Origin of the sequence: Cobetia sp. LC6 (genome assembly GCF_030264805.1) — a bacterium.
Lineage (GTDB): Bacteria > Pseudomonadota > Gammaproteobacteria > Pseudomonadales > Halomonadaceae > Cobetia.
On the sequence record NZ_JASSPL010000013.1, the window covers coordinates 1 to 110,839 of the forward strand.

Annotated in this window: 106 protein-coding genes and 5 tRNA genes; 89 read left to right on the top strand and 22 right to left on the bottom strand. The window is 61.6% G+C overall.

The window, feature by feature from the left end:
* Window positions 1–311 precede the first annotated feature (311 nt).
* From QQF40_RS13925 to rplQ, 47 genes are all read left to right on the top strand, one after another.
* Complete coding sequence (locus tag QQF40_RS13925; protein ID WP_285461691.1) at window positions 312–3,206, top strand: DUF2339 domain-containing protein; 2,895 nt, start codon at window positions 312–314, stop codon at window positions 3,204–3,206.
* A 91-nt stretch (window positions 3,207–3,297) separates the two neighbouring features.
* A complete protein-coding gene (locus tag QQF40_RS13930; protein WP_043334904.1) occupies window positions 3,298–4,278 on the top strand; it encodes a biotin--[acetyl-CoA-carboxylase] ligase in 981 nt (326 codons plus the stop codon).
* Window positions 4,275–5,114, top strand: coding sequence for a type III pantothenate kinase (locus QQF40_RS13935; protein ID WP_175090305.1), 840 nt, complete (start codon window positions 4,275–4,277; stop codon window positions 5,112–5,114). Before QQF40_RS13930 ends, QQF40_RS13935 begins: the two co-directional genes overlap by 4 nt.
* Before the next feature lie 109 nt (window positions 5,115–5,223).
* A tRNA-Tyr gene (locus QQF40_RS13940) sits at window positions 5,224–5,307 on the top strand.
* Between the two features lie 46 nt (window positions 5,308–5,353).
* Window positions 5,354–5,427, top strand: a tRNA-Gly gene (locus QQF40_RS13945).
* Between the two features lie 35 nt (window positions 5,428–5,462).
* Window positions 5,463–5,537: transfer RNA gene (locus tag QQF40_RS13950), tRNA-Thr, on the top strand.
* 163 nt (window positions 5,538–5,700) lie between these two features.
* Window positions 5,701–5,776: transfer RNA gene (locus QQF40_RS13955), tRNA-Trp, on the top strand.
* Between the two features lie 77 nt (window positions 5,777–5,853).
* Window positions 5,854–6,222: a preprotein translocase subunit SecE gene (secE, locus tag QQF40_RS13960; RefSeq protein WP_285461692.1), complete on the top strand. Its 369-nt coding sequence runs from the start codon at window positions 5,854–5,856 to the stop codon at window positions 6,220–6,222.
* 10 nt (window positions 6,223–6,232) lie between these two features.
* Window positions 6,233–6,766, top strand: a complete 534-nt coding sequence (nusG, locus tag QQF40_RS13965) for a transcription termination/antitermination protein NusG (RefSeq protein WP_175090306.1) — start codon at window positions 6,233–6,235, stop codon at window positions 6,764–6,766.
* A 120-nt stretch (window positions 6,767–6,886) separates the two neighbouring features.
* On the top strand, window positions 6,887–7,318 hold the full coding sequence (gene rplK / locus QQF40_RS13970) for a 50S ribosomal protein L11 (RefSeq protein WP_043334893.1): 432 nt from the start codon (window positions 6,887–6,889) through the stop codon (window positions 7,316–7,318).
* A 2-nt stretch (window positions 7,319–7,320) separates the two neighbouring features.
* The gene (gene rplA / locus QQF40_RS13975; RefSeq protein ID WP_175090307.1) at window positions 7,321–8,013 is read left to right on the top strand and encodes a 50S ribosomal protein L1; all 693 of its coding nucleotides are present in this window, start codon (window positions 7,321–7,323) and stop codon (window positions 8,011–8,013) included.
* 261 nt (window positions 8,014–8,274) lie between these two features.
* On the top strand, window positions 8,275–8,781 hold the full coding sequence (rplJ, locus tag QQF40_RS13980) for a 50S ribosomal protein L10 (protein ID WP_043334888.1): 507 nt from the start codon (window positions 8,275–8,277) through the stop codon (window positions 8,779–8,781).
* A 92-nt stretch (window positions 8,782–8,873) separates the two neighbouring features.
* Entirely contained in the window at window positions 8,874–9,242 is a 369-nt protein-coding gene (rplL, locus tag QQF40_RS13985; protein ID WP_043334886.1) for a 50S ribosomal protein L7/L12, read from the top strand.
* Window positions 9,243–9,448: 206 nt separating this feature from the next.
* The gene (gene rpoB / locus QQF40_RS13990; RefSeq protein WP_285461693.1) at window positions 9,449–13,525 is read left to right on the top strand and encodes a DNA-directed RNA polymerase subunit beta; all 4,077 of its coding nucleotides are present in this window, start codon (window positions 9,449–9,451) and stop codon (window positions 13,523–13,525) included.
* 88 nt (window positions 13,526–13,613) lie between these two features.
* Entirely contained in the window at window positions 13,614–17,855 is a 4,242-nt protein-coding gene (gene rpoC / locus QQF40_RS13995; protein WP_285461694.1) for a DNA-directed RNA polymerase subunit beta', read from the top strand.
* 137 nt (window positions 17,856–17,992) lie between these two features.
* Window positions 17,993–18,367, top strand: a complete 375-nt coding sequence (gene rpsL / locus QQF40_RS14000) for a 30S ribosomal protein S12 (RefSeq protein WP_043334880.1) — start codon at window positions 17,993–17,995, stop codon at window positions 18,365–18,367.
* A gap of 101 nt (window positions 18,368–18,468) precedes the next feature.
* Complete coding sequence (gene rpsG, locus QQF40_RS14005; RefSeq protein ID WP_043334878.1) at window positions 18,469–18,939, top strand: 30S ribosomal protein S7; 471 nt, start codon at window positions 18,469–18,471, stop codon at window positions 18,937–18,939.
* Between the two features lie 18 nt (window positions 18,940–18,957).
* Complete coding sequence (gene fusA, locus QQF40_RS14010) at window positions 18,958–21,075, top strand: elongation factor G (protein WP_175090309.1); 2,118 nt, start codon at window positions 18,958–18,960, stop codon at window positions 21,073–21,075.
* A gap of 29 nt (window positions 21,076–21,104) precedes the next feature.
* On the top strand, window positions 21,105–22,298 hold the full coding sequence (gene tuf / locus QQF40_RS14015) for an elongation factor Tu (RefSeq protein WP_065392570.1): 1,194 nt from the start codon (window positions 21,105–21,107) through the stop codon (window positions 22,296–22,298).
* A 147-nt stretch (window positions 22,299–22,445) separates the two neighbouring features.
* Window positions 22,446–22,757: a 30S ribosomal protein S10 gene (rpsJ, locus tag QQF40_RS14020; RefSeq protein ID WP_024950650.1), complete on the top strand. Its 312-nt coding sequence runs from the start codon at window positions 22,446–22,448 to the stop codon at window positions 22,755–22,757.
* Between the two features lie 146 nt (window positions 22,758–22,903).
* Window positions 22,904–23,542, top strand: a complete 639-nt coding sequence (rplC, locus tag QQF40_RS14025) for a 50S ribosomal protein L3 (RefSeq protein ID WP_024950651.1) — start codon at window positions 22,904–22,906, stop codon at window positions 23,540–23,542.
* A gap of 13 nt (window positions 23,543–23,555) precedes the next feature.
* Window positions 23,556–24,161 (top strand): 50S ribosomal protein L4, encoded by a 606-nt coding sequence (gene rplD, locus QQF40_RS14030; RefSeq protein ID WP_054556901.1) that lies wholly within the window; start codon window positions 23,556–23,558, stop codon window positions 24,159–24,161.
* On the top strand, window positions 24,158–24,454 hold the full coding sequence (rplW, locus tag QQF40_RS14035; protein ID WP_043334865.1) for a 50S ribosomal protein L23: 297 nt from the start codon (window positions 24,158–24,160) through the stop codon (window positions 24,452–24,454). The genes rplD and rplW overlap by 4 nt, the downstream gene beginning before the upstream one ends.
* A 16-nt stretch (window positions 24,455–24,470) precedes the next feature.
* Complete coding sequence (rplB, locus tag QQF40_RS14040) at window positions 24,471–25,298, top strand: 50S ribosomal protein L2 (protein WP_043334862.1); 828 nt, start codon at window positions 24,471–24,473, stop codon at window positions 25,296–25,298.
* 22 nt (window positions 25,299–25,320) lie between these two features.
* Window positions 25,321–25,596 (top strand): 30S ribosomal protein S19, encoded by a 276-nt coding sequence (gene rpsS / locus QQF40_RS14045; protein ID WP_024950655.1) that lies wholly within the window; start codon window positions 25,321–25,323, stop codon window positions 25,594–25,596.
* A gap of 19 nt (window positions 25,597–25,615) precedes the next feature.
* Window positions 25,616–25,948: a 50S ribosomal protein L22 gene (rplV, locus tag QQF40_RS14050; protein ID WP_043334859.1), complete on the top strand. Its 333-nt coding sequence runs from the start codon at window positions 25,616–25,618 to the stop codon at window positions 25,946–25,948.
* Window positions 25,949–25,958: 10 nt separating this feature from the next.
* Window positions 25,959–26,651 carry a 30S ribosomal protein S3 gene (gene rpsC, locus QQF40_RS14055; RefSeq protein ID WP_043334856.1) on the top strand — a complete coding sequence of 231 codons (693 nt, stop codon included), beginning with the start codon at window positions 25,959–25,961 and terminating at the stop codon, window positions 26,649–26,651.
* 11 nt (window positions 26,652–26,662) lie between these two features.
* Window positions 26,663–27,076 carry a 50S ribosomal protein L16 gene (rplP, locus tag QQF40_RS14060; RefSeq protein WP_043334854.1) on the top strand — a complete coding sequence of 138 codons (414 nt, stop codon included), beginning with the start codon at window positions 26,663–26,665 and terminating at the stop codon, window positions 27,074–27,076.
* Entirely contained in the window at window positions 27,076–27,267 is a 192-nt protein-coding gene (gene rpmC / locus QQF40_RS14065; RefSeq protein ID WP_024950659.1) for a 50S ribosomal protein L29, read from the top strand. The genes rplP and rpmC overlap by 1 nt, the downstream gene beginning before the upstream one ends.
* Before the next feature lies 1 nt (window position 27,268).
* The gene (gene rpsQ, locus QQF40_RS14070) at window positions 27,269–27,529 is read left to right on the top strand and encodes a 30S ribosomal protein S17 (RefSeq protein ID WP_043334852.1); all 261 of its coding nucleotides are present in this window, start codon (window positions 27,269–27,271) and stop codon (window positions 27,527–27,529) included.
* A gap of 50 nt (window positions 27,530–27,579) precedes the next feature.
* Window positions 27,580–27,951 carry a 50S ribosomal protein L14 gene (gene rplN / locus QQF40_RS14075; protein WP_043334850.1) on the top strand — a complete coding sequence of 124 codons (372 nt, stop codon included), beginning with the start codon at window positions 27,580–27,582 and terminating at the stop codon, window positions 27,949–27,951.
* A 15-nt stretch (window positions 27,952–27,966) separates the two neighbouring features.
* The gene (gene rplX / locus QQF40_RS14080; protein ID WP_043334846.1) at window positions 27,967–28,284 is read left to right on the top strand and encodes a 50S ribosomal protein L24; all 318 of its coding nucleotides are present in this window, start codon (window positions 27,967–27,969) and stop codon (window positions 28,282–28,284) included.
* Window positions 28,285–28,301: 17 nt separating this feature from the next.
* Entirely contained in the window at window positions 28,302–28,841 is a 540-nt protein-coding gene (rplE, locus tag QQF40_RS14085) for a 50S ribosomal protein L5 (protein ID WP_043334844.1), read from the top strand.
* Between the two features lie 9 nt (window positions 28,842–28,850).
* Entirely contained in the window at window positions 28,851–29,156 is a 306-nt protein-coding gene (rpsN, locus tag QQF40_RS14090; protein ID WP_043334842.1) for a 30S ribosomal protein S14, read from the top strand.
* A 32-nt stretch (window positions 29,157–29,188) separates the two neighbouring features.
* Window positions 29,189–29,581: a 30S ribosomal protein S8 gene (gene rpsH, locus QQF40_RS14095; protein ID WP_043334840.1), complete on the top strand. Its 393-nt coding sequence runs from the start codon at window positions 29,189–29,191 to the stop codon at window positions 29,579–29,581.
* A 9-nt stretch (window positions 29,582–29,590) separates the two neighbouring features.
* Window positions 29,591–30,121 (top strand): 50S ribosomal protein L6, encoded by a 531-nt coding sequence (gene rplF, locus QQF40_RS14100; RefSeq protein WP_166020051.1) that lies wholly within the window; start codon window positions 29,591–29,593, stop codon window positions 30,119–30,121.
* A 9-nt stretch (window positions 30,122–30,130) separates the two neighbouring features.
* Window positions 30,131–30,481: a 50S ribosomal protein L18 gene (gene rplR, locus QQF40_RS14105; RefSeq protein ID WP_024950667.1), complete on the top strand. Its 351-nt coding sequence runs from the start codon at window positions 30,131–30,133 to the stop codon at window positions 30,479–30,481.
* A gap of 11 nt (window positions 30,482–30,492) precedes the next feature.
* Window positions 30,493–30,993: a 30S ribosomal protein S5 gene (gene rpsE / locus QQF40_RS14110; RefSeq protein WP_054556902.1), complete on the top strand. Its 501-nt coding sequence runs from the start codon at window positions 30,493–30,495 to the stop codon at window positions 30,991–30,993.
* Window positions 30,994–30,999: 6 nt separating this feature from the next.
* A complete protein-coding gene (gene rpmD / locus QQF40_RS14115; protein ID WP_024950669.1) occupies window positions 31,000–31,182 on the top strand; it encodes a 50S ribosomal protein L30 in 183 nt (60 codons plus the stop codon).
* A 3-nt stretch (window positions 31,183–31,185) separates the two neighbouring features.
* On the top strand, window positions 31,186–31,620 hold the full coding sequence (rplO, locus tag QQF40_RS14120) for a 50S ribosomal protein L15 (RefSeq protein ID WP_043334834.1): 435 nt from the start codon (window positions 31,186–31,188) through the stop codon (window positions 31,618–31,620).
* On the top strand, window positions 31,621–32,955 hold the full coding sequence (gene secY, locus QQF40_RS14125) for a preprotein translocase subunit SecY (protein WP_043334831.1): 1,335 nt from the start codon (window positions 31,621–31,623) through the stop codon (window positions 32,953–32,955). It begins immediately after the preceding gene.
* Window positions 32,956–32,989: 34 nt separating this feature from the next.
* A complete protein-coding gene (gene rpmJ / locus QQF40_RS14130; protein WP_077373351.1) occupies window positions 32,990–33,103 on the top strand; it encodes a 50S ribosomal protein L36 in 114 nt (37 codons plus the stop codon).
* A gap of 131 nt (window positions 33,104–33,234) precedes the next feature.
* The gene (rpsM, locus tag QQF40_RS14135) at window positions 33,235–33,591 is read left to right on the top strand and encodes a 30S ribosomal protein S13 (protein ID WP_024950672.1); all 357 of its coding nucleotides are present in this window, start codon (window positions 33,235–33,237) and stop codon (window positions 33,589–33,591) included.
* Window positions 33,592–33,621: 30 nt separating this feature from the next.
* Window positions 33,622–34,005 (top strand): 30S ribosomal protein S11, encoded by a 384-nt coding sequence (rpsK, locus tag QQF40_RS14140; RefSeq protein WP_043334827.1) that lies wholly within the window; start codon window positions 33,622–33,624, stop codon window positions 34,003–34,005.
* A 12-nt stretch (window positions 34,006–34,017) separates the two neighbouring features.
* Window positions 34,018–34,638, top strand: a complete 621-nt coding sequence (gene rpsD, locus QQF40_RS14145) for a 30S ribosomal protein S4 (RefSeq protein ID WP_043334824.1) — start codon at window positions 34,018–34,020, stop codon at window positions 34,636–34,638.
* A gap of 74 nt (window positions 34,639–34,712) precedes the next feature.
* Complete coding sequence (locus tag QQF40_RS14150; RefSeq protein ID WP_043334822.1) at window positions 34,713–35,711, top strand: DNA-directed RNA polymerase subunit alpha; 999 nt, start codon at window positions 34,713–34,715, stop codon at window positions 35,709–35,711.
* A 46-nt stretch (window positions 35,712–35,757) separates the two neighbouring features.
* Entirely contained in the window at window positions 35,758–36,144 is a 387-nt protein-coding gene (gene rplQ / locus QQF40_RS14155; RefSeq protein ID WP_043334820.1) for a 50S ribosomal protein L17, read from the top strand.
* 183 nt (window positions 36,145–36,327) lie between these two features.
* Here rplQ and uvrA read toward each other — a convergent pair whose 3' ends face one another.
* Entirely contained in the window at window positions 36,328–39,207 is a 2,880-nt protein-coding gene (uvrA, locus tag QQF40_RS14160) for an excinuclease ABC subunit UvrA (RefSeq protein WP_175090310.1), read from the bottom strand.
* A 207-nt stretch (window positions 39,208–39,414) separates the two neighbouring features.
* Between uvrA and QQF40_RS14165 the strand changes: the two genes are divergently transcribed.
* The 5 genes from QQF40_RS14165 (at window position 39,415) to QQF40_RS14185 (ending at window position 46,251) form a co-directional block, all read left to right on the top strand.
* Window positions 39,415–40,830: an MFS transporter gene (locus QQF40_RS14165; protein WP_175090311.1), complete on the top strand. Its 1,416-nt coding sequence runs from the start codon at window positions 39,415–39,417 to the stop codon at window positions 40,828–40,830.
* 87 nt (window positions 40,831–40,917) lie between these two features.
* Window positions 40,918–41,574: a single-stranded DNA-binding protein gene (ssb, locus tag QQF40_RS14170; RefSeq protein ID WP_131432841.1), complete on the top strand. Its 657-nt coding sequence runs from the start codon at window positions 40,918–40,920 to the stop codon at window positions 41,572–41,574.
* 442 nt (window positions 41,575–42,016) lie between these two features.
* Entirely contained in the window at window positions 42,017–44,524 is a 2,508-nt protein-coding gene (locus tag QQF40_RS14175; RefSeq protein ID WP_285461695.1) for a bifunctional diguanylate cyclase/phosphodiesterase, read from the top strand.
* Between the two features lie 62 nt (window positions 44,525–44,586).
* A complete protein-coding gene (locus QQF40_RS14180) occupies window positions 44,587–45,471 on the top strand; it encodes a sugar nucleotide-binding protein (protein WP_175090313.1) in 885 nt (294 codons plus the stop codon).
* Between the two features lie 60 nt (window positions 45,472–45,531).
* Window positions 45,532–46,251 (top strand): lysophospholipid acyltransferase family protein, encoded by a 720-nt coding sequence (locus tag QQF40_RS14185; protein WP_175090314.1) that lies wholly within the window; start codon window positions 45,532–45,534, stop codon window positions 46,249–46,251.
* A 152-nt stretch (window positions 46,252–46,403) separates the two neighbouring features.
* Here QQF40_RS14185 and fabB read toward each other — a convergent pair whose 3' ends face one another.
* Both fabB and fabA read right to left on the bottom strand, forming a co-directional pair.
* Window positions 46,404–47,621 (bottom strand): beta-ketoacyl-ACP synthase I, encoded by a 1,218-nt coding sequence (gene fabB, locus QQF40_RS14190; protein WP_043334810.1) that lies wholly within the window; start codon window positions 47,619–47,621, stop codon window positions 46,404–46,406.
* A gap of 13 nt (window positions 47,622–47,634) precedes the next feature.
* Entirely contained in the window at window positions 47,635–48,150 is a 516-nt protein-coding gene (fabA, locus tag QQF40_RS14195; RefSeq protein ID WP_043334808.1) for a 3-hydroxyacyl-[acyl-carrier-protein] dehydratase FabA, read from the bottom strand.
* 297 nt (window positions 48,151–48,447) lie between these two features.
* Between fabA and QQF40_RS14200 the strand changes: the two genes are divergently transcribed.
* Window positions 48,448–50,286: a putative bifunctional diguanylate cyclase/phosphodiesterase gene (locus QQF40_RS14200; RefSeq protein ID WP_175090315.1), complete on the top strand. Its 1,839-nt coding sequence runs from the start codon at window positions 48,448–48,450 to the stop codon at window positions 50,284–50,286.
* Between the two features lie 5 nt (window positions 50,287–50,291).
* Here QQF40_RS14200 and QQF40_RS14205 read toward each other — a convergent pair whose 3' ends face one another.
* From QQF40_RS14205 to QQF40_RS14250, 10 genes are all read right to left on the bottom strand, one after another.
* Window positions 50,292–50,816, bottom strand: a complete 525-nt coding sequence (locus QQF40_RS14205) for a DUF2878 domain-containing protein (RefSeq protein ID WP_175090316.1) — start codon at window positions 50,814–50,816, stop codon at window positions 50,292–50,294.
* A 2-nt stretch (window positions 50,817–50,818) separates the two neighbouring features.
* Window positions 50,819–52,102, bottom strand: a complete 1,284-nt coding sequence (locus QQF40_RS14210; RefSeq protein ID WP_285461696.1) for an SAM-dependent methyltransferase — start codon at window positions 52,100–52,102, stop codon at window positions 50,819–50,821.
* Window positions 52,103–52,112: 10 nt separating this feature from the next.
* Window positions 52,113–52,931, bottom strand: coding sequence for a DUF1365 domain-containing protein (locus tag QQF40_RS14215; RefSeq protein WP_254627167.1), 819 nt, complete (start codon window positions 52,929–52,931; stop codon window positions 52,113–52,115).
* Window positions 52,928–54,274 (bottom strand): NAD(P)/FAD-dependent oxidoreductase, encoded by a 1,347-nt coding sequence (locus QQF40_RS14220; RefSeq protein WP_285461697.1) that lies wholly within the window; start codon window positions 54,272–54,274, stop codon window positions 52,928–52,930. The genes QQF40_RS14215 and QQF40_RS14220 overlap by 4 nt, the downstream gene beginning before the upstream one ends.
* Before the next feature lie 96 nt (window positions 54,275–54,370).
* Window positions 54,371–55,183 (bottom strand): SDR family NAD(P)-dependent oxidoreductase, encoded by an 813-nt coding sequence (locus tag QQF40_RS14225; protein WP_285461698.1) that lies wholly within the window; start codon window positions 55,181–55,183, stop codon window positions 54,371–54,373.
* 141 nt (window positions 55,184–55,324) lie between these two features.
* Window positions 55,325–55,810, bottom strand: coding sequence for a nuclear transport factor 2 family protein (locus tag QQF40_RS14230; RefSeq protein WP_254627168.1), 486 nt, complete (start codon window positions 55,808–55,810; stop codon window positions 55,325–55,327).
* Window positions 55,811–55,876: 66 nt separating this feature from the next.
* The gene (phrB, locus tag QQF40_RS14235) at window positions 55,877–57,373 is read right to left on the bottom strand and encodes a deoxyribodipyrimidine photo-lyase (protein WP_285461699.1); all 1,497 of its coding nucleotides are present in this window, start codon (window positions 57,371–57,373) and stop codon (window positions 55,877–55,879) included.
* Window positions 57,374–57,422: 49 nt separating this feature from the next.
* Entirely contained in the window at window positions 57,423–58,334 is a 912-nt protein-coding gene (locus QQF40_RS14240) for a MerR family transcriptional regulator (RefSeq protein ID WP_285461700.1), read from the bottom strand.
* Window positions 58,335–58,600: 266 nt separating this feature from the next.
* Window positions 58,601–58,987, bottom strand: coding sequence for a sirohydrochlorin chelatase (locus QQF40_RS14245; RefSeq protein WP_285461701.1), 387 nt, complete (start codon window positions 58,985–58,987; stop codon window positions 58,601–58,603).
* Window positions 58,988–59,026: 39 nt separating this feature from the next.
* On the bottom strand, window positions 59,027–60,211 hold the full coding sequence (locus tag QQF40_RS14250) for an NAD(P)/FAD-dependent oxidoreductase (protein WP_175090324.1): 1,185 nt from the start codon (window positions 60,209–60,211) through the stop codon (window positions 59,027–59,029).
* A 163-nt stretch (window positions 60,212–60,374) separates the two neighbouring features.
* Here QQF40_RS14250 and QQF40_RS14255 point away from each other — a divergent pair, with 163 nt between their 5' ends.
* A complete protein-coding gene (locus QQF40_RS14255) occupies window positions 60,375–61,310 on the top strand; it encodes a TIGR01777 family oxidoreductase (protein WP_175090325.1) in 936 nt (311 codons plus the stop codon).
* 20 nt (window positions 61,311–61,330) lie between these two features.
* On the opposite strand, the gene QQF40_RS14260 is transcribed toward QQF40_RS14255, so the two are convergent.
* The 3 genes from QQF40_RS14260 to QQF40_RS14270 form a co-directional block, all read right to left on the bottom strand.
* Window positions 61,331–62,092, bottom strand: a complete 762-nt coding sequence (locus QQF40_RS14260) for an RluA family pseudouridine synthase (RefSeq protein ID WP_285461702.1) — start codon at window positions 62,090–62,092, stop codon at window positions 61,331–61,333.
* A 232-nt stretch (window positions 62,093–62,324) separates the two neighbouring features.
* Window positions 62,325–65,267 (bottom strand): RNA polymerase-associated protein RapA, encoded by a 2,943-nt coding sequence (gene rapA, locus QQF40_RS14265; protein ID WP_175090327.1) that lies wholly within the window; start codon window positions 65,265–65,267, stop codon window positions 62,325–62,327.
* 138 nt (window positions 65,268–65,405) lie between these two features.
* Window positions 65,406–66,263, bottom strand: coding sequence for a TlpA disulfide reductase family protein (locus QQF40_RS14270; RefSeq protein WP_175090328.1), 858 nt, complete (start codon window positions 66,261–66,263; stop codon window positions 65,406–65,408).
* A 198-nt stretch (window positions 66,264–66,461) separates the two neighbouring features.
* On the opposite strand from QQF40_RS14270, the gene QQF40_RS14275 reads away from it, so the two are divergent.
* Window positions 66,462–66,722 (top strand): hypothetical protein, encoded by a 261-nt coding sequence (locus QQF40_RS14275; protein ID WP_175090329.1) that lies wholly within the window; start codon window positions 66,462–66,464, stop codon window positions 66,720–66,722.
* Window positions 66,723–66,953: 231 nt separating this feature from the next.
* Here QQF40_RS14275 and QQF40_RS14280 read toward each other — a convergent pair.
* Both QQF40_RS14280 and ispB read right to left on the bottom strand, forming a co-directional pair.
* A tRNA-Pro gene (locus QQF40_RS14280) sits at window positions 66,954–67,030 on the bottom strand.
* 230 nt (window positions 67,031–67,260) lie between these two features.
* The gene (gene ispB / locus QQF40_RS14285) at window positions 67,261–68,250 is read right to left on the bottom strand and encodes an octaprenyl diphosphate synthase (protein WP_107335841.1); all 990 of its coding nucleotides are present in this window, start codon (window positions 68,248–68,250) and stop codon (window positions 67,261–67,263) included.
* Between the two features lie 283 nt (window positions 68,251–68,533).
* Here ispB and rplU point away from each other — a divergent pair, with 283 nt between their 5' ends.
* The 26 genes from rplU to thiO all read left to right on the top strand — a co-directional run bounded on the left by rplU (window position 68,534) and on the right by thiO (window position 96,484).
* The gene (rplU, locus tag QQF40_RS14290; protein WP_043335971.1) at window positions 68,534–68,845 is read left to right on the top strand and encodes a 50S ribosomal protein L21; all 312 of its coding nucleotides are present in this window, start codon (window positions 68,534–68,536) and stop codon (window positions 68,843–68,845) included.
* A gap of 33 nt (window positions 68,846–68,878) precedes the next feature.
* On the top strand, window positions 68,879–69,136 hold the full coding sequence (gene rpmA, locus QQF40_RS14295; RefSeq protein ID WP_043335969.1) for a 50S ribosomal protein L27: 258 nt from the start codon (window positions 68,879–68,881) through the stop codon (window positions 69,134–69,136).
* A 125-nt stretch (window positions 69,137–69,261) separates the two neighbouring features.
* Window positions 69,262–70,458, top strand: a complete 1,197-nt coding sequence (gene cgtA / locus QQF40_RS14300) for an Obg family GTPase CgtA (protein ID WP_285461703.1) — start codon at window positions 69,262–69,264, stop codon at window positions 70,456–70,458.
* Window positions 70,459–70,660: 202 nt separating this feature from the next.
* Window positions 70,661–71,842 (top strand): glutamate 5-kinase, encoded by a 1,182-nt coding sequence (proB, locus tag QQF40_RS14305; RefSeq protein WP_175090331.1) that lies wholly within the window; start codon window positions 70,661–70,663, stop codon window positions 71,840–71,842.
* Between the two features lie 301 nt (window positions 71,843–72,143).
* A complete protein-coding gene (gene rpsT / locus QQF40_RS14310; protein WP_043335965.1) occupies window positions 72,144–72,410 on the top strand; it encodes a 30S ribosomal protein S20 in 267 nt (88 codons plus the stop codon).
* Window positions 72,411–72,647: 237 nt separating this feature from the next.
* Entirely contained in the window at window positions 72,648–74,186 is a 1,539-nt protein-coding gene (murJ, locus tag QQF40_RS14315) for a murein biosynthesis integral membrane protein MurJ (protein ID WP_285461717.1), read from the top strand.
* A 134-nt stretch (window positions 74,187–74,320) separates the two neighbouring features.
* On the top strand, window positions 74,321–75,454 hold the full coding sequence (gene ribF, locus QQF40_RS14320) for a bifunctional riboflavin kinase/FAD synthetase (RefSeq protein ID WP_285461704.1): 1,134 nt from the start codon (window positions 74,321–74,323) through the stop codon (window positions 75,452–75,454).
* An 11-nt stretch (window positions 75,455–75,465) separates the two neighbouring features.
* Window positions 75,466–78,297, top strand: coding sequence for an isoleucine--tRNA ligase (gene ileS / locus QQF40_RS14325; RefSeq protein ID WP_285461705.1), 2,832 nt, complete (start codon window positions 75,466–75,468; stop codon window positions 78,295–78,297).
* A gap of 118 nt (window positions 78,298–78,415) precedes the next feature.
* Complete coding sequence (gene lspA, locus QQF40_RS14330; RefSeq protein ID WP_054556926.1) at window positions 78,416–78,943, top strand: signal peptidase II; 528 nt, start codon at window positions 78,416–78,418, stop codon at window positions 78,941–78,943.
* A gap of 20 nt (window positions 78,944–78,963) precedes the next feature.
* Window positions 78,964–79,407, top strand: a complete 444-nt coding sequence (gene fkpB / locus QQF40_RS14335; RefSeq protein ID WP_175090335.1) for an FKBP-type peptidyl-prolyl cis-trans isomerase — start codon at window positions 78,964–78,966, stop codon at window positions 79,405–79,407.
* Between the two features lie 60 nt (window positions 79,408–79,467).
* Window positions 79,468–80,436, top strand: coding sequence for a 4-hydroxy-3-methylbut-2-enyl diphosphate reductase (gene ispH, locus QQF40_RS14340; RefSeq protein ID WP_175090336.1), 969 nt, complete (start codon window positions 79,468–79,470; stop codon window positions 80,434–80,436).
* Window positions 80,437–80,657: 221 nt separating this feature from the next.
* A complete protein-coding gene (locus QQF40_RS14345; protein ID WP_175090337.1) occupies window positions 80,658–81,146 on the top strand; it encodes a type IV pilin protein in 489 nt (162 codons plus the stop codon).
* Window positions 81,147–81,220: 74 nt separating this feature from the next.
* Window positions 81,221–81,721 (top strand): GspH/FimT family pseudopilin, encoded by a 501-nt coding sequence (locus QQF40_RS14350; RefSeq protein WP_175090338.1) that lies wholly within the window; start codon window positions 81,221–81,223, stop codon window positions 81,719–81,721.
* Window positions 81,722–81,783: 62 nt separating this feature from the next.
* Complete coding sequence (gene pilV / locus QQF40_RS14355; protein WP_285461706.1) at window positions 81,784–82,284, top strand: type IV pilus modification protein PilV; 501 nt, start codon at window positions 81,784–81,786, stop codon at window positions 82,282–82,284.
* Window positions 82,281–83,270: a prepilin-type N-terminal cleavage/methylation domain-containing protein gene (locus tag QQF40_RS14360; RefSeq protein WP_285461707.1), complete on the top strand. Its 990-nt coding sequence runs from the start codon at window positions 82,281–82,283 to the stop codon at window positions 83,268–83,270. The genes pilV and QQF40_RS14360 overlap by 4 nt, the downstream gene beginning before the upstream one ends.
* Complete coding sequence (locus QQF40_RS14365; RefSeq protein WP_285461708.1) at window positions 83,270–83,848, top strand: pilus assembly PilX family protein; 579 nt, start codon at window positions 83,270–83,272, stop codon at window positions 83,846–83,848. The genes QQF40_RS14360 and QQF40_RS14365 overlap by 1 nt, the downstream gene beginning before the upstream one ends.
* A 13-nt stretch (window positions 83,849–83,861) precedes the next feature.
* On the top strand, window positions 83,862–87,473 hold the full coding sequence (locus tag QQF40_RS14370; protein ID WP_285461709.1) for a pilus assembly protein: 3,612 nt from the start codon (window positions 83,862–83,864) through the stop codon (window positions 87,471–87,473).
* A gap of 10 nt (window positions 87,474–87,483) precedes the next feature.
* Window positions 87,484–87,822 (top strand): hypothetical protein, encoded by a 339-nt coding sequence (locus QQF40_RS14375; RefSeq protein ID WP_285461710.1) that lies wholly within the window; start codon window positions 87,484–87,486, stop codon window positions 87,820–87,822.
* 56 nt (window positions 87,823–87,878) lie between these two features.
* A complete protein-coding gene (locus QQF40_RS14380) occupies window positions 87,879–88,307 on the top strand; it encodes a type IV pilin protein (RefSeq protein ID WP_438940930.1) in 429 nt (142 codons plus the stop codon).
* A gap of 242 nt (window positions 88,308–88,549) precedes the next feature.
* The gene (locus QQF40_RS14385) at window positions 88,550–89,095 is read left to right on the top strand and encodes a GspH/FimT family pseudopilin (protein ID WP_215824657.1); all 546 of its coding nucleotides are present in this window, start codon (window positions 88,550–88,552) and stop codon (window positions 89,093–89,095) included.
* Complete coding sequence (locus QQF40_RS14390) at window positions 89,079–89,585, top strand: hypothetical protein (protein ID WP_285461711.1); 507 nt, start codon at window positions 89,079–89,081, stop codon at window positions 89,583–89,585. The genes QQF40_RS14385 and QQF40_RS14390 overlap by 17 nt, the downstream gene beginning before the upstream one ends.
* Window positions 89,585–90,586, top strand: coding sequence for a PilW family protein (locus QQF40_RS14395; protein WP_285461712.1), 1,002 nt, complete (start codon window positions 89,585–89,587; stop codon window positions 90,584–90,586). The genes QQF40_RS14390 and QQF40_RS14395 overlap by 1 nt, the downstream gene beginning before the upstream one ends.
* Window positions 90,583–91,122: a pilus assembly PilX family protein gene (locus QQF40_RS14400; RefSeq protein WP_175090347.1), complete on the top strand. Its 540-nt coding sequence runs from the start codon at window positions 90,583–90,585 to the stop codon at window positions 91,120–91,122. Before QQF40_RS14395 ends, QQF40_RS14400 begins: the two co-directional genes overlap by 4 nt.
* Before the next feature lie 1,243 nt (window positions 91,123–92,365).
* Window positions 92,366–94,540: a pilus assembly protein gene (locus QQF40_RS14405; RefSeq protein WP_285461713.1), complete on the top strand. Its 2,175-nt coding sequence runs from the start codon at window positions 92,366–92,368 to the stop codon at window positions 94,538–94,540.
* Between the two features lie 210 nt (window positions 94,541–94,750).
* Entirely contained in the window at window positions 94,751–95,206 is a 456-nt protein-coding gene (locus QQF40_RS14410; protein WP_153636655.1) for a type IV pilin protein, read from the top strand.
* A 132-nt stretch (window positions 95,207–95,338) separates the two neighbouring features.
* The gene (thiO, locus tag QQF40_RS14415; RefSeq protein ID WP_285461714.1) at window positions 95,339–96,484 is read left to right on the top strand and encodes a glycine oxidase ThiO; all 1,146 of its coding nucleotides are present in this window, start codon (window positions 95,339–95,341) and stop codon (window positions 96,482–96,484) included.
* Between the two features lie 49 nt (window positions 96,485–96,533).
* Here thiO and QQF40_RS14420 read toward each other — a convergent pair whose 3' ends face one another.
* The gene (locus QQF40_RS14420; protein WP_166020093.1) at window positions 96,534–96,797 is read right to left on the bottom strand and encodes a PP0621 family protein; all 264 of its coding nucleotides are present in this window, start codon (window positions 96,795–96,797) and stop codon (window positions 96,534–96,536) included.
* A 180-nt stretch (window positions 96,798–96,977) separates the two neighbouring features.
* Here QQF40_RS14420 and QQF40_RS14425 point away from each other — a divergent pair, with 180 nt between their 5' ends.
* The gene (locus QQF40_RS14425) at window positions 96,978–98,612 is read left to right on the top strand and encodes an NAD+ synthase (protein ID WP_285461715.1); all 1,635 of its coding nucleotides are present in this window, start codon (window positions 96,978–96,980) and stop codon (window positions 98,610–98,612) included.
* Window positions 98,613–98,738: 126 nt separating this feature from the next.
* On the opposite strand, the gene QQF40_RS14430 is transcribed toward QQF40_RS14425, so the two are convergent.
* Window positions 98,739–99,542 (bottom strand): outer membrane protein assembly factor BamD, encoded by an 804-nt coding sequence (locus QQF40_RS14430; protein WP_054556941.1) that lies wholly within the window; start codon window positions 99,540–99,542, stop codon window positions 98,739–98,741.
* Between the two features lie 94 nt (window positions 99,543–99,636).
* On the opposite strand from QQF40_RS14430, the gene rluD reads away from it, so the two are divergent.
* From rluD to ilvN, 5 genes are all read left to right on the top strand, one after another.
* On the top strand, window positions 99,637–100,590 hold the full coding sequence (gene rluD, locus QQF40_RS14435; protein ID WP_054556942.1) for a 23S rRNA pseudouridine(1911/1915/1917) synthase RluD: 954 nt from the start codon (window positions 99,637–99,639) through the stop codon (window positions 100,588–100,590).
* 39 nt (window positions 100,591–100,629) lie between these two features.
* Window positions 100,630–101,406, top strand: a complete 777-nt coding sequence (gene pgeF / locus QQF40_RS14440; RefSeq protein ID WP_175090351.1) for a peptidoglycan editing factor PgeF — start codon at window positions 100,630–100,632, stop codon at window positions 101,404–101,406.
* 307 nt (window positions 101,407–101,713) lie between these two features.
* Window positions 101,714–104,362: an ATP-dependent chaperone ClpB gene (gene clpB / locus QQF40_RS14445; protein WP_175090352.1), complete on the top strand. Its 2,649-nt coding sequence runs from the start codon at window positions 101,714–101,716 to the stop codon at window positions 104,360–104,362.
* 576 nt (window positions 104,363–104,938) lie between these two features.
* Window positions 104,939–106,663 (top strand): acetolactate synthase 3 large subunit, encoded by a 1,725-nt coding sequence (locus QQF40_RS14450; protein WP_175090353.1) that lies wholly within the window; start codon window positions 104,939–104,941, stop codon window positions 106,661–106,663.
* Window positions 106,663–107,154: an acetolactate synthase small subunit gene (gene ilvN, locus QQF40_RS14455; protein WP_043337227.1), complete on the top strand. Its 492-nt coding sequence runs from the start codon at window positions 106,663–106,665 to the stop codon at window positions 107,152–107,154. Before QQF40_RS14450 ends, ilvN begins: the two co-directional genes overlap by 1 nt.
* A 91-nt stretch (window positions 107,155–107,245) precedes the next feature.
* Here the strand turns inward: ilvN and ilvY are convergent, their stop codons facing one another.
* A complete protein-coding gene (ilvY, locus tag QQF40_RS14460) occupies window positions 107,246–108,175 on the bottom strand; it encodes an HTH-type transcriptional activator IlvY (RefSeq protein WP_175090354.1) in 930 nt (309 codons plus the stop codon).
* 320 nt (window positions 108,176–108,495) lie between these two features.
* Between ilvY and ilvC the strand changes: the two genes are divergently transcribed.
* Together ilvC and pssA are read left to right on the top strand one after the other, a co-directional pair.
* The gene (gene ilvC / locus QQF40_RS14465; RefSeq protein WP_043337232.1) at window positions 108,496–109,512 is read left to right on the top strand and encodes a ketol-acid reductoisomerase; all 1,017 of its coding nucleotides are present in this window, start codon (window positions 108,496–108,498) and stop codon (window positions 109,510–109,512) included.
* A 209-nt stretch (window positions 109,513–109,721) separates the two neighbouring features.
* Window positions 109,722–110,573 (top strand): CDP-diacylglycerol--serine O-phosphatidyltransferase, encoded by an 852-nt coding sequence (gene pssA, locus QQF40_RS14470; protein WP_054556944.1) that lies wholly within the window; start codon window positions 109,722–109,724, stop codon window positions 110,571–110,573.
* 3 nt (window positions 110,574–110,576) lie between these two features.
* Here the strand turns inward: pssA and QQF40_RS14475 are convergent.
* Window positions 110,577–110,839, bottom strand: a 263-nt coding sequence (locus tag QQF40_RS14475) for a hypothetical protein (RefSeq protein ID WP_285461716.1), incomplete at its 5' end; no start/stop codon positions are given.

The following is a 110,839-nucleotide window of genomic DNA, read 5'->3' on the forward strand; positions in this document are numbered from 1 at the left end:
GAGTAGGTCATCGTCAGGCACTTATACTGAACCGCCCCTGTAGCCTTGCTGCAGGGGCGGTTCTCTTTGTGCGCAGGAAAAGTGGTACGCAGGAAGAGTCGTGTGCGAGACAGAAGCTGCGCTGAGCAAAGAATGCTGAGCAGAGTGAGCTTGCGCTGAGAGCAGTACTCTAAGAGCGCCCAGGATCAATTGAGAAAGCCCGGCCCCCTCAGGAGTCGGGCTTTTTGCGTTCAATGTGCAAATACGGCGCTGAGAGATAGTCAGCATGAGGTGCCAGGCAAAATGCCGTAGTCTTTGAGCACGACTCTTCGATGACGGGCTGGGCAATGGATGAGCTGATGTTGGTGGGCGTCATGATGGCGTTGCTGGTACTGGGTGGTTCCTTGATGGGGTGGCTCAGCATGCTGCGCATCAAGGTGCTGGAGCAGCGACTGCGCGACATGGAGGTCAGGCTTGCTCGCGAGCTCCCTGTTCATGGCGCTCCGGTTATGCACACCCCCTTGCGAGAAGGGGGTGTGGACAAATCGTCTGGCGAAGTGCCACCCCTGGAGGGGCTGGCAGCATTCGGTGCAACATCTCCGATCAGCGACTCGCGAGTCGCTGGATCATCCAGTGGCGGCCGCTCTCTGTCCTACCGGCTGCTTCAGCGCTTGTTGCATGGCGCTGCCTCCAGTCGTTCAGGCGAGGTGGGGCAGGGCGCAGACCCCGCAAGCAAGACATCAGAAGTGCTGCCGGGGGGGATGTCACGTCTGCTGACGCTGCTCCAGGAACACTGGATGATTCTTGTGGGTGCCTTGTCTCTGGTGATGGCAGGCATCCTGTTCGTTGGGTACTCCCTTGAGCAGGGCTTGCTGGGGCCGGGGGTACGGCTGGCGTTGGGACTCGGGTTCGGCCTGAGCATGACGGTATTGGCTGAGTGGATGAGGTTGCGTACATCCCAGTCATCCAGTTTGACAGGCGCCGTCAGTGGCGTCGGCAGTCTGGTGCTTGCGGCGAGTCTGTTGGCTGGTCACTTTCTGCTTTCGCTGGTGTCCATGCCGGTTACCTTCGCACTGTTGGCAGCCTTGAGTCTATGGATGTTGGAGCGTGCGCGGCATCACGGGCCGTGGCTGGCAGCATTGGGCATGCTGGGCGGATACGCCCTGCCTTTGGCACTGCCCCTTCACCAGCAGTGGCAGGAGGCCTCAACCTTGCTGTTGCTGGGGCATGTGGGTGTGATCGCGGCGGCATGTCGGGTGCTGTATCGGCAGGTTGCGGTGAGCTGGCTGTATTGGGGCGGTCTGGTGGGGGCGCTCACCTGGTGGTTGCTGTTGATGCCCTTCGGCATCTCCTCTGGCACGACATTGCTGGTGGGGCTGTTGTCTTGGGGGAGTGGTGCCTGGCTGGCCTTGCTGGCGCTGGGTTATCTGTGGGAGCGGGATCCATTCACGGGCGCCGCAGAAAAGAATGGGCGACAAGCGAAGGCCTCACTTGCGGTCTGGTTGCCTTGGCGTGCATCTATTGAGCTGCGTCGGCACTGGCTCGCCGGGGGCCTTGTCTCGGTGAGCGTCGTGCTGGGGCTCTGGCTGCCCTGGCTGGGGGGGCTCGAGCATGGTGTGTCCATTGACGCTTTGGTGGAGCCTTCCGGTATGGGCGGCTCCGGTGTGAGCCAGTGGCATCGGGGGTGGCTGGCTAGCCTCATGCCGATGCTGGTGATTGCCTGGTCTAGTCGGCGCCATGCAGTGCTGTGGTCGATGGTCGTTGCCGGCAACGGGCTCTGGCTGCTGGTGTGGGGGCTTGCTTTGACGGCATCGCATTCGAGCAGCGTGATGTTCAGCCCGTTGATATTGAGTGTCGGTCTGTTGTCGCTGGCGCGTTGGCGGCCGCATCATGATGCGGGTGAGGGAGCAGAGAGGCCGCTTGCAGCCTGTTGGTGGGCATTGGCGACCATGGTGCCGCTGCTGGCGTGGGCTCTGGCACTCTGGCAGGACGTCATGCCATGGTCGACCGAGGCGAGCGATGCAGAGAGGCTGATCAACACAGGGTTGCCGCCATTGATCTGGGGGCTGGTGTGCTGGGCAGGTGCCATGCGTTTTCAGGCGCGTGAAGGTGCTCAGCTTGCCGCTGGGCTGTGGCTGCCCGCGCAGGCCGGGATATTCCTTGCCCTGGTGGCAGTGCTGGAGGGGCCATCGCTGACCCTGGCGCTGGCGCTGCAACTATTGGGTTTGACCGTTTGTGAATGGCGCTGGTATCGCGAGGGTCATATCGCAGGGCGTTCCGTGTTTGCTGAGCTGTCACGCTTGCTGGCGTGGGGCGTCGTGGTTCGCTTGATGTGTGGCGTGGCAAATGACAGCTATGCCGATATCGCGCACTGGCCACTGCAGATATTCCTGCCGGTGCTGGCATGTGTCGCTCTCAACAGTTATGGCATGCGCCATCGCATGCATGTCCAGCGCTGGTTGGAAGGGGTTGTGATACAGCTGGCGCTTGCCACGACCGTGCTGGAGGTTCGCTACCTGCTGACGGATGGTCAGCCTTTCACGGGGTACCTTTCATTCCCGGAGCTGTCCGTGCAGGTGCTGGCACTTGGTGGTGTGGCGGCGGGCTATGCCTGGCGTGCCAGCGGCTCGGTCCAGAATGTCGCCTTGTATCGCACATTGGCCTATGTCGTTGGAGGGCTGGCAGCAGTCATCTGGCTTGCGGGTGTCGTATTGGCGTACAACCCGCTATGGCAGGGGGCTGATGTGGGCCGCTGGCCGCTGGTGAACTGGCTGCTGCCTGCCTATGGTATGCCAGCATTGGGGGCTGCTCTGGTCTGGCACCTTGCGGGGGCCGGCACGCGACTGCGTCATCTCTGCGAGGTGGCGGGGCTGCTGGCTCTTGGTTTATGGATCGGGATGAGTCTGCGACATGTCTGGCATGGATACGCGCTGGAGTTCTGGCACGGGGTCGAGCAGGCTGAACTCTATGCCTACAGCATTTCACTGCTGGCCGTTTCAGCCGTTCTCGTGATCAGTGGTGCGCGGATGGGGCAGTCACATTGGCAGCGGGTGGGGCAGGGGGTGCTGGTGATGACGGTTCTCAAGGTCGTAATCTGGGATACCGCGACGCTGGAGGGGCTGTGGCGTGTAGGGGCATGGTTGGGGCTGGGCAGTGTCCTGATGCTGCTTTCCGCCTTGTTCAACCGCCTGGCGGGGGCGGGAGTGCGTGCCGGGGAGCGGGATTGACGAAAAGAGCGTTATCTTTGGTCGTTGTTCTTGGCTCGCAAGCCCATGAATCCGATAGAATGTGCGCTTTTGCACAGGGGCAGGCCTCCGCATGACCATCCGTGATCTCATTCGTCTACTTGGAGATGGTGGCTACCACTCCGGAGAGGCCCTGGGCGAAGAGCTCGGGGTGTCGCGTACGGCGGTCTGGAAGCAGCTCAAGAAACTTGAGGCGCTCGACATTCCGCTGGAAGCCATCAAGGGGCTTGGCTATCGACTGGCCAACCCCATCGAGTTGCTCGATGGTCAACAGATCATCGAGGCGTTGCCGCGCGAGACTCGCAAACACCTGACGCGCCTGTTCGTCGAGGAGTCGGTGGACTCGACCAATACCTTCATTCGCGAGCGCTTTCGTCAGGGGGCTGGCCATGCCGAGGTCTGTCTGGCTGAGGTGCAATCGGCTGGGCGTGGCCGTCGTGGGCGCGAGTGGGAGACTCCCTGGGGGCGCAGCCTGGTCTTCTCGCTTGGCTGGCGTTTTGAATCAGGTGCTGCATCGCTTGAGGGCCTGAGTCTGGCGATCGGTGTGGCAGTCGCGGAAGTGCTCGAGGCCGATGGGCTGCCCGCGCGCCTCAAGTGGCCCAACGATGTCCTGCTGCAGATCCAGAAGGATCAACCCAAGATAGCCGGCATTCTGGTCGAGGTGACGGGAGATGTATCCGGCCCCTGTGATGTCGTCATCGGTATCGGCATGAATATCGAGTTGCCGGCGTCCCGGCGCGAGGCGATCACTCAACCGGTGGCTGCGGTACGTGACATCATTCCCGGTGCTTCGCGCAATCGCTATGCCGCGCGTCTGATGGAGTCGTTGCTGGCGCTGTTGCCTGAGTTCGAGTCGCAGGGCTTTGCCGGATGGCAGGCGCGCTGGAATGAGCGCAATGCCTTCAAGGGGCGTGATGTGGTCATTCTGCGTGGAGACAGACGAGAAGAAGCCGTGGCAGAAGGTGTCGATATCAATGGAAATCTCGAGGTGCGCATGAATGGCGAAACCATCACTCTCGCCGGTGGCGAGATCAGTCTGCGCGCCGTCTCATGATTCTGGATCTTGATATCGGTAATACCTTGTCAAAGTGGCGTCTCAAGGACACCGTTTCCAGCGAGATCCGCTCACGCGGCGCCGTCTGGACGCGCGAGGAGTGGCGGCCGGGCGAGGACATTCCTGACCTGGATGTCGTCACGGCCGTGCGTATCTCCAGCGTGGCGCGCAAGCAGGTGCTGGATGAGACGGTGGAATTGCTGCGCAAGCAGGTTGGCGTCGTGCATGTCGCGCACTCGACGCGGGAGGCGCTGGGCGTCACCTGCGGCTATGAAGAACCGCAACGCCTGGGCGTCGATCGCTGGTTGGGCGCGCTCGCCGGCCATCATCTTACCGGGGGTTGTTGCAGCGTCGATTGCGGTAGTGCGATCACGGTGGATTTCGTGCTGCCGGGAGGCAAGCATCTTGGGGGCTATATTCTCCCGGGACTGCGCTTGATGAAGGAAAGCCTCAAGCTGGGCACACGCAATGTGGCCATCGACCCGGATACCGAAGTGGATACGCTGCTGGCGCCGGGGCGCAATACCGTGGAGGCCGTGAATCATGGCATCTACATGGCGGCCGTCAGCGCGGTCAATCGTCTCTATGCCGAGGTCTGCGATCGTGAAGGGGTAGCCTTGCCGCTGCTGCTGACCGGCGGTGACGCGCGGGTAGTGGCGCGCGGTCTGCGGGTGCCGCATGCGCTGTGGCCGGACATGGTGTACGCCGGTCTGGAGGCGCTGTATCCATTGACCGCTGCCGAGCGGGCAGGGCGTCTGTCAGGTGCGCCCGACCAGCCGCGAGTGCCTGATCTAGAAAAACTTCGCTCAGGGCTTGCGCTCACCCAGATGCTTTGACATACTACGTCCCGTTCTGAGGCGATACATTCCCTCAAGCGCTTGAAGTAGAATGAAATCAAGCACTTGACAGTGTATCCCAAGCGACGTAAGATTCGTCGTCACAGATGGTGGGGTTCCCGAGTGGCCAAAGGGAGCAGACTGTAAATCTGCCGCGAAAGCTTCGAAGGTTCGAATCCTTCCCCCACCACCAGATTCGCTTATGATGCCGCGCGCATCAGGGCAGCAAGAGTTGGAAAGCGGGCATAGTTTAATGGTAGAACCTCAGCCTTCCAAGCTGATGACGCGGGTTCGATTCCCGCTGCCCGCTCCAGTTCATCTCGCCAGTCGAGATTGCGCAAAGGTTTTGCTCGTGTAGCTCAGGGGTAGAGCACACCCTTGGTAAGGGTGAGGTCGGCGGTTCAAATCCGCCCACGAGCTCCATACAACGGAAAGGCGAGTCGTGGTTTGGCTCGTCTTTTTCGTTTCCGACGACCTCCCAGGTCGCGGTCAAAGATAAGGCTTGTCAGTTTGGGTTGTCTCAGCTATGATGGCGCCCGCTGTTCATTCAGCCTTGTTTTTAGTCTCTGGAACACGCAAGTGTTACAGGCCAGTAGCTCAATTGGCAGAGCAGCGGTCTCCAAAACCGCAGGTTGGGGGTTCGATTCCCTCCTGGCCTGCCATCCTTCCCCAGGATGGTATTCGACTTCTTACCGATTCTCGATTCTAGCGATCGCTGCACCCTTGAGGAGTCTCTTTGATGAAACAGAACGCCGAGGTGCAGGAAGCGCGCCACGACGGGTTCAAGTGGTCAGTCGTTGTCATTCTTCTTGTGCTGGCTGTTGCTGGCAATGCCTATTTTGATGACCAAGCGCTGCTTTATCGCGTGCTTGGCGTCGTCGTGCTTGGTGTTGCAGCGGCTGCTCTGGCGATCACGACCAACAAAGGCCGTGATGTTGTCGAGCTGGCAAGTAGTGCGCGCCGCGAGATCCAGCGCGTCGTTTGGCCGACCCGACAGGAAACTGTCCAGACAACTGCCATCGTGCTGGGTGCCGTGCTTATCGTGGGCCTGTTGCTATGGCTCATCGATACCACCCTCGGCTGGCTGATGTCCGGCATCGTCAGTTAACGGAGTTTCCATGTCCAAGCGTTGGTATGTCATACACGCCTATTCCGGTTTCGAAAAGCAGGTCATGCGTTCGCTCAACGAGCGTGTGAAGCTTTACGCCATGGAAGATCACTTCGGTGAGATTCTCGTGCCGGTCGAAGAAATCGTCGAAATGCGTGACGGCAAGCGCCGCAAGAGCGAGCGCAAGTTCTACCCGGGCTACGTGCTGGTCGAGATGGACATGAATGATCAGTCCTGGCACCTGGTGAATGAAACCCCGCGCGTCATGGGTTTCATTGGCGGAACCCCGGAGAAGCCGGCAGCGATTACCCAGAAAGAAGCCGACGCCATGCTGCGTCGCGTTCAGGATGGCACCGACAAGCCGCGTCCGAAGACTCTCTTCGAGCCGGGAGAGACGGTGCGTGTCATTGATGGCCCGTTTGCCGACTTCAATGGCGTAGTCGAAGAAGTGAATTACGAAAAGAGCCGTCTGCAGGTCAGCGTGCTGATCTTCGGGCGTGCCACGCCGGTGGAGCTCGAGTTCTCCCAGGTCGAGAAGGACTGATCCCAGGATCATCATCTCACCTGTTTGAATACGAGCGTCACGGCAACACGACGGGTCGCCTGAGGCGGCCCGGTTTTACGGGGAGCCGCAAGGCGCTACCACCCATACTGGAGTCCTATCATGGCCAAGAAAGTACAGGCTTACATCAAGCTGCAGGTTGCAGCCGGTAAAGCTAACCCGAGCCCGCCCGTGGGCCCTGCCCTCGGTCAGCACGGTGTCAACATCATGGAGTTCTGTAAAGCGTTCAACGCCGCTACCCAGAACGTCGAGCCGGGTCTCCCGACTCCTGTGGTCATCACTGTCTATTCCGATCGTAGCTTCACTTTCGTCACCAAGACGCCGCCTGCGGCCGTCCTGCTGCTGAAAGCCGCTGGTCTGAAGTCCGGTTCTGGCGAGCCGAACAAGAAGAAGGTCGGTACCGTGACTCGCGCTCAGCTCGAAGAGATCGCGACCACCAAGGAGCCGGATCTGACAGCTTCCAATCTGGACGCTGCTGTTCGCACCATCGCCGGTACTGCCCGTAGCATGGGCCTGAACGTGGAGGGTCTTTGATCATGGCCAAGATTTCAAAGCGCGCCCAGGCGATCAACGCGAAAGTTGAATCCGGCAAGGTCTACAGCGTCGAAGAAGCTGTCGCACTGCTGTCCGAGCTGTCCACCGTCAAGTTCAAGGAGACCATCGAAGTCTCTCTGAACCTGGGTGTTGACCCGCGTAAATCCGATCAGGTCGTTCGCGGCGCTACCGTAATGCCGAATGGCACCGGTAACGAAGTGCGCGTCGCTGTCTTCACCCAGGGTGCCAACGCTGAAGCAGCGAAGGAAGCCGGTGCAGACGTGGTCGGCATGGACGACCTGGCAGAACAGGTCAAGAAAGGCGTGATGGACTTCGACGTCGTCATCGCTTCTCCGGATGCCATGCGCGTTGTCGGTCAGCTGGGCCAGATCCTCGGTCCGCGCGGCCTGATGCCGAACCCGAAGGTCGGCACCGTGACGCCTGACGTCGCGACTGCCGTGAAGAATGCCAAGGCTGGTCAGGTACGTTTCCGTACTGACAAGAACGGCATCATTCACGCCGGTATCGGCAAGATCGACTTCAGTGCAGACTCCATTCAGGGTAACATTGACGCCCTGGTGGCCGAAGTCAAGAAGCTGAAGCCGAGCACTTCCAAGGGTGTCTACCTGAAGAAGATCACCCTGTCCAGCACCATGGGTCCGGGCCTGACTGTCGATCACGCCAAGTACGCGTAAGGCAGTCTCAGAATGTTTCACTTTGCGGTCCCCGTGCTCAGCCGCGGGGCGCCGTCAAAGACCGCAGGCGCTGGCCTTGTCATCTCGGTGACGGGGCCGGCTTAATCGCGCCGCGATGCTTGCATTGCGCGTAGCCTGCGCAGATGGTGTCCCAGCCTTGCTGGTGGCAGCCATCCTCCAAGACTCTCCCGCGCAGTTCTGGTGAGAGAGATGGTAAACCACTGGGGAATTCGTTCCCCGGCACGAAATGGAGTCAACACCGTGGCTTTAGGTCTCGAAGACAAGAAGGCAATTGTTGCTGAGGTCAGCGAAACCGCCAAGGGTGCTCTCTCCGTAGTCGCTGCCGACTCTCGTGGTGTGACTGTTGGTGCAATGACCGAATTGCGCAAACAGTGCCGCGAAGCGGGCGTCCAGCTGCGTGTTGTTCGCAACACTCTGGCTCGTCGCGCGCTGTCCGGTACCTCTTACGAGGTGCTGAACGAGTCCTTCGTCGGCCCGACTCTGCTTGCATTCTCCATGGAACACCCGGGCGCTGGCGCTCGTCTGTTCAAGGAATTTGCCAAGAAGGTCGAGGCGTTCGAAGTCAAGGCATTGGCCTACGAAGGCGAGTTCATCCCGGCGGCGAATATCGACCGTCTGGCATCTCTGCCGACCCGCGATGAAGCACTGTCCAAGCTGCTGTCTGTCATGAAGGAAGCTTCTGCAGGCAAGCTGGTCCGTACTATCGCAGCACTGCGCGATCAGAAGGAAGCCGAAGCCGCCGCGTAAGCAGCGCTTTGACCTCCTGGCTGTCTCGTGCAGCCTGATTCGATTTCCGTTTGACCGAGCATCTTTGCTCCGCAAAGTTTAGGATTGCTAAAATGGCACTGACCAAAGAAGACATCATCAACGCCGTCGCTGACATGACCGTCATGGAAGTGGCTGAGCTGATCGAAGCAATGGAAGAGAAGTTCGGCGTTTCCGCCGCTGCCGCCGTCGTCGCTGGCCCGGCCGCTGCTGGTGAAGCCGCTGAAGAACAGACCGAGTTCGACATCGTTCTGACTGCTGCTGGTGACAAGAAAGTCAACGTCATCAAGGCTGTGCGTGAACTGACTGGCCTGGGTCTGAAAGAAGCCAAGGCAGCTGTCGACGGCGCTCCGGCCACCCTGAAAGAAGGTGTGAGCAAGGAAGACGCTGAAGAAGCGAAGAAGAAGCTGGAAGAAGCTGGCGCGTCCGTGGAACTCAAGTAACTCGTGTTCCAGGCTGCGCACGCTGCGTAAGCTTCCTGGCTGGTGGCGGACTCCGCCACCAGCCTTTTTCTGTTGCAAGACGAATTATGACGGCGAGCCAGCCCGCAAGGGAGGCTTGCCGTCCGCGCCTGATGGACATCGCCGCGCCATCAGGTATGAGCCGACCACGCATCGGTCACCCAAGGTGAACAAGCTGGGGAATACAGATGGCTTACTCATACACTGAGAAAAAACGCATCCGCAAGGATTTTGGCAAACTGCCCCAAGTGATGGATGTGCCTTACCTGCTGGCCATCCAGCTTGATTCCTACCACGACTTTCTCCAGCAGGACAGGGCGCCAGAACAGCGCCTGGAAGTCGGCCTTCACGCTGCCTTCAAGTCCGTGTTCCCGATTGCCAGCTTCTCTGGCAACGCAGCGCTCGAGTATGTCAGCTACCGCTTCGGTACGCCGGCGTTCGACGTCAAGGAATGTCAGCTGCGCGGAGTCACTTACTCTGCACCGCTGCGCGTGAAAGTGCGCCTGATGATCTATGACAAGGAATCGTCGAACAAGGCGATCAAGGACATCAAGGAGCAGGAAGTCTACATGGGGGAAATCCCCCTGATGACAGAGAACGGTACCTTCGTCATCAATGGTACCGAGCGTGTCATCGTGTCACAGCTGCACCGCTCGCCGGGTGTGTTCTTCGACCACGACAAGGGCAAGAGCCACTCGTCCGGCAAGCTGCTGTACTCCGCACGTGTGATTCCTTACCGCGGTTCCTGGCTGGACTTCGAGTTTGATCCGAAGGACAACGTCTACGTCCGTATCGACCGTCGTCGCAAGCTGCCGGCTTCCGTTCTGCTGCGTGCCATGGGCATGACCAGCGAAGAGATTCTCGGTACGTTCTTCGACACCACGATGTACCACATCGAGCGCAGCGGCTTCTCCGTTGAGCTGGTGCCGGCACGTCTGCGTGGCGAGACCGCCGCCTTCGACATCAAGGATGCCGACGGTAGCGTGATCGTGGAGGAAGGTCGTCGTATTACACAGAAGCACGTCCGTCAGATGGAAGCCTCCGGCCTCGAGCGTCTCGAAGTGCCGATGGACTACCTGTATGGCAAGGTGCTGGCCAAGGATCAGATCGATCCGGCCACTGGTGAGCTGGTCTGTGAATGCAACAGCGAGATCACTCCGGAGCTGCTGGAGAAGATGGCTCAGGCCAAGATCACCCAGTTCGAAGTCATCTACACCAACGACCTGGATTGCGGTCCCTTCGTGTCCGATACCCTGAAACTGGATACCACGCGTAACCAGCTCGAGGCATTGGTCGAGATCTACCGCATGATGCGTCCGGGCGAGCCGCCGACCAAGGACGCAGCCGAGTCACTGTTCCAGAACCTGTTCTTCAGCGAAGACCGCTACGACCTGTCGGGCGTGGGCCGCATGAAGTTCAACCGTCGCCTGCGTCGCGAAAGCGATACCGGCAGCGGTGTGCTCGATCAGGACGATATCCTGACCGTCATGAAGGAGCTGATCAGCATCCGTAACGGCAATGGCGATGTCGATGACATCGACCACCTGGGGAACCGTCGTATTCGCTCTGTGGGCGAAATGGCGGAAAACCAGTTCCGTGTCGGTCTGGTCCGCGTCGAGCGTGCGGTCAAGGAGCGTCTGTCCATGGCCGAGAGCGAAGGCCTGATGCCGCAGGATCTCATCAACGCCAAGCCGGTCGCGGCGGCGGTGAAGGAATTCTTCGGTTCCAGCCAGCTCTCCCAGTTCATGGATCAGAACAACCCGCTGTCCGAAGTGACGCACAAGCGCCGTGTCTCCGCGCTTGGCCCGGGTGGTCTGACCCGTGAGCGCGCCGGTTTCGAAGTTCGTGACGTTCACGCCACGCACTACGGTCGTCTGTGCCCGATCGAAACGCCGGAAGGCCCGAACATCGGTCTGATCAACTCGCTGGCGACCTACTCCAAGACCAACAGCTATGGCTTCCTCGAGACGCCGTACCGCAAGGTCGTGGATTGTCAGGTCACCGACGATGTCGTCGATCTGTCCGCGATCGAGGAAGGCGATTTCATCATCGCCCAGGCCTCCGCGACCGTCGACGAGAACGGCCGTCTGGTCGACGACCTCGTCCAGGTTCGTCACCGTGGCGAGACCACCTTCATGGCGCCGGAAAAGGTCACCATGATGGACGTGTCTCCGCGTCAGGTCGTCTCTGTCGCTGCGGCACTGATCCCGTTCCTCGAGCACGATGATGCCAACCGCGCCTTGATGGGTGCGAACATGCAGCGTCAGGCCGTTCCGACTCTGAAGGCTGACAAGCCGCTGGTCGGTACCGGTATGGAGCGCTTCGTGGCGCGTGACTCCGGCGTCTGCGCCGTGGCACGTCGTGGCGGCGTCATCGATTCCGTCGATGCCAAGCGCATCGTCGTACGTGTGCGGGAAGAAGAGATCATCGGCGGTGAGGCCGGCGTTGATATCTACAACCTGACCAAGTACGTGCGCTCGAACCAGAATACCTGTCAGAACCAGCGCCCGATCGTGCGTCCTGGCGACGAAGTCGCCATCGGCGACATCCTGGCCGACGGCCCGTCCGTCGACATGGGGGATCTGGCCCTGGGTCAGAACATGCGCCTGGCGTTCATGCCCTGGAATGGCTTCAACTTCGAGGATTCCATCCTGTTCTCGGAGCGTGTGGTGCAGGAAGATCGCTTCACCACCATCCACATCCAGGAACTGACCTGTGTCGCGCGTGACACCAAGCTCGGGCCGGAAGAAATCACTTCCGATATCCCGAATGTCGGCGAATCCGCACTCTCCAAGCTGGATGAGTCCGGTGTCGTCTACATCGGTGCCGAGCTGAACCCGGGCGACATCCTGGTCGGCAAGGTCACGCCGAAGGGCGAGACCCAGCTGACGCCGGAAGAGAAGCTGTTGCGTGCCATCTTCGGCGAGAAGGCGTCCGACGTTAAGGACACCTCTCTGCGTGCCCCGACCGGCATGAAGGCCACCGTCATCGACGTTCAGGTCTTCACCCGTGACGGCGTCGAGAAGGATCAGCGTGCGCTCTCCATCGAGCAGATGCAGCTGGCCGAGGTCCGCAAGGACCTGCAGGAAACCTACCGCATCGCGGAAGAGGCGACCTTCGAGCGTATGCAGCGCAACCTGGTCGGTCAGGCCGTCAACGGTGGTCCGAAGCTCAAGAAGGGCGACGTGCTGACCGATGACTACCTGGAAGCACTGCCGCGCCAGGAGTGGTTCAAGCTGCGTCTGCAGGACGAGTCTCTCAACGAACTGCTGGCTCAGGCCGATGAGCAGCTCGAGATCCGTCGTCGCGAGATGGACGAGCGCTTCGAAGACAAGAAGCGCAAGCTCACCCAGGGGGATGATCTGGCACCGGGCGTGCTCAAGATCGTCAAGGTGTACGTCGCCGTGAAGCGTCGTATCCAGCCGGGTGACAAGATGGCCGGTCGTCACGGTAACAAGGGTGTCATCTCCGCGATCATGCCGGTCGAAGACATGCCGTTCGATGGCAATGGCGAGTCGGTTGACGTCGTGCTGAACCCGCTGGGTGTACCGTCGCGCATGAACGTCGGTCAGATCCTCGAGACCCACCTCGGCATGGCCGCGCGTGGTCTGGGTGTGAAGATCGAGCACATGCTGCGTGAAGAGCGTGCCGAGCAGGTCAAGCAGATCCGCGAATTCCTCGACAAGGTGTACAACACCGTCGGCGGTCGCCAGGAAGACCTCTCCGTGCTCAGCGATGATGAAATCATCACCATGGCGCACAACCTGAAGAAGGGCGTGCCGATGGCTACGCCGGTCTTCGATGGCGCCAAGGAACACGAGATCAAGCAGTTGCTCACGCTGGCCGGTATCCCTGATTCCGGACAGATGGACCTCTACGATGGCCGCACCGGCGAGAAGTTCGATCGCAAGGTGACCGTCGGTTACATGTACATGCTCAAGCTCAACCACCTGGTGGATGACAAGATGCATGCGCGTTCGACCGGCTCCTACTCCCTCGTCACGCAGCAGCCGCTGGGTGGTAAGGCGCAGTTCGGTGGTCAGCGCTTCGGTGAGATGGAGGTCTGGGCCCTCGAGGCGTACGGCGCTGCCTACACCCTCCAGGAGATGCTCACGGTCAAGTCCGATGACGTGGAAGGCCGTACCAAGATGTACAAGAGCATCGTAGATGGCGATCACACCATGCAGGCGGGCATGCCCGAATCCTTCAACGTGCTGGTGAAGGAAATCCGCTCGCTGGGTATCGACATGGAGCTGGAAGGCTGACGCCGAAAAGCCACAAGTATTGACGGTCCGCAAAGCCTGGTGTCAGCAGCCAGGCTTTGCCCATGACAACTCCGCAACGGAGCGACCCATGAAAGATTTGGTGAAAGTTCTCAAATCGCAGGCGCAGTCCGAAGAATTCGACGCCATCAAGATTACCCTGGCGTCTCCGGACATGATTCGCTCGTGGTCTTTTGGTGAAGTGAAGAAGCCTGAAACCATCAACTACCGGACATTCAAGCCGGAACGTGATGGTCTTTTCTGTGCCAAGATCTTTGGCCCGGTGAAGGACTACGAGTGCCTGTGTGGCAAGTACAAGCGGATGAAGCATCGCGGCATCATCTGTGAGAAGTGTGGCGTTGAAGTGACCAAGGCGGCAGTGCGTCGTGAGCGTATGGCTCACATCGAACTGGCGAGCCCGGTCGCGCATATCTGGTTCCTGAAGTCTCTGCCGTCCCGTATCGGCATGCTGCTCGACATGACTCTGCGTGATATCGAGCGCGTGCTGTACTTCGAAAGCTTCGTGGTCATCGACCCGGGCATGACGACCCTCGAGAAGGGGCATCTGCTCAACGATGAGCAGTACTTCGAAGCGCTGGAAGAATTCGGTGATGATTTCGACGCCCGCATGGGTGCCGAGGCCATCAAGGCGCTGCTCGAGGACATCGAGCTGGAAGAAGAGGTCGAGCGCCTGCGTGAAGAGATTCCGCAGACCAACTCCGAGACCAAGATCAAGAAGCTGTCCAAGCGCCTCAAGCTGCTGGAAGCCTTCTATTATTCCGGCAACAAGCCGGGCTGGATGATCATGGAAGTGCTGCCAGTGCTGCCGCCGGACCTGCGTCCGCTGGTACCGCTGGACGGCGGCCGCTTCGCGACCTCGGATCTGAACGATCTGTATCGTCGTGTGATCAACCGCAACAATCGCCTCAAGCGTCTGCTCGACCTCAATGCGCCGGACATCATCGTGCGCAACGAGAAGCGCATGCTGCAGGAATCCGTGGATGCACTGCTCGACAACGGTCGTCGCGGTCGCGCCATCACCGGTTCCAACAAGCGTCCGCTGAAGTCGCTGGCCGACATGATCAAGGGCAAGCAGGGTCGTTTCCGTCAGAACCTGCTGGGCAAGCGTGTCGACTACTCCGGTCGTTCCGTCATCACCGTCGGCCCGACCCTGCGTCTGCACCAGTGTGGTCTGCCGAAGAAGATGGCGCTTGAGCTGTTCAAGCCGTTCATCTACGCCAAGCTGCAGGCCTCCGGTCACGCCAGCACCATCAAGGCCGCCAAGAAGATGGTCGAGCGCGAAGCCCCGGAAGTCTGGGATTTCCTCGCCGACGTCATCCGCGAGCATCCGGTGCTGTTGAACCGTGCCCCGACTCTGCACCGTCTGGGTATCCAGGCGTTCGAGCCGCTGCTGATCGAAGGCAAGGCCATCCAGCTGCACCCGCTGGTCTGCGCTGCGTACAACGCCGACTTTGACGGTGATCAGATGGCTGTCCATGTACCTCTGACGCTGGAAGCCCAGCTGGAAGCGCGTGCGTTGATGATGTCGACCAACAACGTGCTGTCGCCGGCCAACGGCGAGCCGATCATCGTGCCGTCCCAGGACGTCGTGCTGGGTCTGTACTACATGACCCGTGAGAAGATCGGTGCCAAGGGTGAGGGCATGGCCTTCGCGAATCTGGGTGAAGTCGAGCGTGCCTTCGGCACGCACAGCGCTCACCTGCACGCGATGGTCAAGGTCCGTCTGACCGAGACACTCAAGGATGAAGAGTCCGGCGAGCTGTACGAGAAGACGTCCCTGCACGACACTACCATCGGTCGCGCACTGCTGTTCCGCATTCTGCCGAAGGGCATGCCGTTCGAGCTGATCAACCAGGTGATGAAGAAGAAAGCCATCTCCGGTCTGATCAACGAGGCGTACCGTCGTGTCGGTCTGAAGGACACCGTCATCTTCGCTGACCAACTGATGTATACCGGCTTCCGTCTCGCGACCTGGTCCGGCGCCTCCATCGGCGTCAACGACTTCGTCATTCCGGACGCGAAGAAGGTCATCATCGACGCGGCTGAAGACGAAGTGAAAGAGATCGAAGACCAGTTCTCCTCCGGTCTCGTGACCGCGGGTGAGAAGTACAACAAGGTCATCGATATCTGGGCGCGTGCCAACGACCGTGTCGCCAAGGAGATGATGGCAGGTATCTCGAAAGAGACCGTCGTCAACTGGAAAGGCGAAGTGGTCAATGACGAAGACGGCAAGCCGATGGAGCAGGACTCCTTCAACAGCGTCTTCATCATGGCCGACTCCGGTGCGCGTGGTTCCGCCGCACAGATTCGTCAGCTGGCTGGTATGCGTGGCCTGATGGCCAAGCCGGATGGCTCGATCATCGAGACGCCGATCACCGCCAACTTCCGTGAAGGTCTGAACGTACTCCAGTACTTCATCTCTACCCACGGTGCCCGTAAGGGGCTGGCGGATACGGCACTGAAAACCGCCAACTCCGGTTACCTGACCCGTCGTCTGGTCGATGTTGCCCAGGATCTGGTCATCACCGAAGCGGATTGCGGTACTCAGGAAGGGCTGATCCTGCACCCGGTCATCGAGGGTGGCGACATCATCGTCCCGCTATCCCAGCGTGTGCTGGGTCGTGTCGTGGCGCAGGACGTGGTGGATCCGGTCTCTGATGAGGTCCTGATCGCACGCGGCACGCTGCTCGACGAAGCCTGGTGTGCACAGCTTGATACCATGGGTGTCGATGAGATCGTCGTGCGTACCACCATCGCCTGTGAAACCGTGCACGGTGTCTGCTCGGCCTGTTATGGCCGTGATCTGGCACGTGGTCATCAGGTGAACGTCGGTGAGGCCATCGGTGTCATCGCGGCACAGTCCATCGGTGAGCCGGGTACCCAGCTGACCATGCGTACCTTCCACATCGGTGGTGCCGCCTCGCGTGCCTCTGCCGTGGACAGTGTTCAGGTCAAGCATGGCGGCAGTGTGCGTCTGCACAACATCAAGTCGGTCGAGCGTGCCGATGGCAAGCTGATCGTCGTCTCGCGTTCCAGTGCGCTGGCTGTCGCGGATGATCATGGCCGTGAGCGCGAGTTCTACAAGCTGCCTTACGGTGCCGAGCTGTCCGTGCGTGATGGTGACAAGGTCGAGTCCGGTCAGGCCGTCGCCAAGTGGGACCCGCACACTCACCCGATCGTTGCCGAAGTGGCGGGTCAGGTGCAGTTCACTGACATGGAAGATGGTCAGACCATCAACCGTACCACCGACGAGATGACAGGCCTGTCCTCCATCGAAGTCATCGAGAGCGCCTCGCGTCCGTCCGCGGCACGTGACAAGCGTCCGATGATCATGCTGGTGGATTCCAGTGGCAAGCATGTGACACTGCCGGGCTCCAACACGCCGGTCCAGTACCTGCTGCCGGGCAATGCCGTGGTATCCGCCGAGAATGGCGCGGCCGTCGGCGTGGGTGACGTCATCGCACGTATCCCGATGGAGGCGTCCGGTAACAAGGACATCACCGGTGGTCTGCCGCGTGTTGCTGACCTGTTCGAGGCGCGTCGCCCGAAAGAGCCGGCCATCCTGGCCGAGATCTCCGGTACCGTGACCTTCGGCAAGGAAACCAAAGGCAAGCGTCGTCTGACCATCACACCGGTGGAAGGTGATCCGTTCGAGCTGTTGATCCCGAAGTGGCGCCAGATCAGCGTCTTCGAAGGTGAAACGGTCGAGAAGGGTGAAGTCATCTCCGATGGCCCGAGCAACCCGCACGATATCCTGCGTCTGCTCGGTGTTGCGGAAATGACCAAGTACATCACCACCGAAGTCCAGGAGGTCTATCGCCTCCAGGGTGTCGGCATCAACGACAAGCACATCGAAGTCATCGTGCGTCAGATGCTGCGCAAGGTCGAAATCACCGATTCCGGCGATTCCACCTTCATCACAGGCGACCAGGTGGAATACGCCCGCGTCGTCGAAGAAAACATGCGTCTCGAGGCCGAAGGCAAGTTCCCGGCCAAGTTCGATCGCATCCTGCTCGGTATCACCAAGGCGAGCCTGGCAACTGAATCGTTCATCTCCGCGGCGTCCTTCCAGGAAACCACGCGAGTTCTGACCGAGGCATCTGTCACCGGCAAGCGCGATTATCTTCGTGGTCTGAAGGAGAATGTCGTTGTCGGTCGCCTGATTCCGGCGGGTACTGGCCTGGCCTATCATGACGAGCGTCGCCGCCGTCGCGATGGCCTGCCGCTCGCACCGGCCCCGTCGGCACAGGACGTCGAGCAGGAATTGGGCGCACAGCTCACTGCGCTCGACGCGGACGACGACGACCTCTGAGGTCTTGCGCCCCGCCGTCTCTGACGGCGGGGTTGACGCCCTTGTGGCCCAAGCCCTAGAATATGCAGCCTTTAACAGTAGGGCAGGTGCATCCTGCCCTGTTGTTGGAAGGCAGTACAACCCATTGGAGCAAGCAAATGGCAACCGTTAACCAGCTCGTGCGCAAGCCGCGCAAGCGTCAGGCGTCCAAGAGCGACGTCCCTGCGCTGCAGGCATGTCCGCAGAAGCGTGGCGTGTGTACCCGTGTATACACTACTACCCCGAAGAAGCCGAACTCCGCACTCCGTAAGGTTTGCCGTGTTCGCCTGACCAACGGCTTCGAAGTCACTTCATACATCGGCGGTGAAGGTCACAACCTTCAGGAGCACTCTGTTGTTCTGATCCGTGGCGGTCGTGTGAAGGATTTGCCGGGTGTCCGTTACCACACCGTTCGTGGTGCACTGGATACCTCTGGCGTGCAGAACCGTAAGCAGGGCCGTTCCAAGTACGGCGCCAAGCGTCCGAAGGCGTAATTCAAAGTTTAATATCGGTCTGATAAGAGTAAGGTCGGGCGTCGCGTCCAACGCGAGGCGTCCCGGGTTTACCTGAAGGACCCTTCTACTGAGGGCTTATCATGCCTAGAAGACGTGTAGCAGCTAAGCGCGAAATCCTGCCGGATCCGAAGTTCGGAAGCGAGCGCCTGGCCAAGTTCATGAACCATCTGATGATCAGCGGCAAGAAGTCTGCAGCTGAGCGCATCGTTTACGGTGCTCTCGATCGTGTTGCCGAACGCTCCAATGACGAGCCGCTGGACCTCTTCGACAAGGCGCTGGAAGCCATCCAGCCGATGGTCGAAGTGAAGTCCCGTCGTGTTGGTGGTGCAACCTACCAGGTGCCGGTTGAAGTTCGTCCTTCCCGTCGTCAGGCACTGGCCATGCGTTGGCTGGTGGACGCTGCGCGCAAGCGTGGCGAAAAGACCATGGTGCAGCGCCTCTCTGGCGAGATCCTGGATGCCGCTGAAGGCAAGGGTTCTGCTGTGAAGAAGCGTGAAGACGTGCACCGCATGGCAGAAGCCAACAAGGCCTTCTCCCACTACCGCTTCTAAACAACGGGGATACTCACCGTGGCACGCAAGACTCCACTTAAGCGTTACCGCAACATCGGTATCTGTGCCCACGTCGACGCCGGTAAGACTACCACTACCGAGCGCGTCCTGTTCTATACCGGCCTGTCTCACAAGGTCGGCGAAGTCCACGATGGTGCTGCCACCATGGACTGGATGGAGCAGGAACAGGAACGTGGCATCACGATCACCTCTGCGGCGACCACCTGCTTCTGGCAGGGCATGAACAAGCAGTTCGACGAGCACCGTATCAACATCATCGATACTCCGGGGCACGTTGACTTCACTGTTGAAGTCGAGCGTTCACTGCGTGTTCTCGATGGCGCGGTCGTGGTGCTGTGTGGTTCTTCCGGTGTCCAGCCGCAGACAGAGACTGTCTGGCGTCAGGCCAACCGTTACGAAGTTCCGCGCATGATCTTCGTCAACAAGATGGACCGCGCTGGCGCGGACTTCTTCATGGTCGTCGATCAGGTGCGCAAGCGCCTGGGCGCGAACGCCGTCCCGATCCAGATCAACTGGGGTGCGGAAGACGAGTTCAAGGGCGTCATCGATCTGATCAAGATGAAGGCCATTGTCTGGGACGAAGACAACCACGGCATGAACTACGAGCTGATCGACATTCCGGCCGAGCTGCAAGAGACAGCTGCCGAGTGGCGTGAACACATGCTCGAGTCTGCTGCTGAATCGTCCGAAGAACTGATGGACAAGTACCTTGAAGAAGGCGAGCTGTCCGAGGAAGAAGTCAAGGCTGCGCTGCGTCAGCGTACCCTGGCCAACGAAATCTGCCTCGTGACCTGTGGTTCTGCCTTCAAGAACAAGGGTGTCCAGGCGGTTCTGGATGCGGTCATCGAATACATGCCGTCTCCGCTTGAAGTCAAGGCCATCGAGGGTGAGCTTGACGACAAGGACGGTACCATCGAGACCCGCGAAGCTGACGACAAGGCTCCGTTCGCGGCGCTGGCGTTCAAGATCGCGACCGATCCGTTCGTTGGTACCCTGACCTTCATTCGCGTCTACTCAGGCGTGCTGAAGTCGGGTGATGGCGTCTTCAACTCCGTCAAGAGCAAGAAGGAGCGTGTCGGTCGTATCGTCCAGATGCACTCCAACTCTCGTGAGGAGATCAAGGAAGTCTATGCTGGCGATATCGCCGCATGTATCGGTCTGAAAGACGTGACCACCGGTGACACCCTGTGTGACCCGGACCACAAGATCGTGCTTGAGCGCATGGAATTCCCTGAGCCGGTCATCTCCGTTGCCGTCGAGCCGAAGTCCAAGGCCGACCAGGAAAAGATGGGTGTTGCACTGGGCAAGCTGGCCCAGGAAGATCCGTCCTTCCGCGTCGAGACCGACGAAGAGTCCGGTCAGACCATCATCTCCGGTATGGGTGAGCTTCACCTGGACATCCTCGTCGACCGCATGCGTCGCGAGTTCAATGTCGAGGCGAACATCGGCAAGCCGCAGGTGGCTTACCGTGAGACCATCCGTACCAAGGTCGAGCAGGAAGGCAAGTTCGTTCGTCAGTCCGGCGGTCGTGGTCAGTTCGGTCACGTCTGGCTTCGCATTGAGCCTCTCACTGCAGAGGACAAGGGCGACGACGAAGAAATGACCTTCAAGTTCGAGTCCGAGATCGTCGGTGGTGCGGTTCCGAAGGAATACGTGCCGGCCGTCGAGAAGGGCGCCGCTGAGCAGCTCAAGAATGGTGTCATCGCCGGTTATCCGATGATCGACGTCAAGGTCACGCTGTTCGATGGTTCCTACCACGACGTCGACTCCAACGAGACTGCGTTCAAGGTCGCCTCTTCCATGGCGATCAAGGCCGGTGCCCCGAAAGCGGGTGCAGTGCTGCTTGAGCCGCTCATGAAAGTCGAAGTCGTCACGCCTGAAGATTTCATGGGTGACGTCATGGGCGACCTGAACCGTCGTCGTGGCCTCGTTCAGGGCATGGATGATTCTTCCACTGGCAAGATCATCAATGCACTGGTGCCGCTGGGTGAGATGTTCGGTTATGCGACCGACCTGCGCTCACAGACCCAGGGCCGCGCAAGCTACTCCATGGAGTTTGCGAAATACGACGAAGCACCGAACAGCATCGTCGAAGCCGTCATCAATCAGAAGTAACCGATTAGCTAACGAAAGAGGTTATAGCAGTGGCTAAGGAAAAATTTGAGCGTTCGAAGCCGCACGTCAACGTCGGCACCATTGGTCACGTCGATCACGGCAAGACCACTCTGACTGCGGCTCTGACTCGCGTCTCTGCAGAAGTCTTCGGTGGTGACGCGCGTGCGTTTGACTCCATCGATAATGCCCCGGAAGAGCGCGAGCGTGGTATCACCATCTCCACCGCTCACGTGGAATACCAGTCCGAAGTGCGTCACTACGCGCACGTCGACTGCCCGGGTCACGCCGACTACGTCAAGAACATGATCACCGGTGCTGCCCAGATGGACGGCGCTATCCTGGTCTGTTCCGCTGCTGACGGCCCCATGCCGCAGACTCGCGAGCACATCCTGCTGTCCCGTCAGGTCGGCGTTCCGTTCATCGTTGTCTTCCTGAACAAGGCTGACATGGTCGATGACGAAGAACTGCTCGAGCTGGTCGAGATGGAAGTTCGTGAACTCCTGAGCGAGTACGACTTCCCGGGCGACGACACTCCGATCGTCATCGGTTCCGCCCTGATGGCTCTGGAAGGCAAGGACGACAACGGCATGGGTACTACCGCCGTTGCCAACCTGATCAAGGCCCTGGATGCGTACATCCCGGAGCCGGAGCGTGCTATCGACCAGCCGTTCCTGATGCCGATCGAAGACGTCTTCTCCATCTCTGGCCGCGGTACCGTCGTCACTGGCCGTATCGAGCGTGGTCTGGTCAAGACTGGCGAAGAGATCGAGATCATCGGCGTGCGTGACACCACCAAGACTACCGTTACCGGTGTCGAGATGTTCCGCAAGCTGCTGGACGAAGGTCGTGCTGGCGAAAACGTCGGCGCCCTGCTGCGCGGCACCAAGCGTGATGACGTCGAGCGTGGCCAGGTTCTGGCCAAGCCGGGCTCCATCAAGCCGCACACCAAGTTCGAAGCCGAAGTCTACGTCCTGTCCAAGGAAGAAGGCGGTCGTCACACTCCGTTCTTCAAAGGCTATCGTCCGCAGTTCTACTTCCGTACCACTGACATCACTGGTACCTGTGAGCTGCCGGAAGGCGTCGAGATGGTCATGCCGGGCGACAACGTCCAGATGGTCGTGTCTCTGATCGCTCCGATCGCCATGGAAGATGGTCTGCGTTTCGCTATCCGTGAAGGCGGTCGTACCGTCGGCGCTGGCGTCGTGGCCAAAATCGTCGAGTAAGGTTCTCCTTACCTGACACAGAAGGGGGCCCTGATGGGCCCCCTTTTCTCGCATGTTTGACACCTGATGTCAGTCTGCCTATAATGCGCATCCTTTGAATGCGTGGGTGACGGCCTACGCCGTCGACATCCATTGGAGTTTTGGGCAATGCAAAACCAGAAGATTCGCATCCGGTTGAAAGCATTCGACCACCGTCTGATCGACCAGTCCTCTGCAGAGATCGTTGAAACTGCAAAGCGTACCGGTGCTCAGGTTCGTGGCCCGATCCCGCTGCCGACCCGTCGCGAGCGTTACACCATCCTGGTCTCTCCGCACGTCAACAAGGACGCGCGTGACCAGTATGAGATTCGTACCCACAAGCGCGTTCTCGATATCGTCGAGCCGACAGAGAAGACTGTCGACGCGCTGATGAAGCTTGACCTGGCTGCCGGTGTGGACGTCCAGATCAAGGTTGACTGATACCTCACTAGTCACTGCGGCCCAGCGCTCTCACTGATAGAGCAGCAGCCGCCACGCCGGGATGGCGTCATACAATGTGCTAGTGGAATGCTCTGGAAAGGGCAGCCATAGCGGGTGACAGCCCCGTACACTAAAGGAGACTGAACATGTCTATCGGTTTAGTCGGTAAGAAGGCCGGGATGACCCGTGTCTTCACCGAAGCTGGCGCCTCTGTGCCGGTTACCGTGATTGAAGTTGAGCCGAACCGCATCGTGACCATCAAGTCTCTCGAGACTGACGGCTACAATGCTATTCAGGTGACAACTGGCTCTCGTAAAGCCAAGCACCTCACCAAGGCAACTGCTGGTCAGTATGCCAAGGCGGGTGTAGAGGCTGGCCGTACCCTGATGGAATTCCGCCTGAACGAAGGCGACGAAGCTCCTGCAGTGGGCGGCGAACTCACCGTATCCCTCTTTGAAGCTGGTCAAAAGATTGATGTGACCGGCACCTCCAAGGGTAAAGGTTTCCAGGGCGCAGTTAAGCGCTGGAACTTCCGCACCCAAGACGCTACCCACGGTAACTCACTGTCGCACCGCGCGCCGGGTTCCATCGGTAACTGTCAGACCCCGGGCCGCGTCTTCAAAGGTAAGAAGATGGCTGGCCAGATGGGCAACGTCCGTTCCACCGTCCAGAGCCTGGAAGTGGTCCGCGTCGACGCTGAACGCAATCTTCTGCTGGTCAAGGGTGCCGTTCCAGGTGCTCCGGGCGGCGAAGTGATCGTGCGTTCCGCTGTGAAAGCTCGCTGAGGGGAATTAACCGATGAATCTTAATCTTGCAGGTGCAGGCGGCGCAGTAGACGTCTCCGATGCCACCTTTGGTAAGGACTTCAACGAGGCTCTGGTTCACCAGGTCGTCACCGCCTATCTGGCTGGTGCACGTCAAGGTACCGTGGCTCAGAAGACCCGTTCTGACGTGTCCGGCGGTGGCAAGAAGCCGTGGCGTCAGAAAGGTACTGGTCGTGCACGTGCCGGTACCATCCGTTCCCCGCTGTGGCGTTCTGGCGGTGTGACCTTTGCAGCGCGTCCTCAGGACCACTCGCACAAGGTCAACCGCAAGATGTATCGCGCTGCCATGCGTTCCATCCTGTCCGAGCTGGTCCGTCAGGATCGCCTGGTCGCGGTCGACGCTATCAGCGTCGAAGCTCCGAAGACCAAGCTGCTGATCGCCAAGCTCCAGGAACTGGGCCTTGAGAAAGCGCTGATCGTCACTGAAGAGCAGGACGTCAACCTGTACCTGGCCGCGCGCAACATCCCGTATGTTGACGTCGTCAATGTCGCTGGCGCTGACCCGGTCAGCCTCGTCGGTTACGACAAGGTGCTGATGACTGTCGCTGCCCTGCGCAAGTTCGAGGAGAACCTGGGATGAATCAGGAACGCGTATTCAAGGTCCTGCTTGGTCCTCACATGACCGAGAAGGCCGCGGTCGCTGCCGAGAACAACCAGTACGTGTTCAAGGTTGCCAGCGACGCGACAAAGCCCGAAATCAAGAAAGCCGTCGAAGCGCTGTTTGGCAAGAAAGTCGATCGTGTCCAGGTTCTGAACATGAAAGGCAAGACCAAGCGCACCGCTCGCGGTGTTGGTCGTCGCGCTGGTTATCGCAAGGCCTATGTAACTCTGGCCGCCGGCGAGACCATCGAAGACTTCTCTGGCGCCGAGTAAGGCAGGAGTACGGAACATGGCAATTGTTAAGACAAAACCTACCTCCGCCGGTCGCCGCCACCTGGTAAAGGTCGTCAATGACGAACTTTTCAAAGGTCGCGCGTACGCTCCGCTGCTTGAAAAGCAGTCAAAGTCCGGTGGTCGTAACAATAATGGTCGCATCACTACTCGCCACATCGGCGGTGGTCATCGTCACCATTACCGTCTGGTTGATTTCAAGCGCAACAAGGATGGCATTCCGGCCATCGTTGAGCGTCTGGAGTACGATCCGAACCGTAGCGCGAACATCGCGCTGGTGAAGTACCTTGACGGCGAACGTCGCTACATCATTGCACCGAAAGGTGTCTCTGCTGGCGATCGTCTCGAGTCTGGTGTTAACGCACCGATCAAGAAAGGCAACGCTCTGCCGCTGCGCAATGTCCCGGTGGGTTCCACCGTTCACTGTGTAGAGCTGAAGCCAGGCAAGGGCGCCCAGATCGCTCGTAGTGCAGGTACCAGTGCCCAGGTCGTGGCACGTGACGGTAACTACACCACGCTGCGTCTGCGCTCTGGCGAGATGCGTAAGGTGCTGTCCGAATGCCGTGCAACTCTCGGCGAAGTGGGCAACTCCGAGCACAGCCTCCGTCAACTGGGCAAGGCCGGTGCTAAGCGTTGGAGAGGCGTGCGCCCGACTGTTCGCGGTGTCGCGATGAACCCGGTCGATCACCCGCATGGTGGTGGTGAAGGTCGTACCTCTGGTGGCCGTCACCCGGTCAGCCCGTGGGGCGTCCCGACCAAGGGTCACAAGACTCGCAAGAACAAGCGCACCGATAAGCTTATCGTCCGTCGCCGCAAGGCCAAGTAACAGATATTGAGGGGTAACGGCTGTGCCACGTTCACTGAAGAAAGGTCCTTTTATTGACCTTCATCTGCTGAAGAAGGTTGAGACAGCAGTGGAAAAGAACGACCGCAAACCGATCAAGACCTGGTCGCGTCGTTCCATGATCCTGCCGAACATGGTCGGGCTCACCATTGCCGTCCATAACGGTCGCCAGCATGTCCCGGTTCTCGTTTCTGAGGAAATGGTCGGTCACAAGCTCGGCGAGTTTGCTGCCACCCGCACATACCGCGGGCACGCTGCAGATAAAAAAGCCAAACGGTAAGCCAGAGAGGATTTAAGAGATGGAAGTAGCTGCTAAGCTGCGCGGCGCTCGTTTATCCGCCCAGAAGGCCCGTTTGGTGGCTGACCAGGTGCGCGGTAAGCCGGTCGCCGAGGCGCTGAATCTGCTCGCTTTCTCACCGAAGAAGGCCGCGAAGATTGTTCGCAAGGTTCTGCAGTCCGCGATCGCGAATGCGGAAGAAAACAACGGCATGGACATTGACGAGCTTCGCGTCTCGACTATCTGTGTCGACGAGGGCATGACGCTCAAGCGCATCCAGCCACGTGCCAAAGGCCGTGCGGACCGTATCTTGAAGCGCACTTGTCATATCACCGTCAAGGTAGCCGAGAAGTAGGAGACGACCAATGGGTCAGAAAGTTAATCCGACAGGTTTCCGACTGGGTATTGTCAAGGATCATACCTCTGTCTGGTACGCCGAAGGCGCTACCTATGCCGACAAACTGAACAACGATCTGCAGGTGCGTGGATTCCTGGAAGAGCGCCTGAAAAGCGCTTCCGTTAGCCGCATCAGCATCGAGCGTCCGGCAAACAACGCCCGTATTACCATTCACACCGCCCGTCCGGGTATCGTGATCGGTAAGAAGGGTGAAGATGTCGATCGCCTTCGTCGTGAAGTTTCCGAGATGATGGGCGTTCCCGTCCACATCAACATCGAGGAGATTCGCAAGCCGGAACTCGATGCCAAGCTGGTTGCTGCCAATGTGGCAGGTCAGCTCGAGCGTCGTGTCATGTTCCGTCGTGCGATGAAGCGTGCTGTGCAGAACGCAATGCGTCTGGGCGCCAAGGGCATCAAGATTCAGCTCTCTGGTCGTCTCGGCGGTGCCGAAATCGCCCGTACCGAATGGTACCGCGAAGGCCGCGTTCCGCTTCACACCCTGCGTGCTGACATTGATTACTCCACCTTCGAAGCTCACACCACCTACGGCATCATTGGTGTCAAGGTCTGGATCTTCAAAGGCGAGATCCTCGGTGGCATCGAAGAGGTGCGAGCCAAGGCGAAGCAGCCCGCGTCCGCACCCAAGAAGAAAGGCAAGTAAGGGGGTAATCGATGTTACAGCCCAAGCGTATGAAATTCCGCAAGATGCAGAAAGGTCGCAACCGTGGCCTGGCGCATCGCGGAAGCAAGGTAAGCTTTGGTGAGTTTGGCCTGAAAGCCACCGGCCGTGGTCGTATCACCGCTCGTCAGATCGAAGCTGGCCGTCGTGCCATTACCCGTCACGTCAAGCGTGGCGGCAAGATCTGGATCCGTGTCTTCCCAGACAAGCCGATCTCCAACAAGCCGTTGGAAGTTCGTATGGGTAAAGGTAAGGGTTCTGTCGAGTACTGGGTCGCTCAGATCCAGCCCGGCAAGGTCCTCTACGAGATCGAAGGTGTATCCGAAGAGCTGGCCCGTGAAGCATTTAGCCTGGCCGCTATGAAGATGCCGATCTCCACCACCTTTGTTAAGCGGACGGTGATGTGATGAAAGCCCAAGAACTCCGTGAAAAGTCAGTCGAGGCGCTCCAGGAGCAGTTGTTCGAACTGCTGCGTGAGCAATTCAATCTGCGCATGCAGAAGGCAACAGGCCAGCTGAGCCAGGTTCACCTGCTCAAGCAGACTCGTCGCCAAATTGCTCAGGTTAAGACTGTGCTCAACCAGAAGTCAGGTGAGTAAAATGGCCGAAGAAACTAAAGCACGCACACTCACCGGCAAGGTGGTGAGTGACAAGATGGAAAAATCCATCGTTGTCATGGTCGAGCGCCGTGAGCGTCACCCGATCTATGGCAAGTACCTGAGACGCTCCACCAAGCTGCACGCCCATGATGAGGCGAATCAGGCTCGGATCGGTGACACCGTCTCTATCGCCGAGACTCGTCCGCTGTCCAAGAAGAAAGCCTGGACCCTGGTCGAGGTGGTTGAACAGGCCAAGGGTTAATCCCTAGGCCAGTTCCCACCAGGCAGTCAGATTAGGTTTGGAGAAAACCGATGATTCAGACTCAGACAATGCTGGATGTCGCCGACAACAGTGGCGCGCGCCGGGTGCAATGCATCAAGGTGCTGGGTGGTTCACACCGCCGTTACGCTCGTGTTGGAGACATCATCAAGGTCACCGTCAAAGAAGCTATCCCGCGTGGCAAGGTCAAGAAAGGCCAGGTCATGAAGGCAGTGGTCGTTCGTACCAAAGCCGGTGTCCGTCGTAATGACGGTTCCGTGATCCGCTTCGACGGTAATGCGGCCGTTCTGTTGAACAACACCAACGAACAGCCGATCGGTACCCGTATCTTCGGCCCGGTTACCCGTGAACTTCGCAGTGAGAAGTTCATGAAGATCATTTCCCTGGCGCCCGAAGTGCTGTAAGGAGCGGAAGCGGATATGCAAAAGATCAAACGTGACGATGAAGTCATCGTCATCGCCGGGAAGGACAAGGGCAAGCGCGGTACCATCAGCAAGGTGCTGAAAGGTGAGCGTCTGCTCGTGTCCGGTGTGAATATGATCAAGCGTCACACCAAGCCCAACCCGATGCTGGGCACCCAGGGGGGTATCGTCGAGCGCGAGGCTCCGATTCACGCGTCCAACGTGGCCATCTTCAACCAGGAGACCGGCAAGGCGGATCGTGTCGGAATCCAGGTACAGGAAGACGGTACTAAGGTACGCATCTTTAAGTCGACTCAGAAGCTGATCGACGCCTAACGCGAGTCGGGTACAACATGGCGAACTTGAAAGAACGTTATCAGAACGAAGTGGCCGCCCAGCTCAAAGAGCAGTTCGGCTACGCCAATGTGATGCAGGTTCCCCGCATCACCAAGGTGACCCTGAACATGGGTATCGGTGAAGCCACCGCTGACAAGAAGCTGATCGACAACGCGTTTGCCGATCTCCAGATGCTTTCTGGTCAGAAGCCCATCGTCACCAAGGCACGCAAGTCCATCGCTGGCTTCAAGGTCCGCGAAGGATGGCCGATCGGTGTTAAGGTGACCCTGCGCAGCGATCGTATGTGGGACTTCCTGGACCGTCTCGTGAACGTGGCTATCCCGCGCGTTCGTGACTTCCGTGGTCTGAACCCGAAGTCCTTCGATGGCCGTGGAAACTACTCCATGGGTGTGCGTGAGCAGATCATCTTCCCGGAGATCGAGTATGATAAGATCGACCGGATTCGTGGCCTGGACATCACCATCACCACTAGCGCCAACACCGATGATGAAGGTCGTGCGTTGCTGGGCGCGCTGAACTTCCCGTTCAAGAAATAAGGGTGGATCATGGCAAAGAAAAGCATGGTTGAGCGCGAGCTCAAGCGCACCAAGCTGGTCGCTAAGTACGCCGCCAAACGCGACGCACTGAAGACCATCATCAACGACGTCAACGCTTCTGAAGAAGAGCGCTTCGACGCACAGCTGAAGCTGCAGCAGCTGCCGCGTGATGCCAGCCCGGTCCGTCAGCGTAACCGCTGTCGTATCACTGGCCGTCCGCACGGCTACTACAACAAGTTCGGCCTGAGCCGCAACAAGCTGCGTGAAGCCGCTATGCGTGGTGACGTGCCTGGTCTGACCAAGTCCAGCTGGTAACACCACTGCAAGAATTCAGGAGCGCAACGTAAATGAGCATGCAAGACACTCTGGCGGATATGTTCACCCGTATCCGCAATGCGCAGATGGCCACCAAGGAGACGGTTACCATGCCGTCTTCCAAGCTCAAGGTTGAAGTGGCCCGCGTATTGAAGGAAGAGGGTTATATTTCCGAGTTTGCCGTCGCAGAAGGCGCCAAGCCGGAACTGACCGTGACCCTCAAGTACTTCGAAGGCAAGTCGGTTATCGAGAGCATCAAGCGTATTTCCAAGCCGTCCCTGCGCCAGTACAAAGGCAAGGGTGAGCTTCCGAAAGTCGCAGATGGCCTGGGTATTGCGATCGTTTCCACCTCCCGGGGCGTGATGACCGATCGTGCGGCCCGTCAAGCTGGTGTCGGCGGCGAAGTCCTCTGCACCGTATTCTAGGAGTTTGGAATGTCCCGCGTAGCCAAGTATCCGGTTAAATTGCCGAACGGCGTCGAGGCAAAGCTCGACGGCGACAAGCTGACCGTGAAGGGCAGCAAAGGCCAGCTGGAACTGACCGTCCACCAGGACGTGGTCATCTCTATGGAAGAAGGTCAGATGACCTTCGCTCCGTCCGAGACCGCCAAGAACTGGGCAATGGTTGGTACCACTCGTGCTCTGGTCAACAACATGGTGTCTGGTGTTTCCGAAGGCTTCACCAAGTCTCTGGAAATCAATGGTGTGGGTTATCGTGCCCAGGCCAAAGGCCAGACAATCAACCTGACACTGGGCTTCTCACACCCGGTCGACTATGAACTGCCGGCAAGTGTTACGGCTGAAACGCCGAAGAACACTCAGATCGTCCTCACGTCTGCTGACAAGCAGGCTTTGGGTCAGGTCGCCGCAGAGATTCGCGCATTCCGTCCGCCGGAGCCCTACAAGGGCAAAGGTATTCGGTACAGCGACGAAGTCGTCCGTCGTAAAGAAGCCAAGAAGAAGTAAGGCAGGGTTATGAACGCGAAGAAAGAATCTCGTCTCCGTCGTGCCCGCCGCGCTCGTGCGAAAATCCGCGAGCTGGGCGTGTTTCGCCTGTGCGTGAACCGCACCCCGCGTCACATCTACGCGCAGATCATCTCGCCGGATGGCGGCCAGGTCCTGGCCACCGCATCCACGCTCGACAAGAGCCTGCGCGAAGGTTCTACCGGTAACTCGGACTCCGCCGCCAAGGTGGGTGCTCTGATTGCCGAGCGCGCGAAGGAAGCGGGTATCAAGCAAGTGGCTTTCGATCGCTCCGGGTACAAGTACCACGGTCGCGTGAAGGCCCTGGCCGATGCCGCACGTGAAGGCGGCCTGGAATTCTAAAGGGTTTTACGATGGCGAATATCGAACAGAAGGGCGGTGACCTGCAAGAGAAGCTCGTGCAGATCAACCGCGTCGCCAAGGTAGTCAAGGGCGGCCGTATCTTCGGTTTCACCGCTCTGACTGTCGTTGGTGACGGCAATGGTCGTGTTGGCTTCGGCCGTGGCAAGGCGCGTGAAGTGCCGGTCGCGATCCAGAAGGCAATGGACCAAGCTCGTCGCAACATGATCAAGGTCGACCTGAAGGGCCACACCCTGCAGTATCCGGTGAAGGCTCGTCACGGCGCATCCAAGATCTACATGCAGCCAGCGTCCGAAGGTACCGGCATCATTGCCGGCGGTGCGATGCGTTCCGTGCTCGAACTGGCTGGCGTCCATGACGTCCTGGCCAAGTGCTACGGTTCCACCAATCCGGTCAACGTGGTGCGCGCGACCATCAACGGTCTCGCTGCCATGAAATCTCCGGAAGACATCGCCGCCAAGCGTGGCCTGTCTGTCGACAAGATTGCGGGGTAAGGCACCATGGCAGCTAAGATCACGGTAACCCAGATCCGCAGCACCATCGGCGTCCTCGAAAAGCACAAGGCCACTATGAAAGGTCTTGGCCTGCGCCGCATCGGTCACACTGTCGAGCTGGAAGACACCCCCGCGGTACGCGGCATGATCAACAAGGTTCACTACCTTGTCCGTGTTGAGGGAGAGTAATCCATGAAATTGAATACCCTGAGTCCGGCCCCGGGCTCCAAGCACGCTGCAAAGCGTGTCGGTCGTGGTATCGGCTCCGGTCTTGGTAAGACCGGCGGTCGTGGCCACAAGGGCCAGAAGTCCCGTTCCGGTGGCAGCGTCAAGCCGGGCTTCGAAGGCGGTCAGATGCCTATGCAGCGTCGCCTGCCGAAGTTTGGTTTCACTTCCGCGAAGTCTCTGATTTCCGAAGAAGTGCGCCTGAGCGAACTGGCACTGGTAGACGGCGAGATCGTCGACCTCGAAACGCTGAAGAAGGCCAACGTGCTTCGTGATTCCACGAAGTTCGCGAAGGTCATGCTCTCCGGCGAACTGGACAAGGCAGTCACGGTTCGCGGCATTAAGGTCACCAAGGGTGCCCGTGCTGCGATCGAAGCTGCCGGTGGCAAGGTAGAGGACTAAATGGCTAAGTCAGGAAACGTACCGGCGATGCAGGGAAGTGGGTTGAGCGAACTCTGGGCGCGTTTGCGCTTCGTGTTCATCGCCATCGTGGTGTACCGAATCGGTGCACACATCCCCGTTCCCGGTATCAATCCTGACCAGCTTGCTGCCTTGTTCAGGGAAAACCAGGGCACCATCCTGAGCATGTTCAACATGTTCTCCGGTGGTGCACTGGAGCGAATGAGTATCTTCGCGCTGGGCATTATGCCCTACATATCCGCGTCGATCATCATGCAGCTCCTGACGGTGGTCTCGCCTCAGCTTGAGCAGTTGAAAAAGGAAGGCGAGGCCGGCCGTCGCAAGATCAGCCAGTACACGCGCTACGGCACGGTAGTACTGGCCCTGGTCCAATCGATCGGCATGGCAGTCGGACTGGTCGGAAACGGTGTCGCCTATTCCGCTGACTTCAGCTTCTACTTCACCGCCGTGAGTACGTTCGTGGCTGGTGCAGTGTTCCTGATGTGGCTGGGAGAGCAGATCACCGAGAAGGGTATCGGCAACGGGATCTCACTGATCATCTTTGCTGGTATTGTCGCCGGGCTGCCGAGTGCCATCGGCCAGTCTTTCGAACTGGCGCGCAATGATGGTGCCTGGAATGTGCTTCCGCTGCTGGCGCTGACGCTGCTCGCAGTCATTACCGTTGCCTTCGTGGTGTTCATCGAACGCGGCCAACGCCGCATCACGGTGAACTATCCGCGCCGTCAGGTTGGCAACAAGATGTATGCAGGTCAGAGCAGCTACTTGCCGATGAAGGTCAACATGGCCGGGGTCATCCCGCCGATCTTCGCGTCAAGCATCCTGCTGTTCCCTGCGTCGATGGGTCAATGGTTTGGCCAGAGTGAAAGCATGCAATGGTTGCAGACGGCATCTCAGGCTCTCGGGCCGGGTCAGCCACTGTATATCTTGCTTTTCGCTGCCGCTGTAGTATTCTTCTGCTTCTTCTACACGGCGCTGGTCTTCAATCCGAAGGATGTTGCTGACAACCTCAAGAAGTCAGGAGCGTTTCTGCCGGGTATTCGCCCAGGCGAACAGACCGCCCGTTACATCGATAAGGTGATGACTCGCCTGACGCTGTTCGGCGCCCTCTACATCACCCTAGTCTCCCTGATGCCTCAATTCCTCGTTGTTGCATGGCAGGTTCCGTTCTATTTCGGCGGCACCTCTCTGCTCATCGTGGTCGTGGTGGTCATGGACTTCATGGCCCAGGTGCAGTCGCATCTGATGTCAAATCAGTATGCGTCGGTGATGAAGAAGGCCAACCTCAAAGGCTATGGCAGCGGTGGCATGATGCGCTGATTGCGCAGCCCCTGTTAGCAAACTGGAGAGAACGATGAAAGTTCGAGCTTCCGTCAAGAAAATTTGCCGTAACTGCAAGATCATTCGGCGTCGTGGCGCAGTGCGGGTCATCTGCACTGAGCCCCGCCACAAGCAGCGTCAGGGTTAATTCCCTCGACCCGCTTAGCTGAATACAAGCTCGGGTGCTGGCATACCCCCTTGTTCCCAATGGGATCAAGGGGTATGCTATTGCGCCCTTTGTGGATGTAAAATCCGCCGCTAACCTTTCGGAGAAAACTGATGGCCCGTATTGCTGGCGTCAATATCCCGGACAACAAGCACGCGGCGATCTCGCTGACTTATATCTTCGGGATTGGCCGTACGCGTGCACAGCAGATCTGCGCCGCTCTCGGTTTAGAACCGAGCGTCAAGATCGCTGATCTGTCTGTTGAACAACTGGACCTGGTTCGTGCCGAGGTGGGTAAGTACACCGTCGAAGGCGACCTGCGTCGTGAGATCACGCTGAACATCAAGCGTCTCATGGACCTCGGTTGCTATCGTGGCCTGCGCCATCGTCGTGGTCTTCCGTTGCGCGGTCAGCGCACCAAGACCAACGCACGTACACGCAAAGGTCCGCGTAAACCGATTCGCAAGTAAACGAACTGGCGTTTAGACAGGAAACATCTAATGGCTAACCCGAGTAAGCGCAAGAAGGTTAAAAAGCAGGTAGTGGATGCCATCGCGCATATCCACGCCTCTTTTAACAACACTATCGTGACGATCACAGACCGCCAGGGCAATGCTCTTTCCTGGGCAACTGCCGGTGGTTCGGGTTTTCGTGGTTCTCGCAAGAGCACCCCGTTCGCTGCGCAAGTCGCAAGTGAACGTGCAGCGACCGCTGCAGCCGAATATGGTGTGAAGAACGTCGACGTGCTGGTCAAGGGCCCGGGTCCGGGTCGTGAGTCCGCCGTGCGTGCTCTCAATGCCGCAGGCTTCCGCGTGCAAAGCATCACCGACGTGACCCCCATCCCGCATAATGGGTGCCGTCCGCCGAAGAAACGCCGCGTTTAAGGAGACAGACTCATGGCTCGTTATATTGGACCGAAGTGCAAACTGTCTCGTCGTGAAGGCACCGACCTCTTCCTGAAGAGTGGCGTGACTCCGTTCGAGAAGAAGTGCAAATCCGAACAACCCCCGGGTGTTCATGGCCAGCGCCGTCAGCGTCTTTCAGACTACGGCCTGCAGCTGCGTGAAAAGCAGAAAGTACGTCGCATGTACGGCGTGCTGGAAAAGCAATTCCGCAACTACTACAAAGAAGCCGCTCGCCTCAAGGGTGCGACCGGTGAGGTTCTGCTCCAGCTCCTCGAGACTCGTCTCGACAACGTCGTCTACCGCATGGGCTTCGGCTCCACGCGTTCCGAGGCACGTCAGCTGGTCAGCCACAAGGCGATCGCCGTGAACGGCCGTACCGTCAACGTTGCTTCCTTCAAAGTGAAGGCTGGCGATGTGGTCACCGTTCGTGAGAAGGCCAAGAACCAGGCTCGCATCCAGCAGTCTCTGGCACTCGCTGCCAACCGCGGTGATGTCTCCTGGGTCGACGTCGACTCCAAGAAGATGGAAGGCACTTTCAAGGCTGTCCCCGAGCGTGGCGACCTGTCTGCCGATATCAACGAAAACCTGATCGTCGAGCTGTACTCCAAGTAATGTAACGCCGGGCCGATTCGTCGGCCCGGCTGGAGTACCCAGATTATCCGTTTGGCAGCCTTAAAGGTGTTCTTATGCAGCGCTCAGTGACAGAGTTTCTCCGTCCTCGCGATATCAAGGTCGAGGAAGTCAGCGCCCATCACGCGCGTATCGTCCTCGAACCCTTCGAGCGTGGTTTCGGCCACACCCTGGGGAATGCTCTGCGTCGCATCCTGCTTTCTTCCATGCCCGGCTGTGCCGTCGTGGAAGCTGAGATCGAAGGCGTTCTGCACGAGTACAGCGCCATTGAAGGGGTGCAGGAGGATGTGATCGAAATCCTGCTGAACCTCAAGGACGTGGCCATCAAGATGCATGGTCGCGACGAAGCTGTGCTGGCGCTGAACAAGAAGGGCCCGGGTATCGTGACTGCTGGCGACATCGCTGGCGACCACGATCTCGAAATCGTGAATCCGGATCACGTCATCGCTCACCTCAATGATGGTGGCGAGCTGAAGATGCAGCTCAAGATCGCTCGTGGCCGCGGCTACGAAGCGGCAGATGCACGCATCTCTGCTGATGACGAATCACGTGCCATTGGCCGCCTCCAGCTGGATGCGACCTTTACCCCGGTTCGTCGGGTCTCCTATGCCGTCGAGGCTGCGCGTGTTGAACAGCGCACCAACCTCGACAAGCTGGTGATCGACCTGGAAACCGACGGCACACTGGATCCGGAAGAAGCGATCCGCCGCTCCGCAACTATCCTGCAGGAGCAGCTGGCCGCCTTCGTTGATCTGGAAGCAGACAAGGAACAGGAAGTCGAAGAAGAGGAAGATCAAATCGATCCGATCCTTCTCCGTCCCGTAGACGATCTTGAGCTGACTGTTCGCAGTGCGAACTGTCTCAAGGCCGAGAATATCTATTACATCGGTGATCTCATTCAGCGCACCGAAGTTGAGCTGCTGAAGACCCCGAATCTCGGCAAGAAGTCCTTGAATGAAATCAAGGACGTGCTGTCCGCGCGTGGTCTGTCCCTCGGCATGCGGTTGGAAAACTGGCCGCCCGCAAGCCTGAAGGACGACAAGGCTTCCGCTTAAGGAAGCCCGGTCGGCTCAAGCCCCAGACTGGTAAGGAATCACAACCATGCGTCATCGTAAGAGTGGTCGTCACCTGAACCGTACCAGCTCTCACCGTGAAGCCATGTTCAAGAACATGTGCATCTCTCTGGTAGAGCACGAAGTCATCAAGACTACCCTGCCGAAAGCCAAGGAACTGCGTCGTCATATCGAGCCGCTGATCACCCTGGCCAAGCAGGACACCGTTGCGAACCGCCGTTTGGCGTTCTCTCGCACGCGCTCCAAGGAAGCGGTCGGCAAGCTCTTCAATGAGCTCGGCCCGCGCTACACCTCCCGTCCGGGCGGTTACCTGCGCATCCTGAAGTGCGGCTATCGCGCCGGTGACAATGCCCCGATGGCATTCGTCGAGCTGGTCGATCGCCCGGTTGCCTCTGAGGCAGCGGGCGAAGAGTAAGCTTCGGCTTGCTTCGTCCACAAGAAAAGGCCAACCCTCACGGGTTGGCCTTTTTTTATGCCTGACAGTTGGCCGTGTGACACTGGCGTGTCATTTTCCGGAAGGTCCACCTCGCCCCGGGATGTGTTGAGGATGGGCTGGGGTGAGGTGGGCCAGAGGAGCGGAAGGGGCGTAAGCCGACGCCTAATTGCTGGTCTCGGCCTTCTTCTTGCTGCTCGAGGTGGCACTGGTGGCTTTCTGGCGCTCCAGTAGCGGCGCCAGGAAGCGACCTGTGTGCGAGATCTCCTGCGTGGCCAGTTGCTCAGGGGTGCCTTCAGCGATGATCTGACCGCCGCCTGAGCCACCCTCCGGGCCGAGGTCGATCAGCCAATCGGCCGTCTTGATCACATCCAGGTTGTGCTCGATCACGACTACGGTGTTGCCGTGATCACGCAGACGGTGCAATACGACCAGCAGCTGGCGAATATCCTCGAAGTGCAGGCCGGTGGTCGGCTCATCGAGAATATAGAGCGTCTTGCCGGTATCGCGCTTGGCCAGTTCGCGCGCCAGCTTGACGCGTTGGGCTTCACCGCCGGACAGTGTGGTCGCACTCTGGCCGAGGCGGACGTAGGAAAGGCCGACATCCATCAGTGTCTGCAGGCGGCGGGCAATGGCCGGAACCGGCGAGAAGAACTCCAGCGCCTCCTCGATGGTCATCTCCAGCACTTCGTGGATATTCTTGCCCTTGTACTCCACTTCAAGCGTCTCGCGGTTGTAGCGCTTGCCCTTGCAGACATCGCAGGGCACGTACATGTCGGGCAGGAAGTGCATCTCGACCTTGATCAGGCCGTCGCCCTGACAGGCCTCGCAGCGGCCGCCCTTGACGTTGAAGCTGAAGCGGCCCGGCTTGTAGCCGCGGGCGCGTGCTTCCTGAGTGCCGGAGAACAGCTCACGTATCGGCGTGAAGATGCCGGTATAGGTTGCCGGATTGGAGCGCGGCGTCCGTCCGATGGGGCTCTGGTCGATATCCACCATCTTGTCGAACAGGTCCAGCCCTTCGATGGTGCCGTAGGGCGCGGGCGTCAGGGTGGTGGCCCGATTGAGCTCACGCGCGGCCAGCGGCATCAGGGTGGCGTTGATCAGCGTCGACTTGCCTGAGCCCGAGACCCCGGTGATGCACGTCAGCAGGCCTGTCGGCAGTGTCAGCGTCACATCCTGCAGATTGTTGCCGGTGGCACCGGTCAGGCGCAGCACCTTGTCAGGGTTGGCCGGAAGGCGGTAGGGCGGCACGGCAATCTCGCGCTCGCCGCTCAGGTATTGTCCGGTCAATGAGCCAGGCGTCGCCTCGATCTGCTCCGGGGTGCCCTGGGCGACGATCTCGCCACCGTGCACGCCGGCGCCCGGGCCGATATCCAGCACATGGTCGGCGGCGCGAATCGCGTCCTCATCATGCTCGACCACGATCACGGTGTTGCCCAGATCGCGCAGGTGGATCAGCGTCTTGAGCAGGCGATCATTGTCGCGCTGATGCAGGCCGATGGACGGCTCATCGAGGATGTACATCACCCCGACCAGGCCGGCACCGATCTGGCTGGCGAGACGGATACGCTGTGCCTCACCGCCGGACAGTGTGTCGGCGCTGCGCTCCAGGGTCAGATAGTCGAGGCCGACATTGACGAGAAATTCGAGGCGCGCCTGGATCTCATGCACGATCTTGGCGGCGATCTCGCCCTTGCGTCCCGGCAGACTCAGCTTGCCGAACTCTTCCCACGCCTCACCGATCGGCTGACGCACGACCTCGGAAAGAGTGCGGCCATCGACATAGACGTTGCGCGCCTCACGACGCAGGCGCGAGCCGTCGCAACTCGGGCACGGCTGGACCGCCAGATAGCGGGCGAGGTCCTCGCGCACCATGTTGGATTCTGTCTCGCGGTAACGGCGCTCCATGTTGGGCAGCACGCCCTCGAAGGGGTGCTCGCGGGTCACCTTGCGGCCACGGTCATTCACGTAGCTGAAGGCAATGTCCTCGCGGCCGCTGCCGTTGAGCACGGCGTCGCGCGCTTCATCGCTGAGCGACTCCCAGGCCGCTTCCAGCGCGAAACCGTAATGCTCGGCAACGGCCTGCAGCTGGCTGAAGTAGTAGACGCTGCGGCGGTCCCAGCCCTTGATGACGCCTTCGGCCAGTGACAGCTCAGGGTGGCTGATCAGCTTATCGGGATCGAAATACTGCTTCACGCCGAGGCCGTCACAGGTCGGGCAGGCGCCCGCCGGGTTGTTGAAGGAGAACAGGCGCGGTTCCAGCTCGGCCAGTGCATAGCCACACACCGGGCAGGCGAAGCGCGAGGAGAAGACGAGGTCTTCCTGTTCGCCATCCATGAAGTGCAGGCGCGCGCTGCCGTCGGCCAGGTTCAGTGCGGTCTCGAAGGATTCGGCCAGACGCTGCTTGAGGTCTTCGCGCACCTTGAAGCGATCGACGACGACGTCGATGTCATGCTTCTTGTTCTTCTCCAGCGGCTTGAGGTCATCCAGCTCGACGATCACGCCGTCGATGCGTGCACGCACGAAGCCCTGAGCGCGCAGCTCTGACAGCAATTGGAGATGCTCACCCTTGCGGCCACTGACTACGGGAGCCAGCAGCATCAGCTTGCTGCCTTCCGGGAGGGCGAGCGCCTGATCGACCATCTGCGAGATGGTCTGGGCTTCCAGGTCAATCGCGTGGTCCGGGCAGCGCGGTGTACCGGCGCGTGCATACAGCAGGCGCAGGTAATCGTAGATCTCGGTAATGGTGCCGACGGTGGAGCGCGGATTGTGCGAGGTCGACTTCTGTTCGATGGAAATCGCCGGTGACAGACCCTCGATATGGTCGATGTCCGGCTTTTCCATCATTGAGAGGAACTGACGTGCGTAGGTGGACAGTGATTCGACGTAGCGCCGCTGTCCCTCGGCGTAGAGAGTGTCAAAGGCAAGTGATGACTTGCCGGAACCGGAAAGTCCGGTCACCACGATCAGCTTGTCACGCGGCAGTTCGACATCGATGTTCTTGAGGTTGTGGGTGCGCGCACCCCTCACCTGAATCCTGTCCATTGCCACCTCGGGCTGCGTCGATAAAAGCAACGATTATAAGGCGCGGGTGAAACACCCGGCAAAGGCTGCATGCTTTCAAAGCCGCCAAGCGGGCCTTAGAATATGCAGTCCATTGGTGGGCGACCACCGTTGGACGTCATATCTCGGCGACCCACGTGGTCGGCCTCCCTCTTCTTGACTGTCATGCTCCGGAGCCCGCCGCCGCCCATGAAAACCTCTCGACTGCTCGCGCCGGAACGCCGTGCCATCGTCGGCCTTGCCAGCCTCTATGCGACTCGCATGCTGGGGCTGTTCATGGTGTTGCCGGTGCTGGCGCTCTATACCCGTGACCTCGCCGGTGCGACGCCGACACTGGTCGGCGTGGCGCTGGGTGGCTACGGGCTGACCCAGGCATTGCTGCAGATTCCGTTCGGCTGGCTGTCAGACCGACTGGGGCGCAAGGCCGTGATCGGCTTCGGGCTCGGGTTGTTCATCCTGGGCTCGCTGGTCGCGGCGACGGCCGACAGCATCGAGATGATCATCCTCGGGCGCTGTCTACAGGGCAGCGGCGCCGTGGCGGGAGCGATCATGGCACTGCTGGCCGATCAGACCCGAGAGGAGGTTCGCACCATGGCGATGGCCTCCATCGGCATGTCGATCGGGGTCGCCTTTGCACTGGCGATGGTCGCAGGGCCATTGGCCGCAGATGCCTTCGGCTTGTCAGGGGTCTTCTGGTTGACCGCCGTGATGGCCCTCGCAAGCCTGTTCGTGCTCTGGAAGCTGGTGCCAGCTGCGCCCAGGCGTCAGCATCAGGATGTGGGGCTTGATAGGCGCCAGCTCAAGGGTATCCTCACGAATTCCGCATTGTTGCGCATGGATGTGTCGATCTTTGCGCTGCACATGATCCTGACCGCCTGCTTCGTGGCCATTCCCCAGCAGCTGGTCAACTTCGGCATCGCTCCGGCGCATCATGGCTGGATCTACCTGCCATTGATGGGGCTGGCCTTTGTCGCCATGCTGCCGCTGGTCATCGTGGCCGAGAAGTATCGGCGCATGAAGCCCGTCTTTCTGGGGGCCGTCGCGACCATCGCGACAAGCTTGCTGCTGCTGGGTGTCGATGGCATCGAGCATGCAGGGCTGGCGATGTTCCTCGGCCTGCTGTGGCTGTTCTTCGTTGCCTTCAATCTGCTTGAAGCGACCTTGCCGTCGATGATCTCCAAACTGGCTCCTGCCGGTGCCAAGGGCACGGCGATGGGGGTCTATTCCACCAGTCAGTTCCTGGGCGCCTTCGTGGGCGGTGTCGGGGGCGGCTGGTTGACCGGGCATTTCGGTCTGAGCGGCGTGTTCTTCGCCATGGGGCTGGTCGCCATTCTGTGGCTGGCCGTGGTGTGGGGCATGCAACCGCCGCGACATCTGGGCAGTGAAGTGATCGGCCTGTCTCCCGAGGCCTCGCAATTGTCAGCCGTCGAGCTGCAGACACGCCTGCTGGCGATTCCCGGCGTGGAAGAGGCGCTCGTGGTGCGTGAGGAACGGGTCGCTTATCTCAAGGTCACACGCGATACACTGGATGACAAGGCGCTGGCCCGCTTCACTCGCCAGCGTGATGACGAAACTCCGGCAGGCGCGGAAGTGCCTGCCAGCTGAACTCTGACATCGGCGATACATTGCCGGTGCACTTGATACCTTCTCCGGTGCCCATGGCGCGCCGGTCTATTTGCAGGAGTAATCTTCATGGCTCGTGGCGTAAACAAGGTCATTCTGATCGGTAATCTCGGTCAAGACCCGGAAGTTCGCTTCACCCCGTCCGGCAGTGCGGTGTGCAACCTGAACCTCGCGACGACGGACACCTGGAATGATCGCCAGAGCGGTCAACGTCAGGAACGTACCGAATGGCACCGTGTGGTGATGTTCAACAAGCTGGCTGAAGTGGCCCAGCAATACGTCAAGAAAGGCTCACGCCTGTATATCGAAGGCCGCCTGCAGACGCGCAAGTGGCAGGATCAGAACGGCAATGACCGTTACAGCACGGAAATCGTGGCCAACGACATGCAGATGCTGGATACGCGTGGTGAAGGTGGCGGTGGCAACTTCGCTGGTGGTCGCCCGCAGCAGGCGCCTCAGCAGGGCGGCCAGCAACCGGCCGCAGCGCCTCAGCAGGGTGGCCAGTTCGGTGGCCAGCAGCCGGCCCCTCAGCAAGGTGGCCAGTTCGGTGGTCAGCAGCCGGCCCCTCAGCAAGGCGGTCAGTTCGGTGGTCAGCAGCCGGCCCCTCAGCAGGGCAACAACTTCGGTGGCCAGCAGCCCGCCCAGCAGAACAATTCCCAGAACAACAACTTCGGTGCGCCGCCCGCGGGCAGCTTCGATGATTTCGATGATGAAATCCCGTTCTGAATAAAGTCTTTCGCCTGTGCGCCGATAGAATGCGCAAGCGATAACGATGAAAGGCCCTCGCTCAGCGAGGGCTTTTTTTTGAATCAACCATGAGACGGTTTCCGTTTTATTTCTTCAAGCGTCTGTTTTTTCATGAAATTTCGCTGATCATGAAGAATGAACCAGAGCGTGACATCCAGTGGGTTTTGTCGCGCGTAAGGGGGGGAGCGCCAGTCCATTGCGGCTCATACATGCGTTGCAAACGAGCGTTGTGCAAAAAACGCTTCATGGCCGTATTCTCTCAGTATCAAGCCGCTGGGCTGTCGATGTTGTCGGGTGGCAATCCAAGGTCTGAGAATCCTGTCGTGGTACTCCAGAGGGAGTGCTGGCGATATGACGCCGCTGTCGGATTTCCGCCCCTGTCTTGCCGACTATGGCATGCCCCTGATGATCGAGGTTATTCATGCATGGCAGTTATTCCTACCCACTGGTCGCCCTGTCAATCGTGGTCGCCGTGCTGGCTTCACATGCAGCGCTGCAGCTGATTCGTCAGGTCGCGCTGGCCCCTTCGCGCGCCACCAGCCTCGGCTGGCTGGTGGGCGGAGCCGTGGCGATGGGGTTGGGTGTCTGGGCCATGCACTTCATCGGCATGCTGGCGTATGAATGTCAGGTTCCGGTCACCTATGCGCCCGGCCTGACGGCATTGTCGGTGCTGATCGCGATGCTGGCCTCGGGGCTGGCACTCTGGGTGAATACGCTGCCACGCCTGACGCCGATGCTGTTGATGACGAGCGGGACCATCATGGGCGGCGGCATCGCCACGATGCACTACACCGGCATGGCGGCGATGCAGATGAACATGCCTTACCGCTATGACCCGCTGCTGTTCGCGGTGTCCATCGTGGTGGCGGTGGTGGCCGCGACGGCGGCCCTGTGGCTGGGAGGCTTCTTCTTGCGCCAGCGCCGCCCCAATCGCACCTATCAGGCTCTGGCGGCCGGCGTGATGGGACTTGCCATTGCCGGCATGCATTACATCGGCATGGAGGCGATGGTGATGATGCCGCTGACCACGCCCATCATCTCTCCTGCCGGGGCTGGCATGAACTCCGGGCAGAACATGTGGCTGGCTCTGGCCATCGCGATCGCGACCCTGGCCGTGCTGGGGCTGGCGCTACTGGCCATCAGTGCCGAGCAGCGCATGCGGCGCAGCCGTCATTACCGCTCGCGCCTGGATGGCCTGCTGGAGTATCGGACCCGGGAGCTGCGTCATGAGCGTGATCAGGTCGCGGTCATGCTGGATTCCATCGATGAGGGAGTGATCAGCCTCGATCGCGAGGGCCATATCCAGCACATCAATCCCATCGCTGCCGAACTGTGTGGCTGGGACCCGTCGTTGGCCCGCGGGCGCCCCTGGGCGCGCATCTTGCAGCTGCGCCATGAAGGTACGTTGCAGTCGGTTTCCAGCCAGCTGGAAGGGGTCTTGCAGCGCGGCGAAGTGGTGCACATGTCCAGCCAGACGCTGCTGGTGGCACGCGATGGCAGTGAATGTGCCGTGGAGCTCAAGGCTTCGCCCGTGCGCCGTCGCAGCGGGGATGTCGAGGGTGCCGTACTGGTCTTCCGCGACATCAGCTATCGCCAGGCCATGATTCGGCGCCTCAACTTCCAGGCGCATCACGACAGTCTGACCGGTCTGCACAATCGCACCGCCTTCGATGACTCTCTCACCGCGGCGCTGGCTGATGGCGGCTTTCACCAGCTGCTGTATCTGGATCTCGATTTCTTCAAGGTGGTCAACGACACCTGCGGGCACGCGGCCGGAGACACCGTATTGCGTGAGCTCTCCGCACTGATGCGAGCGCATGTGCGGGAAACGGATGTACTGGCACGCCTGGGGGGTGATGAGTTTGCCGTGCTGCTCTATCGCTGTTCTCGCGAGCAGGCCATCGAGCGTGCCGAAGCGCTGTGTGCGGCCGTCAGTGCCTATCGCTACTACGATGAGGGGCGTCCATTCCAGTTGGGCGTCAGCATCGGGGTTGCACCGGTCGAGAGCGGTGTCCAGGCCTCCGAGGTTCTGCGGCAGGCGGATGGGGCCTGCTACATGGCCAAGCAGAGCGGGCGCAACCAGGTGCATGCCTACCATGACGGAGATGCGGGATTCGAGCGCGCCCAGCGTGAGGTGCAATGGCTGCCGCTGCTGCACGAGGCGCTGGAGAATGATCGCTTCACGCTGTACATCCAGCCGATCCGCTCGCTGAGTGATGCCACCAGCAAGCCCTACTACGAGGTGCTGCTGCGTTACGTCAACGACTCGGGCGAGCACCTGGCTCCGGCGCACTTCATGGCGACGGCGGAGCGATTCGGCCTGATGCCCGAGATTGATATCTGGGTCGTCACCCAGGCGCTGCAGGTGCTGGAGTCCGATGATGGTCGCATCGAATCGGATGCCGTGCTGGCGATCAATCTCTCCGGTCAGAGCATGGGTGACCTGCGCATGCGCGATCAGCTGGCGGCGCTGGTCACGCAAAGCTCCGTCAAGCCTCAGCGGCTGTGCTTCGAGATCACCGAGACGGCGGCCATCAGCAATCTGGCCCAGGCGCGCGAGTTCATCTACAGCATGCGCCGGCTCGGCTGCAGCTTCGCCCTGGACGACTTCGGCAGCGGCATGTCGTCCTTTGCCTACCTCAAGGAACTGCCGGTCAATCAGCTCAAGATCGACGGCGCCTTCGTGCGCAACCTGACTCGCGATAGCCTCGATGCCGCCATCGTCTCCGCCATCTGTGGCATCTGTGCCCAGATGGGCATCATCACGGTGGCGGAATATGTCGAGCGTCTTGAGCTGATCCCCGCCCTCGAGCTGATCGGTGTCGACTTCGTGCAAGGCTATGGCATCGGCCGTCCTCACCCGATCGGCGCCCCGCTGATCCCCATCACTCCACGCAACAACGGGCCTGCAGCCAGTCTGCAAGGTTGATAGAATGACACCTTTGCATCGTCGCCTCTTGCGGCGATGCGCCTGTTTGCTGGAGCCTGCCTGTGAAACTCTTGCTGCTAGATGCCGGGCATTGTCTTGGCCTGGGGCTGATTCGTGCGGCCAGTACGCGCGCTGATCTTGAGCTCAACGCCGTCGAGTCTGACCGTATTGATGCCGGCGACATCCGCGCCAGTCAGGCGGATGTCGTCATCGTGCCACCGTTCGCACGCCCGGCCGATTCCGCACCTGCCGAGGTGATGGCGCATGCCGAGGCGGTGGAGCAAGTGCTGGCCGCCTGCATCGAGACTGGCACACCGCTGGTATGGTGCGTGGCAGATCAGATGTTCGAGCAGGGCGGCGAAGGCTTGCTCGACGAGGATGAGGTGCCCTCGCCGATCGATACGGCGCTGCGCCGCGTCATCGCGACCGGTGATCGCATCCGTGCCGAGCTGCCCAATCACCTGATCGTACGTCTTGGCCCGCTGTTCGGTCCCGAAGGACGTGATGCCTGGCTGCCGACGCTGATCGAGCGCCTGCTGGCGGGAGAAGAGGTGCGTGCCGCCGAGGATGTCATCCTCTGTCCGACCAGTGTCGATGCCGTGGCGATGGCGTTGATCGGCATGCTCCAACAACAGCGCTGCGGTGCGGGTGCCTGGGGGGCCTACCATCTGGCCGGCACCGAGCCCACCAGTACCTACGCCTTCGTCAGTGTCGTGCGTACCCAGCTGATCACCCGCCTCGAGGGGCTGGGCGAGACGGTGGCCGCAGGCCCGCTCAAGGCGCTGACCCTCAACGCCGGTACGCCGCTGCGGCGTGTGCTCAACTGCCGCCGCGTGCTGGACACCTTCGGTGTGCATCAGAAACCGTGGCGCCTCGAACTATCCCGCCTGATGGATGACTGGATCGCGCAGCGCGCTTCCGGTTCATCTCGCTCTGATTCGATCTGACCTGTGGAGACTGTGCCTGTGAATGCGCTGCGTAGCGTGCTGTTTTATGTAGGTTATTTCATGGCGTTGCTGCTAAGTGCCGTGGTGCTGGTGCCGCTGGCGGCCTGCCTTCCGCTACAGGCGCGCTACCGTGTCCTGCATAGTTACAACCATATCGTGCTGTGGTGGTTCCGTCTGACCTGTGGCGTGAAGGTGCGGGTGAGCGGGCGTGACACCTTGCCTGAGGGGGCCTGCGTGTTGCTGGCCAACCACCAGAGCGAATGGGAAACTATCTATCTGCAGGTGGCCAAGCGCCCGCTATGCACCGTGCTCAAGCAGGAGCTGCTGAAGATTCCGGTCTTCGGCTGGGGGCTGAAGCTGCTGGAGCCGATCCCACTGGATCGCACCCAGCCGGCCAAGGCGCTCAAGCAGGTGCTATCAGTGGGCACCCAGCGCCTCAAGGACGGTTTTACCGTGTTGATCTTCCCGGAAGGCACGCGCATCGCGCCGGGGACTCGCAAGAAGTTCAACAAGTCCGGTGCCGCGATTGCCTGCCGTGCCGGTGTACCGGTGGTGCCGGTGGCGCACAATGCCGGTGAGATCTGGCCCAATGACAGCTGGATCAAGCGCCCGGGCACCATCCATGTCGCCTATGGCCCGGCCATCGAGACGGCGGGTCGCAAGCCGGACGCGGTGATCGCCGATGTCGAGGCCTGGGTCGAGGCCAAGCTGCAGGAAATCTCCAGCGTCCAGCGTCCGCCGTTGGAAGAGGAAGCGGCGGCCGATAGCGTCGGCGCCTGACTGTCTGGCGCCTTCCCTTTGCTCACCTGATTCATCCGGTGCTGCCAGCGAGTACCGGACAGCCACCAAAAAGGCCGCCCCGAAGGGCGGCCTTTTCGTGTCTCACACCAGCGCGAATCTGCGGACTGCATGTCTGCTGAACGCGCGCTGAATCAGTCCTGGAAACGTTCCAGAATCAGGCAGGCGTTGGTGCCACCGAAGCCGAAGCTGTTGGACAGCACACGGTCGATCTTGACGCCATCACGACGGGTCGTGACGATGTCGAGGCCTTCGGCGCGGTCATCCAGCTCGCTGACATTGGCAGACGCGGCAATGAAGTCGTTCTCCATCATCAGCATGGAGTAGATGGCTTCCTGTACGCCAGTGGCGCCCAGAGAGTGACCCGTCAGCGACTTGGTCGAGCTCATTGCCGGGCTGGCGGCGCCGAAGACTTCCTGGATGGCCTTGAGCTCGGCCACATCGCCCACCGGCGTCGAGGTACCGTGGGTGTTGATGTAGTCGATATCGCCATTCACGGTCGCCATCGCCTGACGCATGCAGCGTGCTGCACCTTCGCCGGACGGTGCCACCATGTCGTGGCCATCGGAGGTCGCGCCATAGCCGGTCACTTCGGCGTAGATCTTCGCGCCGCGTGCCTTGGCGTGTTCCAGCTCCTCGAGCACCAGCATGCCGCCGCCACCCGCGATGACGAAGCCATCACGGGTCTTGTCGTACGGGCGCGACGCGGTTTCCGGCGTGTCGTTGTAGCTGGTGGACAGGGCGCCCATGGCGTCGAACAGGCAGGACAGGGTCCAGTGCTCTTCTTCACCGCCACCGGCGAACACGATGTCCTGCTTGTTCAGCTGGATCTGTTCCACGGCGCTACCGATGCAGTGGGCAGACGTGGCACAGGCCGAGGAGATCGAGTAGTTGATACCCTTGATCTTGAACGGCGTGGCCAGGCAGGCAGAGACGGTCGAGCCCATGGTGCGAGTGACGCGATAGGGACCGACACGACGCAGGCCCTTGGCGCGCATCACGTCAGCGGCCTCGACCTGGTTCGCGGAGGAAGCGCCACCGGAACCGGCGATCAGGCCGGTACGCTCATGGGAGACCTGCTCTTCGGTGAGACCGGAATCGGCAATCGCCTGCGCCATGGAGATGTAGGCATAGGCCGCAGCATCCCCCATGAAGCGCAATTGCTTGCGATCGATGTGGTCTTCGAGATTGATGTCGACAACGCCGGCCACGTGGCTACGGAAGCCCAGCTCGGCGTATTCCTCTTTGCGGCGGATACCAGAACGTCCTTCGCGGAGCGATTCCAGGACCTGCTGGCGATCATTGCCCAGGCAGGAAACAATGCCCAGCCCGGTGACTACCACTCTACGCATGGGAGCCTCCCGTTCAGAAGTTCGCAGTGGAGGTGAACAGACCGACGCGCAGGTCGTTGGCCTGATAGATGTCGCGACCGTCAACTGTCACTGTACCATCGGCGATGCCGAGGATCAGCTTGCGAGTGATGACTCGCTTGATGTTGATGGTGTAGGTCACTTTCTTGGCAGTCGGCAGCACCTGGCCAGAGAACTTGACCTCACCGCAGCCCAGCGCGCGGCCACGGCCCGGATTGCCCAGCCAGCCGAGGTGGAAGCCTACCAGCTGCCACATGGCATCGAGGCCCAGGCAGCCCGGCATCACCGGATCACCCGGGAAGTGGCAGTCGAAGAACCACAGGTCCGGAGAGATATCCAGCTCAGCAATCAGCTGACCCTTGCCGTGGCTACCGCCTTCCTCACTGATGTGAGTGATGCGATCCAGCATCAGCATGTTGGGAGCAGGCAGCTGCGCATTGCCCGGGCCGAAGAGTTCGCCCTGGCCACAGGCCAGCAGCTCGTCGCGAGTAAAGGAGTGTTGCTTGGTCACTGAGTCATTCCGAGTAGCGGGATGGTAATGCCGTACGAGGCACCTGAGCGCCTGAATGGGGCTAGTCTAATGGCTGGCACCCCTGAATGCACGTGGGGGCCAGACTAAAGGGCAGCAAGAGCGGGTGCAAATAAGTCCTACAGCTGGGGGGAAAGTGGTCGATAGGAGCTAGTGTGTGATTCGCACGGGGTCCTCTTTGCCGGCATGGGTCGCAACCCGCTGGAGCCATGCCGAGAGTGGCCCGCGCCCTGCAAATGCAGGATCCTCCCCGATGACCCCTTTCACCGAGAGCTGCTTATGTGGCCGCAAGCCCACTTCAATCGGCCCCTGATCATCGGGGCGCTCGTTGCCTTGACAGCGCTGCCCTGGTTGCCGGGGCTCGAGCTGCGTCTTGCCGCGTTGCTGCCTGCCGTTCTGGCGGGTCTGGACATCGTGCGCCAGCGTCGTCGCCAGCTGCTGCATCGTCAGCTTCTGGAGGCCGCCGTGCACCTGAGCAGTGATGGTCTGGTGATCAGTGATCGCCACAATCGGGTGCTGGCCGTGAACGCTGCCTTCAGTCATATCACCGGTTACGCACCGGAAGAGATCATTGGTCGCAACCCTTCCCTGCTGTCTTCGGGGCGCCACGACGAGGAGTTTCATGCCCGTTATCGCCAGGCGCTCGAGGTCAATGGTCACTGGGAAGGCGAGGTCTGGAATCAGCGCAAGCAGGGGGATGAATACCCCGAGTGGCTGCGGGCGCGCCGTATCGAGCAGGGCGGCGACGTCTTTCATGTCGCTCTCTTTACCGACATCACCCGCCACAAGGCACGCGAGCAGGACCTGCAGCGCCTGGGGCTGGAAGATGCCCTGACGGGCCTGCCCAATCGTCGCCGACTGGGCGACCTGCTGGTCAGTCGCCTCAATGGCCTGCGCGCAGGGGAGGCGATGGACCTGGCACTGATCGATATCGATGCGCTCAAGAGCATCAATGATGCCCTGGGCGCGGAAGGGGGGGATCGCCTGCTGCAGCAGTTCTCCCAGCGTCTGACGGCGCTGGCGCGTGGCGGCGTGGTCGGGCGCATCGGTGGCGACGAGTTTGTCATTCTCCGTTCCACGGCAGGTGGCGAGCATGCCGCCTGGGTGGAAGAGTTGCGCCAGGTGCTGACCAAGCCCTTCGAGATCGGCGATCAGGCGCTGCACCTGGCACTGTCGATCGGCAGCTGCCGCGCCCCGGAGGATGGCGCTGACGCCGATGTGCTGATGCAGCGCCTGGAAAGTGCCCTGTATGCCGCCAAGCGACATGGCCGCAATACCGACATGCGCTTCCAGCCCGCACTGGATGCGGGTGGAGACCTGCAGCTGGGGCTGGCGAATGACCTGCGGGTCGCCATCGAGAGCCAGGGGCAATTGCAGCTGCACTATCAATGTCAGCACGATGCCAGCACCGGTAAGGTCGCCAGTGTCGAGGCGCTGTTGCGCTGGAAGCACCCGCTGCGGGGCGCTATCTCGCCGGCCGAATTCGTGCCGCTGGCCGAGCGCCACGGCCTGATGCTGCGCCTGGGCAACTGGGTACTGCGCGAGGCAGTACAGCAGCAGGCCAGCTGGCGGCGTGCCGGTCACCGCCTGTGCATCTGGGTCAATGTCTCTGCCTTGCAGCTGATCCAGGGTGGCTTTGAAGCCTCACTGGCGGGCCTGTTGCTGGAGTATGACGTGCCCGCCAGCTCCATCGGGCTGGAGCTGACGGAGTCGGTACTGCTGGATGAGCGTGCCGGCGACATCTCACGGCGTCTGGCCGCCCTGCGCGCCCGCGGCCACCAGATCGCGGTGGACGACTTCGGTACCGGCTATTCGTCACTCGCCTATCTGAAGGATCTTCCGGTGGACAAGCTCAAGCTGGACCGTGCCTTCATCCGCAGCCTGCCCGGCGAGCGAGCGGATGCCGCCATCACCATGGCGGTGCTGGCGATGGCCAAGGGCCTGGGCATGGAGATGATCGCGGAAGGCGTCGAGACCGCTGAGCAGCGTGAATACCTGGTATCGAATGGCTGCGGCTGGATCCAGGGGTTCTACTTCTCGCGGCCGGCGCCCGCGGGGGAGGTCATCGAGCGACTCAATGGCTACGAGGCCGGCAATCTGGCCATCAAGGCCGCCTGACGGCCTCAGGCACGCTCGGCATGGCCACGAAGGCCTGCGATGCCCAGACACAGGCCGCCCCAGATCAGCGCCTGGGCCGGTAGCAGCCAGTCGGCGAGGGCCACATTGGCGAGCTGCGCCCCACCGTAATAGGACAGCGGCGCACTGATGGCGCCGCCAGCCGCCGCCAGCCAGGGCCGCTGCCACAACCAGCGCAGCGCATGATGGATCGTGCAGGCGAACAGCGGCCACAGACACCACAACCAGACAGGCAGTGGCAGCCAGTGCGCCCAACCAGGCGTGTCCGAGGTGATGGTGTATCCGCCGGCCAGTGACAGGCTGCCATCCACTACCATCCCCAGCGCCACGAAGGCGGCCAGCCAGCGCAGCTCGCGCAGGCGCTCACTCGTCGGCACGATCAGCCATAGATGCACGGCCAGTATCAGCGGCGTAGCCAACAGGGCGACCGTCGAGCCTCCCAGCACACAGCAGAACCAACCGAGCTGAAAGAGACCGGCATTGAGCAGTGCTCCAAGGCGCTCGGACAGCATGTTCAGGCGTCCCAATCCTGGAGCCCCGCCTGTACCGGGCGCGCTCCCGGCCCCCCCAGCAACAGCTGGCAGGTGCCGATGGTGCGCTCGCGGAAGCCCCCCTCGCAGTACGCCAGGTAGTAACGCCACATGCGCACGAAGCGCTCGTCGTAGCCCTGCGCATAGACCTCCCCGAGATGCGCCTCGAAGCGCTGCCCCCAGGCCTTGAGCGTGGCGGCGTAGTGCAGGCCGATATCCTCGAGCTGCAGCAGGTTCAGCTGGGTGTCCTGCTGCATGGCGGTGAGGATCGCCGCATGGGACGGCAGGAAGCCGCCGGGGAAGATGTAACGCTTGATGAAGTCCATCTCGCGGCTTGCGGCCACGAAGCGCTGATCGCGAATCGTGATGGCCTGCAGCGCGATCAGGCCTTCCGGCTCGAGCAGGCGCTCGAGCGTCTTCAGGTAGGTCGACAGATACTGATGGCCGACCGCCTCGATCATCTCCACCGAGACGATACGATCGAAGCGACCTTCCAGTGCCCGGTAGTCTTCCTTGAGCAGCGTGATGCGATCCTCCAGCCCTTCCGCAGCGATACGCGCCTTGGTATAGGCGTGTTGCTCATCGGAGATGGTCGTGGTGGTCACGCGGCATCCGCGTGTTCTTGCGGCATGGATCGCCAGCCCGCCCCAGCCGGTGCCGATCTCCAGCAGGTGATGCTGTGGCCCCAGTTCCAGCAGGTTGAACAGCTTCTCCAGCTTGTGGGTAGAGGCCGCTTCCAGACTGGCCTCGGGATAGGGGAACACCGCCGCGGAATACATGCGGTGCTCGCGGTCGAGGAACAGCTCGAAGAGGTCATTGCCGAGATCGTAATGCGCCGAGATGTTGCGCTTCGAACCCGCCAGCGTATTGCGCGCCAGCGCGTAGGCGACGCTCAGCGCCCACTTGGACAGGCGCGACGTTCCGCTGTCCACCGAGTCATTGACCTGCTCGAGGTTGTAGGCGAACAGGCGCACGAGTCCGACCAGATCATCCGTCTCCCACTGGCCATCCATGTAGGCCTCCGCCGCCGCGACAGTGCCACCCAGCGCCATGCGCCGCCACGCGCGTGAGTCATGGATACGCAGCGTGACGTTGCGCGCGCCGCCCTTGCCCAGCACGTGGCGCTCTCGACCTTCCAGCACCGTCAGGCTGCCACCCTCGAGCTTGTCGAGCATGCGCAGCAGGCGTGGCCGCAGCAGCCGCGTCAGGCGGTCCGCCGGTGCCTGGGTCGTGGCCAGAGTGGGGGGAGCGGGTTCGAATTGGCTCATGATGAGTTCCTCATGATGAAGACGGCGAGCGCGGATGGTCGAAGATCGGCACGCGCTTGAGCGCCAGACGCAGCGCCTCGAAATGAATGCCCGCGACCGTCTTGAGCGTCATCCAGGGGAAGCGCAGCAGCAGGCGATGAAAGGCGCGCGGGGTAGCCGGTTCCAGGTGCAGGCTCAGGCTGGCATCGAACAGCGAATGCTGCGCTATCCGTGCCGTATCCCCGGTGAGGGGATGGTTTTCCATGTGCAGCAACAGCTCGTCCGCGCTGGGATCGTTGAAGCGCCAGTGATAGCGCATGCCCATCGGCATGAAGGGCGAGACATGCATGCGTTTGTCGAACTGCGCTGCCTGCATGCGTCGCTGTGGATCAGTACGGGCGGCATACAGCACGCGCTCTCCCCAGGGAATATTGGTGACCTCACCGAGCACTGCGCCCAGCTGGCCTGAGGCGTGATAGAGGTAATAGAGGCGAATCGGGTTGAAGCCGATCCCGAAGTGGCGCAGCTGGGTCAGCAGAAAGATGCGCCCCTGCGGCAATGGCGCGTGATCGCCATTGCGGGCAAGCTCGCGCTGACAGGCGGCGCGCACCCGGTCCTCTAGTGGGCCATCGACAATGTCGTGGACCGCGGCCGGCAGATGGTCACTGTCACGAAAGGCCAGTGGCGCGGCGTGACTGGCGCTCACCAGACGCTTGCCGGCCATCAGTGCCGGCAACTCATCCAGTGCCAGCCATGCCATGGCGACGCGATAGCGAAAGGCATGCTGGCGCGGCGCATGGCGGCGGTGGCGCAGCGTGCCATAGCCGATGCGACTGGCGGGCGCCTTCAATCGTCTGCCTCGCGAGCACCCAGTGCCTCGGCGACCCGCAGCGCGCTCCATACGCCATCCTCGTGGAATCCATTGCGCCACCAGGCACCGCAGAAATGGGTGCGCCCCACTGGGCCGTCCGCCTTGGCTTGCGCGCCGGAAATCTGCGCGAAGCGCGCCTTGGCGTCCTCGGCGGCCAGCGTGAAGCGCGGGTGGTCATAGGCGTAACGGCCCAGTACCCGAGCGGGATCGATCGCGTCGCTGTCATTGAGCGTGATGCAGAAGGTCTCGCGGGGCGGGTGCTCGCGCTCATCAAGGCGTTGCAGGATGTTCATGTCGTAGGTGACGCTGGCCCGCTGGGCGTCGTCGCGCCCATCGAGGCGGTAGTTCCAGCTCGCCCAGGCCGCCTTGCGCCTGGGCAGCAGCGAGGTATCGGTATGCATCACCACCTCATTGCGCTGAGTCGTGATCGCCCCCAGCACCGCTCGCTCCTGCTCGCTGGCATCACCGAGCAGAGCCAGTGCCTGTGGCGCATGACACGCCATCACCACCTGGTCGAAGCGTTCACGGCGGCCATCGGCATGCTCAAGTGTCACCCCGTTGGCGTCTCGCAGGACACGACTGATCTTGCTGTTGAGGCGAATGCGCTCTGCGTAACCCTCGGTCAGCGGCGCGATGTAGGTGCGTGAGCCACCGACCAGCGTGAACCATCGTGGACGATCATTGACCGACAGCAGGCCGTGATGGCGGAAGAAGCGCACGAAGAACAGCAGCGGGAATTGCGCGATATCCGCGATGCTGGCAGACCAGATCGCCGCGCCCATCGGCAGCAGGTAATGCTCACGGAAGACCTGTGAGTAGCCATTGGCATCCAGGTAGCTGCCCAGGGTCGCGCCCTCGGCGAGCTTGCCGTTGTCAAGATCGGCGGCAGCCTGCTTGTTGAAGCGCAGGATGTCGCGCAACAGGCGATAGAAGCGCGGGCGCAACAGGTTGCGCTTCTGGGCGAACAGCGACAGCAGGGTGTGGCCGTTGTACTCGAAGTCCTCGGCGGTGGTGTGCACCGAGAAGCTCATCTCGGTGGGCTGGTAAGCCACGTCGAGGCGTTCCAGCAGACGCTGGAAATGCGGATAGGTGCGGTCGTTGAAGACGATGAAGCCGGTGTCGATGGCCCAGTCGCTGCCATCGGCGCACTGCACATCCATGGTGGCGGTGTGGCCGCCCAGGCGCTCGGCTGACTCGAAGACATGCACTTCATGCTTGCGACTCAGGTAATAGGCCGCTGACATGCCGCTGATGCCGCTGCCGATGACGGCAATGCGCTGGCGGGGTGGAGGCGCTGTCGCGTAGGTCGTTGTCGTGTTCATGCCACTCCAGAAGTAGAACGCACCATGTCGTCATGAGCAGAACTGTTGCCGGCCTATCGGCCTGGGCAGGTCTCGTCGGGCTTGCCTGCCGCGTACTCAGTCGCGGGTCATGCGTAGTCCGATGCTGCGTCGCAAGATGGCGGGCAGGATGCCCAGCAACTTGACCAGCAGCGTGAAGCGTCTCGGGAAATGGATATCGAGCCGATGACGCGCGAGTCCCGTCACGATCGCCTCGACCGCCTGATCGACAGTGACCTGCATCGGCATCGGGAAGTCATTGCGCTCGGTCAGCGGTGTCTTGACGAAGCCGGGGTGAATCACGCTGACATCGATGCCCTGGTTGTCGAGGTCCAGTCGTAGCGACTCCAGGAAGTAGCTCACTGCGGCCTTGGAGGCGCCATACGCCTCGGCTCGAGGCAACGGCAGATAGGCCGAAGCACTGGAGACCGCTGCCAGCTGCGGTCGCTCACCGTCGTCTGCCGCTGCCATGCGCAGCAGCGGCAGGGCGCTTTCGATCACATCCACGGCGGCCTGGAAATTGGTCGCGAATACGCGGTGGACCAGATCTGCCTCGAATTCCCGTGCATCCAGATATTCGCAGGTGCCAGCGTTGAGCAGTGCAAGGTCGAGTCCACCAAAGCGGGCCTCTATCTGGCTGGCCGCCGCGCGGATGGCCTCACGGTCGGTGAGGTCGAGCGTCACGACCAGCGCTTCCCCGGGGCCTTGCTCGGCATCGGCTGCGATGGCCTCCAGCTTGTCGGCGGAGCGGGCGCTGAGGACGACCCGGTGGCCATCCGCCAGCAGCCGGCGCGCCAGTCCTTCGCCGATGCCGGAGCTGGCGCCGGTCAGCCAGATACGTTTGCGAGCCTTTGCGGATGTCGATGTGGTGCTCGAATCATGACTGGCCATTTCCCCTCCTTGGCGTAAGTGTGTCTGGTGTGCCTGTCTGCGTCTTCAGCCTGTGTCTGGCCGGTAGAGCCTTGCTGGCACTGACTCAGAGAACGCCGGGTGTGTCCGTATGGATGTCGCCAGGGCTCAACCCTCTGCTGCTCAGTCCATGCGCCGTTTCAGCAGGCCGATCACGCTGCGCAGGACGGGCACCTGCTCGTAGAGCAGCTCGCCGGCATCGAAGAAGTCACGGTGCTGGATGACTTTCCCGTCTCGGAACTCGAGGCGCGAGGCACCCTGCACGCTGATGTCCTTGCCCCCGTTCAGACGGGGATGGCGATAGGTCATCGTCCAGCTGAGCCAGGCAAGTCCCTGTTCATTGCCTTCATCCGCAGGGCCGGCGGCTTGCGCAGGTATCGGCCCCAGCGGGTGATGAAAGACGAAGTCGATGGCGGCGACATTCATGTACAACCCTGAGAAATAGGCGTTGAGTGCCGTCAGGCCGCGGACTTCATGCAGGGGGTCGCGAAAGACGATATCGTCACTGTAGACTGATTTGAGCAGTTCTGTAGAGGTTTTGTCCAGCTTTTCGTAAAGACGACATACCCGAGTCAGGGCTGGGCTCATCTCGTCGGGTAGCGATTGCATGGCAATGCTCCTGAGGGGGAGGTATACAAGAGCGGCCTGCTGGAGATCAGCAGGCCGCTTGAGGGGTCATTCGCTTTTTGACAGCGCCTTGAAGGTATCCAGCGCCCGCTGGCGGGCGGCCTTGTGGTCAACGATCGGTCGCGGGTAGCCCGTCCGTTGACAGTCATCCGCACTGGGCTGGTGGCGCCGCTTGGCCGGCAGCTCGGCCAGCTCCGGCACCATGCTCGCGATGAACTCGCCGTCCTTGTCGAAGCGTTGCCCCTGGGTGGTCGGGTTGAAGATCCGGAAATAGGGCGCGGCATCGGTGCCGGTGGAGGCCGCCCATTGCCAGCCACCATTGTTGGCGCCCAGCTCACCATCGACGAGATGGGTCATGAAGAAGGCCTCGCCACGCCGCCAGTCGATCAGCAGATGCTTGGTGAGGAACATCGCCGTCACCATGCGCAGGCGATTGTGCATCCAGCCGGTCTGCACCAGCTGACGCATGGCGGCATCGACGATGGGGTAGCCGGTGCGGCCCTCGCACCAGGCGGCTAAGCCTTCGTCATCCTCGCGCCACTGCAGGGCCTCGGTATGGCGCTGGAAGGGACGGTGGCGATTGACGCGCGGGAAGCCGACCAGGATGTGCTGGTAGAACTCACGCCAGATCAGCTCGTTGACCCAGCTGGTCAGGCCGACATTGCCATCGGCGAGGCTGCCATTCTCTGCCAGCACGGCGGCGTAGCATTGGCGAGCCGAGATCATGCCCAGCGCCAGATAGGGCGACAGCTCGCTGGTGCCCCGGGTGGCGGGGATATCGCGCTGCTCGTGGTAGCGGCGCGCGCGGAAGGTAAGGAAGCGTTCCAGACGCTCCTGTGCGGCCTCTTCGCCGGCCGGCCACAGCTCGGCGTCCAGCGCTGTCGTCTGTTCGCCCTTGAGTGTCTCGGGCAGTGGCGGGATGGCGTCGCCGTGGATCTCGCGCCCCATGGCATCGCGGGGCGTGGCTTGCACTTCAGGCGCCTCATTCAGCGCCAGACGTCGGGAATCGACTTCCTTGTGCCAGCGCTTGGAGAAGGGCGTGAAGACGCCGTAGTAATCGCCCTTGCCTGTCAGCAGCTCGCCGGGCGTGAAGGCCAGCATGTCGGTGTAGCGATGCAGGCGGACGTCGCTCTCGGCCAGGCGCTCGCGCACGAGCCTGTCGCGCTCACGCTCATTGACGGCATATTCGTCATTGAAGTGCAGGGCCCGGACGCCCAGCTGATCGCACAGTGCGGCCAGCGCCTCGGGCACCTTGGCGAAGGTGTCGCAGTCGAGCACCTTGAGCGGGATGTGATAGCCAGCGAGTGCCTGTTGCAGGACATGCAGGCCGCGGCGCATGAAGTCGAGCTTGTTGGCGCCGTGACCGTGCTCGACCCACTGCGCCAGGCAGGGGGCGACGACGGCCACGACCGGGCCGCGTGCGGCGGCCTGCGAGAGAGCCGTGTTGTCATGTACGCGCAGGTCACTGCGCAGCCAGACCAGCTGCAGGGGAGCCCCCGCTGGCGCGGAGGCGGAGGAAGAGGTGGATGGTGAGTCAGATGACATCGGGGCTCCTTGGCGATCGGTGAAACCAATGCCGAGCAGGAGCCTGCGTTCAACGTGCCATCAAGGACCTCAGGCGAGCGACCGCCTGAATCGGGTCGGCCCCCAGGCCTTCGATGGGCCCGTCTACCAGCTCCTGCTGGCGAATCTGAGCGACCGGGCCAGCGATGGCCAGCGGCACGCTCAATTGTTCTGCGACCCGCGGCAACTGACGGCGCATGACATCCGAGCGCTCTGCCTGGGTGCCGACCAGTACCACGGCCTGTGCCTGCAGGCGCTCTGCGGCCAGCGGCAGCTCCGCCAGCGGCAGTGGGCCATCCAGCAGACTGACGTGATAGCCGGCGTCGCTGGCGACCAGTGCGAACAGCAGCAGCCAGCTAAGGCCCGGTTCTTCCGGCAGGCGCGTCAGCGTGATGTGCGGGGCATGACGCTCCTGATTGGCAAACACCAGCCGGGCACCGATGCGCGAACGCAGGAAGCTCTCGAAGAAGCACTGGGCCAGGCGGGTGCCGAAGGTGGCGGTACCGCGCTCCTCGAGCTGTTCGAGTAGCGGACGCCACAGGCGCTCGACCACGCTGCTGACCGGGTACAGCGCCAGACTCTGGTTGTACAGCTCGGCCAGACGCGCCTCGTCCTGGGCATCGATGGCGGCCAATGCCAGCTGCTGCTGGCCGTTCCAGCTGCCTTCGTCCGGCATCGGCGTGCTTTCCGGCTGCGGCTGGTCGAGAAGCTCGCGTACCTGGCTGACAGGTACTCCGCGATTGAGCCATTGCAGGATGTGTTCGATCCGCTCGATGTCCTCGCGGGCATACAGGCGATGCCCCTTGGGCGTACGGCGGGGCTCGATCAGTCCGTAGCGGCGTTCCCAGGCTCTCAACGTGACCGAATTGACGCCGGTCAGGCGAGAGACTTCGCGGATCGGAAACAGCGGCGAACTGGCAGTTTCCGTGGCCTTGTCAGTCATGAATGGTGTTACCTCTGGCGGTGACGAGGCATCCCGGGTGAAGCACAGGTGAGGACGACACACAGGGTAAAGTTGAAGTGTTGTCACATGGGGCGCTGTGGGATACCGGCAATGCATCTTGTGCACTAGCTGTACATGTGGGCATCAGGATGGCGCAGCCGCCAGAGCCTGACAAGAGGCAAGCTGCGTCGCATCCTCGGTGCGCATGTTTTGAAGGTGCATCACAGCGCCTTCGACGCAGGAGGTCCCGTCATGAAATCGGCCGTCTAGGCGTTGTCCTGTTGCTCCACAATCTGGATCAAGGCCTCGACAAAGGCCGGATGTGCTCCCACCGGGTCAAGCAGGCTGATGGGGCAGTCGCGGTGCTGGCGCTGCGATTCTTCCAGCATGGCGGGCACGTCTTCACGCAGATGACGGCCGGCCGCGAAGAACAGCGGCAGGATGTCGATACGCGCGGCACCGTCTGCCGCCAGGGCATCGATGGTGTCGGTCAGCAGCGGGTCGCACAGTTCCATATAGGCCAGGCGCGTCGGACGCTTGAGGCGGGAAGCCAGTGTGGCTTCCAGTGCCTCGAAGGGCTCGCGCCAGCGCGGGTCACGTGACCCATGGGCCAATAGAATCAAGGCGTTGTCGTGATCTGTGGACGTAGTCATGCAGCTATCCTGTGGGCGATGAGGGGTCGCGGCAGCGTATCAGCTGTCGGCGAGGGTGTTGAGCAGCTGTTCGGCTACCTCGTGCCCTGACAGCCAGGCGTCCTCGACTCGCGGGCCACGCAGGGCGTCTCCGGCCAGCCATAGCCCGGACGCCCCTTGGCCGCAGACATTGTGGGCTTGGGCGTTCTGGTCATCGCCATTCCGGCCGGCTGCCGCTGAGGTCTGCGGCAGTGTCTGGGTCGGATGGGCGTAACGCCAGCGATGCGCCGCGAGGGTGACCTTGCCCCGGCTCCAGCCCGGCGCCAGCTCGCAGATCTCGGGCAGTGTCTCGAAGGCCTTCCACAGCAAGGTCGCGACCTCCTGTGGCGACTTCTCCAGGTTCGCCCGGCTCCAGCCAGCGGTCGCCAGCAGGCTCAGGGTCTCCTTGGCATGTGACGGTGTCTGGCGGCCGGGGCGCGAATGCTGGCGCATCACGCAGCGCAGGGGGCCATCATCACCGCGGCTGACCAGCAACCCTTGCCAGTCATCGTCGCCCCCCAGCGCGGGAAGCGGCGTCTCCAGAGTGGCCATCAGTGTCCAGGTCGGTGCCATCTCCACTCGGGCCAGCGCCTCACTCAGTGCCGGGGCAAGCGAGTTCTCGCAGAGCGCCACCCCCTGGGTGTCGGTGCCGGCCGTGCTCAGCAGGGCACGTGCCTGCGGCGCCGGCGCGCTGATCACCACGTGATCGAAGGGGCCGTGCTGATCACCGTCGCTGTCCTCGAGCCGCCAGCGCTTGTCTGACGCCGTGCCATCGTCCGCGATCAGGCGCGTGATGCGCGTCTCGCTGTGCAGGCTGGCGTGGGCCGGCAGCTGTTCGCTGAGGTGGCGGCTCAGGGCGCTCATGCGCGGACTGGCCACGTAGCGGGTGGAATCATCGCGCAGCCGCTGCCATTGGCTCTCGTCAGACGCCGGCTTGCCGAGGCTCAACAGTCTCTCACCCCAAGTTGCGACGACGCCTGCGGCCCGCCACTGCTCGAGCGCGGACTGGAAGCGTGGATCACGCGCCGTGAAGTATTGCGCGCCGATGTCGATGGGGCCTTCGCTAGTGCGGCGACTGGCCAGGCGTCCGCCGGGGCCGCGCGCCTTCTCGAATAGCGTTACCGCATGGCCCTGCGCGGTCAGTCGGGTGGCGGCAGACAATCCGGCGATACCGGCACCGATGATGGCGATGGACGATACTGGCATCTGGAGGCGACTCCTGCGCGGGCGGTGTTCAGGGGGGACGGGTCGTCATGTGACCCGACAGCAGATACGCTAAAGTTAACTTCTTGCGCATAATTGTACAATATAAGTATAGATTTATGGCGAAAGTCGGCACACTCGATGCTTCATCGCCGAGGAGGGCAACATGCGAATATTGATAACAGGTGCAACGGGGTTCGTCGGCCTGGCGCTGTGTCAGTCACTGGCCGCTGCGGGCCACTCGCTGGCGGTCGTATCGCGCCGCCCGGAGCGTGCTGAGCGCCAGTTTGCCGACCTGGGGCTGACGGTGGTCGCGGCGGATTCGTCACTGGCCTTCAAGGATTGGCAGCCCGAGGGCATCGTCAATCTGGCGGGGGAGTCGATAGCCGGGCGGCGCTGGAGCGAGGATCACAAGCGTGAGCTGCGCCGTTCGCGGCTGGAGACCACCGAGCATCTGGTGATGCTGTGTCAGCAGCTGGCTGCCGAAGGCCATCCGCCGCAGGTGATGGTGTCCGGTTCGGCGATGGGCTATTACGGTGCACAGCCCAAGGCGGGCGAGCCGGGCGATGTCGAGATAGATGAACAGGCGACGCCCCACGATGATTTCAATCACCGCCTGTGTCGCGACTGGGAGGCGGCCGCCATGCCCGTCACCGAATACGGCGTGCGACTGGCCATCATCCGCACTGGCCTGGTGATGGAGGCCGATGGTGGCACACTGGCCAAGCTGCTGACGCCCTTCAAGCTCGGGCTCGGGGGGCGGCTGGGCGATGGACGCCATTACATGCCGTGGATCCACCGCCACGACATGATTCGCATCATCGAGCGCCTGCTGGCGGATGACAGCCTCAGCGGCGCCTTCAATGCCAGCGCGCCGCACCCGGTCACCAATATGGGCTTCACCCACGCTCTGGCCCGGAGTCTGGGGCGTCCGGCGATCCTGCCGCTGCCGGCCAAGGCGCTTGAACTGGGGCTGGGGGAAATGAGCACCCTGTTGCTGGAGGGCGCCCGCATGGTGCCGGCACGTCTGCTGGCTGCCGGCTTCACCTTCGATTACCCGACCCTCGACGTGGCCTTCGCCGATATCCTGTCACGCAAGTGAACCTTGGCAGGAAGGCGATGCTAGAAGGGCAGTGGCGCTTCCAGCACCAGTGGTAGGGCATCGCTGTCGCTGGCTGGCGGAATCACCAGGCGTGCCGCATGCAGCAACAGGCGCGGGCTGGCATTGAGTGCCGCTCCGCGCGCATAGAAGCCATCGCCGATGATCGGATGACCGAGCGCCAGCATGTGCAGGCGCAGCTGGTGTGAACGGCCGGTATGTGGCGTCAGCGAAACACGGCTGGCGGCGAGGGTCTGCGACGTACCATCCGGGCGCTGGCCCGCGAGCGTCAGATGCTGCTCGACCCGATAATGCGTCAGTGCCGACTTGCCATGCGTGAAGTCAACGATCTGACGCGGGCGGCGTGGCCAGTCACAGCGCAGCGGCAGGGCGATGCTGCCCTCGGCGGGCGTGAGATGACCTGCCACCACGGCCACATAGCGTTTCTCGATGGTGCGTGACTGGAAGAGCCGCGACAGCCGCCGCTGGCCCTCGACATTGCGCGCCACCAGCAGCACCCCGGAGGTCGCCACATCCAGGCGGTGCACGGCGCGGGTATCGTCGCTCAGCTGGCACAGGCGTGAATGGACACTGTCGAAGCGCGAGGGATCACGCCCCGGCACCGAAGGTAGCTCGGCCGGCTTGTCGATGGCCCACCAGTCATCGCCTGCCGCCAGCAGCGACAGGCCCACCCTCGCGACACGCTCGCCTTCCTCGGCCAGGCGCTCTCCCTGCCAACCTTGCCCTGACGCTGCCTCGCCGCTCTCTGGATATGATCTCGCCATGGGGGTGCTCTGTAGTAATGAAACGAAAGGATGAAACGAAAGGGATGCAGCGCAAGTGGTGAAGCGTAAGTGATGAGCCGTGAGTCGTGACGCGCAAGCGATGGCATCGTCGCGGCCGCTGGGCGATCTGGCAAGTCCAGCGGGCCATTGTCGCTGGCGCATACGGCAAAACGCCCCGCCTGCCGATGGCAGGTGGGGCGTTTCAGGTTCATCACTGACGACTGCGGTCAGCTCAACGCTCGTGGGCATCCACGGTGACGATGACGCGCACGCTGTCCAGACGCAGACGGGTGGTCTCGATGGCACTGTCCAGCGCGGCACGCTCCTGACGCAGTGCTTCGAGCTCTTCCTCGCGCACGGCCGGGTTGTGGCTGGCCAGGGCTTCCAGGCGCGCCAGTTCGGCACTGAGCTGCTCACGCATCTGCTGCTGGGCCTGCTCGACGATGGTCGGCAGTTCGCGCTCGGCTTCCTGCTCGGCATCGCTCATCAGCTTGCGCAGCGTGGCGTGGCTCTGCTTGATCAGGTCGCGCGCGACCGCCTTCTTGACCGGCTTGAGGTTCTTGGCCAGACCGCCGAAGGACACCTTGTCGGACAGGTTGCTGCCGGTTTCATCCAGCAGCACGCGGATGGCGGTCGGCGGCAGGAAGCGGCCAAGACGCAGGCCGCGCGGCGCGGTGGACTGGGTGCGGAACACCACTTCCGTCATCAGGCGGCCACCGGGAATCGCCGGGTGCTTGAGCAGCGCCAGCGCGGTGTTGCCCATCGAGCCGTCCAGGATGCGGACCAGCATCTCGCGCACCAGCGGGTGCTCCCACGACAGGTGCTGCACGTCTTCGCGTGACAGCGCGGTGGCGCGGTCACTGGTGACGCTGAAGCCTTCCTCGCCCTTCACCAGTCCCGGCAGGCCGTCGAGCATGTGCGGGCCCGGCGCCAGATAGGTGATGCCGTCGCCGAGGTCCCGGCTCTCGATGCCGAAGATGTCGAAGGCGCGCTCCAGATAGCCGGGCAATGCCTTGTCATTGTCCAGCGTCTCGATGGCGGCGATGACTTCCTCGGCGCGCTCGTGACGGCAGGCATTGAGTTCCAGCAGGCGGTTGCGGCCGGACTGACGTTCTTCCTGCAGGGTATCGAAGCGCTCGCGGGTCTGCTCGATGATGCTGTCGATCTCTTCGCTGTCGAGCAGGGCTTCTTCCAGCTCGTCACCGAACTGGGCGTAGAGCTCGCTGCCGATGCCGTGCGGCGCGCTGAAGGCGTCCATGCCGTCACGGTACCAGCGCAGCAGCTGGGCGCCCGGTGAGCCTTCGAAGACCGGCACGTGGATCTCGATCGGGAACTGCTGGCCGATGCGATCCAGGCGCCCGATGCGCTGTTCGAGCTGGTCCGGGTGCACCGGCAGGTCGAACATCACCAGGTGGTGGCAGAACTGGAAGTTGCGACCTTCCGAGCCGATTTCCGAGCACACCAGCAGCTGCACGCCTTCCTCTTCGGAGGCGAAGGCCGCGGCGGCACGGTCGCGCTCGACCAGGCTCATGCCCTCATGGAAGACCGGCGCATGCACGCCGCCCAGCACGCGCAGGCCTTCGGACAGCTCACGCGCGGTATCGGCGGTATGGCAGATCACCAGCGCCTTCTCGTTGCCGAGGTCAGTCAGGGTTTCCAGCAGCCACATGACGCGCGGGTCGATCTGCCACCAGGGTTCCGCGTTCATGCGGTCATCGGGCAAGGCGCGATACATCTCGTCGAGGAACAGCACCACCTCGGGGTGGTTCATGCCGGTCTCGATCAGCAGGTCATCGAGGTAGTCCTCGTCACGCTCCAGCTTGCGCACCACGCGACGGTAGGAGGAGGGCAGTTCCAGTTCATGGACGTGCAGGCGACGCTCGGGGAAGCCGGCGACATGGGTGCGCGAGTTGCGGAACATCACGCGGCCGGTGCCGTGGCGATCGAGCAGCTGATCACGCAGCTGACGACGCGCGCTGTCGCGCTGGGCATCGTCGGCATCACTGGCCATCAGGGTGTCGAGCAGGGCGCGGCTGTCGCTGTCATCCAGCACGCTGGCGAGGCTGTCGAGGCCGGACTGATCGGCGGGCAGCGCTTCCAGGGCGTCGATGGCGCTGGCGACGGCCACATAGCCCTGTTCCTCGGCCTTGAAGCGCTCGATGTCGTGATAGCGCTCCGGGTCGAGCAGGCGCAGGCGCGCGAAGTGGCTCTCTAGCCCCATCTGCTCCGGCGTGGCGGTCAGCAGCAGCACCCCGGCGGTCTGGCGAGCGAGGGATTCGACACAGGCGTAACCCGGGCCCACCTTGTCTTCGCTCCAGTCGAGGTGGTGGGCCTCATCGACGATCAGCATGTCCCAGTCGCAGGCGGCAGCCTGGACCTGACGCGACGGGTTGGCGAACAGCCAGTCCTGGCTGGCCAGAATGATCTGGTTGCCTTCGAAGGGGTTGCGCGTGCCGTAGGCCTTGCACTGCTCTTCGTCGAGCAGCGAGACATCCAGCGCGAAGCGGCGCAGCATCTCGACCAGCCACTGGTGGGTCAGGCTGGCGGGCACCAGGATCAGCGCACGGCTGGCGCGGCCGCTGAGCAGCAGGCGGTGCAGGATCAGGCCGGCTTCGATGGTCTTGCCGAGGCCGACTTCATCGGCCAGCAGTACGCGCGGCGCGTGACGGCGCGAGACTTCATCGGCGATGTAGAGCTGGTGCGGCACCAGATCGACCTTGGGACCGGACAGGCCCAGCGCCGGGCTCTGCTCGACACGATGGAAGTGGCGCAGGGTGCGGTAGCGCAGGTCGAACCAGTCATTGCGGTCGACCTGGCCGGTCAGCAGACGGTCACGCGCCTGATTGAACTGCATCTTGTCGTTCAGGCGCGCTTCGGGAAGCTCGATGAGCTCGCCGGCATGCTCGCCGCTGCGCTCACAGATGTAGACGATCTGGCCGCGCACTTCCTTGAAGTCATCGACGATCAGCCATTCGCCATCGTCGGACTGGATGCGGTCGCCATTGCCGAAGGCCACCCGGGTAAGGGGCGCTTCGCGTAGACTGTAGGTGCGGGTTTCTTCGCTGGCGGCAAAGAGCACGGTGACGGTACGGAAGTCGACATTGAGGATGGTGCCAAGGCCGAGATCAGCCTCGCCGTCACTGATCCAGCGCTGACCGGGAATGAAGTCGCTCATGAAGCCTCGGGGTAGGACAAAGACGGGAATCGGGAATACAGGGGCGCGGTATCTTACCGGATCAGACGCCGTGGCTTAAGCGCCTTTTCTTGTGGCGAGCGTCTTTGTCGCACCAAGCGAGGCCACCGGCGTGTCGTCCTATGGCTGTGACGCCGGTAGCAGGGCGTCCAGCTGAGCGCGGCTCAGTTCGCCGATATGACGCTCGATCAGCTGTCCGTCGCCATCGAAGACCAGTGTCGCGGGCAGGCCCTGCGCCTCGGCCAGCGCCATCAGCTGCATGGCGGGGTCGAGCAGCGCGTACTCGAGCGTCAGCTGTTCGCTTTTCAGAAAGCGGGTCACCGCCAGCGCCTGCTCGCCCTGATTGGCCAGTACCACGGTGACGCCGGGTCTCCGATCGGCCTCTGCCAGCAGTGGCATCTCGCGGCGGCAGGGCGGGCACCAGGTGGCCCACAGATTGACGATCACTCGCTCGTTCTGGATGTCATTCAGCGCGACGGGGCGCCGATCCAGATGATGGAGGGTGATGGCAGGCATCGCGTCGAGGGCGGAGTCGTTGCCCAGCGGGTCGAGCTGCTTGAGGCCGAGGAAGGCGGTCAGGCCGAGGGTCAGGCTGCCCAGCGCGATGACCTGGCGAATCGTGCCATGCCGGCGCAGCAGCCACAGGCTGGCCAGGGTCGCGGCCAGCATGCCGCCGAACAGGTGATAGCCCGGTTGCCACAGCTTGAGGATATCCAGCGGTGCCTGCTGATAACTTGCCCAGTGCAGCGCGACATGAGTGAGGCGCGCACCGATCACCCAGCTGACCAGCATGCGATTGAACCAGCGCGAGGGGCTCAGCGGCGGTGAATCGTGAGCGGGCGCGGTCGTACCCCTGGCGTGCATGCGTGCCAGCAGACGAATCAGCAGCGAGAACTCGATCAGCATCACCAGGGCTGCCACGAAGGCATAGAGGCGTTCGACGGAAATCAGGGCAGGGCCCAGGGCGATGGCATCCATGCGGTTATCCTCTGGCGGTGTCCGGGAGAGCGTTCAGGGCAGCAATACCTGTCGGCCTGTATGTGGCAAGCGCTTGGAAAACGCTCGGCAGGCGCTGCAGTCGCGAGGCTCGAGTATGCGATAATCGATGGACTTCGACATCCACGCCCCGCGCGCTGAGCATTGCTCCGCCGCCGAGGACGCTCCAAGGATATCCCCATGCTGTCACATCATTATGACCGTAGCCGTGCCATCGCCGTTGCCAGTCAGGCCAGCGGCCTGATCGCCATCGTCGCGCTGGAGACCTGGCTTGGCGATGCCGCCCGCCTCTGGCAGGGGCTGGTATTCGCCCTGATGCTGGCCTTCGGACTCGGCCTTGCCCTGCGCAGTTACTACCTCAAGCAAAAGGCCCGCCGCGACCGTGAACGTGCTGGTCGCGAGCGGGCCCGCAAGGCGAGTGACAGCTGGATGTCCGACTGACTCGCCGCTCGATATGGCTCAGTGCGCGCTATGAATCAGTCACCCTGCAGGCGGTAGCCGTCGCGCTCCATGCAGTATTTCAACAGTGTGTGCATGGGGCATCCTGAGGGGTGTAGCGCGTCGGGGGGGGCGTCGCAGGCGCGAGCAAGCAGAAGGAGGCTGGTGAGGCAGGAAAAACCTTCCAGCATCAAAAAAGCCGCTGATCAATGATCAGCGGCTTTTTCATATGTCTGGTCGGAGTAGCAGGATTCGAACCTACGACCTCTGCCTCCCGAAGGCAGCGCTCTACCAAGCTGAGCTATACTCCGATGCGTCGTGAGCTTGTCTCGACGGAGGTGAATTATACGCAGGCAGCTTTGCTTTGCAAGCCCTTGAGGTCAAAAAGTTTTATCTGAGTCTCAAGGGACAATTCGGCTGTCGAGAAGCGCGCTTCCATTCACCTCATCCTGCTGGCACTTCTCGCCACGTTGACGGCGGTCTTCTCCTGCCATGATCGACTGACCGATGACCTGCCAGGCAGGCTATCGTCTTGCGCATATCAGGCCTGGCGGCCGACACTCAACAGCGCGATGCGCTCGAGGCTGTCGCGGAATTCGCTCTCCGGCAGCGCCTTGAGCTCGTTCAGGGCGTTGTCGGCCATCTCCTGGGCACGGCTGCGGGTATAGTCGAGACCGCCCGTGAGGCGTACCACTTCCAGTACCTCGTCGAGCTGCTCCAACCCACCTTTCTCGATGGCGCCGCGCACCAGGCTGGCCTGAGCCGGACTTCCGACTTGCATGGCGCGAATCAACGGCAGGGTCGGCTTGCCTTCGGCCAGGTCATCACCGACGTTCTTGCCCATGGTCTCGGCATCGCCCTGATAGTCGAGCAGATCATCGATCAGCTGGAAGGCGAGGCCCAGGTAGCGGCCATAGTTCTGCAGCGCGCTGACCTGTGCCGGCGTGACAGTGTCGTCGGTTTCCCTGGCCAGAATCGCGCCGGCATGGGCGGCCGCCTCGAACAGCATGGCAGTCTTGCCGTGGATGGTCTCGAAGTAGGCGGCTTCATCAATGTCGGCGTTGCCGATATTGGTCAGCTGCAGGACTTCGCCCTCGGCGATGGTGCAGGTGGCGGCGGAGAGTATCGCCATCACGTCCATCGAGCCGACTTCGACCATCATCTGGAAGGAGCGCGAATAGAGGAAGTCACCGACCAGCACCGAAGGCGCATTGCCCCAGGTGTCATTGGCGGTGGAACGGCCGCGCCGCAGGCTGGATTCATCCACGACATCATCGTGCAGCAGGGTCGAGGTGTGCATGAACTCGATCAGCGCGGCCAGATGAACGTGTTTCTCGCCTTGATAGCCCAGCGCGCGGGCTGCCAGCAGCACCAGCACCGGGCGCAGGCGTTTGCCACCACTCTGGATGATGTACTGACCGATGGTCTGGACCAGCGGCACGCGCGACTCGAGCTGCGCGAGGATGGTGCGGTCGACGGCGGCGAAGTCATCTGCCACTGCCGCGTGAAGGGTCGATGCGTCGGCTTGCATGAGATCGTCGTGCCCGTAGCGAGAGGTGAGGCCGCCGTGGCGTGCCGTTTGGCGGTAATGCTATGGGGCACCCCTATGGCCGTCAAGGCGTGCACCCGCGCAAGGACGCTGGCTGGCGGCCGATTGGTCGCGTAAACCTTGACATTGCTTGTCGGTCGCGGCACGTGGCGCTATAATATGCGGCCGTGACTCATCCCGCTCCCTGTCAGATGGCTCCAGAAGGGGCGCCACTCGCAGCAGGCCACCCAAGAGCACACCCTTGATGAGTTCGATGGAGAGAATCATGTACGCAGTTATCAAGAGCGGTGGCAAGCAGTACCGCGTTCAGGAAGGCCAGACCCTGAAGCTCGAGAAGCTTGAAGTCGCGACTGGCGAAGCTATCCAGTTTGACGAAGTCCTGATGGTCGCTGAAGGCGACGACATCAAGGTCGGCGCTCCGCTGGTTGAAGGTGCCAAGGTTTCTGCCGAGGTCGTGTCTCACGGCCGTGGCGACAAGGTCACCATCATCAAGTTCCGTCGCCGGAAGCACTCCATGCGTCGTGCGGGCCACCGTCAGTGGTTCACCGAAGTCAAGATCACTGGTATCTCTGCTTAATTGCAGCGCTACCCACCATAGGAGAATTATCCAATGGCACATAAGAAGGCGGCGGGCTCTACCCGCAACGGTCGCGATTCTGAATCCAAGCGCCTTGGTGTGAAGCTGTTCGGTGGCCAAGCGGCTATCGCCGGCAACATCATCGTGCGTCAGCGCGGCACCCGTTTCCACGCTGGTACTGGCGTCGGCATCGGCAAGGACCACACTCTCTTCGCTCTGGCCGACGGCCACGTGAAGTTCGAGACCAAGGGTCCGAAGAACCGCAAGTTCGTCAGCATCGTTTCTGCCTGAAACGTCTGACAGCTTACGCAGACTGGACGATGCCCCGGTATCGTGGGACGGTCTGCAAGGAAGCCCCGCTCAGGCGGGGCTTTTTTGTCGCATGACGGCCCGGGTCGTCGTCAGGAGAGAGCAGCATGCAGTTCCTTGATGAAGCGTCGATCATTGTAGAGGCCGGACGTGGCGGCAATGGTTGCCTGAGTTTTCGCCGTGAAAAATACGTGCCGCGCGGTGGTCCCGATGGGGGCGACGGTGGGCACGGCGGCAGTGTGTATCTGATCGGGGATGACTCGCTCAATACCCTGATCGACTTCAAGTTCCAGCGCTACTACCAGGCAGAGAGCGGCGATGCCGGTCAAGGCCGCCAGATGGCAGGCAAGGCGGGTGAGGACCTGATCGTCAAGGTGCCGGTCGGCACCACCGTGATCGACGAGGAAACCCTCGAGATCATCGGTGACGTGACGGAAATCGGCCAGCTGGTACTGGTTGCGCAGGGTGGACGTCGTGGGCTGGGCAACATCCACTTCAAGTCTTCCACCAACCGCGCGCCGCGTCAGACTTCCAAGGGGACCTGGGGCGAGCGCCGCAACCTGCGTCTCGAGATGAAGGTGATGGCGGACGTCGGTCTGCTCGGCATGCCGAATGCCGGCAAGTCGACGCTGATCCGAGCCGTCTCCGCCGCCAAGCCCAAGGTCGCCAACTACCCGTTCACCACCCTGGTGCCGAACCTCGGTGTCGTGAAGATCGGTAGCCACCAGCACTTCGTGATGGCCGATATTCCCGGTCTGATCGAAGGCGCGGCGGATGGTGCCGGCCTGGGACTGCGTTTCCTCAAGCACCTGACGCGTACGCGCCTGCTGCTGCACGTGGTGGATATCGCCCCCTTCGACGAGAGCGATCCGGTGCATGCGGTCGAGGCGATCCTCAAGGAGCTGGAGAACTTCTCCTCGGCACTGACGGAGCTGCCGCGCTGGCTGGTGATCAACAAGGTCGATCTGCTGGCGGAAGAGGATCGTGACGCGATGGTCAAGGACCTCGTCGAGCGTCTGGGCTGGGAAGGCGAGCTGTTCGTCGTCTCCGCGGCCAGCGGTATCGGCACCCAGGAGCTGGTGCAGGCCGCACACCGCTGGCTGGGCGAGCAACGCCTGCAGCTGGCGGAAGATCCGGAAGCTGCCGAGGCACATGCCGCCCTGCTGGCGCGCATGGAGAACGAGTCGCTGGAGCGCGCTGAAGAGCGCCTGACACGTCGCAAGCGCAAGAAGGATGACGAAGAAGAGGACGATGACGACTTCAATGACGACGATTACGACGTCGAAGTCGAATACGCGCCCTGAGGTCTCAGTTTGTCCGGTGGCTGTCCTGCGCGGTAGCCACTGAGTGACGAGCGACCCGCTGCGCGATTCACGCCCCGCCCCGAACCTCATGGTCTCGCGGCGGGGCGTTTTCGTTGTCGGGGCCGGCGAGGAGTGATGACAGCGGGCTGGCGGGAGCAGACAATGGCAAGCAGGGAGGCAGGGCCTGCCGGCGAGGGATTACATGACAGGAGAGAGCGCGGTGTCGGAGCAGAAGGTGGCGGAAGTGGCGGAGCTGGGCAGTCAGACGGGGCGCGAGGCCTTGGCCAGTGCACGGCGCGTGGTGGTCAAGATCGGCAGTGCGCTGCTGACCGACGACGGCCGCGGGCTGGATGACGCCGGCATCGGGCGTTGGGTCGATCAGATCGCGGCGCTGCACGCGCGGGGTGTCGAGGTGATCGTGGTGTCCTCCGGGGCGATCGCGGTCGGCATGTCGCGGCTGGGCTGGTCAGCTCGCCCCAGCGGTGTGCATGAGCTGCAGGCGGCAGCGGCGGTCGGTCAGAACGGCCTGACCCAGTGCTATGAAGAGCATTTCCATCGTCATGGCCTGACCACGGCGCAGATTCTGCTGACTCACGATGACCTCTCCAACCGCAAGCGCTACCTGAATGCACGCTCGGCGCTGCGCACCCTGGTCGACCTGCGGGTGGTGCCGGTGATCAACGAGAACGACACCGTGGTCACCGACGAGATCCGCTTCGGCGACAATGACACCCTCGGCGCGCTGGTCGCCAATCTTCTCGAAGCCGATGTGCTGTTGCTGCTCACCGATCAGGAAGGCCTTTATGATGCCGATCCGCGTCATGACCCGGCGGCCAGCCTGATCGAGGAAGCCCAGGCCGATGACCCGATACTGGTCAAGGTGGCCGGCGGCGGCGGTTTGCTCGGGCGTGGCGGCATGGCGACCAAGGTGCGCGCGGCGCGTCTGGCGGCGCGCAGTGGCGCATTGACCGTGATCGCTTCTGGTCGTCAGCCCGAGGTCATCACTCGACTGGCTTCCGGTGAGCGCTTCGGCACGCTCCTCTTGCCGGAGCATGCACCGATCGCGGCACGCAAGCGCTGGATCGCGGGACAGCTGCAGGTGCGCGGCACCCTGACGCTGGATGCCGGGGCCGTCAATGTGTTGACCACGCGTGGCTCCAGCCTGTTGCCGGTGGGCGTCAGGAAGATCGAAGGCGCTTTCAAGCGCGGTGACCTGGTGCAGTGCGTCGATGAATCCGGCCAGCGCATCGCCAAGGGCCTGGTGAATTACAGCGCCGAAGATGCCGGACGGATTCTCGGCCTGCCCAGTCATCAGATCGAGGCGACGCTGGGCTATATCGAGGCACCGGAACTGATCCATCGCGACAACCTCATCGTGCTGTAGCACCCATGAGGCCTGCTTCCTGGCTCTGTGCCTGGGTCTGTGTTTAGGGCCGGTACAGGCAAGCTCAGACTGGCGATATGCGTTCGGGTCATGCTAGACTTTGCCGTCCTGTCGGGTGCTGGTCCGCCCCGATGGCGAAGGTTTGACGGGGCTTCCACGTCAAGTCGCTGATTTCTCGAAAGTCTTCACATCAGTGTCGAAAGACGAGAGATGATCGGACTCGCTGTCGCGGTGCGACAACGTCTTCCAAATTCAAGTTCATGAGTACGCGCCTACGGGTGGACTCATAAGGAGCATCAAAGTGGCAAATTCCAAGCAAGCACGTAAGCGCGCTCGTCAGGCTGAAGTTCGTCGTCAGCACAACTCCGCACAGCGTTCCGCCGTGCGTACCAGCATCAAGAACGTGCTGAAGACCGTCAAGACTGGCGATCACGCTGCTTCCATGGCCGCTTTCAATGTCGCGCAGAAGGTCCTCGACCGTTACGCCGACAAGGACATTCTGTCCAAGAAGAAGGCCGCTCGTCTGAAGAGCCGTCTGAACACTCGCGTCAAGGCACTGGCTGTCTAAGACGTGTGAGTGTGAAAAAACCGGCTTCGGCCGGTTTTTTTGTGTCTGTCTGTCGAGTGGATGGCATCGGTGTCAGGTCAGGGAAGCGAGAGGGGTGTCAGGGTGAGCAAGCCGCAGGATGAGTCGCCCGCAGGCGAGCAGGAAGTCAGAGAAGAAGATGGCAGGGTCGAGGCCGCCGCGCAGTCCGCTTCACAGGCGAGTGCCCAAGGCGAGACCCGCTCGGGCGACAGCCTGCCGATGCGGGGTGGTCTGTTGCGCTCGGGGTTGATCGTCAGCGTGATGACGATGCTGTCGCGCGTGCTTGGGCTGGCGCGCGATGTGACCATCGCATCACTTCTGGGCGCCGGCAGCGGGGCGGATGCCTTCTTCGTTGCCTTCAAGATCCCCAACTTCATGCGCCGCCTGTTTGCCGAGGGTGCCTTCAACCAGGCCTTCATTCCGGTGCTGTCGGAGTATGCGACTCGCCGGACGCGGGAGGAGGTCCGCGAGTTGCTGGACGCCGTCAGCGGCAGTCTTGGCGTCGTACTTGCGTTGATCACCGCGCTCGCGATGCTGTGCGCGCCCTGGCTGGTGTGGGTCTTCGCGCCCGGGTTCGGTGACGATGCCGGCAAGCTGGCGCTGACCGGTGACATGCTGCGCCTGACCTTCCCGTATCTGCTGCTGATTTCGCTGACCGCCTTTGCGGGCAGTGTGCTCAACACCTGGAATCGCTTTGCGGTGCCGGCCATCACGCCGGTGCTGCTCAACCTGAGTCTGATCGGCGCGGCGCTGTTGTTGGCCCCTCGCTTCGAGACACCCGCCATGGCGCTGGCCTGGGGCGTGTTGATCGCCGGTGGCGTGCAACTGCTGTTCCAGGTGCCGTTCCTGTTGCGGCTTGGCCTGATGCCCAAGCCATGGCCGAATTTCGCCCATGAGGGCGTGCGCCGCATTCTCAAGTTGATGACCCCGGCGCTGTTCGGTGTCTCGGTCTCGCAGATCAATCTGCTGCTGGATACCGTGCTGGCCTCGTTTCTGGTCACCGGCAGCGTGTCGTGGCTCTATTACTCCGACCGTCTGGTCGAGCTTCCGCTGGGCATCATCGGCATCGCCATCGGGACGGTGATTCTGCCGGCGCTCTCCAAGCGCCACGCCGAGCAATCACTGGAGCACTTCCAGAAGATGCTCGACTGGGCGCTGCGCTCGGTACTGTTGATCGGTGTGCCGGCGGCGCTGGCGCTCGGCGTGCTGGCCGAACCCCTGCTGATCACGCTGTTCCACTACGGCGCGATGACCGACAACGATGTGGTGATGTCGGCCCAGAGCCTGCGTGCCTACAGCTTCGGCCTGCTGGCCTTCATGTTGATCAAGGTGCTGGCACCGGGCTTCTATGCGCGTCAGGACACGAAAACGCCGGTCAAGATCGGTATCATCGCGATGGTCGCCAATATGGCCTTCAATCTCGCACTGATCGTGCCGCTGGCGCATGCCGGGCTCGCGCTGGCCACGGCGCTGTCGGCCTTCCTCAATGCGGGTCTGCTGGCACGCGGCCTGTATCGTGACGGCGTGCTGCGCTTCCAGCCCGGGTGGGGACGCTATTCGCTGACGCTGATCGGCGGTTGCGCCCTGATGGGCGGCGGCCTGATGTGGCTGTCGCCGGACTGGACCACCTGGCTTGGTTGGGGCCTGTGGGAGCGCTGTGCGATGATGGGAGCGCTGGTCGTCGGCGGTGTGCTGGCCTATGCGGTGTGGTTGGGGCTGTGCGGTGTCCGCCCGCGCCATTTCCGCATGCAGAGCTGAGTCTGCTGCCCGGGTGCCACGCAGGTTGGTGCCCCCGGTTCCAGCTGTTTTCTCCCTGGTGGGGCAACGGTGGCTGTCAGCGCCGTGCCCCTTCGCTATAATCGACCACTTTCGGCGGCTTGTGTGATGCACGCATGGACTTGATCAGAGGACTCCACAATCTCGCCCGCCTGCGCAAGCAGGATGGCAGTCGCGGCTGTGTGGCCACCATCGGCAATTTCGATGGCGTGCATCTTGGCCACCAGGCGATTCTGGAGCAACTTCGCGAGCGCGCGGCGGCCTATGGCCTGCCCGCCACGGTGGTGGTGTTCGAGCCGCAGCCGCGTGAGTTCTTCGCGGGTGACAAGGCGCCGCCGCGGCTGACGCGTCTGGCGGACAAGGCGCGTCTGCTGGGCAGCCATGGCGCCGAGCGCGTACTGTGTCTGCCCTTCAATGAGACGCTGCGCTCGCTGTCGGCACGCGAGTTCATCGAGCAGGTGCTGATCGATGGGCTCGGCGTGCGTCATCTGGTGGTCGGTGACGACTTCCGCTTCGGCTGCGATCGCGCCGGAGACTTCGCGTTGCTGGAGCGCATCGGTGCCGCCGAAGGCTTTGCGGTGGAACATACCCGCACCTTCGAGATCGCCGGTGAGCGTGTTTCCAGCACCCGTGTGCGTGAGGTGCTGGCTGCAGGCGACATGGCGCTGGCCGCCTGGTTGCTGGGGCGCGCCCACCACTGGCAGGGACGCGTGGTCGCAGACCGCCAGCTGGGTCGCACGCTGGGCGTGCCGACCGCCAACCTGCCGCTGCCGAATGCGCCGCTGGCGGTCTCCGGCGTCTACGCGGTGATGGCGCACCTTGCCGACGGCCGCGACTGTCCGGCGGTGGCCAACATCGGCTGGCGCCCGACGGTCGGTACGCCGCGGCCGGTGCTCGAGGTCCATCTGCTGGACTTCGCAGAAGACCTCTATGGCCAGCCGATGCGCGTCAGCTTCTGCGCCTTCCTGCGTGGTGAACAGCGCTTCGATGGCCTGGAGGCCCTCAAGGCCGCCATCTACGCCGATATCGCCCTCGCGAAGCGTTTCTTCGCGCTGGCCGCGGGCGAGATGCCTGCCGGTGATGAGCAGGCGTTGCTCGATTGCATGACCTCGATGGCTGACCTGCCGCTGGCCAGCCGTCCGCTGAGCGCACTGATGACGGATGCGCCGACGGCACCCTTACACGGCACTGCTGAGGTGTCTGATTCCACAGCTCGGGAAGCCCAGGCTTCCCGCCCCCACGACGGCTGACCCGAAAGGCTATGAGCGACTACAAGCACACTTTGAATCTGCCCGATACCGACTTCCCGATGCGCGGCAATCTCCCCAAGCGTGAGCCGGAGCAACTGGCGCGCTGGAACGAGATTGACCTCTATGCGCGTCTGCGTGAAGCAGGCAAGGGCCGTCCGAGCTTCGTGCTCCACGACGGCCCTCCCTATGCCAACGGCAATATTCACATCGGTCATGCCGTCAACAAGATTCTCAAGGACATCATCGTCAAGTCCAAGACGATGGCGGGCTTCGACGCGCCTTACGTGCCGGGTTGGGACTGTCATGGTCTGCCCATCGAGCACAAGGTCGAGACGACCCACGGCAAGCACCTCGAGTCCGAGAAGGCGCGTCATCTCTGCCGTGAATACGCTGGCGTGCAGGTGGAAGGTCAGAAACACGAGTTCATCCGTCTCGGCATCGTCGGTGACTGGGGCAACCCGTATCGCTCCATGGACTTCGCCAATGAAGCCGGTGAGATCCGTGCGCTGGCCGAGATGGTCAAGGGCGGTTATGTCTTCAAGGGGCTGAAGCCGGTCAACTGGTGCTTCGATTGCGGCTCTGCGCTGGCGGAAGCGGAAGTCGAGTACGCCGACAAGACCTCTGATGCCATCGACGTCGCCTTCGCGGCAGACGACAGTGCGGCACTGGCCAAGGCCTTCGGCCTCGAGTCATTGAGCAAGCCGGCGGCGATCGTGATCTGGACCACCACTCCGTGGACCATCCCGGCCAACCAGGCGCTCAACGTTCACCCGGACTTCGTCTACTCGCTGGTCGACACCGGCGAGCGCATGCTGGTGCTGGCCGAGGAGCTGGTCGAGGACAGTCTGGCGCGCTTCGGTCTGAGCGGTGAGACGCTGGCGACCGTCAACGGCGCGGCGCTGGAGCTGATCAACTTCCGTCACCCGATCTACGATCGTCTGTCGCCGGTCTACCTGGCCGACTACGTCGAGACCGGTGCCGGTACCGGTATCGTCCACTCCGCGCCGGCCTACGGCGAGGATGACTTCCATACCTGCCGTCGTTACGGCATGAGCTTCGACGAGATCGAGAGCCCGGTGCAGGGCAATGGCGTGTACGTGCCGGACCTGCCGGAATTCGGTGGCCAGTTCATCTGGAAGGCCAATCCGAACATCGTCGCGCGTCTGGAAGAGCTCGGCGCGCTGATGGCGCACGAGAAGATCACCCACAGCTACATGCACTGCTGGCGCCACAAGACGCCGGTCATCTATCGCGCGACGGCCCAGTGGTTCGTCGGCATGGACCTCCCCGGCACCGATGGCGTGACCCTGCGTGACAAGGCGCTGTCCGCCATCGAGGACACCGCCTTCATCCCGGCCTGGGGCCAGGCGCGTCTGAAGAGCATGATCGCCAACCGTCCGGACTGGTGCATCTCGCGTCAGCGCAACTGGGGCGTGCCGATTCCGCTGTTCCTGCATCGCGCGACGGGGGAGCTGCATCCTGACAGCGTGGCGCTGATGGGAGCGGTCGCCGATCGCGTTGCCGAGCATGGCATCGATGCCTGGTGGTCACTCGACAGCCAGGAGTTGCTGGGCGACGAGGCCGAGAACTACGAGAAGGTCACCGACACGCTGGACGTGTGGTTCGACTCCGGGACGACCCACTGGCATGTGCTGCGTGGCTCGCACCCGCATGGTCACGAGCAAGGCCCGCGTGCCGACCTGTACCTGGAAGGTTCCGACCAGCACCGTGGCTGGTTCCACTCGTCACTGCTGACCGGCTGTGCCATCGACGGCCACGCGCCCTACAAGGCGCTGCTGACTCACGGTTTCACCGTGGATGCGCAGGGTCGCAAGATGTCCAAGTCCGTCGGCAACGTGGTCGCGCCGCAGCAGGTGATGGACAAGCTGGGCGCCGACATCCTGCGTCTGTGGGTGTCCTCCAACGACTACTCCGGCGAGATGGCCGTCTCGGACGAGATCCTCAAGCGGACCGCCGACGCCTATCGTCGTATCCGCAACACCTCGCGCTTCCTGCTGTCCAATCTGAACGGCTTCGAGCCCGAGCGTGATGCGCTGGCCTTTGACGACATGCTGGCGCTGGACCAGTGGGTGGTCGATCGTGCCGCCCAGCTGCAGGCACGTGTCGAGCTGGCCTACGAGGAATACCGCTTCCTCGACATCTATCAACAGGTGCTGACCTTCTGCTCGCGTGAGCTGGGCGGCTTCTATCTGGATGTCATCAAGGACCGCCAGTACACTACGCAGCCGAACTCGCGTGCGCGTCGTAGCTGCCAGACGGCGCTGTACCACGTGATCGAGGCACTGGCACGCTGGATGGCGCCGATCCTCTCCTTCACCGGTGAAGAGATCTACGCCAACATTCCGGGCCCGCGCAAGGACACCATCTTCCTCGAGACGGCCTACACCGGCCTGACCACCCTGGCGGATGATGCCCCCATGGGGCGTGAGTTCTGGGAGCAGGTGCTGCACGTCAAGCAGGCGGTCAACAAGACGCTGGAAGGCGCGCGTAACGCCGGTCTGGTCAAGAACGGCCTGGCGGCGGAAGTCACTCTCTACGTCAATGACGAGCTCAATACGCTGCTGGCAAGTCTCGGCGACGAGCTGCGCTTCGTGATGCTGACCAGCGGCGTGACCCTGGCGCCTCTCGAGGCGGCCGGTGAGGCAGAAGAGACCGACGTGTCCGGCCTCAAGGTGGCGGTCAAGGTCAGCGAGAATGCCAAGTGCGAGCGTTGCTGGCACCACCGTCCGGAAGTCGGCACCCTGCCGGAACATCCGACGCTGTGCAGCCGCTGCGTGACCAACCTGCCGGATGGCGAAGGCGAGACGCGTCACTTCGCTTGATCGCTGATGCGACCGAGGCATCGTTCAGCCTCCGCTGAGCGCTGATATCGAACGCCGGGCTCTGGCCCGGCGTTCGTGTCTTGCCGGTCGCAGACTCATTTCACGACAGGAAGGTAACATGACGTCTTCTTCACAAGGCCCCGCGACGGATACTCCCTCGGCCGGCAGTGAGCCAATGCGCTCGCCGCTGCGCTGGTTATGGTTGTCGCTGGTGATCGTGGTGCTGGACCTGGCCACCAAGTGGCTGGCCAGCAGTTCGCTGGTCTATGGTCAGGCCAACGAAGTGCTGCCGATCTTCAATCTGACGCTGCTCCACAACACCGGCGCGGCGTTCAGTTTTCTGGCCGGCCATGATGGCTGGCAGCGCTGGTTGTTTGCGGGCATTGCGGTGGTGGCAGCCATCGGCCTGAGCATCTGGCTTGCGCGCCTCAAGCGTCACGAGACCTTCACCGCGCTGGGCATCGCGCTGGTGCTGGGGGGCGCGCTTGGCAATCTCTATGATCGTGTCGTGCATGGCTACGTGGTGGACTTCCTGTCCTTCCACTGGGGCAATGCCTTCTTCCCGGCCTTCAACGTGGCGGATGTCGCCATCAGCCTGGGAGCCGTGGCACTGATTCTTGAATCTTTCCGTGGCCGCTCCGAATGAGCGCCACAAGCGAGGTCAGCATGAGCGAGCATCGTATCGCCGATAACATGGAGGTCAGCCTCCATTTCCGTCTGCGTCTGGAAGACGGCACCGAGGTGGACTCCACTTTCGACAAGACACCGGCCTCCTTCCAGGTGGGTGACGGCAATCTGCCCCCGGGCTTCGAGCGTTCGATCATGGGCATGGCGGCGGGCGAGACCGGCAGCTTCACGATCACGCCGGAGCATGCCTTCGGTCAGCACAATCCGCAGAACGTCCAGACCGTGGCGCGCAAGAGCTTCGATGAAGAGATCGAGGTCGGCATGGTGATGTCCTTCGCCGAGCCGTCGGGCTCGGAGCTGCCGGGCATCATCCGCGAGATCGATGAGCGTGACGTCAAGGTCGACTTCAATCACCCGCTGGCCGGGCGTACCCTGACCTTCGAGGTCGAGGTGCTGTCAGTCGCCCCCGCGACCACGCACTGAGTCTTCTTTCCCTAGGTGTGCTCCCCCGTGAGTGCACCTCGCCATCAAGCGGAGCCTGTCATGCAGATCAAGCTGGCCAACCCGCGCGGTTTCTGCGCCGGAGTGGATCGCGCCATCGATATCGTCAACGGGGCGCTCGACGTGTTCGGGCCGCCGATCTACGTGCGTCACGAGGTGGTGCACAACCGTTTCGTGGTCGACTCCCTCAAGGAGCGCGGCGCCATCTTCGTCGAGGAACTGCACGAAGTGCCGGATGACGTCATCGTCATCTTCTCGGCGCACGGTGTCTCACGTGCCGTGCAGGAAGAGGCCGAGCGTCGCAACCTCAAGGTCTTCGATGCCACCTGTCCGCTGGTGACCAAGGTGCACATGGAAGTCCTGCGCTATGCGCGCAAGGGCCAGGATTGCGTGCTGATCGGTCATGAGGGCCACCCCGAAGTGGAGGGCACCATGGGCCGCTATGACACTTCCAGGGGTGGCACCATCCATCTGGTAGAAGACGAGTCCGATGTGGCGAGTCTGGAGGTCAAGGACCCGGAGAAGCTGGCCTTCGTCACCCAGACCACACTGTCCATGGATGACACGGCGCGCGTGATCGATGCGCTGCGCGAACGCTTCCCGGCGATTCAGGGCCCGCGCAAGGATGACATCTGTTACGCGACCCAGAATCGCCAGGATGCCGTGCGCATGCTGGCGGAAGCCTGCGATGTGGTGCTGGTGGTCGGCAGCCCCAATAGCTCCAATTCCAATCGCCTGCGTGAACTGGCGGAGCGCATGCAGACCCCCGCCTGGTTGATCGACGATGCGCAGCAGATCGAGGCCAGCTGGCTCGAGGGGATCGGCAGTATCGGTATCACCGCAGGGGCCAGCGCCCCCGAAGTGCTGGTGCAGGGCGTGATCGATCGCCTGATGGCGCTGGGAGCCTCGGCACCCGAGGAACTCGAGGGTCAGGAGGAGAACATCGTCTTCTCCATGCCCAAGGAGCTCAAGGAGCGCTTGATCGCCTCGGACCAGATCCGCGAGCTGTAACACCTTGTAAGTTCCTGCCGGTGAAGAAGCCGCGACTCTGTCGCGGCTTTTTTGTGGGTGCCATTCGCATTTTGCCATTCAATTCAGTAGTTTCTTGTATAAGTGACAGCATTCTTGAGCATGATCGTTGATCAATCTGGTGCGCATTGAAAAAAAATGTAATGCGTGGTTACCGAAATGATACATAATGGAGGTATAGTTCGTACTCTGGAGAATCCCCCATGCCACGACTGTTCTCGGTCACCGGTGTCAGCAGTGCAGGTGCACGCCGTGAGCCGAAACCGGGGCGCGGGGCACCTGGCAGGCGTCGGGCTCAGGGCTTCACCCTGATCGAGATGATGATGGTGGTCGCGATCATCGGCATTCTGGCGGCGGTCGCCATTCCCTCCTATCTCGGTTATGTGGAGCGCAGCTGGCGCTCGCATGCCCAGCAGGCGCTGGGGCAGCAGGCCAGACAGCTGCATGGCTTCTACTATCAGAATTTCTCCGAGGCACCCGTGGGGGATGATGACCAGCCGACGGATGGCGTCAGCCGTATAGAGGATGGTGGTGGCAATCTTCGCTACCTGATCACGTATCGCAGTCTGTCTGCCTCGTCCTTCGTCCTGCAGGCGACGCCTCAAGGGGCACAACTCAATGACGACTGCGGCGTACTGTGGATGGACCAGGACATGAATACCGGTGCCGAAGGAGGAGGCCGGTGCTGGTGATGATGAGTCCCCAAGAGACACACTCGAGTCCGGCATGGCCGGTCGACCCTCAGCGGCAAGGAGACGTATCTCTCATGCGCCAATCCCGTGGTTTCACCCTGATCGAGCTGGTCGTGGCGGTGGCGATCATTGCCATCATCGCGACCTGGGCGGTGCCGGCCTGGCAAGGCCTGGTGCAGCGCTCTCAGGTGGAGTCCGATGTGCGTGCCCTGACCCATGCGCTCGGCATGGCGCGCAGCACCGCCACCACGCGCGGTGTCGATGTGAGTGTCTGTCCCTATGCGCCGAGCGTGGCCACCCCCAACCCCACGGCCTGCGACGATGACTGGGCGAGTGGCTGGGTCGTCTATATCGGGAGCACTTCCAACTTCACCCTCGACGATCGCCTGTGGATTCATCAGGACAGCAATGCGGTTGCCCAGTCGGGTGGCGCCGCCAGGATCACCTACAACGATCGCGGCACGCTGACTAGTGGCAACAGCACGCTGGTGTTCTGTGCGGCGTCCGATGCTACCTCTGTGGTAGTGGCGCCTTCAGGCCGTGTCCGCCTTGAATCCGGGGGGGACTGCTCATGACAGCATCGTTGATGACCACATCCCTCAGGAAAGTCCTACAGCCGAGAGCGCTGAGGGAGGCATTGCTGACGCGCCTGCAACGGCGCCGTTGCACCCGGCATTCTCAGCGCGGCGTCGGCCTGATCGAGGCGCTGGTCGCGGTCATGCTACTGGGGGTTTCCCTGTTGGGGCTGGGGTTGTTGCAAGTTCAGACGCTTCAGCATCAGCGCGTCAGCTACAGCAATACCGTGGCACAACTGCTGTCGCTGGACATGGCTGAACGTATCCGCGCCAACCTTGAGGCCATCGACCAATATGATGACGCCGACACCACCAATGCGCCGGCGGATGGATGCAGCTCGGACTGCATACCCTCAGAGCTGGCGGACCAGGACATCATTGATTGGCGTGACGCCATCATCGGCTCCACGCTGACCAGCGGCGTCGGCAGCGTGGATGTCGACGAGCGTGTCGTCGGCGGCGCCGGCATCGGCGTTCACGACGTCAGTGTCCAGGTACAGTGGAGTGACCCCATCAGCGGGGGAGTTGACCAGCAGACCTATCGTTTCGAGGTAGAGCCATGAACCGCTGTTCACCTGTATCGGCCCGCCGACGCTTGGCCCCCGACACTGCCCGTCCGCATGGCTTGAAGCGCCAGGCGGGCGTGGGGCTTGTCGAGCTGATGATCAGCCTGGTGCTGGGGCTGCTGATCACGGCGATGGCGGTGCAGATGTTCTCGACCTCACGCAGCACCGTGAGCACCCAGGAGGCGCTTTCCTATCTGCAGGAATCGGCCCGTTACGTGTCCTTCCGGCTCCAGCCACTTATGCGCAATGTGGGCTACGCAGGCTGTGCCAATAGCCGCGATATCACCAATGCCAGCTCGGTGGATGCCTCCCACGACCTCACGGCGCCTTTCGGTGGTCAGCAGCGTACCCAACGGGGCCTCAGCTATTTCAATCTGACGTTCGTCGCTGCCAGCAAGGATGGCGATGAAACCACGCTGACCAGCAGCATGACGTCGCTGGGTGGCCCACTGTCCGTGCGCAACGGTAGCGAAGATGCCTTCGTGACCAACGAGTATGCGCTGGTCAGTGATTGCAGCAGCACCGATGTCTTCAGGGTGTCGGGCACCACCCAGGGCAATGTGGAAACCAATGACACGCTGTCACGCTCCTACGGCAGCTCTCAGTCCTCGAACGCCTATCTCTACCCGGTGCAGGCCTGGGAGCTGCGGCTGGATGACCAGGCCAACGATTCCTCGGTGCGTGCACTGTATCTCGATCGAATCGATGCCGCTTTCGCACGGGAAGAACTGGCCTCCGGCGTACAGGGCTTCGATGTCAGCTTCAGTCTGGATACCACCGGCAACGGCAGTGTCGATCGCGTCAAGGTACCGGCCGCCACGGTACGCAGCGAAGGCCGTTGGGATGAGGTACGCCGTATCGAGATCGCTCTGACGCTCGAGAGCCTGCCGGGAGTGGTACCGGGCGGGAATAACGATGGCCGTTTGACGCGAACCTTCAATCTCACGTTCACACCGCGCAATCTGCAACTGAGGGGCAGTTGATGAATACCTCGTCTTCAATGTCTACCGTCTGCGCGGCCACCCGGGGGCCAGCACGTCAGCAAGGCATCGCCTTGCTGATCGTGTTGATCATGCTGGTCGTGATCGGGCTGCTGGCCGTCACCGGGGTCGAGGACAGTCAGCTGCAGACACGCATGGCCGTCAACAGCCGGAACTTCGAGCAGTCCTATTACAACGCGGAAACCAGTCTGAGCATCGGTGAGCGTGCGCTGCAGGAGAGCCTGGAGGATGGCACCTGGAGCCTGAACAGCTTTGATGACTCGGCTGGCCTGATGCTGGCACTGCCCGAGGATGCGCCACCGATCAACCCGCTCTCGGAAGCGGATTGGCAAGCCAGCGGTATCCAGACGCTGGACAGTGATACCGGCGCGGTCATCGGGGCCTATGTGATCGAGTATCTGGGCAAGGTCGGCGAGCCGCCGCTGAATGCCAGCAACGAAGTGAATGCGGTGGGCACGCGCCTGGATGCCTTCCGTATCAACGCGATGGGCACAGGAGGCGGAAATGGTGCCTCCTGGACAGTAGTGCAAAGCGAGATGGAACTGGGCCCTTACTTCTGAGAGGAGCAAGAACATGCGTTATCTGCTGAGTGGTGCCCTGTGCCTTGTCGCCTTGCCCTGTCTGGCGGCTCCCGGGGAAATTGCCCGCGCTCCGGTCACGGAAGCGACCGGAGTCCAGCCCAATATCCTGTTCATTCTGGATGATTCGGGCAGCATGGCCTGGGAGGATACCCTTAACAAGGGGGTCGAGCATTGGGGTTACCAGCCTGCTTCCTCGCTGATGGGGTACACCGGGGTGTATTCCAAGAGAGGGATCTGGATAGAGAACAATCATGATGCCGATGATCGTATCGTTTACTCATCAGACCTTGGCGGGGCGATCGGGGCCTGCATGGGCTTCAATGTCATGGCCTACAACCCTGCGCTGACCTACACCCCCTGGGCGGGCGCTGATCGAGCGGGAATCGCCTATCAGAACATGAGCCTGTCGAATGTCCGTGAAGATCCCTACGAGCCTACCAGCTGGGCCAGGATGAGCGATGACGCCTACTACGTCCGCTGGGACGACAATGGTGATGGGGACTATGACTACGGTGAATGCGGCGTCTATCGCAGCAATTCTGGGCGCCTGTATCTGGACGATGATCATGTCGTTGAAGTGGAAGACCTGTCCGCGGCTCAGCAAGTCAATTTCGCCAACTGGTTCACCTACTATCGCGACCGCATGCTGGTGGCCAAATCTGCCATGGCCGGTGTGATCAACGCCAATGAGTCCCGGGTCGGGCTGCGCACCATCCAGAGCCGCAACAATCGCAACGTTGCGGACATGACGGATACTGATGAGCGTGAAGCCCTGCTGGAGGAGCTGTTTACCGCCTATCCCTCCGGTGGCACTCCTCTGCGTACCGCGCTCAAGAGCGCCGGTGAGTATTACTCCAGCACTGGCCGTTCGGCTCCCATTCTGAGTGCGGATGAGGGCGGCATGTGTCAGCAGAACTATTCCATATTGATGACCGATGGCTACTGGAATGGCGCCAGCCCCAGTGTCGGTAACGTCGACGGTGGCAGCGGCGAATTCATCAGTGCCAGTCACCGTGACAGCTATTCCAATACGCTTGGTGATGTCGCGATGAAATATTATCGCGAGGACCTGCGGACTGACTTGATCGACAGCGTGCCGACCATACCGGGAGTGGATGAAAACTCCGCTCAGCACATGGTGACCTACACCGTCGGTTTCGGTGTGGATGGCTCGCTGTCCGAGAACCCTGCTGATCTTGAATCTGCCTTTACCTGGCCGCAGCCGGTCGCCAACGCCAATACCACCATCGACGATCTTCGCCATGCGGCCTGGAACGGGCGTGGTGAATATCTCAGCGCCGCCAATCCGCAGGCATTGATTGATGCGTTGAACAATATCGCTCAGTCGATCGCAGGACGCGCGGCCAGTACCGGTAGCCTGGACATCAGCAGTGGTGGGCAGACCAGCGGCGCGTACGTGATTCAGACCATCTATGATCCCGCTGATTGGTCGGGCGATGTCGTTGCACGCAAGATCGGCACCAATGGCACCTTGAGCGCCACCTCTGATTGGTCCGTCGCGGAGTGGTTGCGTGAGGATGATAGCCGTAGCTCCAGCCGCAAGGTGATTACCTACAATCCGGGGATCTCTGAAGTGGATGAGAAGGCGTTCTTCTTCGATATCGAGGAGGCCGGATCACTGGAGGCTGAACAGGTACTGGACCTCGTGGGTTTCCTCGATGAAACACTACTATCAGACACGTTGTTGGCAACGCTGCGGAGAACCGTCCGGGATGATGATGACGACGACGACGACGATGATGATGATGATGATGATGGCATTCTTGGCAGTGTCGGCTCAGTGGTAGGAGGCGTCACCAGTGGCGTGACTCAGCTGACGGGGCGCGTCCTGGACACTACCGGTACCTTCCTGAAGCTGGATGGCGCCAATCTTGGTGTCAGAACGTCGGATCTCGAAAACCTGATCGGTTATCTCAAGGGCGATGATGTCTACGAGGGCACCTTGTTCCGCGAGCGTGACGACAAGTATCTCGGAGATATCGTCCACGCCTCGCCGGCGATCGTCGGGCCGCCTTCGGCCAGCTATCGCAATGACATGGAAGTGTCTTCGTACCGCTCCTTCAAGACGCTGTATGAGGACCGCCAGAACATGATCTACATTGGTGCCAACGACGGCATGCTGCACGCCATCGACATGGAGACCGGTGAAGAGAAGTTCGCCTACATGCCGTATGCCGCCTTCAGCATCGAGAGCGGGCGCGGTATTCGCCAGCTCGCTGATCAGAACTATGTGCACCAGTACTATGTCGATGCCACTCCGGTCGCGCGTGACGTGCATGTCCAGTTGGGCGATGAGGATGCGCCCGGTTGGCACTCGGTCCTGCTGGGTGGGTTGGGCGCTGGTGGCAAGGCGGTCTACATGCTGGATATCACCGATCCTGAAGGCTTCGAGTCATTGGGTGAATCCAATGGCACCTCACCGGCCGAGATCGTGCAGTGGGAATTCACCCACGAGGACCTTGGCTATACCTTCAGCGATATTCAGGTAGCGCGTCTGGACGACGGCAAGTGGTATGCCATCTTCGGCAATGGCTACAACGCCGACAGCGATGGGCGTGCCAAGTTGTTCATCGTGGACCTGGAAGACCCCGACAACTATGCGCTGCTGGATTCTCAACAGGGCAGCAATGCCGGCGGGTCGTGCACCTCTGCCAGCAGTGACTGCAATGGCATGTCGAGTCCTGAGCTGGCTGACATCGACGCCGATGGCATCACCGACTGGGTCTATGCCGGCGATCTGCATGGCAATGTCTGGGTGTTCGACATGCGCGAGTTCTCGCTGAGCAACATCGGCAGCAGCGAAATATCGCGTCTTTTCCAGTCATGTGCCGTTGCCCTGAACAGCACGTCATCGACCTGTCCGGCAGCTTACCGACAGCCCATCACATCGCGGGTAGCCGTGGCACGCAGCGGTGTCTTCAACAGCACCGTCGATACGCCGTACCTGAATGTGTACTGGGGCACCGGGCAATTGCTGACGCTGCAGGATGCGGTCGATACCTCGACGCAATCCTTCTACAGCGTGCTGCATACCGGGTCTTCGACTCGTCGTCATCATGGCGAGCTGGAAAAGCAGAGCTTCTCCAATATCAGTGGTGTGAGTGACGCGCGTACGGTCACAGGGGTAGGCGTCGATTATTCCAATCAGAACAACAATGGTATGCAGTACGGCTGGTACCTGGAGCTACCGGACTCCGGTGAGCGTCTGGTGACCATCCCGGCTGTCCGTGGTGATCTGATTGTCTTCAATACCACCATCCCGGGCTCCAATGGCCCCTGTACTGGCGGTGCCAGCGGTTGGCTGAATGCGCTCAGCTTGCGCAATGGGCTACAACCGGTGCGCAGCTACAACAATGTGCAGCAGGTCTTTGATTACAACGATGACGGCGAGGTCAACGCGAGCGACAACGTCAACAATCAGGTCGTGCTATCGATCAAGACAGAAGGCGAGCCCACCTCACCGAAATTCCTGGGTGATACCCAGTACGTCGGCCAGGGCGGTACCAATCAGGTGGTCGAAATGGCCATGGATTTCGGGATCGACGGCCTGGAAGGCCGTAGTGCCTGGTATCAGCTGCGCTAGGAGAGAGACCATGAAGACATCACGACTCAAGCTGACTGGTAGTGGACTGATGCTGGCGGCGGGCTTGCTCTTCACGAGCTGGAGCTCCCAGGCCCTGGCGGAAGATACCCCGATTCCGCTGGTCATGGAGCAGAGCGTCACCGGCGTCATCGATGAGCGTGAGGGAGATCAGCTGCTCGTCGACGACATGGGTTTCGTGCTTCAGCCGGAGAGCCGGATACTCACCCGCAATGGGCGCGAGCTGAAGGCCTTCCACCTCACGCCGGGGCAGGAGGTCGAGGTGCGCTTCGACCCACGTGGTGAGCCGAAGCAGGTCATCGACATCACGCTGCTGCGTCGGGGGCGCTGATGATCAGGCGAACTGCAGGTTCTCGAGCACAAGGCGGCTTCGGTCTTCTGGAGCTCATGATTGCCGTGGCCATCATCGGCATTCTGGCGGCGATCGCCTATCCCAGCTATCAGGACCAGGTGGAGCGCTCACGTCGCACCGACGCCACCACCGCCTTGCTGGCGCTTGCCCAGACCCAGGAGCGCATCATGGCAACCTGCGGTGAATACGCGACGGCCAGCGTGACAGCGGCGACCAGCTGTGGAGATGCGCTCGGAGCCGGCGGCGATGGTATCGGGCTGGGGCAGGCAGATGCTGTCAGCGAGGAAGGTTTCTATAATCTGGCCGTTGCGGGAGATGCAGACAGCTATACCCTGACCGCTACTGCTACCGGCAGTCAGGCCAATGATGAGGACTGTGCCACCTTTACGCTCACGGAGTTGGGAGTGAAGGGGGCGGCAGTCCTTGAGGACTCGGAAGGCACTGACAGCAGCGATTGTTGGTAGGCACTGACAGCCGACATTGCATGGCAAGCGCATGAAGCCTCGATCTACGATGATCGGGGCTTTTTGTTTGGTGAGTGAGGTCCAGTCGAGAAATATGGAATAACGGTGGTTCTGGGGAGTTTTCGGGATGATGGGTAATCTTGTGTAACATAATGATTCCATCTGTGGTTCATAGACGTTAAATTGCCCAATTTCACGCCCTGCAGGGTGCTTTGGTCTGCGTGGCTTTCAGGGGTAAGACGATGCAGCTTTTTCCTGCACTTCGGCATGGATGTCAGCAGGGCCGCCAGCAAGGCTTCACGTTGATTGAGCTGATGATCACGCTGGCCATTCTCGTGATCACGATCACGATTGCCGTTCCCGCCTGGCAGGGGGTGGTCGCGCGCAACGCCGTCACCGGCACGGCCGAGACGCTCGTGTCTTCCATCAACTATGCGCGTAGCGAGGCGGTGGCCAGCGGCAACGACATCACGCTCTGCCCTCTGAATGCGCAGGGTGACGCCTGCATGAATTCCACCAGCTGGAGCAATGGCTGGGCGGTGGTGCAGGGCAGTCAGGCCGAGGCCCGGGCGTCGCTGGGCGATGACCTGTTGCGCGTGTTTGATGCCGCCATCACCGTGCAGGCGGGTGTTGCCGGCGTGACTTTCGATGATCAGGGCGCGACCTCTGATTCCACCTGGTTGTTGATCTGCGATCAGTCAGGCGGGCAGGGCCATCGCCAGCTTGAATTGACTCCCATTGGACGAGTGTTGACGGAGACTTATGGCAGCGATGACCAGAGTTGCTGAGCTTGGCGTGTCCCGTGCAAGCGGTGGCCAGCAAGGTACCAGCCTGCTGGAGGCGTTGATCGCTCTGCTGTTGATGGGGCTGACATTGCTGGGGTTCGGGCTCATGCAGATGGAAAGTCTGCAGGGCAACAACGAGAGTTACGCGCGTACCGAAGCCCGTATTCTCCTGGTCAGCATGGCTGAGCGCATTCAGGCCAATCCCGATGGCGTGGATGACTACGATGGGCTTTCCACCGCGGGGGCAGGAAATCCGGGCGGTTGTCCCTGCAGTGTTGCCGAGCTAGCGGCCCGTGATGTGGCGGTGTGGGCGGACAGGCTTGAGGACAGCAGTCTGAACGCGCCGGTCGGGTCCATCGCCAGCAGCGGCAGTGACCTTCTCACCCTGACCCTCGGCTGGAGTGGCGCCGCGCAGCTCGGACAGAACGAAGACAGCATGGACGCCGATGCCCAGATATTGAGCGAGACCCTACAGATACGCGTGGTGCCCTGATGTCGTCGAAAGCCTCCCTCTCGCTGCGAGCCTTCGCGTCGCGCTCGCCTCGGGCGCCGCGCTCGATTCTCTCACGGCGTGCCCAGCAGGGTGTCGGTCTGGTCGAGTTGATGCTGGCACTGGTGCTGGGATTGTTCATTTCCGCCATGGCGCTGGAATACTTTCTTGCCTCGCGCTCTACCCTCAACACGACGTCTGCCGTGTCTTACCTGCAGGAGTCTGCGCGCCATGTCACGCGTCGCCTGCAGCCATTGGTACGCAATGCCGGTTTTTCCGGCTGCGCGTCGGTGAGCAGTGTCAGTGATGGCACCGGCAGCCATGCACTGTCCGACTCACCTCTGACGGCCGAGTCCGACACGGTGGCGGGGATTACCTACGGTCGTCTGGCCTTGCAGGTACCGGCGCTGGGAGCGCAGCGCGGTTGGCAGCTCGGGGCGAGCGTCGCCCAAGGCGATACCTCGCTGACCCTGGAAGACTACACCTCCGGCACGCTGGAAACGGATAGCGTCGTGCTGCTCAGCGACTGTGAGAGCGGCGACATTGCACGCCTCTCGGGTGATGGAAACAACTCGCTCGAGCTGTCGAGCGCCGTCGAGCACGGCTATGGCGGCACCATACAGACCCAGGCGTATGTCTATCCGCTGCAGCGTTGGTACCTGTTGCTGTCACAGACCGATGACGACTCCCCCGTTCGGCTATGCCTGAACGGCGAGGATGTCGCTGGCGATCCGGCAGCAGGCTGTGGCGAAGAAGTGGCACGATACGTCGAAGCACTGGACCTGACCTTCGATACGGCCTCCGGCAGCGGTAGCGCGAGTCGCTTTACAGTGGAACGCAGCGTGGCGGAAGTGAAAGCCGCGAACGACTGGAGCAGCGTCAGACGGATCCACATCCGCCTGACCCTCAAGACGCCGCCGACGATCAATGTCGAGGGAGAGGGGGACGGTGAGTTGCAACGCACCTTCGATATCACTCTGAGCCCGAGGAATATCGGTCTATGAACCAGTCGAGTTCTCCCCGGCCGCCGCGCCAGCAAGGCATGGCATTGCTGGTCGTGCTGATCATGCTGATCGTGGTGGGCGTGATGGCGGTGACGGGCAATGAAGATACCCAGTTGCAGACCCGCATGTTGATGAATACCCAGTTCTATGACAACGCCTATGCGGAGGCCGAGAGCCTTCAGCAACAGGCGGAGAGTCGTCTGCTCGAGGGGGAGCTGACCCTGGATGATTTCGATGGGGACGGCTTCTACGACGTGACGGCGGGGGAGGAGCTGGGCTTCGATCCTCTGCAGGCAGATGCCTGGGAGGGAGAGGGGGTCTTGAGCGGTGATGCGGCTGACAACGGCAACTATGTCATCGAGTATCTCGGAGAGACGACGGAAGGCGTGCTGAATGACGATAACCTGAGCAGCAGTCAGTTGTTGAATGCCTTTCGCATCACGGCCGCCGGTTGGAGTCTTGAGAGCGCTGGTGACCCTGATAGCAGGAAGCGTGCACTGGCAGTGGTGCAAAGCGAAATCATGATGGCCGATTGAAGGGAATCTATCGATGAAATCGAAGCACTCACCCCGCCGCAGCGGCTTGCGTCGTCTTCACCTTCCAGCCCTGATGTCAGGCGGACTGATGATGGTCACCCTGCCCGTGCTGGCAGACAGCGACACGCTACTCCAGTTGCCCACCACCCAGAGCGTCGGCGTCACCCCCAATGTCCTGCTGGTGCTGGATGACTCGGGCTCGATGTCTTTTGAAGACACTTTTGAGGGTGGAGAGTCTGAGCAGTCTTATGATCTGGTTTACAATGATTGTTGGACCAAGGGTAATCGCACGATTTGTGGAGATTATCAGCCACTGGACTTGGATAATAAGTTCTTTTGTGCGGAAGAGAATAAGCAGGCCTACGACCCGGATCAGACTTATCTTCCCTGGAAAAAAGGCAAGTCTGAAGAACGTTATGACAACATGGATCCTACTGCTGCATGGATTGACTTCAGTAAAGGAAGTTCATGGGATAATGTGGTTGATTTGACCGATCCGAAACTTAACTTTCGTTACTATACTGGGCAGGGGTGCAAAAGCAATACGAAAGTCATGATATCTAGCCCAACTCTTTCTAAGGAAGAAAAAGTTAACTATGCAAATTGGTTTACTTACTATCGTAATCGACTAAGCGTAGGTAAAGCCGCGAGTTTGGAGCTATTGTCTGGTACCGATTATCGCACTGGTTATTTGACTATAAATCCGCGATCTGGGTCAGAAAAAGTTATTGTTGATGATATAGTCGATAAAATTGTTGAGTTAGTGACCAATGTTTTAGGAGTTGTGGTCGAGTTAGTGACTACAAGTGATAGCGGTAACAAGCATCTAGAAGAGGTCCAAAAGGCTATAGTAGATACGGAGATAAGTGACAGTTCGAGCTATCGTGGGACACCCTTGCGGGAAGCACTTTACCATGCAGGTGAATACTATAAGGGAAATTATCCAACCTTAGGTAACTCTCCTATTCTCTCTAATGACGAGGGAGGGATGTGCCAACAGAATTTCACAGTGTTGGTTACAGATGGTTTTTGGAACTCAGGCAGTACAGCCTTATCATCTGAGCTCGAAGATACTATAGGCGATGCTAATAAAGATGGTAGGTCATGGTATAACCTGGTTTATTCTTGGTTCTCCTATAAGTATGTTGAGGCTGGTAGCACTACCTTGGCAGATGTGGCCTATTATTATGCTAATAATGATTTGCTTCCTGATTTTGGGAGCGGCACCTATGAAAATCAAATAATGACGACCTACACTGTCGCATTTGGAGTTGATTCAGACAGTGATGAATGGAGTGATAAAAAGCGTGTTCTGGAGAGCAGCTCCAGCACCATCGATGACCTGGAACAGGCCGCCATCGATGGCGGCGGCTCCTACTTCAATGCCTCCAGCCCGACGGACCTCGTCTCGGCGCTGGCGGCAATCGCCTCCGAGATCGTCGCGGTCGGCAACAGTGTCAGTGGTCTCTCCACCAACCTGACGACGGCCAGTGTCGAGACGGACAGCCGACTGGTCGAGAGCCGCTATTCCGCCTCGACCTGGACGGGAGACGTGGTGGCCTCGTCGGTCCAGGAGGGCAAGGAGGTCGAGGACGACGACCAGGTCTGGAGTGCTGCCACCCAGCTGAGTGAGGCATTGGAGGATGAGGATGGCCTTGAATCGCGTACGGTCTTCACCATGTCCGGCGGTAACGGAGTCGAGTTCACGACCGACAACGCGGGCCGCCTGAGCTCCAGCCAGCGCAACGATCTCGCGCGCATGGAGGTCGGTGGCAACTCCACCGATGACCATGTGAAGGCCGCGATCGAGTGGTTACGGGGCAGCGATGAATACGAAGGTGATGGTCTGCGTAATCGCACTGGCGTCCAGCTGGGAGACATCATCGGCTCATCGCCTGTCGTCGTGACTCGTGATGACTCGACGACAGAGGGCAGTGTCTTCGTCGGGGCCAACGACGGCATGCTGCATGCCTTCGACCTCGAGACCGGCAACGAGCAGTTCGCCTACATTCCGGAGCTGCTCTACAGCGAGGAGGACGACGCAGGGCTGGGGTATCTGACGGATCCGGGCTATCAGCATCGCTACTACGTCGACGGTGAACTGCGTCTGGCCAGCCTGAATAGCGAGGAGTGGCTGGTATCCGGTCTCGCTGGCGGTGGACGCGGCCTGTTCGCGCTCAATGTCACCAAGGCCGTGGCAGGCGAAGACTTCGACGAAGATGATGTGGTGCGCTGGGAATTCGGTGCCAGCGACGACGATGACATGGGGCATGTCTACGGCAGCGCGCATATCGTGTCACTGAACAACGGTGATAGTGCGGTGCTGGTCGGCAATGGGCTGGAAACGGCCGATGAGAACGCTGCGCCGACGTTGTTCGCGCTGGAGCTTGATGGCGTCAACGCCGGCGGCGTGATCGCCAAGCTGTCCCCCAGCGGGGTGACCGGCGGACTGGCGAACCTGCAGGTCGCGGACCTCGACAGCAATGGTACCGTCGATTTCGCCTATGGCGGAGACCTGCAGGGGCGACTGTGGAAGTTTGACCTCAGTGACGACGACAGCAGCAAGTGGAGTGTCACGCGCCTGTTCACGGCCTGTGCTACCAGCCTGACTGGCGGGGAGTGCCAGACGGATGCGTTGCAACCGATCACGGTCAAGCCGACGCTGAGCCGTTACTCCGCAGGCACGCAGACCATGTCTTCGCCCAACCTGCTGGTGTCCTTAGGAACCGGCCAAGACATGTACGCCGACGCCGAAGATGAAGCCTGGGTCACGCAGAGCCTCTACACCGTGTTGGATACCGGCGGCAGTCATACCAGCCTGACGCGCAGTGACCTTGAGGCACGCAACTTCGTCAGCGGCAGTTACACCAACGGCGAGCTGACAGGCCGGACCCTTGGCGGCGACAGCTTTGCCTACTATCCCAGCCAGCTCGAGGATCAAGACACGGATCGCTTCGGCTGGTATCTGGATCTGGATGCCTCCGAGCAGGAAGAGCTGGTCGAGCCGGCCAATCTGCTCTCCAACCTGGTGGTCTTCTCCACCAGCACGTCCAGTACCGGAACCAACTTCTGTGAAAGTACCGGCGGTGGCTGGCTGGTCGCGCTGGATACCGAGACAGGCCTGCCGACCTATGACGATAGCGAAGGCAGCTATGTGACCATCTTCGATTTCAATCAGGATGAGGCCTTCAGCGCCGATGACCTGGTCGGTACCCTCGTTGATGACACCGTCGCCGTCGGCAATGTCATCGTCAGCATCAAGTTGAGCGGCACACCGACGTCCAGTGTCAGTGTCGGCGATACGGTCTACGTGGGCACCAGTTCGCTGGGCAGCGAGGAGGGCGGTGTCTCGTCCTATGATCTCAACGTATCCAGCTCGACGGACACCGGCCGTGTCTCCTGGTATCAACTGCGCTGAGCCCGCCTCGTACATCAGGCCAGGATGACACGCTGCGCCGCCACGCCTTCCCCCGGGTGGCGGCGCCTTGCCTTTCAGCAAGGTCTACTTCCTTCAGGCAGGCTTGCCCGGAGTCTTTTAGCCGAGTCTTGCGCCTTGGTCTTTCACTCAAGTCCTTCGTCTTAGTCTTTCACCCAAGTCTTTCATTCACGTTCTTCAAGGAAGCACTTCATGGCCAGTCTTCTCTCTTCCCGTTCGCGTCTGTCTCGGCGCCGGTACGCTTCAGGCTTCACCCTGACGGAGATCATGATCGTGATCGTCATCGTCGGCATTCTCGCGGCGATCGCCTACCCGAGCTATCAGGATCAGGTAATCCGCTCGCGTCGTGCCGATGGGCAGGCGGCACTGATGTCATTGGCCCAGGCCCAGGAGCGCTACATGGCGCGTTGCGGTGGCTACGCGACCAGCATCGCCGGCGACAGTGATTGTGATGAGGAAGGGCTGGGACGTGCCACCGAGTCGCCGGAAGGCTATTACACCCTGAGCCTGGAGGATGGCGCCACGACGACCCGCTTCACGCTCATCGCGACCGCGGTGGCGCCTCAGAGTGCCGATGCCGACTGCCCCGCGCTGACTCTTACCAATACCGGTGTCCGCGACACGACCGGCGATGGTGATTGCTGGTAGCCGTGAAGCGCTCGGCTATGGCCAATGCTGGAGACTCGGCGCAATGCTGGATTGCCTGCGGCTCGCTTGCACCACCTTGCGGGCGGCGTATTCTTGATCCCTTTCCCGGGCTGATGGCAGGAGCGAACAGGCGTGAATGACTTTGTGGTGGTAGGCGGTGGCGTGATCGGCATGCTGACTGCGCTGGAGCTGGCAGATGGCGGGGCCGAGGTCACGCTGGTCGAGCGAGGCCAGTGTGGGCGTGAGGCGTCATGGGCGGGCGGGGGTATCGTCTCGCCGTTGTATCCGTGGCGTTATAGCGCGCCGATCTCGCGCCTGTCTGCCTGGTCGGAAGGCTTCTATCCCACGCTGGCCGAGCGCCTGATCGAGACTACCGGTATCGACCCCGAATATCGCCAGCAGGGTCTGCTGTACCTGAATGTCGAGGATGCCGAGCAGGCACTGGCCTGGTCCCGGGAATATGCCAAGCCGCTGACGCGCGTGGACGCCGACTTCGTCTATGACAAGGCTCCGGCGGTCGCGTCCGGTTGCGAGTCGGCGCTGTGGATGCCGACGCTGGGCAGTATCCGCAATCCGCGTCTGGGCAAGTCACTGCGTGCCGCGCTCGACGCTCACCCGCGCGTGCGCCTGCTGGAGAATGTCGCGGTGCAGGGCATTCTGCTGCAGGACGACACCGCCATCGGCGTACAGACCGCCAATTCGGTGCTGTCTGCCGGACAGGTCGTGGTCTGCGGTGGTGCCTGGAGTCGAGAGATTCTGAGTGAGGCGGGGCTTGCGCTGCCGGTGCGGCCGGTACGCGGCCAGATGGTGCTGTTCAAGGCGCCCAAGGGGCTGGTGGAGCGCGTGGTGCTCAAGAATGGGCGCTATGTGATACCGCGGGGCGATGGTCGCATCGTGGCCGGCTCGACGCTGGAGGAGGTCGGTTTCGACAAGGCGACCACCCTTGAGGCACGCGAGTCACTGATCAAGAGCGCCTGCGAGATCATCCCCGCGCTGGCGCAGTGTGAGGTCGAGCACCACTGGGCGGGACTGCGCCCCGGTTCGCCGACCGGCACGCCCTTCATCGGTGCCGTGCCTGAACGCCGCCACCTGCACGTCAATGCCGGCCATTACCGCAACGGGCTGGTACTGGCGCCGGCCTCGACCCGCCTGCTGGCGGATCAACTGCTCGGGCGTACACCGATCATCGACCCAGCCCGCTATCAGCCCGAGGCCCTGCTGGCCGAGATCGCTGCGCTGGATACATCATCAGATGCCGTCGAGACCCGCTGGGCCTGAGGGATTGTGTGTTGTCGTTCGCCAGCGAGCATCTCGTCTCGGTGGCGAATCATTTGCGCGGTCCTTCGTCGAGGAAGTGCTGCTGGTGTTCCTGGCAGCAGAAATGCAGCGCCTCATGGCGGATGGCGTCATTTTCCGGCAGATGCAGATCGCAGTAGGCGCAGCGCACCATGTTCTGCGCTTCGCGCTCGGCAGGTTGGCCGTCATTGTGGCTGTCCTGACTCAGCTTCCATTGGCGATACATGCGGTAAAGGCGCAGGCCGGCCCAGAACAGGGCGACGAAAACCAGCAGACGGATGATCAACAGGCTCATTCCTATATGACTCCCAGATGAGGCGGCGCGCGTGGCTTTTGCCAGCGGCGCGACCTTGCGGGACAATGGCGGCCAACATGATGACAGGTGGGCCGGTGCACGGCTCAGTGGTCTGAGCCAGATGTCTGGCCACAGTGTACTGGCCCCTTATCGAACCGCCAATCGAGAGATCCTTACCGCATGCAAGATCTGACTCTGGTGATGGCCCAGCTCGACCCGCTGGTCGGTGATATTCCCGGCAACACTGCGCGTGCCATCGAATCGGTGCGTGAAGCGAGTCTTGAGCACAAGGCCGATGTCGTAGTGCTGCCCGAGTTGTGTCTGACCGGCTACCCGCCGGAAGACCTGCTGCTGCGCGAGTCCATGGAATCCCGCCTCGAGGAGGCGCGCGCCCAGATGGCGAAGAAGGTCGCGCCGGGCGTGATGGTCATCGTCGGCTACCCCGGCATGCGTGACGGCAAGCGCTATAACCTGGCCGGCGTGCTCAAGGATGGTGAGTGGATCGCCGAGTATGCCAAGCAGGCCTTGCCCAACTATCAGGTCTTCGATGAGCAGCGCTACTTCACGCCGGGCACCGAGCCGTGTGTGGTCGAGTGCCGCGGCGCCCGTCTGGGCATCGTCATCTGTGAAGACCTGTGGGACGGCACGCCGGTCCGTCAGGCGCGGGATGCCGGTGCCGAGATTCTCGTCAGCCTCAACGCCTCGCCCTATCACCTGGAGAAGCCGGCCGAGCGCAATCAGCTGTTCGCCGAGCGGGCAGCCGAGGTCAATTGCCCGCTGGTCTACGTCAACCAGATCGGCGGTCAGGATGAGCTGGTCTTCGACGGGGGCTCTGCCGCCATCGATGCCGACGGCAAGACCTGCGTGCAGGCGCCGTGGTGGGATGTCGGCCTGATGCCGGTGCAGTTCCTCAAGAAGGAAGGTGGCAGCTGGGCGCCGCAGAGCGGCGAGATCGCCGAGCTGCTGTCGCCGGAAGAGTCACTCTACTGTGCACTGGTCACCGGGCTGCGTGACTACGTCAACAAGAGTGGCTTCAAGGGTGTGGTGCTGGGGCTTTCCGGGGGCATCGATTCCGGCCTGTCGCTGGCCATCGCCGTTGATGCACTGGGCGCGGACCGCGTGCACGCCGTGATGATGCCGTATCACTACACTGCGGACATCTCCAAGGAAGACGCCGCCGAGCAGGCCAAGCTGCTGGGTGTGAATTACGAGGTGATGCCCATCGCGCCGATGGTCGAGGCCTTCACCGAGACCCTGGCGGAGAGCTTCGCCGGCAGCGAGCGCGACACCACCGAGGAGAATCTGCAGTCGCGCTGTCGTGGCGTGCTGCTGATGGCCATCTCCAACAAGAAGGGCCTGATGGTACTGACCACCGGCAACAAGAGCGAGATGGCGGTGGGTTACGCCACGCTCTACGGCGACATGGTCGGCGGCTACAACGCGCTCAAGGATGTCTACAAGAGCTGGGTGTTCCGCCTCGCCAACTGGCGCAACACCATGGGCCCGGCGATTCCGGAGCGTGTCATCACGCGCCCGCCGTCCGCCGAGCTCGCCGAAGACCAGCTCGACAGTGATTCGCTGCCGGATTACGACACCCTGGATGCGATTCTCACCCACTATATCGAGGGTGACATGAGCGCCGAGGCGATCATCCGCTCGGGCTTCGAGGAAGAGGATGTCTATCGCGTGGTGCGTCTGGTCGACCGTACCGAGTACAAGCGTCGTCAGGCACCGGTCGGCGTGCGTGTCACGCCGCGCGGCTTCGGGCGTGATCGTCGCTACCCGATCGTCAATGGCTGGGTGGCTGGCGAATGACGGATTGCGGATTCTTTGCGCAAGACGCTGAAAGCGCCTGAATTCGACGATTCTGGCCATGCTGGCAGCACGAAAAAGCCCGTGATCGATGATCACGGGCTTTTCGATGGTGTTGCCTGCCAGTCGTCAGACCGTCAGGTCGTCAGCCTTCACGTAACGCGGCTCGAAGGTACGGCCATCCAGACGTTCATTGTCCGGATCATTCTGGATCAGCACCTTGAGCGTCTCGCTGGCACGGTCACGCAGACCGAGGCCCAGATAGCCCTCGACCATCACGGCCAGCGCATCGCGGGTGGCAGGAGTGTTAGGGTAGTGCTCAATGACCCACTCACCACGCTTCACGGCAGCCAGATAGGCCTGCTTGCGCAGGTAGAAATCGGCTGTCTGCAGCTCGCCGCGTGCCAGTACGTTGCGCAGATAGATGATGCGCTGACGGGAATCTGCCGCGTAGGTGCTGTTGGGGAAACGACGTACCAGCTCACCGAAGTCGACGTAGGCATCGCGTGTCGCGCCCAGGTCACGCTTGGAAATATCGATCAGATCGAGGGATTCCAGGCTGAAACGGCCCGCGCTGTATGCTGCCAGTCCACGCATGTAGTAGGCATAATCGACCTGCGGGTGATCGGGGTGCAGGCGAATGAAACGGCTGGCCGCGGCGCGTGCCGCCTCCCAGTTGTCGACCTGGTAATAGGCGTAGATCAGCTCCAGCTGCGACTGTTCGGCGTAGCTGCCGAACGGGAAGCGAGTATCCAGGGCTTCAAGTTGTTGCACAGCGGAGTTGAAGCGGCTGGTATCCAGAGAAACCTGGGCCTGACGATACAGGTCCTGCTCCTGAAGATCCGGTGCCGGCTCGTTGGACGCACAGCCAGCCAGCAAGGTGCTGGCCAGGGCGAGGGCAGTCAAGGGAAGGGCGCGCATCGGTTTCCTCATCTCGGGCAATCCATGGCGGGCATGCTAGAATCCGCCGATCCGCACTCACTATAAAGCAAAGGCCCTTTCGTGCGAAACGGCCTCAGAGAGCAATATGGCAGACACCATCAACCGCGAAGAGCGGATCCCGGAGGCGATGATTGGCATGCGCCTTGATCAGGCCTGCGCCGAGATCTTCTCCGACTATTCCCGCGAGCGTCTCAAGCACTGGATCAAGACCGGTGCGCTGACCCTCGACGGTGCCGCCGTAAAACCTCGCGAGAAGGTCTATGGCGGTGAACGTCTGGCCCTGACCGCCGAGCTTGAAGAAGAAGTCAGCCACGAGCCGGAAGATATCGAGCTCGAGATCGTCTATGAAGATGACGACGTGCTGGTCATCAACAAGGAGCATGGCATGGTCGTGCACCCGGGCGCGGGTAACCACGATGGCACGCTGCTCAACGCCATCCTGCATCATTGTCCGGGCAATTCCATGATGCCGCGTGCCGGTATCGTGCATCGTCTCGACAAGGACACCAGCGGACTGATGGTGGTGGCCAAGTCATTGACCGCCCAGGCGGACCTGGTCGAGCAGCTGCAGGCCCGTACCGTGTCACGCGAGTACGATGCCGTCGTCACGGGCGTGTTGACCTCCGGTGCTACCGTGGATGCGCCCATCGGGCGTCACCCCAAGGACCGCAAGCGTCAGGCCGTTACCCACAGTGGCAAGCCGGCGGTCACCCACTTCCGCGTGGTGGAACGTTTCCGGGGCCACACCCATATCCGCTGCAAGCTGGAAACCGGGCGTACCCACCAGATTCGCGTGCACATGGCGCACCAGCGCTATCCGCTGGTTGGAGACCCGGTCTACGGCGGGCGTCTGAAGCTGCCGCCGGGGGCCAGTGACCCGCTCAAGGAGCTGCTGCGCCAGTTCCCGCGTCAGGCACTGCATGCCCGCCGTCTCGCCTTCATCCACCCGATCACGGGCAAGGAAGTCGAATTCCGCGCCGAGATGCCGGGCGACATGCTGGTGCTGATCGACTATCTCAAGGAAGACATCGCTCGCTGAGGCGGCAGGCTCGCGCGACACGCCGCACAAGGAGAGGTTATGCACGACGAGAGTCTACGCCCGACCCTGATACTGCCGGACTGGCCCGCGCCGAGCCCGGTGCAGGCCTTCGTGACCACGCGTGAGAGCGGCCCCAGCCAGGGGCCGTATGCCGGCTTCAATCCGGCGCTGCATGTGGGGGATGACCCGGCGATGGTGGCGCAGGTGCGTGAGCTTCTCGCGGCGGAGGTCGATGACGGCCGTCCGCTGGCGTGGCTGGATCAGGTGCACGGCACTCAGGTGGTGGATGCCTTCGATGTCTGCCATGCCGAGGGCCGGCCGGATGCGCCGCCACGGGCGGATGCCTGCATCAGTACCGGCACCGGGCAGGCCTGTGTGGTGATGACGGCGGACTGCCTGCCGGTGCTGTTCTGTGATCGGCAGGGCACGCGTGTCGGCGTGGCACATGCGGGTTGGCGCGGGCTGGTCGCAGGCGTGCTGGAAGCTACCATCGAGCGTCTCGGCGATGACCCCGGCGAGCTGATGGCCTGGCTGGGGCCGGCGATCTCCAATGCGCAGTTCGAGGTCGGCCCCGAGGTGCATGATGCCTTCATCGCGGACCTGCCTGAGGCCGATGATGCCTTCGAGGCCAGTCCCTACCGGCTTGGTCACTACATGTGCGACCTCTACAAGCTGGCACGTCTGCGTCTCGAGCGTGCCGGAGTCGGTCATGTCAGTGGTGGCCACTTCTGCACCGCCTCGGAGTCGCGTTTCTACTCCCACCGGCGTGATGATGGCGTGACCGGGCGCCTCGCCACGGTGATCTGGCTGCGCTGAGGCGCCGAGCAGAAATCACTGTCCAGGGGCCTGGTCTGCGCATTCCACAAGCTCGACATTCAGTACCCACAAACGCCCCGTTGACCTGATGTCCCAGGTTGGCGGGGCGTTTCTGTGTGTGGCAAAGGTGATGGCCGGCGGGGCGGGAAACTGACCTGGATCAGGCAAATGGCACAACATGCTGCAGTGCGGCGAATCCTGCCTTGAAAGCCGTGCGCCAGTCCCCATCTTGAGAGTCAGATACGAAAAGTTACAGGCGAAGCTCCTGAGAAAAGGAGTACCGCCATGACTCTCAGGAGACAGCACCATGCGCATCGACAAACTGACCAGCAAGCTGCAGAACGCTCTGGCGGATGCCCAGTCGCTCGCCGTCGGGCGAGGCCACAATGAAATTCACCCGCAGCATCTGCTGCTGGCCCTGCTTGAAGACCGCGATGGCGGTCTCAAGGCACTGGTCAACAAGGCGGGCGGCGATGCCACCAGTCTGATGAGTGGTCTCAAGCGCCAGCTGGATGACCTGCCGACCGTGTCCCAGTTCGACGGCAATGTCGCGCCCTCGCAGGCCCTCGGCAAGCTTCTGAATCTGGCCGATCGCGAAGCGCAGAAGCGCGGCGATCAATACATCGCCTCCGAGCTCGCGCTGTTGGCCGCGCTGGAGCTGGGCGGTGATCTCGGCAAGCTGTTCACCTCCTCGGGCATCAAGAAGCCCGCCCTGACCTCCGCCATCGATGCACTGCGCGGTGGCGAAGCCGTGGGCGATGCCGATGCCGAGAACAATCGCGAAGCGCTCAACAAGTACACCCTGGATCTCACCGAACGCGCACGGGATGGCAAGCTCGATCCGGTGATCGGGCGTGACGAGGAAATTCGTCGCACGATCCAGGTGCTGCAGCGCCGCACCAAGAACAACCCGGTATTGATCGGTGAACCTGGTGTCGGCAAGACCGCCATCGTCGAGGGGCTGGCCAGCCGTATCGTCAATGGCGAGGTGCCGGAAGGTCTCAAGAACAAGCGCGTGCTGTCTCTCGACATGGGCTCGTTGCTGGCGGGGGCCAAGTTCCGCGGCGAATTCGAGGAGCGCCTCAAGTCGGTGCTGAAGGAGCTGGCGCAGGAAGAAGGCCAGGTCATCCTGTTCATCGACGAGCTGCACACCATGGTCGGCGCGGGCAAGGCCGAAGGCGCGATGGACGCCGGCAACATGCTCAAGCCGGCGCTGGCGCGCGGCGAGCTGCACTGTGTCGGTGCCACCACGCTTGACGAGTATCGCCAGTACATCGAGAAGGATGCCGCACTCGAGCGCCGCTTCCAGAAGGTGCAGGTCGACCAGCCCAGCGAGGAAGACACCATCGCCATCCTGCGTGGCCTGAAGGAGCGCTACGAGGTACACCACGGGGTCGACATCACCGACAGCGCCATCATCGCCGCTGCACGCCTGTCCTCGCGTTACATCACGGACCGCCAGCTGCCGGACAAGGCGATCGATCTGATCGATGAAGCCGCGTCACGCATCCGCATGGAGCTGGATTCCAAGCCGGAGGAGATGGACCGTCTCGATCGCCGCCTGATCCAGCTCAAGATGGAGCGGGAAGCGCTCAAGAAGGAGACCGACGAGGCGGCGCTCAAGCGCCTCGGCGCGCTTGAGGACCAGATCTCGGAGCTGGAGCGTGAATACGCCGACCTCGATGAAGTCTGGAAGGCCGAGAAGTCCAGCATCCAGGGCGCGGCCCAGTTCAAGGCGGAGCTGGAACAGGCGCGTATCGATCTGGAGCAGGCGCGTCGTGCCGGCGACCTCAGCCGTATGTCGGAACTGCAATACGGCGTGATCCCGGGGCTCGAGAAGCAGATCAGCGAAGCCGGCGAAGGCGAGGCGGATACCTCTGCTCACGTGCTGCTGCGCTCCAATGTCACTGAGGAAGAGATTGCTGAGGTCGTCTCGCGCTGGACCGGCATCCCGGTCGCCAAGATGCTCGAAGGCGAGCGTGACAAGCTGCTGCGCATGGAAGAGGCGCTGCACGAGAAGGTGATCGGTCAGGACGAGGCGGTGATCGCGGTGTCCAATGCGGTGCGTCGCTCACGCGCGGGGCTGTCGGATCCGAATCGTCCCAACGGCTCTTTCCTGTTCCTTGGCCCGACCGGCGTCGGCAAGACGGAGCTCTGCAAGTCACTGGCCAGCTTCCTGTTCGACACCGAAGAGGCGATGGTGCGCATCGACATGTCCGAGTTCATGGAGAAGCACTCCGTGGCTCGCTTGATCGGCGCGCCTCCCGGCTATGTCGGGTATGAAGAGGGCGGCTATCTGACCGAGGCCGTGCGCCGCAAGCCATACTCCGTGCTGCTGCTCGACGAGGTCGAGAAGGCACACCCGGATGTCTTCAACATCCTGCTGCAGGTGCTGGAAGATGGCCGTCTGACCGATGGCCAGGGGCGTACCGTCGATTTCCGCAATACCGTGATCGTGATGACCTCCAACCTGGGCTCGGAAATGATCCAGCGCATGAGCGGCCTCAATGGTGAGCTGGCGGAAGATGATGGCAGTACGGAAAGTGCCGACGAGCGTGCCGAGCGCAAGGCGGCCTTCCAGTACGACGACATGAAGACGGCGGTGATGGAAGTCGTCGGCAATCACTTCCGACCGGAGCTGATCAACCGCATCGACGAAGTGGTCGTGTTCCACGCGCTGGGGCAGGCGCAGATTGCTTCCATCGCGGGCATCCAGCTTGAACGTCTCAAGGCGCGTCTGGCCGATCGCGATCTCGGCTTCGATATCACCGATGCCGCGATGGCGCTGCTGGCCAAGGCAGGCTTCGATCCGGTCTATGGCGCTCGTCCGCTCAAGCGCGCCATCCAGAGTCGTATCGAGAACCCGCTGGCCCAGGCGCTGCTGGGTGGCGACTTCGTGCCCGGTGATGTGATCCGTGTCGACGAAGAGGGCGGGGAACTGACCTTCACGCGCTGAAACGCGTGCCCGTGAGCGCCGCCCCACCGTGACGAAAACGCCCTTCCGCTTGCGGAGGGGCGTTTTCGTGTCTGCCGTCCGAACGCAAATAGACAACCCAGCGTGAGGTAGGCTGAAATTCACGAAGCAGAAAATTGCGAATTTATGGCTGTTGGTGAGGTTTTGCGCACGCTTATGGCCGGATTCGTTGTTACCGGTGTGGCAATTGGCGCAGGCGGCGCACACTGGCGTAAGGTTGAGTTGACAGCCACTTGCGGCTGTTGGACTCTTGACCATTCCTGATTGCGGGCGCGGCCATTCGGGCGACCCTCGAAGCGCCGCGTGAAGGACAGACGCTGAGTCGCTGTCCGCCTGTCAAAGGATACGCCGGTCCGGGTACGCCAACCGTACCGACCGGCCATCAGCCCCGACCGCATCCAACCGATGCGACAAGAGTGCAGGCCCTAACCGGGCCGCAGACGCCAGGGTTTGGCATCAGGTGCCGCAATTTCTGCGGTAGCGACATTCAGGTCGCACTCGATCCGGCTTGCGCATTGCCGCCGGACGCACTCGAGACCTCCAGGGGAGAATAACCAAGTGGAATTGCTTTCCGGCGCTGACATGATCGCCCGCGCCCTGCACGACGAGGGCGTGGAATATATTTACGGCTACCCCGGTGGAGCGGCGCTGCATATCTATGACGCCCTGTTCCGCCAGGACAAGGTCCAGCACATTCTGGTCCGTCACGAGCAGGCCGCGACCCACGCCGCCGATGGTTACGCGCGCGCCTCCGGCAAGCCGGGTGTGGTGCTGGTCACCTCAGGCCCGGGCGCGACCAATGCCGTCACCGGTATCGCCACGGCCTACATGGACTCGATTCCCATGGTCGTGCTGTGTGGCCAGGTCGCCAGTCACCTGATCGGTGAAGACGCCTTCCAGGAAACCGACATCGTCGGTGTGACTCGCCCGATCGTGAAGCACAGCTTCTCGATCAAGCATCCGAGCGAGATTCCCGAGGTGATCAAGAAGGCTTTCTATCTGGCTTCCAGTGGTCGCCCGGGGCCGGTCGTCATCGATATCCCGAAGGACATGACCGCCCCGACCGAACGCTATGAGTACAGCTACCCCAAAAAGGTACGCATGCGCTCCTATAGCCCGGTCACCCGCGGCCACAGTGGTCAGATCAAGAAAGCCGTCGAATTGATGCTCAAGGCACGTCGCCCGCTGTTCTTCACCGGTGGTGGCGTGGTGTCCGGGCGTGCCAGCGAAGCGCTGACTGATCTGGTACGCCGCCTCAACTTCCCGATCACCACTTCGCTGATGGGCATCGGTGCCTACCCGCAGGGGGATCGGCAGTGCCTGGGCTGGCCCGGCATGCACGGCTCCTACGAGTCGAACAATGCCATGCACCACGCCGATCTGATCATCTGCATCGGTGCGCGCTTCGATGACCGCGTGACCAACAACACCTCGAAGTTCTGCCCGACGGCCAAGATCATCCACGTCGACATTGACCCGAGCTCGGTCTCCAAGACCGTGCGCGCCGATGTGCCGATCGTCGGTCCGGCCGATGCCGTGATCAACGAGATGATCAGCCTGGTGCAGGGCCGTGAGCTGGCCAACCCTGACGCACTGGAGGCCTGGTGGTCCCAGATCGATGGCTGGCGTGCCGAGCGCGAAGGCAAGCTGTATGAGCCGTCTGCCCCGGGCGAGCCGCTCAAGCCGCAGCAGGTGGTGGAAGCCGTGCACCGTGCGACGCGTGGCGAAGCCTTCGTCGCCACCGATGTCGGTCAGCACCAGATGTTCGCCGCCCAGTACTACAAGTTCCAGCGGCCCAACCGCTGGATCACCTCCGGTGGTCTGGGCACCATGGGCTTCGGTTTCCCGGCGGCCATGGGCATCAAGATGTCCTACCCGGAAGACGATGTGGTGCTGTTCACCGGTGAAGGCAGCTTCCAGATGATGATGCAGGAGTTCTCGACCTGTAAGCAGTATGGGATCGGGGTCAAGATCATCAACCTCAACAACCAGTCGCTGGGCATGGTGCGTCAGTGGCAGGACCTGAACTACAAGTCCCGTCACTCGCATTCCTATATGGAGTCGCTGCCTGACTTCGTGCAGCTGGCCGGCGCCTATGGCTTCCGGGCCATCAAGGTGCACACGGTGGAGGAGCTCGAGCCTGCGCTGGAAGACGCCTTCCGCAACAAGGACGAGCTGGTGTTCCTCGACATCTATGTCGACCCGCGTGAACACGTCTATCCGATGCAGGTGCCTCTCGGCTCCATGCGTGACATGCTGCTTACGAAGACGGAGCGGACCTGATGCGCCATATCATCTCCATTCTGATGGAAAACGAACCGGGCGCGCTGTCACGGGTCGTCGGCCTGTTTTCACAGCGCAACTTCAACATCGAGACCCTCAACGTGGCCCCGACCGAAGACGCGACCCTGTCCCGTCTGACCGTCACCACGGTCGGCGAGGATCGCGTCATCGAGCAGATCACCAAGCACCTCAACAAGCTGGTGGATGTGGTCAAGCTGGTGGATCTCACCGAGGGCAGCCACATCGAGCGCGAGCTGATGCTGGTCAAGGTCAAGGCGTTGGGTGCCCAGCGTGACGAGATCAAGCGCACGGCGGACATCTTCCGTGCCCAGATCGTCGACATCACGCCGAGCCTCTACACCATCCAGATCACCGGCGACGGTGGCAAGCTGGATGCCTTCCTGGCGGCGATGCAGCCGGTAGGCGTGCTGGAAGTGGCGCGTACCGGTGTCTCCGGCATTGCCCGCGGTGAGAAGGTATTGAGCCTGTAAGACGGTGGTGGTGGAAACGCAAGTCAAGAACGGCGCCCCTCGGGGCGCCGTTTTCGTTGCTGCGCCATTTTCGTTGGCTCGCTACCAGGTATCAGTCAGCGGGGCGCTGCGGCGAGCCGGGCAGTTGCTCCCACAATGCGCGCACCAGCGGGTGACGCAGGCGTTTTTCCTGTACGCACAGGCCGACCTTGTAGGGGGTCAGCGGCGGATCGACATCGAGAATGCGCACCTGATCGGCCAGCGGCGAATTGTCGAGCACGATCTGTGGCACCACGCCGATCCCGAAGCCCAGCCCGACCATGCTGACGATGGCCTCGTTGCCGGCAACCTGGGCATATAGGCGAGGCTTGATGCCACGCTCATGGCACCAGGCATCGAAGCGCTCACGGGCCAGGCCGGTCTCCGACAGGATCATCGGCACGCGGGTCCAGTCGATGTGGTCATCACTCGCCGCCGAATCGTCCGCCTCGTCGATGCCTTCCAGCTGATGGCCGGGGCCATCACGGCGCGGGGCAATGAAGCGCAGCGGCGACTCGGCGAAGTCGGTGAAGGCTAGTCGGGAAGGCAGCACGTCGGGGCGCGCGGCGATCGCCAGGTCCTCGTGGCCCATCAGGACGCGTTCCAATGCCACGGCGGGGTCGCCGGTATGCAGCTTGAGCTCTACATGCGGATGGCGGGCACGGAAGGTGGCCAGAATCTCATACAGGAAGCTGTAGCTGGCTGTCACCGAGCAATACAGGGAGAGCTCGCCACGCAGTTCATCGCTGTCTTCCAGCAGTGACTGGCGAATGTCATCCCATTGACTCAGGAGTTCGCGAGCATGACGACGGAAGCGTTCACCCGCCGGTGTCAGCGCGACGCTGCGGTTGTCGCGCTCGAACAGGCTGACGCCCAGTTCCTCCTCCATGGCCCGGATGGCCCGTGACAGGGCAGAGGCGCTCAGGTGGCAGGCTGTGCTGGCGCGCCCGAAATGCAGCGTTTCGGCGAGGGTCAGGAATTGCTTGAGTTGGCGATTGTCCATGCCGGAGTCCGCTGTCGGTGAGTGCTGAAGGGAGAAATGGCTTGTGTTGCGTATTACGGCATATGATGGTGCAAATATAGCATTTTACGCAATGCTTGGGTGCAGGTAAGGTGGACTCATCGCCGCGCAGGAGGAGGACGGCAAACCTTGATTCAAGGCGCACGACCTCCCGGGGACGCAGAGCGGCCGAGACAGATGGCCGTCGGCGCTGGACACTGTCATACGCCTTTCCCTCGCGGGAAGGGTCGCAAGAACAACAGACACTCTTTCAAGATCTCACGCCATCCCGCTGACGGGGTGAGCCGCCAGGAGCAATGACGATGAAACTCTATTACGACAAGGATTGTGACCTCTCCCTCATCCAGGGCAAGAAGGTGGTCATCCTCGGTTACGGTTCCCAGGGCCACGCCCACGCGAACAACCTGAAGGAATCCGGCGTCGACGTCACCGTAGCCCTGCGTCGCTCTTCCTCCAGCTGGGCCAAGGCCGAAGCGGCTGGCCTGAAGGTTGCTGAAGTCGAGGAAGCGGTCAAGGCTGCCGACCTGGTCATGATTCTGGCGCCGGACGAGAACCAGAAGGCCATCTACGAGAACCAGGTGGAACCGAACCTGAAGCAGGGCGCGACCCTGGCCTTCGCTCACGGCTTCAACGTCCACTACAACCAGGTCGTGCCGCGTGCTGACCTCGACGTCATCATGATCGCGCCGAAGGCACCGGGTCACACCGTGCGTTCCGAGTTCGTGAAGGGCGGCGGTATCCCGGACCTGATCGCCATCCACCAGGATGCGACTGGCCAGGCCAAGGACATCGCACTGTCCTACGCGGCTGGCGTCGGCGGCGGCCGTACCGGCATCATCGAGACCACCTTCAAGGACGAGACCGAAACCGATCTGTTTGGCGAGCAGGCTGTCCTGTGTGGTGGCGCGGTCGAGCTGGTCAAGATGGGCTTCGAGACCCTGACCGAAGCGGGCTACGCGCCGGAAATGGCCTACTTCGAGTGCCTGCACGAGCTCAAGCTGATCGTCGACCTGATGTACGAAGGCGGCATCGCCAACATGAACTACTCCATCTCCAACAACGCGGAGTATGGCGAGTATGTGACCGGCACCGAAGTCATCAACGAGCAGTCCCGTGTCGCCATGCGCAATGCGCTCAAGCGCATCCAGAGCGGTGAATACGCCAAGATGTTCATCCAGGAAGGCAACACCAACTACCCGTCCATGACGGCCCGTCGTCGCCAGAACGCCGAGCATCCGATCGAGCAGACTGGTGAGAAGCTGCGCGGCATGATGCCGTGGATCACTGCCAACCAGCTGGTCGACAAGTCACGCAACTGATCCTGGCTATTGGATCCGGCGTGAAATGAGCGGGGCGCTCTCCATCAGGAGGGCGCCCCGCTTGCGTTGCTGCTCTATAAGGGCTATCGAATGGGAGAGGGAAGTGACAGTCGACGGTGAGGCCGCTAGGGTGTCACCACTATTCGCGCTCACTGGCAGGTGTAGAATGTGGTTACCCTGCCACGACGAGGCATGATGCAAGGAATCCCATGACTGACGAAAATCGACATCCCGGCGCAGACGAAGCCCCCGAAGCACAGACACGCCGCAGCAGTTCAGTGCTGGACAAGGTAGTGGAGGAGTTCACCGACGACAGCGAAGTCGTGGAAGAAGCCATCGAGGACGGCAAGCCCGTTCGTCGGCGTGGCATCTATCTGCTGCCCAACCTGTTCACCACCTCCGCGCTGTTCTCCGGCTTCTTCGCTGTGGTGTGCGCGCTGAACGGGGAGTTTGCCAACGCCTCCATCGCCATCTTCGTCTCGATGGTGCTCGACGGCCTGGACGGTCGTGTGGCGCGCCTGACCAACACCCAGAGCGCCTTCGGTGCCGAGTACGACAGCCTTGCGGACATGCTGTCCTTCGGCGTGGCGCCGGCGCTGGTCACCTTCAGCTGGATTCTGCAGGATGTCGGCAAGATCGGCTGGATCGCCGCCTTCGTCTACGTGGCAGGCGCTGCGCTGCGTCTGGCGCGCTTCAATGTCCAGATCGGCTCCACCGACAAGAAGTGGTTCATCGGTCTGCCGAGTCCGGCAGCGGCGGCACTCGTGGCCGGCTGCGTATGGACCATGCACAACTTCGACGCCGAGACCTTCGCCTTCAAGTCGCTGATGGTCTTCGTGGTCGCGGCTGCCGGTATCCTGATGGTGTCGAACATCCGCTACTACAGCTTCAAGGAAATCGACCTCAAGGGGCCGGTGCCCTTCGTGGCGCTGCTCGCCATCGTGCTGGCCTTCGTGGTCATCTCGCTGGAGCCGTCCGTGATGCTGCTGGGCCTGTTCGGTTGCTATGTCGCCAGTGGCCCGATCATGGCGCTGGGGCGCAAGCTGCGCGGCAACAAGTAAGCGTCAGCTGCCAGCAGTGTGATGATCGATATTCGGCCCCGCCATTTTTGGCGGGGCCGAATGCGTTGCTGGCCAAGGGAAGATGTCAGCAAGCAAAAACGAGGCAAGAGCAAGAAGATGAAGAGAGACAAGATCGAGGAGAGAAGAGAAGGGCTGAGCGGAGATGTCATCTGCATGTCCCGAGAATGACAATCTCTTGAAAAAGCCCTTGCCCTCACGGCGGTTCGTGCGTAAAGTACGCATCCGCTGCCGGGGACGCATGGCGT

Bases quoted from the DNA above. Each gene is read 5' to 3' on its own strand.
- pssA (WP_054556944.1), top strand. From the start codon at position 109,722: ATGACTGACGAAAATCGACATCCCGGCGCAGACGAAGCCCCCGAAGCA.
- QQF40_RS14375 (WP_285461710.1), top strand. From the start codon at position 87,484: ATGAAGACATCACGACTCAAGCTGACTGGTAGTGGACTGATGCTGGCG.
- rpsL (WP_043334880.1), top strand. From the start codon at position 17,993: ATGGCAACCGTTAACCAGCTCGTGCGCAAGCCGCGCAAGCGTCAGGCG.
- secY (WP_043334831.1), top strand. From the start codon at position 31,621: ATGGCTAAGTCAGGAAACGTACCGGCGATGCAGGGAAGTGGGTTGAGC.
- rplO (WP_043334834.1), top strand. From the start codon at position 31,186: ATGAAATTGAATACCCTGAGTCCGGCCCCGGGCTCCAAGCACGCTGCA.
- QQF40_RS14360 (WP_285461707.1), top strand. From the start codon at position 82,281: ATGAACCGCTGTTCACCTGTATCGGCCCGCCGACGCTTGGCCCCCGAC.
- QQF40_RS14405 (WP_285461713.1), top strand. From the start codon at position 92,366: ATGACGACCTACACTGTCGCATTTGGAGTTGATTCAGACAGTGATGAA.
- QQF40_RS14385 (WP_215824657.1), top strand. From the start codon at position 88,550: ATGCAGCTTTTTCCTGCACTTCGGCATGGATGTCAGCAGGGCCGCCAG.
- rplB (WP_043334862.1), top strand. From the start codon at position 24,471: ATGGCAATTGTTAAGACAAAACCTACCTCCGCCGGTCGCCGCCACCTG.
- QQF40_RS14390 (WP_285461711.1), top strand. From the start codon at position 89,079: ATGACCAGAGTTGCTGAGCTTGGCGTGTCCCGTGCAAGCGGTGGCCAG.
- QQF40_RS14410 (WP_153636655.1), top strand. From the start codon at position 94,751: ATGGCCAGTCTTCTCTCTTCCCGTTCGCGTCTGTCTCGGCGCCGGTAC.
- rluD (WP_054556942.1), top strand. From the start codon at position 99,637: ATGGCAGACACCATCAACCGCGAAGAGCGGATCCCGGAGGCGATGATT.
- rpoC (WP_285461694.1), top strand. From the start codon at position 13,614: ATGAAAGATTTGGTGAAAGTTCTCAAATCGCAGGCGCAGTCCGAAGAA.
- rpsG (WP_043334878.1), top strand. From the start codon at position 18,469: ATGCCTAGAAGACGTGTAGCAGCTAAGCGCGAAATCCTGCCGGATCCG.
- rpsN (WP_043334842.1), top strand. From the start codon at position 28,851: ATGGCAAAGAAAAGCATGGTTGAGCGCGAGCTCAAGCGCACCAAGCTG.
- cgtA (WP_285461703.1), top strand. From the start codon at position 69,262: ATGCAGTTCCTTGATGAAGCGTCGATCATTGTAGAGGCCGGACGTGGC.
- QQF40_RS14270 (WP_175090328.1), bottom strand. From the start codon at position 66,263: ATGGATGCCATCGCCCTGGGCCCTGCCCTGATTTCCGTCGAACGCCTC.
- rpmJ (WP_077373351.1), top strand. From the start codon at position 32,990: ATGAAAGTTCGAGCTTCCGTCAAGAAAATTTGCCGTAACTGCAAGATC.
- rplK (WP_043334893.1), top strand. From the start codon at position 6,887: ATGGCCAAGAAAGTACAGGCTTACATCAAGCTGCAGGTTGCAGCCGGT.
- rpsK (WP_043334827.1), top strand. From the start codon at position 33,622: ATGGCTAACCCGAGTAAGCGCAAGAAGGTTAAAAAGCAGGTAGTGGAT.
- rplA (WP_175090307.1), top strand. From the start codon at position 7,321: ATGGCCAAGATTTCAAAGCGCGCCCAGGCGATCAACGCGAAAGTTGAA.
- QQF40_RS14250 (WP_175090324.1), bottom strand. From the start codon at position 60,211: ATGCCAGTATCGTCCATCGCCATCATCGGTGCCGGTATCGCCGGATTG.
- QQF40_RS14185 (WP_175090314.1), top strand. From the start codon at position 45,532: ATGGCGTTGCTGCTAAGTGCCGTGGTGCTGGTGCCGCTGGCGGCCTGC.
- rplF (WP_166020051.1), top strand. From the start codon at position 29,591: ATGTCCCGCGTAGCCAAGTATCCGGTTAAATTGCCGAACGGCGTCGAG.
- ileS (WP_285461705.1), top strand. From the start codon at position 75,466: ATGAGCGACTACAAGCACACTTTGAATCTGCCCGATACCGACTTCCCG.
- lspA (WP_054556926.1), top strand. From the start codon at position 78,416: ATGACGTCTTCTTCACAAGGCCCCGCGACGGATACTCCCTCGGCCGGC.
- QQF40_RS14165 (WP_175090311.1), top strand. From the start codon at position 39,415: ATGAAAACCTCTCGACTGCTCGCGCCGGAACGCCGTGCCATCGTCGGC.
- rplR (WP_024950667.1), top strand. From the start codon at position 30,131: ATGAACGCGAAGAAAGAATCTCGTCTCCGTCGTGCCCGCCGCGCTCGT.
- QQF40_RS14395 (WP_285461712.1), top strand. From the start codon at position 89,585: ATGTCGTCGAAAGCCTCCCTCTCGCTGCGAGCCTTCGCGTCGCGCTCG.
- ilvN (WP_043337227.1), top strand. From the start codon at position 106,663: ATGCGCCATATCATCTCCATTCTGATGGAAAACGAACCGGGCGCGCTG.
- pgeF (WP_175090351.1), top strand. From the start codon at position 100,630: ATGCACGACGAGAGTCTACGCCCGACCCTGATACTGCCGGACTGGCCC.
- QQF40_RS13935 (WP_175090305.1), top strand. From the start codon at position 4,275: ATGATTCTGGATCTTGATATCGGTAATACCTTGTCAAAGTGGCGTCTC.
- QQF40_RS14240 (WP_285461700.1), bottom strand. From the start codon at position 58,334: ATGACTGACAAGGCCACGGAAACTGCCAGTTCGCCGCTGTTTCCGATC.
- rpsH (WP_043334840.1), top strand. From the start codon at position 29,189: ATGAGCATGCAAGACACTCTGGCGGATATGTTCACCCGTATCCGCAAT.
- ilvC (WP_043337232.1), top strand. From the start codon at position 108,496: ATGAAACTCTATTACGACAAGGATTGTGACCTCTCCCTCATCCAGGGC.
- rpsJ (WP_024950650.1), top strand. From the start codon at position 22,446: ATGCAAAACCAGAAGATTCGCATCCGGTTGAAAGCATTCGACCACCGT.
- QQF40_RS14420 (WP_166020093.1), bottom strand. From the start codon at position 96,797: ATGAGCCTGTTGATCATCCGTCTGCTGGTTTTCGTCGCCCTGTTCTGG.
- rpmD (WP_024950669.1), top strand. From the start codon at position 31,000: ATGGCAGCTAAGATCACGGTAACCCAGATCCGCAGCACCATCGGCGTC.
- clpB (WP_175090352.1), top strand. From the start codon at position 101,714: ATGCGCATCGACAAACTGACCAGCAAGCTGCAGAACGCTCTGGCGGAT.
- rplU (WP_043335971.1), top strand. From the start codon at position 68,534: ATGTACGCAGTTATCAAGAGCGGTGGCAAGCAGTACCGCGTTCAGGAA.
- murJ (WP_285461717.1), top strand. From the start codon at position 72,648: ATGCGGGGTGGTCTGTTGCGCTCGGGGTTGATCGTCAGCGTGATGACG.
- rpoB (WP_285461693.1), top strand. From the start codon at position 9,449: ATGGCTTACTCATACACTGAGAAAAAACGCATCCGCAAGGATTTTGGC.
- rplP (WP_043334854.1), top strand. From the start codon at position 26,663: ATGTTACAGCCCAAGCGTATGAAATTCCGCAAGATGCAGAAAGGTCGC.
- proB (WP_175090331.1), top strand. From the start codon at position 70,661: ATGACAGGAGAGAGCGCGGTGTCGGAGCAGAAGGTGGCGGAAGTGGCG.
- QQF40_RS14275 (WP_175090329.1), top strand. From the start codon at position 66,462: ATGCTGTCACATCATTATGACCGTAGCCGTGCCATCGCCGTTGCCAGT.
- rpsD (WP_043334824.1), top strand. From the start codon at position 34,018: ATGGCTCGTTATATTGGACCGAAGTGCAAACTGTCTCGTCGTGAAGGC.
- rplN (WP_043334850.1), top strand. From the start codon at position 27,580: ATGATTCAGACTCAGACAATGCTGGATGTCGCCGACAACAGTGGCGCG.
- QQF40_RS14350 (WP_175090338.1), top strand. From the start codon at position 81,221: ATGCGCCAATCCCGTGGTTTCACCCTGATCGAGCTGGTCGTGGCGGTG.
- QQF40_RS14400 (WP_175090347.1), top strand. From the start codon at position 90,583: ATGAACCAGTCGAGTTCTCCCCGGCCGCCGCGCCAGCAAGGCATGGCA.
- QQF40_RS14380 (WP_438940930.1), top strand. From the start codon at position 87,879: ATGATTGCCGTGGCCATCATCGGCATTCTGGCGGCGATCGCCTATCCC.
- QQF40_RS14260 (WP_285461702.1), bottom strand. From the start codon at position 62,092: ATGGCGAGATCATATCCAGAGAGCGGCGAGGCAGCGTCAGGGCAAGGT.
- ilvY (WP_175090354.1), bottom strand. From the start codon at position 108,175: ATGGACAATCGCCAACTCAAGCAATTCCTGACCCTCGCCGAAACGCTG.
- nusG (WP_175090306.1), top strand. From the start codon at position 6,233: ATGTCCAAGCGTTGGTATGTCATACACGCCTATTCCGGTTTCGAAAAG.
- uvrA (WP_175090310.1), bottom strand. From the start codon at position 39,207: ATGGACAGGATTCAGGTGAGGGGTGCGCGCACCCACAACCTCAAGAAC.
- QQF40_RS14370 (WP_285461709.1), top strand. From the start codon at position 83,862: ATGCGTTATCTGCTGAGTGGTGCCCTGTGCCTTGTCGCCTTGCCCTGT.
- QQF40_RS14365 (WP_285461708.1), top strand. From the start codon at position 83,270: ATGAATACCTCGTCTTCAATGTCTACCGTCTGCGCGGCCACCCGGGGG.
- QQF40_RS14345 (WP_175090337.1), top strand. From the start codon at position 80,658: ATGCCACGACTGTTCTCGGTCACCGGTGTCAGCAGTGCAGGTGCACGC.
- rpsE (WP_054556902.1), top strand. From the start codon at position 30,493: ATGGCGAATATCGAACAGAAGGGCGGTGACCTGCAAGAGAAGCTCGTG.
- QQF40_RS14150 (WP_043334822.1), top strand. From the start codon at position 34,713: ATGCAGCGCTCAGTGACAGAGTTTCTCCGTCCTCGCGATATCAAGGTC.
- rplL (WP_043334886.1), top strand. From the start codon at position 8,874: ATGGCACTGACCAAAGAAGACATCATCAACGCCGTCGCTGACATGACC.
- ispH (WP_175090336.1), top strand. From the start codon at position 79,468: ATGCAGATCAAGCTGGCCAACCCGCGCGGTTTCTGCGCCGGAGTGGAT.
- rplQ (WP_043334820.1), top strand. From the start codon at position 35,758: ATGCGTCATCGTAAGAGTGGTCGTCACCTGAACCGTACCAGCTCTCAC.
- fkpB (WP_175090335.1), top strand. From the start codon at position 78,964: ATGAGCGAGCATCGTATCGCCGATAACATGGAGGTCAGCCTCCATTTC.
- ssb (WP_131432841.1), top strand. From the start codon at position 40,918: ATGGCTCGTGGCGTAAACAAGGTCATTCTGATCGGTAATCTCGGTCAA.
- QQF40_RS14255 (WP_175090325.1), top strand. From the start codon at position 60,375: ATGCGAATATTGATAACAGGTGCAACGGGGTTCGTCGGCCTGGCGCTG.
- QQF40_RS14205 (WP_175090316.1), bottom strand. From the start codon at position 50,816: ATGCTGTCCGAGCGCCTTGGAGCACTGCTCAATGCCGGTCTCTTTCAG.
- secE (WP_285461692.1), top strand. From the start codon at position 5,854: ATGAAACAGAACGCCGAGGTGCAGGAAGCGCGCCACGACGGGTTCAAG.
- rplE (WP_043334844.1), top strand. From the start codon at position 28,302: ATGGCGAACTTGAAAGAACGTTATCAGAACGAAGTGGCCGCCCAGCTC.
- QQF40_RS13930 (WP_043334904.1), top strand. From the start codon at position 3,298: ATGACCATCCGTGATCTCATTCGTCTACTTGGAGATGGTGGCTACCAC.
- rplW (WP_043334865.1), top strand. From the start codon at position 24,158: ATGAATCAGGAACGCGTATTCAAGGTCCTGCTTGGTCCTCACATGACC.
- phrB (WP_285461699.1), bottom strand. From the start codon at position 57,373: ATGTCATCTGACTCACCATCCACCTCTTCCTCCGCCTCCGCGCCAGCG.
- fabB (WP_043334810.1), bottom strand. From the start codon at position 47,621: ATGCGTAGAGTGGTAGTCACCGGGCTGGGCATTGTTTCCTGCCTGGGC.
- rpsC (WP_043334856.1), top strand. From the start codon at position 25,959: ATGGGTCAGAAAGTTAATCCGACAGGTTTCCGACTGGGTATTGTCAAG.
- QQF40_RS14230 (WP_254627168.1), bottom strand. From the start codon at position 55,810: ATGCAATCGCTACCCGACGAGATGAGCCCAGCCCTGACTCGGGTATGT.
- QQF40_RS14220 (WP_285461697.1), bottom strand. From the start codon at position 54,274: ATGAACACGACAACGACCTACGCGACAGCGCCTCCACCCCGCCAGCGC.
- QQF40_RS14430 (WP_054556941.1), bottom strand. From the start codon at position 99,542: ATGAGGAAACCGATGCGCGCCCTTCCCTTGACTGCCCTCGCCCTGGCC.
- rplD (WP_054556901.1), top strand. From the start codon at position 23,556: ATGAATCTTAATCTTGCAGGTGCAGGCGGCGCAGTAGACGTCTCCGAT.
- QQF40_RS14425 (WP_285461715.1), top strand. From the start codon at position 96,978: ATGCAAGATCTGACTCTGGTGATGGCCCAGCTCGACCCGCTGGTCGGT.
- rplC (WP_024950651.1), top strand. From the start codon at position 22,904: ATGTCTATCGGTTTAGTCGGTAAGAAGGCCGGGATGACCCGTGTCTTC.
- ribF (WP_285461704.1), top strand. From the start codon at position 74,321: ATGGACTTGATCAGAGGACTCCACAATCTCGCCCGCCTGCGCAAGCAG.
- rapA (WP_175090327.1), bottom strand. From the start codon at position 65,267: ATGAGCGACTTCATTCCCGGTCAGCGCTGGATCAGTGACGGCGAGGCT.
- QQF40_RS14210 (WP_285461696.1), bottom strand. From the start codon at position 52,102: ATGAGCCAATTCGAACCCGCTCCCCCCACTCTGGCCACGACCCAGGCA.
- QQF40_RS14175 (WP_285461695.1), top strand. From the start codon at position 42,017: ATGCATGGCAGTTATTCCTACCCACTGGTCGCCCTGTCAATCGTGGTC.
- rplV (WP_043334859.1), top strand. From the start codon at position 25,616: ATGGAAGTAGCTGCTAAGCTGCGCGGCGCTCGTTTATCCGCCCAGAAG.
- ispB (WP_107335841.1), bottom strand. From the start codon at position 68,250: ATGCAAGCCGACGCATCGACCCTTCACGCGGCAGTGGCAGATGACTTC.
- QQF40_RS14200 (WP_175090315.1), top strand. From the start codon at position 48,448: ATGTGGCCGCAAGCCCACTTCAATCGGCCCCTGATCATCGGGGCGCTC.
- rpsQ (WP_043334852.1), top strand. From the start codon at position 27,269: ATGGCCGAAGAAACTAAAGCACGCACACTCACCGGCAAGGTGGTGAGT.
- rpmA (WP_043335969.1), top strand. From the start codon at position 68,879: ATGGCACATAAGAAGGCGGCGGGCTCTACCCGCAACGGTCGCGATTCT.
- QQF40_RS14225 (WP_285461698.1), bottom strand. From the start codon at position 55,183: ATGGCCAGTCATGATTCGAGCACCACATCGACATCCGCAAAGGCTCGC.
- rpsM (WP_024950672.1), top strand. From the start codon at position 33,235: ATGGCCCGTATTGCTGGCGTCAATATCCCGGACAACAAGCACGCGGCG.
- rpmC (WP_024950659.1), top strand. From the start codon at position 27,076: ATGAAAGCCCAAGAACTCCGTGAAAAGTCAGTCGAGGCGCTCCAGGAG.
- QQF40_RS13925 (WP_285461691.1), top strand. From the start codon at position 312: ATGACGGGCTGGGCAATGGATGAGCTGATGTTGGTGGGCGTCATGATG.
- rplX (WP_043334846.1), top strand. From the start codon at position 27,967: ATGCAAAAGATCAAACGTGACGATGAAGTCATCGTCATCGCCGGGAAG.
- QQF40_RS14245 (WP_285461701.1), bottom strand. From the start codon at position 58,987: ATGACTACGTCCACAGATCACGACAACGCCTTGATTCTATTGGCCCAT.